The 115,343-nt window shown below is 53.9% G+C and carries 95 protein-coding genes and 11 pseudogenes (2 of these 106 only partly in view); 63 read left to right on the plus strand and 43 right to left on the minus strand.

The features are described from left to right. The 6 genes from ACL2XQ_RS08475 to ACL2XQ_RS08500 all read left to right on the plus strand — a co-directional run. Positions 1–275, plus strand: partial view of an acetyl-CoA C-acetyltransferase gene (locus tag ACL2XQ_RS08475; protein WP_413733030.1) — the end only. The gene continues 904 nt to the left of window position 1, outside the view; the window shows 275 of its 1,179 coding nt (coding positions 905–1,179); its start codon lies beyond the left edge, outside the window; the stop codon is at positions 273–275. A 342-nt stretch (positions 276–617) separates the two neighbouring features. Further along, a complete protein-coding gene (locus ACL2XQ_RS08480) occupies positions 618–2,528 on the plus strand; it encodes an FAD-dependent oxidoreductase (protein ID WP_413733028.1) in 1,911 nt (636 codons plus the stop codon). A gap of 152 nt (positions 2,529–2,680) precedes the next feature. Next, the gene (locus tag ACL2XQ_RS08485) at positions 2,681–3,367 is read left to right on the plus strand and encodes a 4Fe-4S dicluster domain-containing protein (protein WP_410015543.1); all 687 of its coding nucleotides are present in this window, start codon (positions 2,681–2,683) and stop codon (positions 3,365–3,367) included. After that, positions 3,364–4,302 carry a cytochrome c nitrite reductase subunit NrfD gene (nrfD, locus tag ACL2XQ_RS08490; RefSeq protein ID WP_413728581.1) on the plus strand — a complete coding sequence of 313 codons (939 nt, stop codon included), beginning with the start codon at positions 3,364–3,366 and terminating at the stop codon, positions 4,300–4,302. Before ACL2XQ_RS08485 ends, nrfD begins: the two co-directional genes overlap by 4 nt. Further along, positions 4,303–5,688 (plus strand): MFS transporter, encoded by a 1,386-nt coding sequence (locus ACL2XQ_RS08495; RefSeq protein ID WP_413740258.1) that lies wholly within the window; start codon positions 4,303–4,305, stop codon positions 5,686–5,688. Between the two features lie 250 nt (positions 5,689–5,938). Next, complete coding sequence (locus ACL2XQ_RS08500) at positions 5,939–7,285, plus strand: carbohydrate porin (protein ID WP_413740259.1); 1,347 nt, start codon at positions 5,939–5,941, stop codon at positions 7,283–7,285. Between the two features lie 61 nt (positions 7,286–7,346). On the opposite strand, the gene ACL2XQ_RS08505 is transcribed toward ACL2XQ_RS08500, so the two are convergent. Then, positions 7,347–8,840 (minus strand): sigma-54 interaction domain-containing protein, encoded by a 1,494-nt coding sequence (locus tag ACL2XQ_RS08505; RefSeq protein WP_413740260.1) that lies wholly within the window; start codon positions 8,838–8,840, stop codon positions 7,347–7,349. Between the two features lie 310 nt (positions 8,841–9,150). Continuing rightward, positions 9,151–10,317 (minus strand): metallophosphoesterase, encoded by a 1,167-nt coding sequence (locus ACL2XQ_RS08510; RefSeq protein WP_413740261.1) that lies wholly within the window; start codon positions 10,315–10,317, stop codon positions 9,151–9,153. A 351-nt stretch (positions 10,318–10,668) separates the two neighbouring features. On the opposite strand from ACL2XQ_RS08510, the gene ACL2XQ_RS08515 reads away from it, so the two are divergent. The 10 genes from ACL2XQ_RS08515 (at position 10,669) to ACL2XQ_RS08560 (ending at position 20,777) form a co-directional block, all read left to right on the plus strand. Then, the gene (locus ACL2XQ_RS08515) at positions 10,669–13,275 is read left to right on the plus strand and encodes a sigma 54-interacting transcriptional regulator (RefSeq protein ID WP_413740262.1); all 2,607 of its coding nucleotides are present in this window, start codon (positions 10,669–10,671) and stop codon (positions 13,273–13,275) included. 191 nt (positions 13,276–13,466) lie between these two features. Further along, the gene (locus ACL2XQ_RS08520; RefSeq protein WP_410015536.1) at positions 13,467–13,946 is read left to right on the plus strand and encodes a PTS sugar transporter subunit IIA; all 480 of its coding nucleotides are present in this window, start codon (positions 13,467–13,469) and stop codon (positions 13,944–13,946) included. Continuing rightward, positions 13,943–15,118, plus strand: a complete 1,176-nt coding sequence (locus ACL2XQ_RS08525) for a glycoside hydrolase family 88 protein (protein WP_413740263.1) — start codon at positions 13,943–13,945, stop codon at positions 15,116–15,118. Before ACL2XQ_RS08520 ends, ACL2XQ_RS08525 begins: the two co-directional genes overlap by 4 nt. Positions 15,119–15,142: 24 nt before the next feature. Beyond that, positions 15,143–15,634 carry a PTS system mannose/fructose/N-acetylgalactosamine-transporter subunit IIB gene (locus ACL2XQ_RS08530; protein ID WP_413728575.1) on the plus strand — a complete coding sequence of 164 codons (492 nt, stop codon included), beginning with the start codon at positions 15,143–15,145 and terminating at the stop codon, positions 15,632–15,634. Between the two features lie 14 nt (positions 15,635–15,648). Next, positions 15,649–16,452 carry a PTS mannose/fructose/sorbose/N-acetylgalactosamine transporter subunit IIC gene (locus ACL2XQ_RS08535; RefSeq protein WP_413728574.1) on the plus strand — a complete coding sequence of 268 codons (804 nt, stop codon included), beginning with the start codon at positions 15,649–15,651 and terminating at the stop codon, positions 16,450–16,452. Next, positions 16,445–17,284: a PTS system mannose/fructose/sorbose family transporter subunit IID gene (locus ACL2XQ_RS08540; protein ID WP_410015532.1), complete on the plus strand. Its 840-nt coding sequence runs from the start codon at positions 16,445–16,447 to the stop codon at positions 17,282–17,284. The genes ACL2XQ_RS08535 and ACL2XQ_RS08540 overlap by 8 nt, the downstream gene beginning before the upstream one ends. A gap of 49 nt (positions 17,285–17,333) precedes the next feature. After that, the gene (locus ACL2XQ_RS08545) at positions 17,334–18,293 is read left to right on the plus strand and encodes a hydroxyacid dehydrogenase (protein WP_413740264.1); all 960 of its coding nucleotides are present in this window, start codon (positions 17,334–17,336) and stop codon (positions 18,291–18,293) included. Then, positions 18,272–19,138, plus strand: coding sequence for a Cof-type HAD-IIB family hydrolase (locus tag ACL2XQ_RS08550; protein WP_413740265.1), 867 nt, complete (start codon positions 18,272–18,274; stop codon positions 19,136–19,138). The genes ACL2XQ_RS08545 and ACL2XQ_RS08550 overlap by 22 nt, the downstream gene beginning before the upstream one ends. Positions 19,139–19,468: 330 nt before the next feature. Next, complete coding sequence (locus ACL2XQ_RS08555; RefSeq protein WP_413722557.1) at positions 19,469–20,167, plus strand: oligogalacturonate-specific porin KdgM family protein; 699 nt, start codon at positions 19,469–19,471, stop codon at positions 20,165–20,167. 34 nt (positions 20,168–20,201) lie between these two features. Beyond that, complete coding sequence (locus ACL2XQ_RS08560; RefSeq protein WP_410015528.1) at positions 20,202–20,777, plus strand: DJ-1/PfpI family protein; 576 nt, start codon at positions 20,202–20,204, stop codon at positions 20,775–20,777. Positions 20,778–20,808: 31 nt separating this feature from the next. Here ACL2XQ_RS08560 and ACL2XQ_RS08565 read toward each other — a convergent pair whose 3' ends face one another. The 7 genes from ACL2XQ_RS08565 to ACL2XQ_RS08595 form a co-directional block, all read right to left on the minus strand. Further along, positions 20,809–22,329: a glycoside hydrolase 43 family protein gene (locus ACL2XQ_RS08565; RefSeq protein WP_413722559.1), complete on the minus strand. Its 1,521-nt coding sequence runs from the start codon at positions 22,327–22,329 to the stop codon at positions 20,809–20,811. A 148-nt stretch (positions 22,330–22,477) separates the two neighbouring features. Then, a complete protein-coding gene (locus ACL2XQ_RS08570) occupies positions 22,478–23,320 on the minus strand; it encodes a VOC family protein (RefSeq protein WP_413740266.1) in 843 nt (280 codons plus the stop codon). 65 nt (positions 23,321–23,385) lie between these two features. Then, positions 23,386–24,105, minus strand: coding sequence for an ABC transporter ATP-binding protein (locus tag ACL2XQ_RS08575; protein ID WP_410015525.1), 720 nt, complete (start codon positions 24,103–24,105; stop codon positions 23,386–23,388). Continuing rightward, positions 24,102–24,881 carry an ABC transporter ATP-binding protein gene (locus ACL2XQ_RS08580; protein WP_413728571.1) on the minus strand — a complete coding sequence of 260 codons (780 nt, stop codon included), beginning with the start codon at positions 24,879–24,881 and terminating at the stop codon, positions 24,102–24,104. Before ACL2XQ_RS08580 ends, ACL2XQ_RS08575 begins: the two co-directional genes overlap by 4 nt. Then, positions 24,878–25,765 (minus strand): branched-chain amino acid ABC transporter permease, encoded by an 888-nt coding sequence (locus tag ACL2XQ_RS08585; protein ID WP_413730593.1) that lies wholly within the window; start codon positions 25,763–25,765, stop codon positions 24,878–24,880. The genes ACL2XQ_RS08580 and ACL2XQ_RS08585 overlap by 4 nt, the downstream gene beginning before the upstream one ends. Beyond that, the gene (locus ACL2XQ_RS08590; protein WP_410015522.1) at positions 25,758–26,651 is read right to left on the minus strand and encodes a branched-chain amino acid ABC transporter permease; all 894 of its coding nucleotides are present in this window, start codon (positions 26,649–26,651) and stop codon (positions 25,758–25,760) included. The genes ACL2XQ_RS08585 and ACL2XQ_RS08590 overlap by 8 nt, the downstream gene beginning before the upstream one ends. A gap of 50 nt (positions 26,652–26,701) precedes the next feature. Next, positions 26,702–27,820, minus strand: a complete 1,119-nt coding sequence (locus ACL2XQ_RS08595; protein ID WP_410015521.1) for an ABC transporter substrate-binding protein — start codon at positions 27,818–27,820, stop codon at positions 26,702–26,704. A gap of 517 nt (positions 27,821–28,337) precedes the next feature. Here ACL2XQ_RS08595 and ACL2XQ_RS08600 point away from each other — a divergent pair. From ACL2XQ_RS08600 to ACL2XQ_RS08610, 3 genes are read left to right on the plus strand one after another with little or no spacing between them, the layout of a single operon-like run. After that, on the plus strand, positions 28,338–29,051 hold the full coding sequence (locus ACL2XQ_RS08600; RefSeq protein WP_410015520.1) for a GntR family transcriptional regulator: 714 nt from the start codon (positions 28,338–28,340) through the stop codon (positions 29,049–29,051). Between the two features lie 59 nt (positions 29,052–29,110). Continuing rightward, the gene (locus ACL2XQ_RS08605) at positions 29,111–30,268 is read left to right on the plus strand and encodes a M20 aminoacylase family protein (protein ID WP_413740267.1); all 1,158 of its coding nucleotides are present in this window, start codon (positions 29,111–29,113) and stop codon (positions 30,266–30,268) included. Positions 30,269–30,302: 34 nt separating this feature from the next. Beyond that, on the plus strand, positions 30,303–31,103 hold the full coding sequence (locus ACL2XQ_RS08610; RefSeq protein ID WP_410015518.1) for a pyrroline-5-carboxylate reductase family protein: 801 nt from the start codon (positions 30,303–30,305) through the stop codon (positions 31,101–31,103). Between the two features lie 56 nt (positions 31,104–31,159). On the opposite strand, the gene fhuE is transcribed toward ACL2XQ_RS08610, so the two are convergent. Beyond that, the gene (gene fhuE / locus ACL2XQ_RS08615; RefSeq protein ID WP_413740268.1) at positions 31,160–33,376 is read right to left on the minus strand and encodes a ferric-rhodotorulic acid/ferric-coprogen receptor FhuE; all 2,217 of its coding nucleotides are present in this window, start codon (positions 33,374–33,376) and stop codon (positions 31,160–31,162) included. A gap of 325 nt (positions 33,377–33,701) precedes the next feature. On the opposite strand from fhuE, the gene ACL2XQ_RS08620 reads away from it, so the two are divergent. From ACL2XQ_RS08620 to ACL2XQ_RS08655, 8 genes are all read left to right on the plus strand, one after another. Continuing rightward, positions 33,702–34,796, plus strand: a complete 1,095-nt coding sequence (locus tag ACL2XQ_RS08620) for a hypothetical protein (RefSeq protein ID WP_413740269.1) — start codon at positions 33,702–33,704, stop codon at positions 34,794–34,796. A gap of 716 nt (positions 34,797–35,512) precedes the next feature. Beyond that, positions 35,513–37,078, plus strand: coding sequence for a BglG family transcription antiterminator (locus ACL2XQ_RS08625; protein WP_413740511.1), 1,566 nt, complete (start codon positions 35,513–35,515; stop codon positions 37,076–37,078). Positions 37,079–37,103: 25 nt separating this feature from the next. After that, positions 37,104–37,574: a PTS sugar transporter subunit IIA gene (locus ACL2XQ_RS08630; protein WP_413740270.1), complete on the plus strand. Its 471-nt coding sequence runs from the start codon at positions 37,104–37,106 to the stop codon at positions 37,572–37,574. A gap of 23 nt (positions 37,575–37,597) precedes the next feature. After that, positions 37,598–37,912 carry a PTS fructose transporter subunit IIB gene (locus ACL2XQ_RS08635; RefSeq protein WP_413740271.1) on the plus strand — a complete coding sequence of 105 codons (315 nt, stop codon included), beginning with the start codon at positions 37,598–37,600 and terminating at the stop codon, positions 37,910–37,912. A gap of 26 nt (positions 37,913–37,938) precedes the next feature. Beyond that, positions 37,939–39,030, plus strand: coding sequence for a PTS fructose transporter subunit IIC (locus tag ACL2XQ_RS08640; RefSeq protein WP_413740272.1), 1,092 nt, complete (start codon positions 37,939–37,941; stop codon positions 39,028–39,030). Between the two features lie 12 nt (positions 39,031–39,042). Next, complete coding sequence (locus tag ACL2XQ_RS08645) at positions 39,043–39,894, plus strand: class II fructose-bisphosphate aldolase (protein ID WP_413740273.1); 852 nt, start codon at positions 39,043–39,045, stop codon at positions 39,892–39,894. Positions 39,895–39,989: 95 nt separating this feature from the next. Continuing rightward, positions 39,990–40,850, plus strand: coding sequence for a ketose-bisphosphate aldolase (locus ACL2XQ_RS08650; protein WP_413740274.1), 861 nt, complete (start codon positions 39,990–39,992; stop codon positions 40,848–40,850). 73 nt (positions 40,851–40,923) lie between these two features. After that, positions 40,924–41,835 (plus strand): ROK family protein, encoded by a 912-nt coding sequence (locus ACL2XQ_RS08655; protein WP_413740275.1) that lies wholly within the window; start codon positions 40,924–40,926, stop codon positions 41,833–41,835. Between the two features lie 433 nt (positions 41,836–42,268). Here ACL2XQ_RS08655 and ACL2XQ_RS08660 read toward each other — a convergent pair whose 3' ends face one another. The 3 genes from ACL2XQ_RS08660 to ACL2XQ_RS08670 all read right to left on the minus strand — a co-directional run bounded on the left by ACL2XQ_RS08660 (position 42,269) and on the right by ACL2XQ_RS08670 (position 45,248). Beyond that, entirely contained in the window at positions 42,269–43,054 is a 786-nt protein-coding gene (locus ACL2XQ_RS08660) for an SDR family NAD(P)-dependent oxidoreductase (protein ID WP_413740276.1), read from the minus strand. A gap of 147 nt (positions 43,055–43,201) precedes the next feature. Beyond that, positions 43,202–43,687: an NAD(P)-binding domain-containing protein gene (locus ACL2XQ_RS08665; RefSeq protein WP_413740277.1), complete on the minus strand. Its 486-nt coding sequence runs from the start codon at positions 43,685–43,687 to the stop codon at positions 43,202–43,204. A 103-nt stretch (positions 43,688–43,790) separates the two neighbouring features. Next, positions 43,791–45,248 carry an efflux transporter outer membrane subunit gene (locus ACL2XQ_RS08670; protein WP_413740278.1) on the minus strand — a complete coding sequence of 486 codons (1,458 nt, stop codon included), beginning with the start codon at positions 45,246–45,248 and terminating at the stop codon, positions 43,791–43,793. A gap of 89 nt (positions 45,249–45,337) precedes the next feature. On the opposite strand from ACL2XQ_RS08670, the gene ACL2XQ_RS08675 reads away from it, so the two are divergent. From ACL2XQ_RS08675 to ACL2XQ_RS08685, 3 genes are all read left to right on the plus strand, one after another. Continuing rightward, positions 45,338–45,952: a TetR/AcrR family transcriptional regulator gene (locus ACL2XQ_RS08675; RefSeq protein WP_413740279.1), complete on the plus strand. Its 615-nt coding sequence runs from the start codon at positions 45,338–45,340 to the stop codon at positions 45,950–45,952. Positions 45,953–46,027: 75 nt separating this feature from the next. Continuing rightward, positions 46,028–47,137, plus strand: coding sequence for an efflux RND transporter periplasmic adaptor subunit (locus ACL2XQ_RS08680; protein WP_413740280.1), 1,110 nt, complete (start codon positions 46,028–46,030; stop codon positions 47,135–47,137). Then, complete coding sequence (locus ACL2XQ_RS08685) at positions 47,134–50,223, plus strand: efflux RND transporter permease subunit (RefSeq protein WP_413740281.1); 3,090 nt, start codon at positions 47,134–47,136, stop codon at positions 50,221–50,223. The genes ACL2XQ_RS08680 and ACL2XQ_RS08685 overlap by 4 nt, the downstream gene beginning before the upstream one ends. A gap of 246 nt (positions 50,224–50,469) precedes the next feature. Here the strand turns inward: ACL2XQ_RS08685 and ACL2XQ_RS08690 are convergent, their stop codons facing one another. From ACL2XQ_RS08690 to ACL2XQ_RS08700, 3 genes are read right to left on the minus strand one after another with little or no spacing between them, the layout of a single operon-like run. Next, on the minus strand, positions 50,470–51,675 hold the full coding sequence (locus tag ACL2XQ_RS08690) for an aminotransferase class I/II-fold pyridoxal phosphate-dependent enzyme (protein ID WP_413740282.1): 1,206 nt from the start codon (positions 51,673–51,675) through the stop codon (positions 50,470–50,472). A 50-nt stretch (positions 51,676–51,725) separates the two neighbouring features. Then, positions 51,726–53,033, minus strand: a complete 1,308-nt coding sequence (locus ACL2XQ_RS08695; protein ID WP_410015498.1) for an LLM class flavin-dependent oxidoreductase — start codon at positions 53,031–53,033, stop codon at positions 51,726–51,728. Positions 53,034–53,084: 51 nt separating this feature from the next. Continuing rightward, on the minus strand, positions 53,085–54,161 hold the full coding sequence (locus tag ACL2XQ_RS08700) for an iron-containing alcohol dehydrogenase family protein (RefSeq protein ID WP_413730578.1): 1,077 nt from the start codon (positions 54,159–54,161) through the stop codon (positions 53,085–53,087). Between the two features lie 167 nt (positions 54,162–54,328). Here ACL2XQ_RS08700 and ACL2XQ_RS08705 point away from each other — a divergent pair, with 167 nt between their 5' ends. The 8 genes from ACL2XQ_RS08705 (at position 54,329) to ACL2XQ_RS08740 (ending at position 62,123) form a co-directional block, all read left to right on the plus strand. Then, complete coding sequence (locus ACL2XQ_RS08705) at positions 54,329–55,123, plus strand: amino acid ABC transporter substrate-binding protein (protein ID WP_410015496.1); 795 nt, start codon at positions 54,329–54,331, stop codon at positions 55,121–55,123. A gap of 162 nt (positions 55,124–55,285) precedes the next feature. Further along, complete coding sequence (purB, locus tag ACL2XQ_RS08710; protein WP_410015495.1) at positions 55,286–56,668, plus strand: adenylosuccinate lyase; 1,383 nt, start codon at positions 55,286–55,288, stop codon at positions 56,666–56,668. Beyond that, the gene (locus tag ACL2XQ_RS08715; protein ID WP_410015494.1) at positions 56,665–57,207 is read left to right on the plus strand and encodes a GNAT family N-acetyltransferase; all 543 of its coding nucleotides are present in this window, start codon (positions 56,665–56,667) and stop codon (positions 57,205–57,207) included. Before purB ends, ACL2XQ_RS08715 begins: the two co-directional genes overlap by 4 nt. After that, positions 57,204–58,004 (plus strand): amino acid ABC transporter substrate-binding protein, encoded by an 801-nt coding sequence (locus tag ACL2XQ_RS08720; protein WP_413722576.1) that lies wholly within the window; start codon positions 57,204–57,206, stop codon positions 58,002–58,004. Before ACL2XQ_RS08715 ends, ACL2XQ_RS08720 begins: the two co-directional genes overlap by 4 nt. 63 nt (positions 58,005–58,067) lie before the next feature. Next, entirely contained in the window at positions 58,068–58,739 is a 672-nt protein-coding gene (locus ACL2XQ_RS08725) for an amino acid ABC transporter permease (protein ID WP_162364154.1), read from the plus strand. A 9-nt stretch (positions 58,740–58,748) separates the two neighbouring features. Continuing rightward, positions 58,749–59,510: an amino acid ABC transporter ATP-binding protein gene (locus ACL2XQ_RS08730; protein WP_410015492.1), complete on the plus strand. Its 762-nt coding sequence runs from the start codon at positions 58,749–58,751 to the stop codon at positions 59,508–59,510. A gap of 113 nt (positions 59,511–59,623) precedes the next feature. Beyond that, the gene (locus ACL2XQ_RS08735; RefSeq protein ID WP_410015491.1) at positions 59,624–60,775 is read left to right on the plus strand and encodes an amidohydrolase; all 1,152 of its coding nucleotides are present in this window, start codon (positions 59,624–59,626) and stop codon (positions 60,773–60,775) included. Between the two features lies 1 nt (position 60,776). Continuing rightward, positions 60,777–62,123: an MmgE/PrpD family protein gene (locus ACL2XQ_RS08740; RefSeq protein WP_413740283.1), complete on the plus strand. Its 1,347-nt coding sequence runs from the start codon at positions 60,777–60,779 to the stop codon at positions 62,121–62,123. 115 nt (positions 62,124–62,238) lie between these two features. Here the strand turns inward: ACL2XQ_RS08740 and ACL2XQ_RS08745 are convergent, their stop codons facing one another. From ACL2XQ_RS08745 to ACL2XQ_RS08760, 4 genes are read right to left on the minus strand one after another with little or no spacing between them, the layout of a single operon-like run. Beyond that, positions 62,239–64,563 carry a molybdopterin-dependent oxidoreductase gene (locus ACL2XQ_RS08745; RefSeq protein ID WP_413730575.1) on the minus strand — a complete coding sequence of 775 codons (2,325 nt, stop codon included), beginning with the start codon at positions 64,561–64,563 and terminating at the stop codon, positions 62,239–62,241. A gap of 31 nt (positions 64,564–64,594) precedes the next feature. After that, positions 64,595–65,356: an amino acid ABC transporter ATP-binding protein gene (locus ACL2XQ_RS08750; protein WP_413722578.1), complete on the minus strand. Its 762-nt coding sequence runs from the start codon at positions 65,354–65,356 to the stop codon at positions 64,595–64,597. After that, entirely contained in the window at positions 65,349–66,275 is a 927-nt protein-coding gene (locus ACL2XQ_RS08755) for an amino acid ABC transporter permease (RefSeq protein ID WP_410015487.1), read from the minus strand. Before ACL2XQ_RS08755 ends, ACL2XQ_RS08750 begins: the two co-directional genes overlap by 8 nt. Then, positions 66,272–67,168 (minus strand): ABC transporter substrate-binding protein, encoded by an 897-nt coding sequence (locus ACL2XQ_RS08760; RefSeq protein WP_413728558.1) that lies wholly within the window; start codon positions 67,166–67,168, stop codon positions 66,272–66,274. The genes ACL2XQ_RS08755 and ACL2XQ_RS08760 overlap by 4 nt, the downstream gene beginning before the upstream one ends. Positions 67,169–67,486: 318 nt before the next feature. Between ACL2XQ_RS08760 and ACL2XQ_RS08765 the strand changes: the two are divergent. From ACL2XQ_RS08765 to ACL2XQ_RS08775, 3 pseudogenes are all read left to right on the plus strand, one after another. Then, a pseudogene (locus ACL2XQ_RS08765) lies at positions 67,487–67,652 on the plus strand (PfkB family carbohydrate kinase); the annotation flags it as partial. 10 nt (positions 67,653–67,662) lie between these two features. Next, positions 67,663–67,857, plus strand: a pseudogene (locus ACL2XQ_RS08770) (dihydrodipicolinate synthase family protein); the annotation flags it as partial. Next, positions 67,851–68,210, plus strand: a pseudogene (locus ACL2XQ_RS08775) (proton-translocating transhydrogenase family protein); the annotation flags it as partial. The pseudogenes ACL2XQ_RS08770 and ACL2XQ_RS08775, both read left to right, overlap by 7 nt. A 37-nt stretch (positions 68,211–68,247) precedes the next feature. On the opposite strand, the gene ACL2XQ_RS08780 reads toward ACL2XQ_RS08775, so the two are convergent. Beyond that, a complete protein-coding gene (locus ACL2XQ_RS08780; protein ID WP_413730574.1) occupies positions 68,248–68,673 on the minus strand; it encodes a MarR family winged helix-turn-helix transcriptional regulator in 426 nt (141 codons plus the stop codon). Between the two features lie 344 nt (positions 68,674–69,017). Between ACL2XQ_RS08780 and ACL2XQ_RS08785 the strand changes: the two genes are divergently transcribed. Together ACL2XQ_RS08785 and ACL2XQ_RS08790 are read left to right on the plus strand one after the other, a co-directional pair. Continuing rightward, complete coding sequence (locus ACL2XQ_RS08785) at positions 69,018–70,445, plus strand: non-oxidative hydroxyarylic acid decarboxylases subunit C (protein WP_413740284.1); 1,428 nt, start codon at positions 69,018–69,020, stop codon at positions 70,443–70,445. A gap of 35 nt (positions 70,446–70,480) precedes the next feature. Then, positions 70,481–70,717, plus strand: a complete 237-nt coding sequence (locus ACL2XQ_RS08790; RefSeq protein ID WP_413740512.1) for a non-oxidative hydroxyarylic acid decarboxylases subunit D — start codon at positions 70,481–70,483, stop codon at positions 70,715–70,717. A gap of 38 nt (positions 70,718–70,755) precedes the next feature. Here ACL2XQ_RS08790 and ACL2XQ_RS08795 read toward each other — a convergent pair. Next, positions 70,756–70,962: pseudogene (locus tag ACL2XQ_RS08795) on the minus strand (AAA family ATPase); the annotation flags it as partial. On the opposite strand from ACL2XQ_RS08795, the gene ACL2XQ_RS08800 reads away from it, so the two are divergent. After that, positions 70,876–71,151 (plus strand): hypothetical protein, encoded by a 276-nt coding sequence (locus ACL2XQ_RS08800; RefSeq protein ID WP_413728865.1) that lies wholly within the window; start codon positions 70,876–70,878, stop codon positions 71,149–71,151. The pseudogene ACL2XQ_RS08795 and the gene ACL2XQ_RS08800 sit on opposite strands and share 87 nt — an antisense overlap. Positions 71,152–71,410: 259 nt before the next feature. Here ACL2XQ_RS08800 and idnD read toward each other — a convergent pair whose 3' ends face one another. From idnD to ACL2XQ_RS08815, 3 genes are all read right to left on the minus strand, one after another. Next, positions 71,411–72,457 carry an L-idonate 5-dehydrogenase gene (gene idnD, locus ACL2XQ_RS08805; RefSeq protein WP_413740285.1) on the minus strand — a complete coding sequence of 349 codons (1,047 nt, stop codon included), beginning with the start codon at positions 72,455–72,457 and terminating at the stop codon, positions 71,411–71,413. Then, positions 72,457–73,821 (minus strand): MFS transporter, encoded by a 1,365-nt coding sequence (locus tag ACL2XQ_RS08810; RefSeq protein WP_413740286.1) that lies wholly within the window; start codon positions 73,819–73,821, stop codon positions 72,457–72,459. Before ACL2XQ_RS08810 ends, idnD begins: the two co-directional genes overlap by 1 nt. A 111-nt stretch (positions 73,822–73,932) precedes the next feature. Next, entirely contained in the window at positions 73,933–74,700 is a 768-nt protein-coding gene (locus ACL2XQ_RS08815; protein ID WP_410015480.1) for an SDR family oxidoreductase, read from the minus strand. Positions 74,701–75,112: 412 nt separating this feature from the next. On the opposite strand from ACL2XQ_RS08815, the gene ACL2XQ_RS08820 reads away from it, so the two are divergent. Next, on the plus strand, positions 75,113–76,366 hold the full coding sequence (locus ACL2XQ_RS08820; protein ID WP_413740287.1) for an enolase C-terminal domain-like protein: 1,254 nt from the start codon (positions 75,113–75,115) through the stop codon (positions 76,364–76,366). Between the two features lie 48 nt (positions 76,367–76,414). Here ACL2XQ_RS08820 and ACL2XQ_RS08825 read toward each other — a convergent pair whose 3' ends face one another. Continuing rightward, positions 76,415–77,128 (minus strand): FadR/GntR family transcriptional regulator, encoded by a 714-nt coding sequence (locus tag ACL2XQ_RS08825; RefSeq protein ID WP_410015478.1) that lies wholly within the window; start codon positions 77,126–77,128, stop codon positions 76,415–76,417. Positions 77,129–77,430: 302 nt separating this feature from the next. Between ACL2XQ_RS08825 and ACL2XQ_RS08830 the strand changes: the two genes are divergently transcribed. After that, positions 77,431–78,726 carry an MFS transporter gene (locus ACL2XQ_RS08830; RefSeq protein ID WP_413740288.1) on the plus strand — a complete coding sequence of 432 codons (1,296 nt, stop codon included), beginning with the start codon at positions 77,431–77,433 and terminating at the stop codon, positions 78,724–78,726. A gap of 179 nt (positions 78,727–78,905) precedes the next feature. On the opposite strand, the pseudogene ACL2XQ_RS08835 reads toward ACL2XQ_RS08830, so the two are convergent. After that, positions 78,906–79,793 (minus strand): annotated as a pseudogene (locus ACL2XQ_RS08835) (12-oxophytodienoate reductase); the annotation flags it as partial. 225 nt (positions 79,794–80,018) lie between these two features. Then, positions 80,019–80,627: a TetR/AcrR family transcriptional regulator gene (locus ACL2XQ_RS08840; protein ID WP_413722588.1), complete on the minus strand. Its 609-nt coding sequence runs from the start codon at positions 80,625–80,627 to the stop codon at positions 80,019–80,021. 78 nt (positions 80,628–80,705) lie between these two features. On the opposite strand from ACL2XQ_RS08840, the gene ACL2XQ_RS08845 reads away from it, so the two are divergent. Beyond that, positions 80,706–81,590: an NmrA family NAD(P)-binding protein gene (locus ACL2XQ_RS08845; protein WP_413740289.1), complete on the plus strand. Its 885-nt coding sequence runs from the start codon at positions 80,706–80,708 to the stop codon at positions 81,588–81,590. A 153-nt stretch (positions 81,591–81,743) separates the two neighbouring features. Here the strand turns inward: ACL2XQ_RS08845 and ACL2XQ_RS08850 are convergent, their stop codons facing one another. Beyond that, positions 81,744–82,622: a helix-turn-helix transcriptional regulator gene (locus ACL2XQ_RS08850; protein WP_413740290.1), complete on the minus strand. Its 879-nt coding sequence runs from the start codon at positions 82,620–82,622 to the stop codon at positions 81,744–81,746. A 28-nt stretch (positions 82,623–82,650) separates the two neighbouring features. Further along, entirely contained in the window at positions 82,651–83,283 is a 633-nt protein-coding gene (locus ACL2XQ_RS08855; RefSeq protein ID WP_413740291.1) for a YbhB/YbcL family Raf kinase inhibitor-like protein, read from the minus strand. A 291-nt stretch (positions 83,284–83,574) separates the two neighbouring features. Here ACL2XQ_RS08855 and ACL2XQ_RS08860 point away from each other — a divergent pair, with 291 nt between their 5' ends. Continuing rightward, on the plus strand, positions 83,575–85,596 hold the full coding sequence (locus ACL2XQ_RS08860) for a TonB-dependent receptor domain-containing protein (RefSeq protein WP_413740292.1): 2,022 nt from the start codon (positions 83,575–83,577) through the stop codon (positions 85,594–85,596). Positions 85,597–85,629: 33 nt separating this feature from the next. Here the strand turns inward: ACL2XQ_RS08860 and ACL2XQ_RS08865 are convergent, their stop codons facing one another. From ACL2XQ_RS08865 to ACL2XQ_RS08895, 7 genes are all read right to left on the minus strand, one after another. Continuing rightward, positions 85,630–86,475: an AraC family transcriptional regulator gene (locus tag ACL2XQ_RS08865; RefSeq protein WP_413722593.1), complete on the minus strand. Its 846-nt coding sequence runs from the start codon at positions 86,473–86,475 to the stop codon at positions 85,630–85,632. A 643-nt stretch (positions 86,476–87,118) separates the two neighbouring features. Then, entirely contained in the window at positions 87,119–87,448 is a 330-nt protein-coding gene (locus ACL2XQ_RS08870) for a transcriptional repressor (RefSeq protein WP_413740293.1), read from the minus strand. A gap of 24 nt (positions 87,449–87,472) precedes the next feature. After that, entirely contained in the window at positions 87,473–87,898 is a 426-nt protein-coding gene (locus tag ACL2XQ_RS08875; protein WP_413728548.1) for a hypothetical protein, read from the minus strand. Positions 87,899–88,450: 552 nt separating this feature from the next. After that, positions 88,451–89,209, minus strand: a complete 759-nt coding sequence (locus ACL2XQ_RS08880; protein ID WP_410015468.1) for an ABC transporter ATP-binding protein — start codon at positions 89,207–89,209, stop codon at positions 88,451–88,453. Further along, complete coding sequence (locus ACL2XQ_RS08885) at positions 89,206–90,168, minus strand: iron chelate uptake ABC transporter family permease subunit (protein WP_413733006.1); 963 nt, start codon at positions 90,166–90,168, stop codon at positions 89,206–89,208. The genes ACL2XQ_RS08880 and ACL2XQ_RS08885 overlap by 4 nt, the downstream gene beginning before the upstream one ends. After that, on the minus strand, positions 90,161–91,120 hold the full coding sequence (locus ACL2XQ_RS08890) for an ABC transporter permease (protein WP_413733005.1): 960 nt from the start codon (positions 91,118–91,120) through the stop codon (positions 90,161–90,163). The genes ACL2XQ_RS08885 and ACL2XQ_RS08890 overlap by 8 nt, the downstream gene beginning before the upstream one ends. 23 nt (positions 91,121–91,143) lie before the next feature. Next, the gene (locus tag ACL2XQ_RS08895) at positions 91,144–92,130 is read right to left on the minus strand and encodes a siderophore ABC transporter substrate-binding protein (protein WP_413740294.1); all 987 of its coding nucleotides are present in this window, start codon (positions 92,128–92,130) and stop codon (positions 91,144–91,146) included. Positions 92,131–92,387: 257 nt separating this feature from the next. On the opposite strand from ACL2XQ_RS08895, the pseudogene tnpC reads away from it, so the two are divergent. Further along, a pseudogene (gene tnpC, locus ACL2XQ_RS08900) lies at positions 92,388–93,110 on the plus strand (IS66 family transposase); the annotation flags it as partial. A gap of 146 nt (positions 93,111–93,256) precedes the next feature. Here the strand turns inward: tnpC and ACL2XQ_RS08905 are convergent. Continuing rightward, the gene (locus tag ACL2XQ_RS08905) at positions 93,257–94,159 is read right to left on the minus strand and encodes a LysR family transcriptional regulator (RefSeq protein ID WP_413740295.1); all 903 of its coding nucleotides are present in this window, start codon (positions 94,157–94,159) and stop codon (positions 93,257–93,259) included. Between the two features lie 135 nt (positions 94,160–94,294). Here ACL2XQ_RS08905 and ACL2XQ_RS08910 point away from each other — a divergent pair, with 135 nt between their 5' ends. Continuing rightward, a complete protein-coding gene (locus tag ACL2XQ_RS08910; RefSeq protein ID WP_413728544.1) occupies positions 94,295–95,041 on the plus strand; it encodes an SDR family oxidoreductase in 747 nt (248 codons plus the stop codon). On the opposite strand, the gene ACL2XQ_RS08915 is transcribed toward ACL2XQ_RS08910, so the two are convergent. Both ACL2XQ_RS08915 and ACL2XQ_RS08920 read right to left on the minus strand, forming a co-directional pair. Continuing rightward, entirely contained in the window at positions 95,033–95,212 is a 180-nt protein-coding gene (locus tag ACL2XQ_RS08915) for a transposase (RefSeq protein ID WP_410015462.1), read from the minus strand. The two genes, ACL2XQ_RS08910 and ACL2XQ_RS08915, sit on opposite strands and share 9 nt — an antisense overlap. Positions 95,213–95,421: 209 nt before the next feature. Continuing rightward, positions 95,422–96,030 (minus strand): TetR/AcrR family transcriptional regulator, encoded by a 609-nt coding sequence (locus tag ACL2XQ_RS08920; protein ID WP_410015461.1) that lies wholly within the window; start codon positions 96,028–96,030, stop codon positions 95,422–95,424. Positions 96,031–96,123: 93 nt separating this feature from the next. Between ACL2XQ_RS08920 and ACL2XQ_RS08925 the strand changes: the two genes are divergently transcribed. Then, the gene (locus ACL2XQ_RS08925; protein WP_413740296.1) at positions 96,124–96,912 is read left to right on the plus strand and encodes an SDR family oxidoreductase; all 789 of its coding nucleotides are present in this window, start codon (positions 96,124–96,126) and stop codon (positions 96,910–96,912) included. A 49-nt stretch (positions 96,913–96,961) separates the two neighbouring features. On the opposite strand, the pseudogene ACL2XQ_RS08930 reads toward ACL2XQ_RS08925, so the two are convergent. Then, positions 96,962–98,145 (minus strand): annotated as a pseudogene (locus ACL2XQ_RS08930) (IS3 family transposase); the annotation flags it as partial. Positions 98,146–98,476: 331 nt separating this feature from the next. On the opposite strand from ACL2XQ_RS08930, the pseudogene ACL2XQ_RS08935 reads away from it, so the two are divergent. Then, a pseudogene (locus ACL2XQ_RS08935) lies at positions 98,477–99,223 on the plus strand (2-hydroxyacid dehydrogenase); the annotation flags it as partial. 665 nt (positions 99,224–99,888) lie between these two features. Here ACL2XQ_RS08935 and ACL2XQ_RS08940 read toward each other — a convergent pair. Continuing rightward, entirely contained in the window at positions 99,889–100,530 is a 642-nt protein-coding gene (locus ACL2XQ_RS08940) for a GntR family transcriptional regulator (RefSeq protein ID WP_413731038.1), read from the minus strand. A 171-nt stretch (positions 100,531–100,701) separates the two neighbouring features. On the opposite strand from ACL2XQ_RS08940, the gene ACL2XQ_RS08945 reads away from it, so the two are divergent. The 8 genes and pseudogenes from ACL2XQ_RS08945 to ACL2XQ_RS08980 all read left to right on the plus strand — a co-directional run bounded on the left by ACL2XQ_RS08945 (position 100,702) and on the right by ACL2XQ_RS08980 (position 111,287). Beyond that, a complete protein-coding gene (locus tag ACL2XQ_RS08945) occupies positions 100,702–101,418 on the plus strand; it encodes a DUF2848 domain-containing protein (RefSeq protein ID WP_413729938.1) in 717 nt (238 codons plus the stop codon). Positions 101,419–101,432: 14 nt separating this feature from the next. Continuing rightward, positions 101,433–102,806, plus strand: a complete 1,374-nt coding sequence (locus ACL2XQ_RS08950; RefSeq protein WP_413731039.1) for an amidase — start codon at positions 101,433–101,435, stop codon at positions 102,804–102,806. Positions 102,807–102,840: 34 nt separating this feature from the next. Further along, entirely contained in the window at positions 102,841–103,497 is a 657-nt protein-coding gene (locus tag ACL2XQ_RS08955; protein ID WP_413729940.1) for a hypothetical protein, read from the plus strand. After that, a complete protein-coding gene (locus ACL2XQ_RS08960; protein WP_413729941.1) occupies positions 103,494–104,825 on the plus strand; it encodes an MFS transporter in 1,332 nt (443 codons plus the stop codon). The genes ACL2XQ_RS08955 and ACL2XQ_RS08960 overlap by 4 nt, the downstream gene beginning before the upstream one ends. Positions 104,826–105,559: 734 nt before the next feature. Then, complete coding sequence (locus ACL2XQ_RS08965) at positions 105,560–107,074, plus strand: amidase family protein (protein WP_413729942.1); 1,515 nt, start codon at positions 105,560–105,562, stop codon at positions 107,072–107,074. A 451-nt stretch (positions 107,075–107,525) separates the two neighbouring features. Then, positions 107,526–108,767 carry an MFS transporter gene (locus ACL2XQ_RS08970; RefSeq protein ID WP_413729943.1) on the plus strand — a complete coding sequence of 414 codons (1,242 nt, stop codon included), beginning with the start codon at positions 107,526–107,528 and terminating at the stop codon, positions 108,765–108,767. A 134-nt stretch (positions 108,768–108,901) separates the two neighbouring features. After that, positions 108,902–110,156: pseudogene (locus ACL2XQ_RS08975) on the plus strand (IS3 family transposase). Positions 110,157–110,444: 288 nt separating this feature from the next. Beyond that, positions 110,445–111,287 (plus strand): LysR family transcriptional regulator, encoded by an 843-nt coding sequence (locus ACL2XQ_RS08980; RefSeq protein WP_413729944.1) that lies wholly within the window; start codon positions 110,445–110,447, stop codon positions 111,285–111,287. A gap of 127 nt (positions 111,288–111,414) precedes the next feature. Here the strand turns inward: ACL2XQ_RS08980 and ACL2XQ_RS08985 are convergent. Beyond that, positions 111,415–112,685, minus strand: a pseudogene (locus ACL2XQ_RS08985) (tyrosine-type recombinase/integrase). A 288-nt stretch (positions 112,686–112,973) separates the two neighbouring features. On the opposite strand from ACL2XQ_RS08985, the pseudogene ACL2XQ_RS08990 reads away from it, so the two are divergent. The 3 genes and pseudogenes from ACL2XQ_RS08990 to ACL2XQ_RS09000 all read left to right on the plus strand — a co-directional run. After that, positions 112,974–113,875, plus strand: a pseudogene (locus ACL2XQ_RS08990) (ParA family protein). Next, on the plus strand, positions 113,848–115,212 hold the full coding sequence (dnaB-PI, locus tag ACL2XQ_RS08995; RefSeq protein ID WP_413740297.1) for an SPI-7-type island replicative DNA helicase: 1,365 nt from the start codon (positions 113,848–113,850) through the stop codon (positions 115,210–115,212). Before ACL2XQ_RS08990 ends, dnaB-PI begins: the two are co-directional and overlap by 28 nt. A gap of 2 nt (positions 115,213–115,214) precedes the next feature. Continuing rightward, positions 115,215–115,343, plus strand: partial view of a ParB family protein gene (locus tag ACL2XQ_RS09000; protein ID WP_187514545.1) — the beginning only. It continues 1,608 nt past the right edge of the window; the window shows 129 of its 1,737 coding nt (coding positions 1–129); the start codon lies at positions 115,215–115,217; the stop codon falls past the right edge of the window.

Below are 115,343 nucleotides of genomic sequence, written 5' to 3' on the forward strand. Positions count from 1 at the left end.
GGGCCGGTCTGGGTATCGGTGATATTGACCTGTTCGAGGCCAATGAAGCCTTTGCCGCGCAGTTCGCCGCGGTGGGCCATGAGCTGGGGCTGGATGAAGACAAAACCAACGTCAATGGCGGCGCCATCGCCCTGGGCCATCCCATCGGCGCCTCCGGCGCCAGGATATTGGTAACGCTGCTCTATGCCCTGGCGGCCCGGGACAAAACCTTCGGCGTGGCAACCCTGTGTGTCGGCGGGGGATTAGGGGTGGCGATCGTGGTGGAACGCTTGTGACATATGTCTTACCGTCAGGGGGAAAATAGGGGCTTAAAAAATAAAAACGGGAATAATTTAAGGCCGAGTACAGGTCTTAATTCATAAATGCATTAAAAATACAAAAATGGATGATTACTGTTTTTACGGGCTGGTTTTATATCCCGGCTTTGACGATATTTTTTATAGCCAGGATTGAAAACCGACATAATAAGTGCGGCGAAGTTGGAAATGACGCGTAATAAAGCCAATTGCAATCATTTTAGGTCATGTGCCCGATAAATTCGGACGTGGATTAATATTGGCACTAACTTTGCTCAATATCGCGGGTAGATAAAACTTATATAAGCGGAACGATATTCTATGAAAAACGATTACGTGAAAAAAAGCTTATCAGCACTGGTTGCGCTCATTCTGGGCTGCTCTGCGGGTCTGTCGGCCAACGCGGCTGTTACCGCCGGCGATTATACGGCTGCGGCCAAAGGCAAGGAGAGTGATGTCAGGGTCACGGTTTCCATTGATCAAGCGGGAACGATTAAAAATATCGTCGCCGACGCATCCGGAGAAACCCCTGAACTGGGCGGCGTGGCGGGACCTCTGGTCGCCAAGTCCATCCTTGATAGGCAAAGCCTGGACGTGGACGGCATGACCGGCGCCACCGAAACCAGCGATGCCGTTAAGCAAGCCGCCAAGGCGGCCTTGCTGAAGGCCGGCGCGGATATCGGCAAATACACCAGCGTATCGGCTAAAACCGCAGACCCTGTCGCCGATGAGGAGAAAACGGTGGATGTGGTGGTCATGGGGGGCGGCACTTCCGGCACCGCCGCCGCGCTGGCCGCGGCGGAAAAAGGCGCTAAGGTGCTGGTGATTGAGAAATCCGCGGTGGTGGGCGGCAGCGGTAATATGGCCAGCGGCTTTTTTGCCGTGGGATCGGCGCTGCAAAAATCCTTAGGGATGAAATATACCCCGCAGGATCTGACGCACCGGCTGCTGGATTATAACCACTTTTTATCCAATGGCCCGCTGACTAAAGCCATTGTGTATAAATCCGGTTCAACGGCCGACTGGATGGAACGGCACGGCGTGAAGCTGGAAATCAAGACTGCCGTTAAAGACACCAACCAATTGCAGCAGGCGCACATGGATGATCCGATCAAGTCCGATATTTACCACCATTATCTCAATACCAATGCCGCCTATAAAAGCCTTTATGCCGCCTTCCAGCAATACGGTGGAGAAGTGCTCAAAAGTACCGCTGTGACAGCATTGATTCAGGAACAAGGCGGCAAAGTCACCGGCGTGACTGCGCAAAAGGCGGACGGTGGCAAATTAATCGTCCACGCCAAGGCGGTTATCATTGCCAGCGGCGGGTTCGGCGGTAATGAAAAATTAATACGGGACGTGATGGATACACCGAATATTCATATCCTGGCTTGGCCGAATCAGGGCGAAGGTATCAAAATGGCCTGGACCGCCGGCGGGGCGGAATGGAACTTTCATTCCGCATTGATTCACGCCTGTAAACTGGTGGGAATTACATCGTCGGCCTCGGCCGATAAAGGCAATGCCGAAAATGACAGCCCTCTTATTTGGTTACTAAAATCACCATTATTATGGGTGGACGCCAATGGTGAGCGATTCGGCGATGAAGGCCTGGTGTATGATTCGGCTTACTGGGCCAATGTGTCTTATTCGGTGGGCGGTAAATATTACATAATTCTCGATAATCAGACTTTGAATGCCTATACCAAAAAAACATTCCCCTTTCCTTTATCCGGCGCCGGCCCGGCCAATCCTCCCAAGGGCGGCGATTTCACGGCGCTGGCGGATGCCGCCGTCGATGGGGGTAAAAGTAAAAATATTTTCAAAGGACAGACCCTGGAGGAACTGGCAAAAAATATGGGTGTGGAAGCCGGCCAATTGGAGAAAACCGTTTCCCGTTATAACGATCTGATCAAAGCCAAAGTTGACGCGGACTTTGGCAAAAAACCGGATTATCTGATTTATCCGGTGAAAACCGGACCCTTCTATGCATTTGAAACCCAGGTGGTGAGTTTAAGCAGCATCGGTGGGGTAAGGGTTAACGCCAAATTACAGGTCACCGATATTAACGCCAAACCTGTCCCGGGATTATATGCGGTGGGCAATGTCGCCGGAGGTTTTTACAGCGGACCCTCTTATCCGCCTTATGAAGGCTTAGCTAATGGCTTTGCGCTGAATTCAGGCCGCATTGCCGGGGAAAACGCGGCGGAAACCATCGCGGCCGCTCATTAATATCAGCAGGGCGAGAGGGCTAAACAGTGTCTTCAAACTGTACCCTATACAGTCAAATGGGCTGGTGAAATACAGGAGCATAATACCTTGCTTCAGGATACCGGCAAGGGATGAAGCATTGCTCGCGCATTATATTTAAATAAGGGGTCGTTATGGGCGTGTCGCGTCGCGGGTTTATTATGGGAATAGGCGGAGCCGTGCTGGCGGCCAATTCAATTAACCGTATTCTGGCGGAGGTCATTAATCCGCAAACTCTCATTGTGGGTAATATCCGCTACGGCATGATCCATGACGAAACCCGCTGCATTGGCTGTCGTGCCTGTGTCCGGGCCTGTCACAAAGTCAATAATGTTCCGGAGGAAGTCACACGGCTGGATATTCTGGATAACGGCACGTACCGGGAGATGGATAAAACCTCGCGACAGTTCAAGCGTAAATCCTGCCAGCATTGCGATAACCCGCCGTGCGTTGCGGTTTGCCCTACCGGCGCTTCTTATAAAGACGCTACAACGGGCATAGTTGATGTCCACCACGATCGGTGCGTTGGCTGCCGGTACTGTATCGCCGCCTGTCCCTATCATGTCCGCTTCATCCATCCGCTGACGAAAACGGCGGATAAGTGCAATTTTTGCCGGGATACCAATCTGGCCGCCGGCAAGCCCCCCGCCTGCGTGGCGATCTGCCCGGTGAAGGCGCTGACCTTCGGTAATCTGGACGATCCCGACAGCGATATCGCCAAACTTATCGCCAGCAAAACGGTATACCGTGAAAAAGTTTATTTAGGCACTCACCCCAAGCTCTATCATATCGCCGGCAAATTTGGAGAGATACGAGGATGAACACTGCGTTTCATTTCGCTACCCTGGTCTGGGATTGGCCCATTGCCATTTACTTATTATTAATAGGTATTTCATCAGGCATGGTCATCATAGCCGTTTTGCTTAAAAGGCAACTCCTCGTGGCAAATGCCGGCAGCGACGGCATTATCAAGGCGACGGTAGTTATTGCGCCTTTAACGGTTGTTCTTGGGCTGGTGATCCTTATTTTCCATTTGGCGCGTTCGTGGACTTTTTGGTATTTGATGGTGTTTTATAATCCCCATTCGGTTATGTCGCTGGGGGTAATGTTATTCCAGGTTTATATGGCGGTGCTCATACTCTGGATTATCGCCATCTATCAGCAATACCTCCTTGATATGATTAAATCAAGATGGCTGAAACGGATTATTTTTTTCATCGCGGGATGGGAACGCCGGCTTGATATGGCGGTATTTTTGTTGGCCATTCTGCTCGGGGTCTATACCGGCTTCCTCTTGCTGGCCCTGAAATCCTATCCGTTATTGAATAACCCGGTATTGCCTCTGCTTTTCCTGGTCTCCGGCCTGACATCCGGGGTGGCCATGGCGATATTTTGCGGACTGGCGTTCTGTAAACAATCGGTTTATTCGCCGTCCCTGGCTTTTATTCATCGACTGGAACCGCCGCTTATCTTGACCGAGCTTGGCCTGCTGGCGGTTTTCTTTATCGGCCTGATTTTTGGCGGCGGACAAAAGGAGGCCGCGGCATTAAATGCCCTGAGCGGTTTTTGGGGGGCCGTGTTTTGGCTTGGCGTGGTGGGACTGGGTATGGTATTGCCTATGGCTTTAAGGTTGCTGTGCGCAGGCCGTATCACCTCCCATAAAGTTTATTGGCTATCGATGTCGGGCGTCGCATTGTGCAGCGTGTTTATGCTGCGCATGTTTATATTGTATGCGGGACAGATGGTAATGGCATAAATGAACAACTTAACCTGGCTTGTGAGCGTTGCATCATTAACTTTTTTTATGCAATCTTTGGATACCACCATGTTATATCTGGCTATCCCCTCCATGGCGCAGGCATTACATCAGTCCTCCCTTAGCATGGGGATGGTGGTGGTGTCTTATATGCTGACAGTGATGGTTTTTACGCCGGTATGCGGCTGGCTGGCGGATACATACGGCTATCGGCGAATCTATCTCTTAGCGTTGGGCTTATTTAGCCTTGGCTCGTTTTTGTGCGCCGCGGCGGATACGTTAACCGCCATTATCCTGGCGCGTTTTTTACAGGGCATTGGGGGAGCGCTAATGCTGCCGGTGACGCGCGTGGTCATTTTAAAAACGACCCTCCCGGCGGAAAAATTATCCGCCTTAAATAAGATCACGTTATTGGGGTTGGGCGGAACGCTGCTGGGACCGCCGCTAAGCGGACTGCTGATAACCACATGCTCCTGGCGCATGATTTTTCTGGTAAATATTCCTCTATGCCTGATCTGTGTCGTCCTGGCAAAAAAATATATGCCCGAACAGCTAACATCAAGTATGCGGGGAAAATTCGATACCATAGGATTTATGCTGGTGGTACCGGCATTGTTATTAATCTTGCTTGGCTTGTTGGGCATCGGTAAACACTATTTTACCGGAATGTGGGTAATTATATTCTTCCTAATAGCAATGCTGTTGTTATATCGCTATAAAAACCACCAAGATAATACCAATGATCCGCTATTCACTCTTTCGCTGTTTCGTCACAGAACCTTTGCCGTAGGCATAGCCAGTAATATTTGCGTGCGGATTTTTATAGCGTCGGTACCTTTAGTCCTGTCGCTGATGCTGCAACGGGAATTAAACTATTCACCGAGGGGTGTCAGTATCATTATGCTGTCGCTGGCGTCGGGTTCGATAAGCGCCCGGTTCCTGCTGCGCCCGGCATTGATATGGTGCGGCTACCGGTGTTTGTTGCTTATCGCGACGACGGTAAGTGCTGCGTTAATCTATTCTTTGACTCTTCCTGGGCTGAACGGTTCGCTGGATAGCGTCGTTATATTGATATTTATTCTGGGGGTGTTTACTTCTGTCCTGTATGCCACCATGAATACTCTGACGTTCAGCGAGTTAACTGATGAGACCTATCACGCCGGCAACAGCTTGCTGATACTGAGCCAGCTGCTTTCAATCATAATAAGCGTTACGTTAACATTTACGGTGCTTCATTATGTTAACTACGCCGCTAACGCCAGGGGGCTGGAAAATTACCATGTGTCATTTTTATTGATGAGTTTTGGTTTGTTTTTATGTTGCTTTATTTTTTTACGCCTGGATAAAAACGATGGCGATGTTTTTGTGCAGGAAACGCAGAAGTAATAACGCGGTTATTTAAAGAATAATCCTGACTGCCAGTAATATTAGGTAGTTATGACATCTGATGTTTTAACAAAATGTAATTATCGATGATAACCAGAGCCGGAAAAACAACGCGCTGCTAGCGCGCCCGGAATAGGGCATGCTATCGCGGTTGGGCCGTCATTGAATATATTCGTGGCCGGCCGTTTCCGTCCTATTACCTCAATGGGATAGAACAATGAAAATAACGCCTCATAATATATGGAATAGAATGCTATGTTCCGGCGCGATCGCCTGCGGCATAGCGCTGACGAGCAGCGCGGCGTTTGCCGCCAGCGACGCGGAATCTTCAGGACGGCCGCTGTCCGATGCCGGGGGATGGCTGTCGGAGCACGGCGTTACCCCACATATCATGGCCTCTCAGCTTTGGCTGGGCAACCCCAGCGCGGGGACTTCCACCGACGAGCAGCAGGCCTACACGATGTTTTTTGCCGGCGCGGATTTCGATCTCGATCGTATGGGATTCATACCCGGCGGCACGGTCCACTTTATGCAACTATGGGTGCCCTTCGCCCATAATACTCTCTATGGCAATAACGCCGGCGGCATGTTGGCCGGCGATCCGCCGCCCTATATCCCCAAGGTCTCGCATTTGCTGCGTTTCGGTTATGAACAGCTACTGTTTAACGATCGGCTCTCCATTGAACTGGGCAAGAGCAATCCCGGCCAGTTTGTCGGTTTCAGCAACTGTAACGTGCCGTCGTCCTGTATAAATACCGTACTGAATAAAACCGCGGGGTTCGCCCCCGCGCCTTACGCCGGCTGGGGCGCACGCGCCAGCTATCACTTTACGCCGGCGCTGGAGTCCAATATCGGTGTCTGGCGTACCTACCAGGCGTTTCCGTTCACCAACGGCTGGGAACGGTGGGACGACGACTTAGATACCGGCAGTACCCTGCTGGTCGCTAATTTAGCGCGGCGCGCCAGCTGGCGGCAGGAGCCCTATCCCTTCAACTGGGAGGTCCTGGCGTTCCACAATAATTTGCAATACAACGATGCCTACGCCACGGTGAACGGCACCTCGAAGGTATACGACGGCAGCTCGGCGGTGATTACCCATAAAGGGGTTTCCGGCTTTTATCTTACGGCAAAAAAAGCCTTATGGCGGCGTGATGGCGGGGCCGATCCCCACAATCCCGCGCCCAGCGCCGTAAGTCTGCACGGCAGCTGGTCGCAAACCCTGCAATCGGATGCCTACACGGGAATAGCCACGTTGGCTGATGTCGGGCTTATCTGGTCGGGCCCCTGGCAGAGCCGTCCCGATGACAGCTACGGCCTGACTTTCCGCTGGGGCAGGCTGACGGATGGCGAACACCGTTATTTGCAGGATATGTACGATTCCCAGGGAGGAACGGGGTGGCAGGTGCCGCGTAACGAACAGCAGGTCAGTATCGACGCATCCTTTATGCTCACGCCGGAGGTCAATTTAACGATGACCGGGTCTCGGGTCTGGAACAACACCAATTACCAGTATGCCTATACCAACGTCAAACCAGAGGATGGCTACACATTCTGGATCCAGGTCAACGTCATGCTGGAAAAACTGCTTGGTCTGTGAGGGCTGCGAACAGGGAAAACTGCCGGCCCGTCCTGGCGCCGGCAAAATGTGTTTACGGTTATCATTGCTGATGGCAAATCATATTCGTATCCGTACCGAACCTTCTGCGTCCCAGCCCCATGGATTGCATTTTCCTGACGATGGTGGGCTGGGATACGCCCAGGGCGGCGGCAATATGATAGGTGGTTTTATATTTATCCTGGGCCAGCGCCAATACAGTCCTTTCAATTTGCGACAGAATATCCGGCAGGGTATGGTGAAGACGCAGCTGCCTGGCGCAAAAATTCAATGCTTCGTCATCCAGATGGTCAGGTTGCGGATGCTGTTCATTCTTGCATAGCAGCGGAGAGATGATTTCTTCGGTAATGAAATTTTCCTCGGAACAAATATACAAATATTCAATGATGTTTTCCAGTTCGCGGATATTGCCCGGCCAGGCGTAATTGACTAACAGTGTCAACGTCGGGGCGGGGAATCTGATTATTCTGTTATAAAGAGCATCAAATTTATGCAGGAAATATTCAGTCAGTAACGGAATGTCGCTTTTTCTTTCCCGTAAAGGGACGAGATGAATCGGAATAAGGTTAATGCGGTAAAAAAGATCTTCACGGAATTTTCTCTCGGCGACTTTTTTATCCAGATCGGCATTGGTGGCGGCAATGACGCGGACATTAAGTTTGACAGGTTTAGTTCCGCCTAAGCGGACGATTTCTTTTTGCTGCAAGACGCGTAACAATTTCGCCTGGGCCTCGAAGGGTAAATCGCCGATTTCATCCAGGAATATTGTTCCGCCGTTGGCCTGCTCAAAAAAACCGGCTCGTCCTGAACCGGCGCCGGTGAATGCGCCTTTTTCATAACCGAAAAGCTCACTTTCTATAAGGCTGACCGGTATTGCCGCACAATTAAGCTTGATAAAAGGCCGGTCTGCCCGCGCGCTTAGTTTTTGGATATTCTCAGCCACCACTTCTTTACCTGTGCCGGATTCTCCGCGTATTAAAACGGATGCATCTGTTTTTGCGACCCGCAGCATAATCCGCTTCAGTTCTTCCATCGGTCTGCTGACACCGATAAAATTAGCGAAAGGTGGGGAAGCCGGCCCTGTTATTTTTTCCAATGGTTCATGATAGGATTCGAATGAATAAATCGGATAGTTGAATTTGGCATGCAGTTTCTGGAAAAAAGATTGCGCATACAAGATAGACACCACATGTTCAATCTCGTTTTCCTCATCAAGCACCGGCATACCTGACACAAAAGCCATTTTTTCCGGTAACAGATGATGAACAAAAAACGCCATGGCCTCTTTCTTTTGTTTGAGGACTTCGGTGGTAATCGCGCTTTTGAAATATTTTCCTTCTTTAATAATATCGTCAATGCTCCGGCCAAGGATGGCATCAGCCTCTATGATGGGGTTTTCCCGCAGGTAAGCCAGGTTAATATATTCCGTTACGCCGCTGGAGTTGGTTATGTAGATAGGGCATTCCAGGGTATCGACGATTTTCTTAAAATCTATCCCAGCCTCGTTAGCCGTTTGGAGAAAATTTGCGCTGGACATGATGGGCCTCTTGAAAACCGGTGATGGTAAAACAGACTATACCGGCTCAAGGAACCAGCGAATGTTAGATCAAGTTATAAATAAATTTGATGGCAGGATATGTGAAAGAAATCACATATCGTTCCGGTATTAAACAGCATTTTTATTTATGTTAAGAAGTCATAAATCAGAGGTAAAGATATTGAAATAAGATCCAGCATATTAGGCAAAAGCATCTCTTTGTCTCTTATATTGGCGATCGATCGGGCTTCCCATCGCCTCCATGGGCGATAGGTGCGCACATCGCCGCGCCCCATCAGGGCGCCCGCCATCAACCGGCAGGCGGATGCGCCACCAGACGCAGGAGCGTGACTTCAGACGGTGCGGCCAGTCGTATCGGCGGTCCCCAATAGCCCGTGCCGCGGCTGGTGTATACCCAAAGATCGTTGAGCTTGTCCAGCCCGTGTACGAACGGCTGCTGCAAACGGACAAAGAACTGCCACGGCAGGAACTGGCCTCCGTGCGTGTGGCCGGACAATTGCAGCGTGAAGCCCGCTTCCGAGGCGGCCGTCGCAGAGCGTGGCTGGTGGGCAAGCAAAAGCCGGAACAGGATATCGCCCGGGGCGCCGCGCATGGCTTTCTGCGGATCGCTTGCGTGCGCCGGGTCGAAGTTGCCGCCGCTGTAATCCGTCACGCCCGCCACGATGGCGCGCGCGCCGCCGTGGTTAACCACCACATGTTCGTTCATCAACACCTGGAAGCCAAGCCGGCGAAACTCAGCGATCCAGGTATCCGCGCCGGCATAATATTCATGATTGCCGGTGACGAAGAAGGTCCCGTGCCGCGCCGATAACGCGCCAAGGGGGCGGGTATCCGCCTCGAGCTGCGGCACGGATCCATCGACGACATCGCCCGTCACAGCAATCAGGTCCGCTTCAAGCGCATTCACGGTTGCGACGATTTTCTCGACATAGCCGCGTTTAATGGTCGGGCCGATGTGGATGTCGCTGATCTGCACGATGCGAAAGCCGTCCAGCCCCGCCGCCAGTCCCGCGATAGGGATGTCGATAATTTTCACCGGCGCATTCCGGCGCGCGTTGTAAACGCCCAACAGCGTGAGGAGTATGGCAACGAGCGGTACGCACAGCGCGCTGACGGCGGTGAACTCCGCCGTCGCCGCGGTGACGCCCGGCAAACTGTCCACGGCATGCAGCAAAAGCAATACTATATCGCGCAGCGCTGTCAGCACCAGCAGCGACGAGAAGAAACCCATCGTGAGTAATCCCGCCCACGCCAGCCGGTCCGACAGCGGCTGTTTTTTTATATTGCGCGCGGCCATGCCGACCGGGATCAGCACAGCAGACATCGCCAGCAGCAGCGCCGCGAGCCATTTGAATGGCGTGCCGACAGGCAAGGCGGCAATGAGCCGCACGCCGATATACACATGCAACAGCGTGACTATGCTGATGAGGCGAATGAAAAATGCGGAACGGAGCATAGATAATCTTTCCTTGTTACATGATATCACCTCTCCAAGGATAACCGAATTCACTCTCCCGCGTCAGCGTCTGACGTTATCCCCCAGCGGGCGGCGGGGCACTGCTGACGCCGTTTAAGGACGTGCAGATGCCTGACGGTATAGCCGGTTATGACGGCACAGAGACGGCCGGCGGGCATAGGCCGGGCCGCCGCAGGAGGGCAATGGTATTGTGAAGGAGATCAAATAATAGTTAAAACACGGTTTCATTTTTTTATAGTTCGGTGGAGAGTGCTCAGTGTTTAACGGGAAAAGTAGTGTCTAGTGTCTAACTATTCCTTCCGGGCATCGTTTCTCTTACGGATTGTCACCATGACCATGTCAGCAAAAGATAAACTGTACCAGTCCATATTGACCCATTATTCGGGCAATCACAGCGGTTTTACCGCGCTGGATTGCGCGAATTTAGTGCCGATCGGCCGCAGTGTAATCAGTCATTATCTCAATCGGTTATGCGATGATGGGAAATTAATCAAAGAAAACACCCGGCCCGTACGTTTTTTTGTCAATACGGCACAAACGCGATCCGTGCTGGCGCGGGTGGAAAAAAAAGCACTGGATGCCTTCAGCCGTCTGATTGGCGTTGAGGGAAGTCTGGCGCAAGCGGTATTAATGTGCCGCTCGGCGGTAGATTATCCCACCGGCGGCCTGCCGGTGCTGCTGGCCGGTGAAAGCGGGGTGGGTAAAAGCCATCTCGCCAGCGTGATATATGACTACGCGCTGGAACGGGGCGTTATCGCGGCTGATAAACCGCTTATCGAGCTGAATTGCGCCGATTATGCCAATAATCCTGAGCTATTGTCCGGCACATTATTTGGTTATATCAAGGGGGCGTTCACCGGCGCCGACCGGGAGAAGCGCGGCGCCTTCGATGAGGCGGACGGCGGTTTTTTATTTCTTGATGAAGTCCACCGGCTCTCCGCCGAAAACCAGGAAAAGCTGTTCCTGTTTATGGATAAAGGCTATTTCTACCGCCTCGGTGATAATCGTACCCGTCGTCCGGCCAGCATTCGGTTTATTTTCGCTACCACAGAAAATATTGATACCGTGTTGCTCAATACTTTCCGCCGCCGCATCCCGGTGCGCGTCACGCTGCCGAATTTCATCTCACGTCCGCTCACTGAACGGGTGGCGCAGGTCGAGTATTTTCTGCATTGCGAGGCACGCAGCCTGGCAAGGGATATTCATCTGGATGCCGCCCTTATGCATCAACTGGTCATGTCGCCGATCAGGGGCAATATCGGCGAATTGAAAAACCAAATTAAGGTGATGTGCGCCAGCGCATGGAGCGACGGGGATAACGCGAAATTTATCACCCTGAGTTCGCCGCACCTCCATTCCGGCGGCGGTGAAATGCTGCTGATTTCCCACCGTGACCGGGCCGGTAACGTTGATGTGTCGATGTTGCTGCCTAAAGCGATGCGCGATGACGTCATTTTCAAAGAGTTCTGCCACAGCGGCAATACGCTGTTGCTCAATCGCAAGCTGGAACAATTGCTGACGACGATCGGCGGCGTTCTGAATCCGGCCTCGCCTTACAGCGGTTATGTCTGGCAAAACACCATGCATGCCATCAATGAGCTGGAGAACTTAACCGGCCTGACGTTCAGTCAGGATCACCGCAAAGCTGTCTGGCTGTGCCTGAATTACGCGTTACATCATGCCGGCGGCGCAGCACAGGCCGATGAACTGCGGGCGATAACCGATTATGTTTCCAGCAAGGCGCGGTTGCTGGCCGGTGAGTGCGTAGACCTGTTGCGACAGCACGTCGTTAACGAGGCTTTTTTACTGTTGCCGCCGCTGCTCGGCAGCGCATTTAACACCCTGGCCGGTGACGATGACCTCATCCAGGGGGTGATTGTTTCCCACGGACGCTCCACGGCGTCCAGTCTGGCGGGTATCGCCAATCAGCTGACCGGCGGTTATATATTTAAAGCTTTCGATATGCCCAACGCGACCTCGACACGCGAGATCATTGATATGCTGATCAAGCACCTGGACGCCATCAAGCAGAGCGCCGGATTGATAATCCTGGTGGATATGGGGTCGCTGAAGGCGATTTATGAGGAAATAAAACTCCATCTGCATGGCGAACTGCTGGTGATCAATAACGTCAGCACCGCCATGGCGCTGGATATTGCCTCAAAGATCCAGTCACGCCTGGCGATGAAGGACATTATCGACAGCGTCAAAGGCGCCTATGAAGTGGAAACCCGCTACTACGCCGGCGTGCTGCCGGGAAATAAAATTATCATTACCTGTATTTCCGGCGAAGGCATCTCGCACAAACTCAAAGATATCGTGCAGCGTTATCTGGCCTGCGATCAGATTGATATCGTCACTATGGAATATGACGATGTGAAATGGAAAATCGCCCGCTCTGACCCGGCGCTGAACGGCACGCGGCTTATTATCACTACCACCGATCTGGATGCGGGCTATATTCCGCTGTTAAGCGTGGAACAACTGATTAAAGAGAAAACCGCCGTATTGCGCCGCGACTATTTTACCGATCTGCTGACCTCGGACGGACTGGAAACAATGATTGACGAGGTGGTTAAATTATTTACCGTGGAAGGCGTTGCCGGCAGGCTTAACTTTCTCAATCCGGTGGTGATCATTGATGAGGTGGACGCGGTCATTAAGCAGTACGAATCCTTTTATAAAATACATTTCGAAAGTTATCTGCGCATTAATTTATTTATGCATCTTGCCCTAATGATTGAACGCGTCATGGTCAATGCCGGGATGCGTAACCGTGATGACGCGCAGCTAACCGCTGACCAACACGCCTTTGTCGCAGGGCATGACACCTTTTTCCTGGCGCTGAACCGCAAATATCACATCGCGCTGCCCGTCACCGAGGTTCTGATGATTTATGAAATCATGGAGCCCTGGATCGCCCCGCAGCCGGCGTGACCCTGTCCTTTGGCCTTGCGGCATACTTTATCGTCGGGCACATGTTTCCACACTCGGTTTTCCAGTGCGTTAAACAGAAATATTAGTGTGGAAAACTATAATTAATCCTTTGTTTTTAAAGAAAATATATTTAATGGCATAGCTCTTGCATTGCCAGGGCGGGTTATCAGTAATCATTTAAGGAAAGCGGAATGCGAGAGGTCTTTATCGCCAGTCATGGCCAGTATGCTAAAGGCATTATTTCCGGGCTTGATTTACTTATCGGCAACGATCATGGCGTCACTCCCATATGCGCTTACTGTGGCGACATTGGCTCCACGGCTGATTTGACGCGGCGCTTCAACGCTATCGCGTTGGAAGCGGCGCGGCGCGGCAATGAGCTGGTGCTGTTTACCGATATGAAAGGCGGTAGCGTTAATAATACGGCGATTCAAGTGATGATGAATTTTCCCCATATGCATGTGATTAGCGGCGCTAACCTGATCATGCTGATGGAGTTCTGCATGTCGGAACTCGCGGAAACGGCGGCGCGCATCGCGGAAGCTATCCATATGGCCACCCAGGCCATGCAGTATATGAATACGCTGCCGGAAATTGTCAGCGCGCGCCAGAATCTGGGCGGCGCTAACCGCGATGACGATGATTTCTTCGCCGCGGAGGAAAAGCAATGAGCGTCGTGCTTGAATCCCTGGACCCGCGTTACGCTGCGGGGCAATCCTATTTGACGCCGGCATGGCTGCAGGCCGCGATTGGCGACGTGCTGAAAAGCATCAATGCCATGTTGCCGCGTTTTACCGCCACGTTCCCAGCGGCCAGCGCGCGGGACGGGCGTTACCCGGCGGTAGAGAAAGTGGACTGGACCGAGGGCTTTTGGACCGGCCTTCTATGGCTGGCGTGGGAGGTCACCGGTGACGACAAATACCGCCGCTGCGCGCAAGGGCTGCTGGTAAGCTTCGAGGAGCGTCTCGACCGGCTGATCAAAGTGGATACTCACGACCTGGGTTTTCTGTATCTGCTTTCCTGCGTCAATGCCTGGACGCTGACCGGCAATGAACGTGCGCGCGACCTGGCGTTACGCGCCGCGGAATTGCTGTACCGCCGCTTTAACCCCACCGCAGGCGTTATCCAGGCGTGGGGGGATTTAAGCGATCCGACGCGCCAGGGGCGCATGATTATCGACTGTAATCTGAATGTGCCGTTGCTGTTCTGGGCGGCGAACGAAACCGGCAACCGGCAGTGGCGGGAGGCGGCCCGATGCCATTTGGCGCAGGCTTCACGTTATCTGGTGCGCGACGACGCCTCCACCTTTCATACCTTCTACCTGGATATCCACAACGGGCAACCGTTGCGCGGCGATACCCATCAGGGGGTCAGCAATGATTCCTGCTGGTCGCGCGGGCAGGCTTGGGGGATGTACGGCTTTGCGCTCGGCTTTAATCACACCGGCGATGCCGCCTATACCGAGCTGTCGCGCAAGCTGAGCCACTACTTTCTTAACCGCTTGCCTGATGACTATGTCTGTTATTGGGATTTGATATTCAAGCCGCAGGACCACGCATTCCGTGATACCTCCGCCGCCGCGATCGCGGTGTGCGGGCTGGCCGAATTACTGAAACAACTGCCGCTCAGCGATCCGCTGCGCCCCGCTTATATCAACGCTATCGGCCTGCTGATGCGCAATCTGCACCAGCATTATTTCGCGCATCATGAAGACGGCCTGCTGCGCGAGGGGGTATACAACCATGGCCGCAATATGGGCATTAATGTGCCTAATCTCTGGGGCGATTATTTCTATTTCGAAGCGCTGGTGCGCCTATCCCGTATCTGGACACCCTACTGGTAAAGACGAATAACAGGAGAAAAAAACATGATTTCATTGGTTCGTATTGACGATCGATTAATCCACGGCCAGGTGGCGGTGGTATGGACTAAGCACCTGGGCGTGAACCGCATTCTCGTGGCGAACGACCAGATCGTGGCCAACGACGTGCAGAAAATGTCGCTGCGCATGGCGGCGCCGGATACGGCGAAATGCGCCATCATGGCGGTTAAGGACGCCGGGGATACCCTTAACGATCCGCGCTCCGCGGACATGAAAATCCTGGTGATCGTCAACAATGTGGCCGATGCCCGCCGCCTGATTGAGCAAGTACCCGCCATCAAGCACCTGAACGTCGCCAATTACGGACGTATCACCGATAACCTGGCGGCTAAAACCAAAATCAGCGACACCGTTTATGTGACGCCGCAAGACGTGGCGGATTTCCTCGCCATTGCCGGGTGCGGCGTAAAAGTGGACTACCAGGTGTTGCCTTCCCACCCGGTGAAAAATCTCATTGAGATGCTTAATAACGCCTGAAAAGCGAGGACAGTATGTTAACTCCGGCATTACTTGTTGCTCTGGTGATGTATATCGCCAAATTCTTCGACCACACCCTCGGCCAGCCGTTAATTGAACGTCCGCTGGTCTGCGGCGCCATGGTGGGATTGGTGTTGGGCGATTTTCAGCAGGGCATCATTATCGGCGCCAGCCTGGAACTGATTTTCCTCGGCACCATCACTATCGGCGGCTCGGTGCCCGCCGATCTGGCGGTGGGTTCGGTGCTGGCCACCGCCTTTACCATCCTGACCCATGCCGAACCGGCGGTGGCCGTGGCGCTGGCATTGCCGATAAGCCTGCTGGCGGTGTTTGTCTACCAGGTGCTGAAGCTGGTGTACACCGCGCTGGTGGAAAAATATGACGCCCTGCTTGAACAGGGCCATGATCGCGCGGCGCTTGGCCTGACCTTCGGCATGACGATGTTTTATGGCGTGCCGTTTGCGATCATCGCCTTTTTCGGCGTGCTGTTCGGCACCGACGTTATCCGCAGCCTGGTGGAGAACATCCCCGGTACCGTGATGCGCGGCATGACCGCGGTGGGCGGCATCCTGCCGGCGCTGGGGTTCGCCATCCTGCTTAGAGCGCTTTGGCATCGCAATATCGCCGCCTTCTTTTTTATTGGTTTTGCGCTGGCGGCGTATTTGAAACTGCCGATCATGGGTATCGCCATTATCGCCGCCTCCATAGCGGTTTACCTGTGCTTTAACGAATTCAATCAACTCAAATTAAACAAACAAAACGCCGGCAATGCGCATGCGGTTTCCGTCGACGATAAGGATGGGTTCTTTAATGACTGATATCCAGATAAGAGACACTGTCGCCTATAGCAGCGATAAAGACGAAAAGAAAATGTTCCGCCAGTTATTTATCCGCCAATTCCAATTGCTGGGGGCGATGAATTTTACCCGCATGGAGGGCTTGAACTATGGCTGGGCGCTGGCGCCGATGCTGCGCAAAATCTATCCAGAGCCTCATCGCTATCTGGATGCGCTTAAGCGCAATAGCCAATTTTTCAATACTAACCAGCATCTGGCGCCGTTTATTATGGGTTTGACGTTATCGATGGAAAAGGAGAATGCCGGTAATCCGGTATTTGATACCTCGAGTATTAACGGCATTAAAGTGGCGCTGATGGGTCCATTTGCCGGTGTAGGCGACTCATTTTTTTACGGCGTGCTGCGTATTATCGCCACCGGCATAGCCATTGGCTTGTCTTCGCAGGGTAACCCTCTCGGGCCGCTGTTGTTCCTGCTGATATACAACATTCCCAGCTATTTGATTCGATATTACGGCGGGGTCATGGGCTACCGGCTCGGGTCGAAATATATCGCCGAGGCCACCCAATCTGGGCTGCTGGGGTGTATCACTAAGGCGTCCTCCATCATGGGGTTGATGATGGTAGGGGCGATGAGCGCCTCGATGGTAAAGTTCACCACCACGTATAAAACCACCATTGCCGGGCAGCCGTTCGTGTTGCAGGAGATCCTCGATAAAATTTGCGTTGGGTTGATTCCGCTCCTGCTGGTGCTGGTTTGCCTGCGTCTGCTGAATAAAAAGGTCAGCCCGAACAAAGTGCTTATTGTCCTGATTGTGCTTGGCTTCGCCGCCGCCGGCATCGGCATTGTCTAACCCCCATCCCCTTTTCATGCGAAGAGGGGATGACTTATGGACTCAGGATATGCTTTGTCACGCCGCCTGCTTTTCCAACCAGCCTGAAAAATTTTTGCACGTTTTCTCCCGTGGCCGTTGGCAACGGCTTTCCGCGCTATGCCGGCTTTACCCGCGTATCGTGACGCAGGATATGCTGGCGCAGGAATTACCAAAGCTGGCGCAGGTTGAGGTGATCTTCTCAAGTTGGGGAATGTTTCCACTGAGCGAACGGCAGCTCGATCAATTACCAAAACTGAAAGCGGTGTTTTACGCCGCCGGGACGACGCAAACGTTCTCAGCGCCATTGCTGTCGCGGGGGATAACCGTGGTCAGCGCCTGGCGGGCCAACGCCGTGTCGGTGGCGGAATTTTGTCTGGCGCAGATCCTGCTGGCTTGCAAAGGCTATTTCCGTAATCATCGCGACTATGGCGCTCCCGCGGTATTTGATGACCTGAGTAACCGGCATCCTGCGCCCGGCGCTTATGGGGAACAGGTGGCATTGCTCGGCGCCGGAGCGATAGCACAAACGTTAACCGGCTTGCTGGCGCCATTCGAGCTTGACGTCGTCAGCGTGCCGTCGCGCGCTGCGCGCCGGACGGTATCGCTGGAGCAGGTGTTTGAAACGGCGTTCGTTATCAGCAACCATCTGCCGAATCGTCCCGATAATGTCGGCGTGCTGAATGGGAGTTTGTTTCGCCGCATGCGCCCTGGGGCGGTGTTTATCAATACCGGGCGCGGCTTACAGGTGAATGAGCCGGAGCTGATTGAGGTATTCAGCCGGCGCCCGGACCTTACCGCGTTGCTGGATGTCACCAAACCGGAACCACCCGCGGCCGATTCGCCACTCTACCAACTGCCGAATATCCAATTAAGCAGCCACATCGCCGGCGCGTTGAATCATGAAACCCAGCGCCTGGCTGACTGTGTACTGGCGGAATTCAGTCGTTGGCTACAAGGAGAAGCCCTTTGCCATCAGATAATGACATAACCGCTGCTGCGAGAGGTAGCTGCTATCGCCTGGTCGTTTTTGATCTGGATGGTACGGCGTTGACCCCGCAAAAAAAACTCACCCCGCGGTTCAAAGACGCGGTACAGCGCGCAGCCAAGCTTGGCGTCACGATCGCCCTGGCCTCGGGACGTTCATTGGACAGCGTGCGCAATGTGCTGCGGCAATTACCGTTGGGCGATATGCCTGGTTACGTCATCGCCTGTAACGGCGCTATTATCTGGAGCCAGCAACAAAGACAGTGTATTGCCGAGGAATGTCTCGAGCACCGCGATGTCCTGATATTGAGTCAGCTCGGCCGGCGGTTGGGGTATGCCTGCTATATGCTCGAAAATAATCAGCTACTGACTGATTTTCCGCTCACCTCAGACGCGGGCGGGCATCTGTTTAGTCAACTGCCGGTGATGACATTGCCAGACGGTTGGCAGAATACGCCGCGCCGCCCGCCAAAAATGATGTTTATCGAGCAAAAGGAAAAAATCGACGCGTTACCGATATTGATCCCTGCGGATATCGCCGGATGCTATCATTTTGTTCGCAGTGAGCCTAACTATTATGAAGTGATGAAAAAGGGCGTACATAAAGGTTCCGCCTGCCGAACTTTGGCCGCACGTCTGGATATTCCAGCGAGGCATATTATCGCAGTGGGCGATGAACAAAATGATAAAGAAATGCTTTTCTTTGCCGGCGTAGGGGTGGCAATGGGCAATGCTGCGCCAGAAATAAAATCACTGGCCGATTGGGTGACGGATAATAACGAACATGATGGGGCGGCAAAGGTTCTTGAGCATTTTGTTATTAACAGTAAATTATATGAGTGTGATTAGGTTCAAATTTAGTGTTGATGATTGCCCTGAGTTTTTTTAAACACAATGTTATAGCGGACGTATTATTTTTGGAGTGTAGAAAAAATAACGATATATGCAAATAACCCATTGTAAATAAAGCAATTAATAATCTGGCATAACAATTGCTTTATTGTCATGTCGGCGAAAAGTTTTAACTTTATTTCTTTTAGCCGATAAGGATAAGGTAATGAATTTTTTGATGAGATAAACAATATCGTTGTCATTTAATAAGCTGATACACGGAATGGCTGTTTCCGTGGGTCCCTGTTTATCACAAATGATCAAACAAAAATAAGAGCAGGATAGAATATGAAAAAAATAACTTTTCTGGCCATAGGTCTGCCTGTGGCCTGCTGTACCCTGAACGCCATGGCATCCGCTACCTGGATCGATAACCGTTATGCACATACCACCGCATCAGAGAAAAACCAGTATAAAATTGGCGCCGGTCATATTTTTGATAATGGGGCTGGTGTGCTGGTCTCGTCAATGTATGATTTGGGCCAGGATTTCGGTCAGTTGAGAAGTTCTTTTCAGGAATATGAGGGATGGTATCCGGTACCTTTAGCCGATAAATGGAGTATTACCCCAGGCGGCTTAACGGATATTGATAGTGGCGGCACCAAACTGGCGCCCTATGTCAGCCTGGATTATAAATTCAGTAAAGTTTTTAATGTATCAACGCGTTATCGTTATAATCACATGACCCACCAGGAAAGGGACTATAATAATGAAATGGATTATAATGATAGTCATCAAATTGATCTGTTCCTGAACTATCAGGCCACGGATAAATTATGGCTACAGCTTAATCCTGAGTTTTTCATTAATACCGGCGATTATTATGCTTCCAATGGTAAAAAAACCCATTGGGAACCGAGCATTGTCGCCCGTTACCGTGTTAATCAGCATTGGATGCCCTATGCGGAAGTGGCATGGCTGGACCAGGATCAAAATAATGATAATCAGGTGCGGTTCCGTTTAGGAATTCGCTATTATTTATTCTGATAAAGGGGGTGGGTGAGCGGCCCACCCAAACGCTATGAGAGTAAAACAGGTGGCGCTATTATTGGCGCCGGGATTTGAAGAGGCCGAGGCGATTATTATCCTTGATGTGCTAAAGCGGCTTGATATAGCGGTAACCATGCTGGCCTGCTGCGCCACTCGCACGCTGGTCAGCTACCACGGCCTGCATGTAACGGCTGATGCGTTAATCAGCGAAAGTCCAACGGCGCTGTACGACGCGGTCGTGATCCCAGGCGGCCCCCTCGGGGCGCAAAACCTCGCTGAGAACCAGGCCGCGATCGATTTTATTCGTCGCCATGATAATGCGGGAAAATGGCTTTGCCCGCTATGCTCAGCGGCCGCACGCGTCCTTGCCCCGCATAAGCTGTTAAAAGGACGCCGTTATGTCTGTTCCGGCACTTTGTCGGCTACCGTTACTGACGGCGTGTATGTCGACGCCCCGGTAGTGGAAGACGGTAATTTATTAAGTGGACGGGGGCTGGGGACGGCGTTCGATTTTGCCTTTTCCATTGCAATGCGTTTAACCGGCGATGAGGCGCGGATACGCCGGCAGGCCGAACATATTTACCATCGCTTATCCCTTGGGCTGTAGCGTCTGTGGGGCGGATTTTCCGCCCCCGGCGTTATTTTTTCTTAACTGTAAAATAGTCAAAGTGGATATTTCCGTTGGAATGGTGATTCGTTGAAGCCGCATAGATACCCATTTTAGCGCCGACCCATTTTCCCGCGCCGGCGGAAAACCGTGGCGATACCGTTGCCCAGGCCTGCCCTGCGGCGTGATAGCGGAAATGGCAAATCCCGTCATCGCCGACATCGCAGGCCAGCGCCAAAAGCCGATAATCGGTGACATCAGCGACCGGCACCCTGTGCTCCGTCAAGATACCGCGCTCGCTTATCCAGCCATGGCGCAAGCCAAGCCATAGGCGCTTTTGTTCTAGATACAGCGTCAGCGCGGCGTAGCGTTCTCCATAAACCATCAGCCCGCCTTCATCCCCGGGTTGCAGAAAGTGCGGGGTAACGCCGCAGCACACGGAAAAACGGACGGCTGGAAATTTCTGCAGCAGGAGCTGTGGCGTCGTATATAACGCCGGTACGCCATTCCAGGCAGCTAAGGGCGCGCAGCGCAGCCGTAGCCCCGGCCGGCCGGGGCTTATCCAGTCGTCAGCGGGATTGGCCTGCCATTGCCACTGCTTACCGGGGCGGCCGTCGGCAAAATCATCGCTGGACTGGATTTCGCCGGGGCAGTAAGGCAAATCGGGTATCGGATGTATGAGCACCGGTTGCCCTTTGCCGGGTTCGTCGCTGGTCTCGCCGATCAGCGGCCAGCCGTCGTCGAGCCAACGCAGCGGCTGCAAATGAACTATCCGGCCATACAGGCCTTTATCCTGAAAATGGAGAAACCAATCCTCGCCATTCTCCAGCGCCACCCAGCCCCCCTGATGTGGACCGTTAACAGAGGTGTCGCCCTGGTGCAGTACATCGCGACTTTCCCACGGCCCCTGAAGGCGGGCGGCGCGCAGCACGGTTTGCCAGCCGCGTTTTACTCCGCCGGCCGGAGCGAATATCCAGTATTCGCCTGCGCGTTTGTACAGCTTTGGCCCCTCAAGCGTCGGATGGGAGGGCGTGCCGTCAAAAATAATCTGCCCGTCATCCAGCAAACGCGAGGCATCTGGCGTCATCTCGATTAACTGAAGCTTATTTTTGATGCCGCTGCGGCTATAGGCGAAGGCATGGACCAGCCATGCGCGGCCGTCGTCATCCCAGAACGGGCAGGGATCGATCCAGCCGGACACTTTTTGCAGGCAATGCGGCGCGCTCCATTCCCCCAGCGGATCGGTGCTGTGACAGACAAAAATACCCTCGTCCGGGGTACTGAAAAAAACCCAATAGCGCCCGGCATGATAACGAATACTGGGAGCCCAGATGCCCTTGCCGGGTTGCACTGCGTTATAGCTGGCAAACGGCAGCCGCGGCACCACATGGTTGACCAGCGTCCAGTGGATCAAGTCGCGCGAGTGCAGCAGGGGCAGGCCGGGAACGTGATTAAAACTGGACGACACCAGCCAAAAATCGCCGCCGGTCCTGATGATATCCGGGTCGGCATAGTCGGCGTGGATAATGGGATTTTTATAAAATAAAGACATTGGCCTGTTCGCTGTTGTGTAGAACCTGACAGGATGAGAAGCAATTTTTACGCCAAGAATTAAAATTCATATATATCAATATATTGAGATTTATCGTGACCAGTAATCGCCCTGGGCGGCCTTGTGTTGAATGCCTGCGCCTTACAACTTACTCGCGAAAACTCAGCGTGACCTTAAATGCCGCGGCCGGGGAAACAACAACCCTGTTATGGGTTGCGCTGAACCGGATATCTCCTTTCTCAAGGACGGCTCTTACCTGTGCCAGGGACGATACCCGAAACTCCAGTGCGCTCATTCTCGTTTCCCCGGTGTAATCCTCCGGCAGGGCGATAAACGCCTGTCTGGCTTGCTCGGGAGTGATAAACCGCAGCCGGGTTTTCCCCGCCTGCAGGAAATATTCCCCGCCCATTTTGCTGAACTCATGTTGCGGCCCGAACATCTGCGCATAGATCTGCATGGCGTTTTCCGTATCGTCCGCCACCATCACAAACCCGCAGAGATCCTGCACGCCATTCGGATGTTGCTGCCACGCTGGCTGCCATACCGCATCGGGCGTCAGATGCTGGCAGAAAAAACTGAAACCGTTGGGGATCCGGCGGGCATCGATACGGGTGATGCAAAACCGGGCTTCAACAATGCGGCTATCGGGCAGGGTAACCCGGCGGGAAAAAGCGGTCGGCGGCTCGGCTGCCAGCCGGCAGGCTTGTAACTGCCGAAAGGCCGCACCGGCATCGCCCGTTTTCCAGACCAGACCGGCTAAGCCCAACGGCGGTTGCCACAAACCTTTAGCGGCGCCGGTGTTATCTTGTTCATAGCCCAGCAGTTCCAGGTAGTTTTCGCCAAAAATCGCCAGATGATTACTCGAACCCATCGAGTGATGCCCGCGTGCGGTCAACTGAAATCCCAGGCGGAGAAATAACGCCCGCGCGTCGTCAAGATGATCGTCAACATTGATCACCGCGTGATCGATCACCGGGGTTAACTGAGACATAGCCTATTCTCCCAATCTGTTTGTATTGGCGTCGTTGAACATGGGGTGGAGGATAAAAGCATGGTTTACGCGGTGCGCCCTCCAAAGTAGAGTTCGCTCATGCGCGCATCGCTAAGTAAATCACGGGCATTGCCGGTCAGCGCGACGTTGCCGAGCGCAAGAATATAGGCGCGGTCAGAGATATGCAGGGCTTCCATCGCATTTTGCTCGACCATCAGAATAGTGACTTTTTCCAGCTGGCGGATGGCCTGAATCGCGCTGAATACTTCGTCGAGCATTTTCGGTGACAGCCCGGCTGAAGGCTCATCCAGCAGCAAAATGGCCGGTTCGGGCATCAGCGCGCGGGTGAGGGCCAGAATCTGCCGTTCGCCGCCGGACAGCGCCGAGGCCGGCGCCTGCCATTTTTTCCGCAACAAAGGATACATTTCGCAGAGTTGTTCCATGCGCCGTTTACGTTTGGCCGGCGGCAAAAACTGGCCGCCGGTTTGCAGATTTTCCGCCACGCTCAGGCTGTTGAACACATTATCGAGCTGCGGAACAAAACCCAGCGAGCATTCGCGGACTTTGCGGTGGATCGGGATGCTGCCGGTTTCCTCGCCGTTAAGACGAACCTCGCCATGGCGCGGCGTCAGAAACCCGGCGATGCATTTGAGCAGGGTGGATTTCCCACAGCCGTTCGGCCCGAGCAGGGTGACGATTTCCGCCTGGGAAACGTCCAGCGAAATGCCCTGCAGAATATCCACGCCCGGGGTGTAACCGGCGACGACATCATGAATTCTGATCATACGGCCTCCTTCAGGGCTCGGCTTGCGCCGCCGAGATAGGCATCCAGCACTTCCTGGTTTTTAGATAAATCATCGGGATGGCAACTGGCGACGATATGCCCGCGATCCAGCACAATGCAACGCTCGCAAAGCGATGTTATAAAGTGCATATCATGCTCGATGATAACCAGTGAAATACCGTTGCCGCTAAGGGTTTGCAGCGTCGCCACCAACTCCTGACGCAGTGTCGGGTGTACGCCGGCCATCGGTTCGTCAAGCATCAGGATGTCCGGATCGCCCATCAGCGCACAGGCAATGCCCAGCAGTTTTTTCTGGCCGCCGGAAAGCGCCGCAGCGGGCAGATCCCGTACTTTGGTCAATAGCAGTGTGTCGAGCAATCCGGTGGCTTTCATATGATCTTTCCTCTCAGCCCGCCGCCCGGAAGGCAGTGAAAACAGCCCGTTCCAGATACCGTGATGACGGGTGCCGGCGGCCATCACCACCTCCATGACCGTCATTTTCGCCGGCATGGCCGGGAGCTGGAAGGTGCGCGCAATGCCTGCCCTGATGATGCGGTGTGGGGGCATTTTGTCGATGCGCTCTGCGCCGGCGGTAATCGTGCCGCTGTCGATGGCGGTAAACCCGGAGATCGCGTTGAGCAGGGTGCTTTTTCCGGAACCGTTCGGCCCCAGCAGCCCCAGGATCTCGCCTTTTTGCAGGCTAAACGTGACCGATTTCAGCACCTGATTGCCCCCGAAGGCTTTGCTGATGTTGTCCACGAACAGAGATATCGTCATGGCATGATCCTCAGCTTTTCCGGCAGAATACCGCCCGGACGCAGTAACAATCCGATCAGCATCACCAGCCCCACCAGCCCGAGGCGCAGCGCGCCGGTCAGATCAGAACTCATATGCAGCCAGTCTTTGGCGAAGGGAATAAAGTTGTATAACCCTTCGACCACCACCACCCCAGCCAACACCCCGCGCACATTGCCGATGCCGCCGATCATCACCATGCTCCAGATAAGGAAGGTTTCGGAAGAAAGCAGGTAATCCGGGCTGACGTAGTTGGTGTACCAGGCAAGCAACATCCCTGCGATAGCGCACATTACCGCGCTGCACATCAGTGCCCGGCATTTGAGCCACAGCAGTGAATATCCCAGGCACATCGCCAGTTGCGGCTGTTCGCGCATCAGCCGTAAAGCACGCCCGAACCGGCTGTTGCCCACGCGTACAGAGATAACAGTACAAAGCGCGATACACAGCAGGACCAGCACGGTGAAGATCAGTACATCCTGTTGTTGCAGACCCGTAGACCACGGCGCAGAAATGTTGCCGATCCCCTGGCCGCCGCCGGTCAGTCCTTCTTCGTTGATCACCGCAATACGGATGATTTCCGCCAGCGCCAGCGTGGCGATCCCCCAGTAATCGGCGGAAAGCTGACGCCCGAGCAGCGCCATGGCGGCGGAGACCATCATGGCCAGCACGATCCCGGCCGGGATCACCAGCCATAAAGGCAAGGAAAACTGGCTGCCGATCCCGATGGCGTAAGCCCCGATACCGACAAACGCGATATGACCGAAGTTGAGCAAACCGGCATAACCGGCCTGCAGGTTAAGCGCCAGCGCAATCATCGCGTAAATGCCGGCGATGCAGAAAATATGCAACAGAAATTCAGACACGGCGCACCTCCCGGTTGAATAAGCCATAAGGGCGTAGCAGCAGGGCCAGCAGCAGCATCACGAACGACGCCGCGTTAATCCAGGTAGTTGGCATAAACACCATTTCCTCGCCATACAGCCATCCCCAGTTAATGTTGGTGACCAGTGTTTCCGTCACGGCAATCAGCAGCGCGCCGAAAATGGCGCCCATCGGGTTGCCCAGCCCGCCGAGAATGGCGGCTGCCAGTACCGGTAGCATCAGGTCATTTCCCTGGTTGATATACGCGCTGCCGTTCATGGCGATCAACGCGCCGCCGACGGCGGCGATCATGCCGGCGATCATATTGACGGTGTGGATGATGGCTTTGGCATTCAGACCGGATGCCGCCGCCAGCTCGCGGTTACTGGCCAGCGCGCGAATGGAACGCCCCTGCGGGGTGAAAAACAGTAAAAAGTTGAAGATAAGAATGATGGCGACCGTGGCGACGAGGCTCCAGCATTCGTCAGCGGAAATGCGGATTTCGCCCCACTGCCAGGTATTGCCGATCGGCAGGTGATAGCTGACGGGCGCCGATCCCTCGACGCCTAATATCAGTGCAATCATGACCATCGAGACGGCGAGGGAGCCTATCATGGCATTCGCCGCCCCGGCGTTAAGCAGGCGCTGAAACACCCAGTGATGCAGCAGCACGGCTAAAATGCCGCACGACAGCGCTGAAAACAACACCGCCAGCGAAAAAGGCATGCCCATTTTCATGCCGCCGGCGGTCAGGAAGGCCCCGACCATGGCGTACTGTACATGGGCGATATTGGCAAACCGTACCAAACCGTAGACCAGGCTCAGCCCGAGCGCGACCAGGGACAAATCGGCGGTGCGGATTAGCGTATCAACAATAAACTGCAACATGATGCTTTCCTGAACAAAATGACACAAGGAAACGATCGCGGCCGGTGACCTTAGCGCGCTACGGGTTCGCCGTTAAAGGCTTTCACCTTCAGGTAAGGTTGGGTCTGGCGCTGATTATCAGCGTCCAGATTCAGCGTGCCGGTTATGCCGGTAAATGTCGGCGCGACCGTTTTCATGGCGGCGATCAGCGCCGCCGGGCTGGCGTCGTGGGCTTTATCGATGGCCGCCGCAGCCAGCATGATGCTGTCATAGGCGTAGCTGCCGTAGACGGAACGGGGTTTTTCGTGGAAACGCTGCTGATAGTTGTCGCCGTAACTCTGGCCGTCGGTTTTTTGCGCCATGCCGGACACTTCCATGCCGATCTGCCCGTTGGTGTATTGCGCCGGTGAATCGGCAATCGCCATGGTCAGATACATGCCATACCACGGCGTTTTGCCCATGCCCAGTTCCCAGGCTTCACGGTTCAGGACGATGGCGTCCTGGCCGTAGCTGGTGTAGACATAGGCGTCAGGTTTGGCGCGGGATAGTTGCTCCAGTTCGCGGCGGTAGGAAGGCTGGCCGCTGGCGTACAGCACTTTCGCCGTCACTTTACCGCCCAGCTTTTCAAACGCCTGCCTGAACTGCTGCGCCATGCCCTGGCCGTAAGCGCCATCCGGCGCGATAAAAGCGACATTGTGATAACCCTGTTTCCACACGTCATCGGCGGAAAAACGGGCGGAAAGATCATCCAGGCCGATCACGCTGTAAGAGGATTGGCCAATTTTTCGTACATCCGCGCTGGTGCCGGAAATGTTGATGTGGACCAGATTGTTCTTCACCAGATACTGGCCGATGGGAATGGTGACGCTTGAGGAAAAATCGCCCACGACCAAGGGCACTTTATCCACCTGGGTGAGTTTCCTGACCGCATTCAGCCCTGTTACCGGGCTTCCCGCCGAGTCTTCCACCACCACATCCAGCTTTTGTCCCGCGACGCCGCCTTTGGCATTGAGCTTCTCAACGGCCAGTTCAATACCACGACGCTGATCTTCACCAATGCTGGCGCTGGTACCGGTTAAGGGCAGGATGGCGCCCAGTTTGATATCGGCTAAAGCGGGAGGAACGGCGCTCAGCAACGGCAGGCTGGTCAACGCAGACAGAATAACGATACGGCGAAAGCGGGTTTTCATTAGTGTTCTCCGGAGCTTTTAGTACTACGATAAAGTGAATAAACAAGTGAATACACTTATGTTCAAAGGCAAGTTTTATGCCATGTGTACACTTATTAAAAAAACAACGCGTGAAGGGGGGGGCAAAAAGATCAAATAATGAAGGAAAACAAAGGAAAAAGGTGTAATGAAAAAGGTTAAACCGGGCAGGGCGCTATGATTCATTTATCCAGATTTAAAATATCTCTTTCCGCGACAGGACTATTTTTTCACTTTTTTAGAGCAACAGTCGCACTGCAATAGTGCAACTTGATAATTAATGGATAAATAATAGGCTTAAATAACATATTATTATTAATTACCTGATATATAAGTATTAATTAAAGTGAACGCAAAAGTGTATGCAAACATGTGTTGAGTGGAATTTATTCCTGTGATATCACTTTAAACATTACCTATTATTGAATATCTGCTGCAATGTTAAATATTGAGTATTAGCACGGTGTCAGCAAAAAAATTAAGCGCAACAGGAGACTCAGTGATTGTTCCAAAGAAAAAGCCCCGCAGTGCCGACAGCGTTGAGAAGGTTTACGAGAAGGTCAAACTACTGGCTATCGACTACCACTTCCGACCGGGCGAACGTGTTAATGAGGTCGAGCTGTCCGGCCAGCTCGGTGTGTCAAGAACACCCGTACGGGAAGCGCTGAACCGCCTGTCGAAAGAGGGTTTTATGCGTTTTGTCCCCAATCGCGGATTTTATGCCCGTGACATTACGCCGGAAGGCGTGCGCGAATTATATGAAGTACGCATGGTGATTGAGCAGGCGACATTCCGCTTTGCCTGCCAGCGCGCGACGGATGAAGAAATCGCCGTGACCGCCGCTATCTGGGAAGCGATCAGCGACAAACAGCCGGACGCCGGTGAGATCACTGACTGGACGGAAATAGCCAAAGCCGATGAGAAGTTCCATATGGAAATTGCCCGCATCTCGCATAACTCGCGTCTGTACGAGATGCTCGACAGCCTCAACTCACTCATCCGTTTCTTCCGCCGTATCGATCTGGAAACGCCAAGTCGCCGGATTAACGCCTACGATGAACATGTCGACATTATCTCCGCGCTGCGTCACCGCGATGCTGTCAAAGGCGCGCAGTTAATTGAACGGCACGTCTCGCTCAGCGCGGAACATGCGGTTGAAGTGACGAAAGAAGGGCTGGCACGTATTTACTTCGGTAAAAAACAGACGCTGTGACGTTGTCGCCGGATTTGTGAAAAAACCGATATATCAATGCAGATCACCACAGAGGATCTATGGTCGTCATTTCCCAACACATTATCGACCAGGCAAAACAGTTGCGCCGTGAATTCCACGCCCGGCCTGAGCTGGGTCTGAAAGAACACGGTACCGCCAGGAAAATCAGCGAACGTCTGTTGTCCTTCGGCCTGGAAGTACACAGCGGCATTGCCGAAACCGGTATTGTGGCGACGCTGCGCAACGGCGCAGGGCCATCGATTGGCTTACGCGCGGATATCGATGCGCTGCCGATTCAGGAACTGAATGATTTTGCTCATATCTCGCAAAACCCTGCCCTGATGCACGCCTGCGGTCACGACGGACATACCGCCATTTTGCTTGGCGCGGCGCGTCATCTGAGTGAAAACCGTCATTTCCGCGGCACGGTGCATTTCATTTTCCAGCCTGCTGAAGAAAATGCCGGTGGCGGGAAGATGATGGTGGATGAAGGGCTGTTTGAACGCTTTCCGATGAGCAGTGTTTACGCGCTGCACAACTGGCCGGGTTTGCCGGTCGGCGACGTCGCCGTTAGCCAGGGGCCGATGATGGCCTCCCAGGATAATTTCTATATCACGCTGACCGGAAAAGGCTGCCATGCCGCCATGCCGGAGCTAGGCGCCGATCCGGTGGTTGCCGGCGCGCAACTTATTTTGTCGCTGCAAAGCCTGATTTCACGCCGCTTATCGCCGCTGGAACAAACGGTGATCAGCCTGACGCAGCTTCAGGCGGGGGAGGCTATCAACGTGATTCCCGAAACGCTGTATATGTCCGGTACATTGCGCTGCCTGAGCAACGAAACGCGCGTCACCTGCTGGCGGCTGATTGAAGAGTACGTCAACGCCGTGCCGTTGCCCTATGGCGTGCGAGGCGAGGTCCGCTGGGAATGGGGTTATCCGGTGACAAAAAATCATCCGGAGCAGGCGGAAGCGGTGCGCGCGGCGGCGCTGCATTCCCCCGGCGTGACGCGGGTGCATTTCAATAATGCGCCGTCGATGGCGGCAGAGGATTTCGGCTATCTGCTTGAGCGATGTCCCGGCGCGTATTTCTGGCTGGGCGCCGATGGCGCAACCCCTTCTGCTTCCCTGCATAACGCGCGTTATGACTTTAACGACGATCTTATCCCGCTGGGCATCGGTATATGGGCAACGCTGGTGAACAGATTGCTGAAAGACTAATTCTCACACTGTTTTCATTTTTACGGAGTCAATTATGAGTCAGATTCATTTTGTCGGCGCCGGTCAGATGGCGGAAGCTATTATTCGCGCAGCCCTGAGCCGCCAGGCCGTTTCGGCCAGCCAGATTACGCTTATGGATATTGATGCCGGGCGCATTGCCGCGCTGCGCGAGCGTTATCAGCTTGCTTCGCCGCTGAATGACGGCGAAGCGCTGGCGGCGGCGGAATACATCGTGCTTGGCGTCCGTCCGCAGGACGATATTGCCGGCGTGGCGAAGCATATCTGCCAGCTCGCCTCGCCGCAGGCGACCATCATTTCGATCATTGCGGGCGTTACCCTTGAACGCCTGGGCACATTGTTCGGGGCTACCCGCCCGATTGTGCGCACCATTCCCAACACCCTGACTGACACGGGTTTTGGCTACAGTGGCGTGGTGTTCAACCCGCACGTGCAACCCGAGCCGCTGATGCCGTTTCTGGAAAGTTTCGGCAAAGTGATGCTGCTCGAGGAACGGCTCATTGACGCCTTTACCGGTTTTGCCGTCGCCGGGGTGAATTATGTGTATTACTTTATTGAATCGCTGACGGATGCCGGCGTGTTGAGCGGATTGTCGCGGCCGCAGGCCAGTAAAGTGGTTTGGGAGAATCTGATCGGCGGCGTGGAAATGCTGAAAGCCAGCGGGAGGCATCCGCGTCAACTGATGGACATCAACAATTCGCCTGCCGGTGTGGGAATCAACGGATTGTACGAACTCAACAACAGCGATTTTGCCGCGGGGTTGCAGCGCAGCGTGATGACCGCAGTCAGAAGAACGACGGAGCTTTCTAAAGGTTAGACCGACTATAAATAAAGCCACCGGGCCCTGTTAAGCCAGGGCCCGGTGGTTCTGCATCAGAATTGATAAGACGCGCTGACCGAGAAATTACGCGGCTCGCCGTAAACGTAGTTGTTCATATAGGTGTAGTAGGTACGGTCAAACAGATTATTAACGTTTGCCTGTATAGCTACCTGTTTGGTGACCTGGTAGCGTGCAAACAGGTTCGCCAACGGGTAGCTGCTCTGATAAACGCGCCGGGTGCTGCCATCCGGCCCGGTCACATCTTCAAACACGCGGTTCTGCCAGTTGATGCCGCCGCCAATGGCCAGGTCCGGCAACATGGGCATTTGATAACGCGTAAACAATTTGAAATCGGTTTGCGGCTGGTCCGGATTATAACGGCCCTCTTTATCGCGCGCGACATAACGCGTCGCGCCAAACGTCAACTGCAGATTATCGGTGAGCGCGCCGTTCAGCTCAAATTCCGCCCCTTTGCTCCGTGCTCCCTTGGTTGCCTTGTAGGCCTGCTCACTGCTGTTATTGACATAAACACCATTCTGTTCAGTACCGACGCTGTTCTGCTCGATACGGAACACCGCGACCGAGGCGGTCAGGCGCCCATCCAACCAGGCGGATTTCAGGCCGGTTTCATAGCTTTTACCGGTAACCGGCGACAGATAGCGGCCGGCGCTGTCGCGATAGGTCTGCGGCTGGAAGATCGAGGTATAGCTGGCGTAGGCCGACCAGGTATCGTTAATGTCATACACCAGGCCCGCGTACGGCGTGATGTTGTTTTTTTCCATATCGCCGCTGCTGCCGTTGGTGCTCCATTGGGTATAACGCGCACCCACAATCAGCGCCAGCGGGTCCGCCAGAGAGAAGCGCGCGGCGGTATACGCTGATTTCTGGCGGATCACATCATCCGCGTTCAGATACCAGCCCTGCCATTCCGGCTCGGCGATATTGCCATTCCAGCCATTGTTAAACGCGCCCATATCGCTGGCGGCGATGTTGTAATTGTCGGGATCGGTAATGCCGTCCTGGCTGTAGGTGGCGTTATGCTGGCGGCTGTAGCTGATTCCGGCCATCAACTGATGCCGGCGACCAAACGCCTTGAACGGACCGCTGGCGTAGCCATCCACGGAGGTCAGTTCACGCTTGCCTCGGTCCATGCTGCCGTAACCGGTCACACCTTCGCCGGTGCTCTGGTCCGGATAATCCATGACATAGAGCAGAGTATCGCTAAAGGTGTTCTGGGCGTGGGTACCATTAACGTGGATGTTCCAGCCGTTATCAAAGCTATGTACCAGGTCGGCATACGCTTTGCGCGCGTTGGTGTGATAAGACGTCCAGTCGGCGGAGGAGTTCAGGCTGCGGTTGTAGTGCGTCAGTGAACCATTGCTGTAAAACATCGGCAGGCCGCCCCAGGTGGGGTTTGCGGTGTCGGCGTCCTCATAGTCGTAGCCAAGCGATAGGGTGGTGTGATCAGTGATATCCGCATCCACCACGCCATAGAGAAATTTTTTGTTTTTCCGATATCGGTCCAGCCAGCTGTCCTGATCCTGGTAGCCTGTCACCACACGACCTCGCACCGATCCATCATCATTCAGCGGGCCGGCGACATCGGCAACATAGCGTTGTTTGTTCCAACTGCCATAGCTGGCGCTTACCGTGCCGGTGGGCTCTTTGCTGTCCGCATGCTTACGTACCATGTTAACGGACGCCGATGGGCTGCCTGCGCCGGTTATCAGGCCGGTGGCGCCGCGTACCACTTCAATACGGTCATAAATCGCCGTATCTGAAGCGGCGTCGCCGTAGTTCCACGCATCGCCAACCGAAGTGGGAATGCCGTCAAAGGTGAAGTTGGTGATTTTGAAGCCGCGGGAAAAATACTCGGAACGTTCGCTGTCAACCAGGTTGCTGGTGATACCTGTGGTGTTATTCAGCACATCGGTAACGGTTTGCAACTGCTGATCCTGCATACGCTGCTGAGTTATCACGCTGACCGACTGCGGCACATCGCGTGGCGTCAGCAGCAGTTTGGTGCCAGCGCGCGTGGTCGGTACCTGGTAGTCCTGTTTCTGTTCTGCAATCTTGTTGTCGGGGCTTGCGTACACCACCAGCTTCTGCTGGTCATCGCCGGTGGCTGTCGTGTTGTCTGTTTCGGTTGCCTGCGCCGGCATTGGGTTGAGGAGGGCATGTGCCACCATTGCCAGCAACGACATCGTGAATGTTTTACGGATGTCGGACGCGCGTGATTCAGCGCGAGTTTCCTTGCGATTCAAAGACATAACCTTACCCGTCAGAAATAAGCGTGACCCGCTGTCATAATGCTTTTGTTGTTATAGGTGGTGACCCCGAAATAGCGGGAGAGGATTGCCATTGCGAAGCACGGACAGTAAAAACATACACTAGTTGAGAATACCAATGATAATCATTTGCCTTAATAATTATTAAAAAGTTTCATTTCGAAATGTAAATGGACGCGGCTTTGCACGCCCTCGATCGATTGGATTTGCTTAGTTTTCGCGAATGTGTATTATTCTCATTCATTCTTTGACCTGTCCGCGCGGCGATAGCCCGCCGGAAACCGTTCATCCATTGATGGAGTACAGAATGAAATCGTTTTTCAGTCCGGGCAAAGCCGCGGTTGCTGCTGCGGTCGTTGCCTCTTTAAGTCTGACTGCTTGCCAGATGCCGGCCAAAAAAGCGGAAAGTCCGGTGGCTGCTGCTGCGGCAAAACCGGTTGATCAGGCAGTTAAACAGCGTGTATTGGGCGATGGGCTGTATGAACTGGCGTATTCCGCAGCCGCCAACGCATTGTATGTTGCCAGTGCGCAGAGTTTTAAGGACGTGAACGGCGGCATACTGTATCGCCTCGACCCGACTACCCTAACGACCAAAGGCGAGACCCATACCGATCTGAAAAACTTCGGCATGGCCATCGATGACGAAGGTAGCCTGTTCTATACCACCAATTCACTGGATGGTAGCCTGTCCAAAGTGGATGCGCAGAGCGGCAAAGTGCTGCAACGCTTGATGTTGGGTGGCGGTAAAGATAAAGACGGCGATGCGGTCGGCGCACGTGAGATATTCCTGCACGGCAACGAGTTGTATGTCGGTCGTGTGGCTGATCCGGGCTTCATTACCGTGATCGACACCCACTCTTTCAAAGTAAAAACCACCATCAAAAACGCAGGGAAATGGGTGACCGGCATTATCTATTCGCCGCTGACCGATCGCATTTATGCCGCCAATGGCGCGGGTGAGATTGTGGTTATCAATCCGCGCAGCCACAAAATTGAGCAGCGCTGGAGGCCGGATAATGGCCAAGAGTATCTGTTTCTCAATATGGCGGAAGACCCGGCCACCGGTCGCCTGTTCGTCACCGATGACTCGAAAGCCAAAACCACGCTGGTGCTTGATGAGCGCACAGGCAAAGTGATTAAACGTATTGAAGGTGATGCGTTGGGGATTAAATTCAACGCCAAACGCAATGAGATTTACATCAGTCAGCGTGGGTCGAAGAAAGTGTTGCAACTGGATGCCACCAGTTATGCGCTGAAAAAGAGCTGGTCGTTCGACACCCATCCGAACAGCCTGTTGGTATCAGCGGACGGTGAAACGCTGTATGTTTCTTTAAAACAGGCGTTTAACAAAGATAATTCTACCCCAGGGCCGGATAGTGTCGCGCGTATTGCGCTGAATTAAATCCGCCAGAGGAGGCCTGAGGGCCTCCTTAACATGCCGTTATCGGCGCGTTTTTCCGACTGGTTACTCATAAATGCTAATCTCCCCACCATCGTCGATAGGGTTATTTTTATTGGGCTTGGCGCCGTTTTGCGTCATAGCCAGCGCGATAATGGCGCCCAATAAGGCGATGCCCAGAATCGAGGTATGAAATAGCGTCGAAAGCAGAAAGCCCAGGTATCAGGAGGCGTCGCGGTACCGAGGGTCGCCTCGCCCATAAATACCCGTTCCAGGCTGGCGCCATAAGAATGCCCGCGTTAATATCGCCGGGCATCCAGCCCACCAGCGGCGCCAACACCAGCGGGCGGTTCAGTATCGAACTGGCGAATGCATAATCACAATAGCCCGGCAGCGTCACCAGCGAAACACCCACAGCATGCGGGAAGCTGTGACCGATAATACTCGTTCGAAAACACAAACGAGATCGGCATCACAATAATATTCTCATTCAATATGTGATCTCACCCGCAATTAATAACCCCTGGGGCATGATGTTTTAAAATTGTCCAACCAGGCGGACAAGCTTTAGTATTGTTGTTATTTTCCAGGGCCACTATATTCATAATCATTGATTGGCTGTAATGCTCCTCTGGCAATGACGAATCACAGAGGATTTTTAACCGCAGGCTTAAAAAATAATCACCAGTAAATTTGACGCAAAATGAAAGGGTAATATGATGCAACCACTTACCTCGCGACAAAATAGATTATTAAAATACCTACTGCAACGCCAAGAACACGTCACTATTAAACACATTGCGGAATATCTGGAGGTGTCCGAAAAAACCGTCCAGCGCGATATGCAGTATGTTGAATCCTACCTGGCGGCCTGGAATATCTACCCGGAAAGAAAAGTCGGCGCCGGTATCATATTGACCGCCGACGACGAACAGTGCCGGATCTTGCTCGACCAACAGATTGTGTTTGACGATGAGGGATTCGATGCCCTGGTCAATAACACGCGTCGGGTGAAAATCGCTTCCCAGCTGCTCAGCGACATGCCGCGTGAAACCTCCATCAGCAAGTTGTCCGAACGCTATTTCATCAGCAGCGCGTCGATTGTCAATGATTTAAAGCTGATTGAAAGCTGGATACGGCCGCTGGGACTGACATTGATCCGCAGCCAAAGCGGCACCCATATCGAAGGCAGCGAAAGTAACGTGCGCCGGGCGATAGTGTCGCTGATTAACGGCGTGATGAACCACAAAGAACCGGGCAGCATGAATCATTCGCGTCTCGATCCAGGCAGTCACCGGGCGTTAACCCACTATTTCGGCGCAGACGATGTCGATTTCGTCCAGCAGCTATTGCAGGATATGGAACTGCAGCTCTCGTATCCGCTGGGGGAGCCTTATTATATTAATATTTTTACCCATATCCTGATCATGATGCATCGCATGGCGCTGGGCAATGCCCTGATGCTGGGCGATGATAAAGTATCCCAACAGGTGGATCGGCATATTTTCGCTATCGCGCAAAAGATGATCCGGCAAATTGAACGGCGGGCGGGCAACCGCCTGCCGTCGGACGAGGTATGGTTTATTTATCAATATATCATCTCATCCGGCATTGTCATGGAAGAGCGCGCCGATCATCCCGCCGTCAGGAATCAATTCTTTGATGGCGAATCCCGGCGTTTGACCATGAGCCTGATCGCTATTTTTTCTGATTTAATCAGTGTTGATTTACGTACCGACAAATTACTGTATGACGGGCTGCTTATCCATATTCGCCCGCTGCTTAATCGGCTCAAATACGATATTCGCATCCGCAACCCGCTATTAGATGATATCAAAAACGAATTGCATGATATTTATCACATTACCGGTCTCGCTACTGAGCAACTCTCCCGTGGCAATCAGCTGCAACCCATAGCCGGCGATGAAGTGGGTTATTTGACGGTGCATTTCCAGGCGGCGATGGAGCGGCAGATCGCCAGCAAGCGCATTCTGGTGGTGTGTTCCAGCGGTGTCGGCACTTCGCATCTATTAAAAAGCCGCATCCTGCGCGCGTTCCCTTACTGGACCATTGTCGGCGTGGTGTCCGCCAGTAATATGCTGGCTTTTAGCCAGCAGGAAGAAATTGATTTGATTATTTCCACTATTCATCTGGAAGAACAAAAAATTCCGATAATTTATGTTTCGGCTTTTTTTAATGACGATGACATCAGGCGCGTCACCGATAAAGTGATAGTCAGTAAACTGCATCAGGCGGTGGGACAGTTTTCCGCAGCTGAACATTAATTTTTCATCATTCGAGGTGAAGTAGATGGACATTACGAAAATTCTCAATGCTAATCGCGTTAAATTAACCATGACCGCCAAAAATAAAGAAGAAGTGATTCAGGAGTTGACTGAAGTGCTGTATGACGACGGCGTCATTGTCTCTAAAGAAGAATTTATCCGTGATGTCTGGTTGCGCGAGGCGGAAGGCTCAACCGGCTTTGAGAATCATATCGCCATCCCCCATGGCAAATCCTCGGCGGTAAAACAGACGACGCTGGCCATCGGGCGTACGTGCGGGGATATTCCCTGGGAAACACTGGATGGCAGCCAGGTCCGCTGCATTATTCTTTTTGCCGTGCGTCTGGAAGATCAAAATACCACGCATATCCGCCTGCTGTCTCAGGTTGCCAGCGCGCTGGCCGATGATGAGGTGATTGCTCGGCTGTTAAGCGAGACCAATCCCGATAATATTATCCGACTGTTCAGTCAATACGCAGAAACAGACCTCTGTTAACCCTTATTAAGACGAGGCACAAAATGAAAATAGTTTGTGTAGCCGCCTGTACGGCGGGGATTGCTCATACGTATATCGCCCGTGAGAAGTTATTTAAAGGCGCCAAGGCGCTAAATTACGATATTAAGGTTGAAACCCAAGGCACCATAGGTACCGAAAACGAATTAACCGCCGAGGAAATTTCCGCCGCCGATGTTGTTATATTGGCTGTAGATATCAAAATTAAAGGCGAGGAGCGGTTTAAAGGAAAACCGGTCGTTCGGGTGAAAACCGACGTTGTGATTAAGTCCCCGGCTAAATTTCTGGAAAAAGTGGCGAATTCATTGGAACGCGCCTGACTATTAATTTTTTCGGGACAAACGTAATGAAAAACAACCAAAGTCAACTTGGCCAGGAGATAAAGGGGCATTTGCTTACCGGTATTTCCTGGATGATTCCGCTGATTGTCGCCGCCGGCATTTGCATCGCCCTCGGCCAGGTCATCGGCGGAACCGACGTGGCGCATAAAACCGGCAGTTTCGCCTGGATGTTGAATCAAATCGGCGGCTGGGGCATGGGCCTGATCGTGCCGCTTATCAGCGCCGCCATCGCGTACTCCATCGCCGACCGGCCGGGCTTTGCCCCGGGCCTGATCGTCGGTTTTATCTGCGGCCAGATCCAGACCGGTTTCATCGGCGGTATTTTAGGCGGTTTTTTAGTTGGTTACACCGTGCTGCTATTGCGTAAAACCATCAAGCTGCCCCCGTCGATGCAGGGCCTGATGCCGGTGATGATCCTGCCGGTGCTCAGCACCCTTATCGCCGGCCTGCTGATGATGACCTTTATCGGCCAACCGATTATCTGGCTACAAAAAACCCTGATCCATTTACTGGAATCCATGCAGGGCGGCTCGAAATTTATGATGGGGGCCATCCTCGGCGCCATGGCCACCTTCGATTTCGGCGGGCCGGTCAATAAAACCATGTCGCTGTTTGCCGACGGCATGCTGGTCGACGGCATCTATGGCCCGGAGGCGGTGAAGTTTGTCGGTTCCATTATTCCGCCGTTCGGTATCACGCTCTCTTTCCTGCTGACCCGCAATAAATATACCCGGGCGGAAAAAGAGGCGCTGAAAGCGGCGTTCCCAATGGGAATCTGCATGATTACCGAAGGCGTCATCCCCATCGCCGCGCGGGATTTGCTGCGGGTGGTGGCCAGCTGCGTGGTCGCCTCGATGCTGGCCGGCGGACTGATTATGGTGTGGGGCGTGGAAGCGCCGGTCCCCCATGGCGGCCTGTTCGTGGTGCCGCTATTTACCAAACCCCTGATGTTCTGCCTGGCGCTGGGCATCGGCACGGTGGTATGCGGCGTCATGCTCTCGCTGATTAAAAAGCCCGTCACCCAGGCGGATGAAGAATTTGACGATGTGGAAGATCGCGGCGTACGCGACGAAGACATTAAATTCACCCTCGAATAAACGGGAGACCTTATGTACAGCTCAATGAAAACCCTGATTAACGATGCTTATCAGCGGCACTACGCCGTGTTGGCGATTAACTGTTTTAACCTGGAAACCGCCCGGGCGGCGATCGCCGCCGCCGAACAGCGCCATGCGCCGCTGATATTGAACGTCTATCAGGGCCATTGCGGCCATTTCCCGCCGCGGGTCGCCACGCCGCTGGTCAATGCGCTGGTGCAGCGGGCCGCGGTGCCGGTGGCGTTGAGCCTGGATCACGGCAAGGATTTCAGTTTGATCGGCCAGGCATTTCGCGCCGGTTTTACCGGGTTGATGATCGACGCGTCAAGCCAGCCGCTCGCGGATAACATCCGCCACACGGGGCGGGTGGTGCGCATGGCGGCCACCGATGGGGTGTGCGTGGAAGGGGAATTGGGCCATATCGCCGATGCGCCGGTGTATGACCTGGCCAATGCCGCGGTGAAAATGACCCGGTTGGAAGACGTGGCGCCCTTTATCACCCGGACCGGCATCGATTTGCTGGCGGTATCGGTGGGCACCGCGCACGGTATTTATCCCCAGGGGGTGACGCCGACCATTGATTTCGACCACCTGGCGGCGCTGCACGGCGCATCGTCCGTTCCTCTGGCGCTGCACGGCGGCAGCGGCACCCGGGCCGAGGATATCCGCCGCGTCAGCCGGCACGGCGTGGCCAAGATTAACGTCGGCGCCGCGGTATTCGATGCCGGCAAAACCGCCCTGCAACAGGCCCTGAAACAGCATCCCGCCGCCGAATTGGCGGATGTGCTGGCGGTCATGGAATCCGCCTGTCGGGAGGTGGTGTCCGAGTATCTCACCTGGTCGGGGTCGGTAAACCAAGCCTGACCCCGATCGCCATCTGATTTTCGCAGTTCACACCGGCGATATTCACCGGTGCGGGGAAGCTTTACCCCAAATTAAACGTTTACAGGAGAATAACGATGTTGATTTCCATGCACGAAATGCTTAAACCGACCCGCGAGCACCGTTTTGCCATCGGCGCGTTCAACGTAGCCGACAGCTGTTTTATCCGGGCGGTGGTGGAGGAGGCTGAAGCCAGCAATACGCCGGCGATTATTTCCATTCACCCCAGCGAGCTGGAATTTGTGACTGATACGTTTTTTGCCTATGTGCGGGAAAGAACCCTGCGCAGCCCGGTGCCCTTTGTGATTCATCTCGATCATGGCGCCTCTATCGCCCACGTGATGCGGGCGATTCAGTGTGGTTTCACCTCGGTGATGATCGACGGTTCGCTGCTGCCCTATGAAGAAAATGTGGCGCTGACCGCGGAAGTGGTGAAATTGGCACACGCGGTGGGGGTATCGGTGGAGGGCGAACTGGGCACTATCGGCGACACCGGTACTTCGGTGGAAGGCGGCGTCAGCAAGGTCATTTATACCGAGCCGGCGCAGGCGGAGGATTTCGTCAAACGCACCGGCATCGACTCGCTGGCGGTGGCGATCGGCACCGCGCACGGTATCTATCCCAAAGATTTGAAGCCGGAACTGCAAATGCATATTCTGCGGGATATTTCGCAGCGCGTGGCTATTCCGCTGGTGCTGCACGGCGGGTCCGCCAACCCCGACGCCGAAATAGCCGAAGCGGTGACGCTCGGCGTCGGCAAGATCAATATTTCCAGCGATATGAAGTTCGCCTATTTTAAAAAAGCCCGCGAGGTGCTGAGCCGCGAAACCTGGTGGGACCCCAACGCTATTTATCCGGAACCTATCGCAGCGGCTAAGGAGGTGATTCGCTATAAAATGTCCTTATTCGGCTCCACCGGTAAAGCCGCGCTGTATTAATTCCCCGGGCAGGCGGCCGACGCCTGCCCGAACGCCTGCCCTGGAACCCTTTTATTATCGACGGGACGCCACCATGAGACATCTGGGACTGGATATCGGCGGCACCAAAACCGAAACCCTGGTGCTTGACGCACAGGGGGCGGAATTATACCGCCACCGGGCCGCGACGCAAAAAGACAGCTATCAGCAATTTTTATCCCATCTCAGCCAGCATATCGCGTCGCTTAAACGGCGTTTCGGCGCGCCGATGTCGGTGGGCATCGCTTTGCCCGGCGGCGTTTCGCCACTGAGCGGCCTGATTAAAAACTCCAATATTCTGCCGCTCAACGGGCAACCCTTGCTGCGGGATTTACACCAATGTCTCGGCCAGCCCGTCGCCATCGGCAACGACGGCAATTGTTTCGCTCTGTCGGAGGCTGTGGACGGGGCAGGCCGACGCCATGACATTGTGTTTGGCATCACCCTTGGCACCGGGTGCGGCGGAGGGCTGGTGATCGATAAGCGGATAATTGCCGGCCATAACGGCAATGCCGCCGAATGCGGCCATATCCCGCTGCCGGGCTTTTCTGTGCGTACGGACGGCGCCGAGGCACGCTGTTATTGCGGGCAGCAAAACTGCGCGGAATCCTTTATTTCCGGCACCGGTTTTGCGCATCGCTACTACGTATCAATGGGCGTCAGGGCCACCGCGCGCGAGATTATAGCCTTGGCGGCCCAGGGCGATGCCGCGGCGGCGCGGCATTTCGAGCGCTACCTCGACCAATTGGCCCGGGTGCTGGCCGCCGTCTGCAATCTGGTCGATCCCGGCGCGATCGTGCTGGGCGGCGGGCTGTCGAATGCCCTGGCGCAGCGTACGGATCTGGAGGCACGCGTGGCCCGTTATGTATTTACCGATCGTTTTACCACCCAAATCGTACCGGCGACGCATGGCGACAGCAGCGGGGTGCGCGGCGCAGCCTGGCTTGGCCGCGACGCGACGCGCTGACCACGATGTCGCAGTGCTCACAGCTAACCTGCGGGCGGATATTCGGCAGATTGAATGCCACTACCGCGCAACGATTAACGTCGACGGAAATACGCCGGGCGGGAATAAATGGCGATGCGGCGGGCGCGGTATCGGTATTATTAACGTTATTCAGCCAGTACTAAAAATTACGGATAGTTATAGCCTGCTGTTCACCATAATGCTGTTTAGCTAATCCGCTGTGCTGCCATGCATCAATATGTTGTTGCTGTTCGGTGCGACTGTGCCGCTTTATCATGATCGAATACATGCCGGTAAAGGGGTGAACAGAGCATGTAATAACGGTCATCAAGCAACAAGGCGAGATGCCCGATTGCTTGCAGATAAAATTATCTGTTGGACTACTGACTCTGTTTTCGTGTTCTGCTCTCTGATTACAACGCCGCAGGCACGTTTATACGCCCATCACCCGGGCCATGATGGCCTGATGCAACCAGCGTGGCGTAGCCCAGGTCAGTAATGTTATCGCTTTATTCCCCACACCGGGAACAATGCTCATACGTCCGGCCTGAAGTGCCCGGATGCCTGCTGCTACCACGGGTTTAGGCTGCATCATCACACGTTTTAATGCGGGGGTGAGTTTCTGTCTGGCTGTTGTGGCAAAACCGGTATCAGACATTCCCGGGCAAAGTGCGGTGACAGTGATACCGTCGCCTATCAGCTCACGGTGCAGGGCATCAGAAAACCGGAGTACATAAGCTTTTGCCGCAGAGTAAACAGCAAAATTTTTTACGCCCTGATAAGACAACAGGCTGGCGACCATCAAAATATGGCCGTTGCGCCGGGTTCTCATATCCTCAGCAAAGAGCCGTGTGATGGCTGTCACACTCACGATATCCAGATTAATCATGTCCAGCGTCTCATTGAGTGGTTGATCCAGAAAGCCGCCCTGTAAACCTTGGCCAGCATTATTAATAAGAGTATCAACCACAATATTTCGTTCCTTTAATCGACTGTGCAGATCGCTGATAGCAAACATATCGGATAGATCTACCTGTTCAACGATAACTTCAATTTTGTAACTTTCGCGTAATTCCTGTGCCATAGATTCAAGCTTAGTCAGTCGCCGTGCCACCAGAATGAGCGATTTTCCCTGAGCGGCAAACTGACGCGCAAACTCTTCACCAAATCCGCCGGAGGCCCCGGTAATAAGTACCCATTCCATATTGATGGTTGTCATGTTAATCACTCCAGTTGCGTCGTGTAAGGTGTGCCGGAAGCTATTGCGTTCACCGCGTACGGTTACGTTATTGGCCGGTGCTATTTTCTTTAATAAAGGCTGTACTTTGTCATTGCCGTGAAACCCTACATATCCCTCACTGGTCATCTACGGCTGAATACCGGCCAAAAAATCAAATTCCGCATCGTTAGTCATTACGCAGGCCTGGCCCAGCAGGGAACAAAAACGCTGTGTTTTTTCACTGGCGTTTGTCAGGAACACTATCGGTTTATCGATTTCTTCGCCATAAGCCAGCCTTATCCTGACGCAGTCAGAATGTCGGAACAAAGCGCGCAGGGTCTGACAGGAAACATCCGGTACCAGAGAAATTAATGTCTGTGTACTGCGCATTTTCAGCCGCTTTGCCATATCCGCTAAAGCGTGGGGGGCAACGCTGAGAATGATGATTTCAACTTCATCTGTTACCGCCTGATGATCGTCCAAGGTCCAGCATGGGAATGCCCTTGCCAGCCTTTGAGCCCGCTCACCGTTTCCGGGCGAGAGAAATACCTGCAGGTCGGGCACGGCCAGAAATAATGCTGTTATTATTTTTTCGGATAACGCATCTACACCAAGAATCCCTATCCTGCTCATGACGCCCCCGGCTATCAGTATCTTTACGCTGTGTTATCAGCGGTAAAAGTGGGCCACCTCTGCGGCGGTAAATGCAATCGGGTCCCTGAAAATAGGCTGCATCTCATGGCGTCTCCGTTTGGGTTGCTGGCGGCTGCCAGCCTCCTCCGAGCGCCCTGAACGCGGCGACAGCGGCGCGGGCAGACTCAGTCTGAGCCTGCGCACGGGTGTCGGAAGCCTGCAGCAGAGTTTCATCATCATGGAGAACATCAATCAGACTCGCCGTCCCTTGCTGGTAGGCGATAAAAGACGACTGGCGAGCGCTTGCCAGGGCGTTTTCACCGCTCATCAGCAAGCCGGTCTGCGTTTCACGGTTGACCAGAGCGGAGAAGGCATTTTCAACATCTTCAGTGGCGCGTAACACCGAAAGACGGTAGGCGGCGAGCGCCTCCGCTTCCTGGCCTTTCGCCTGGTCTATCTGGGCGTTGATACGGCCAAAGTCGAAGAGCCGCCAGCGTAGTCCCAGTATTCCTGCCGACTGGCTGGCACCGCTGGAGAATAGATTGTCGCCGGATATGGCCGTTGCGCTGCCGAGTAATGCACTGAGTGAAAACGTCGGATAGTACTCACTGACGGCGGCGCCTATACGTGCATTGGAGGCCGCCAGATGGCGCTCCGCCACGATAATATCGGGTCTGCGGCGCAGCAGGTCGGCAGGTGTGCCCGTTGCGGTGATCTGCGGAGCCTGCGGAATGGCCTCCTGCGTAGCCAACTGGGTGCGATGGGTGCCGGGCGGCGTGCCAAGCATAACGTCTAATGCATTCATCGCGGTATCAATGCCTGTCCGGAGAACCGGCACGGTAGCCTGAACCTGTGCCAGTGCCCCTTCGGTCTGGCGCACCTGATACTCGGGAGCCAGTCCTTTATTGTGGAGCAGTCGCACTTTCTCCAGCAGCGCCTGTTGCGTGCTGATCCGCTTATTCGCGATGGCCAGCCGGGCCTGTAACCCGCGCAGGGTGATATAGATATCAGCGGTCTGGGCCGCAACGGCAAGGCGGGCCGCGGTAACGCCTGCCTCGGAGGCCTGATAATCAGCCAGCGCGGCCTGGCGACCGCGTCGCAGCCCCCCAAAAATGTCAATCTCCCAGCTGGCATTCAAATCGGTTTCATAGCTGTTGCCGTAGCGATTATAATCCGGCGTTGAGCTGAGGACCTGGCCCAGCGGCGTTTCGACCGACTGATACGCCCGCGCGGCCTGTCCGCTGACGTTACCGGAAGGCAGGAGGGCAGCGGTTGCCGCGCCAAGCCCGGCGCGGGCCTGTGCCATTCTGGCCGTTGCCTGAGCGAGATCGAGATTCTGGGCGAGCGCGTCAGACACGAACGTACTTAACAGGGGGTCGTTAAAACCTTCCCACCAGACAGCAAAACTGGCGGGGCGGGATACATCTCCCTGCGTCACGGCAGGCTGAGAAAAAAATTGCTTTGAAAGCGGTGCATCGGGACGATGATAATCCGGCCCGACGGCACAACCTGCCAGTAAGCCGGTACTTACCGCCAGGGCAAGAGTACGCAGGAGGAACATTGGTATGCCTTGAGTCAATTTTGTATTGTGACTACATTACCAAATGGTCACGTGTTGTCAATCAGGGGCTATTGAGCTAAGCTGGAAAAATGACAAAACACACAACTGTACATCCCCCACGGGGACCTTCGGACCACAGCGTCCGGGATCAGGTCGTGGAAGCCGCCACGGAGCACTTCGGGCATTTCGGCTATGAGAAAACCACCGTGTCAGACCTGGCTAAAGCAATTGGTTTTTCAAAGGCTTATATTTATAAGTTTTTTGATTCCAAGCAGGCAATCGGCGAGGTGATCTGCTCTAACCGGCTGGACATGATCATGGCGATTGTCAATTCAGCGATCGCCGGGGCGCCGACGGCATCCGAAAAGTTAAGGCGCCTGTTCAGGGCGCTCACTGAAGCCGGCAGCGATTTATTTTTTCACGATCGCAAGCTCTATGACATCGCGGCTGTGGCAGCGCAGGATAAGTGGCCTTCCGCTGAAAGGCATGAAGAACGTTTGCGGCAACTCATTCAGCAGATCATTCAGGAAGGGCGGCTTATGGGCGAATTTGAACGGAAAACGCCGCTCGATGAGGCTGCCCATGCGATATATCTGGTCATGCGGCCTTATATCAGTCCGGTACAACTGCAATACAACCTGGAGACGGCCCCGGCGGCCGCTGCACTTTTGTCCTCACTCATACTGAGAAGTCTCTCGCCTTAAATTGTGACTATTGACATTATTGGTCACTAGTCTGAGAATGGGGTTACTGTCCTGTTGACTTCATTAAGGGAACCCATGCTCAGGCTTAAACCCGCCACCTTAGCTGTTTGCCTGCTGCCGCTTGCCCTGGCGGCATGCGGCGACACTACCGGCGCCGACGATCCACGTACTCAGCCTCCTCTGGTCAGGGCTGCGACCGTGGTGAGCGCCGTCGACGTCTCCCGCGCATTCACCGGCGTTGTTGTCGCCCGTATTCAAAGCGATCTCGGCTTCAGGGTACAGGGAAAAATTCTCGAACGTCTGGTGGATGCCGGTCAGGCCGTTAAACGCGGTCAGCCGCTGATGCGTCTGGATCCCGTGGACCTGGGCCTGCAGGCCCAGGCGCAGCAACAGGCTGTCGCGGCTGCGCGCGCGCGCGCCAGACAAACTGCTGATGACGCAGCCCGTTACCGTGGTCTGGTCGCTGCCGGTGCCGTTTCCGCATCGGCCTACGATCAGATAAAGGCCGCGGCAGATACTGCTAAAGCTGAGCTCAGCGCTGCCCAGGCTCAGGCTAATGTGGCGCAAAACGCGACGGGTTATGCCGTGTTGCTGGCCGACGCCGATGGGGTGGTCATGGATACGCTGGCTGAACCGGGTCAGGTGGTCAGCGCCGGGCAGCCTGTCATCCGGCTGGCCAGGGCGGGCCAGCGCGAGGCCATCGTACAGTTACCTGAGACGCTAAGACCTGCGCCGGGCAGCGAGGCACAGGCAACGCTATACGGCACCGGTAATCAGCAGGTTGCGGCAAAACTTCGCCTTCTTTCCGATGCGGCTGACCCGGTGACGCGCACCTTTGAGGCGAGATATGTGCTGGAGGGCGCGCTGGCTAATGCCCCGCTGGGTTCTACCGTGACGCTTCACATTGCCGAAGACAAAACTACGCTGCCGGTCATGCAGGTGCCCTTAGCGGCACTCTATGATCCTGGTAAAGGGCCGGGCGTCTGGGGCATTTCCGGTCAGCCCGCAAGGGTGTCCTGGCGACCGGTTCAGGTGCTCGGCCTTGGGGATGACGCTGCAAGGGTGACCGGGAGTCTGAAGCCGGGTGAACAGGTGATCGCTCTGGGGGCGCACTTGCTGCATGACGGTGAAACCGTACGCACGGCGCAGCAAGGCGATGACAGCGTTGCGGGGAGTAAGCCATGAGTAGCGGGCGCTTTAATCTCTCGGCGCTGGCCGTTCGCGAGCGATCCATTACCTTATTCCTGATTATCCTGATTACGATCGCCGGTATTCTGTCGTTCTTTGCACTGGGGCGGGCAGAAGATCCCCCGTTTACCGTAAAACAGATGACGATTATTTCCGCCTGGCCGGGTGCGACAGCGCAGGAAATGCAGGATCAGGTGGCCGAACCGCTTGAAAAACGTATGCAGGAGCTCAAGTGGTATGACCGTAGTGAGACTTATACGCGTCCGGGTCTGGCGTTCACCATGCTATCGCTTCAGGACAGCACGCCGCCTTCACAGGTTCAGGAAGAATTTTATCAGGCGCGTAAGAAGCTCGGTGATGAAACAAAGAACCTGCCGGCAGGCGTCATCGGGCCGATGGTCAATGATGAATTTTCCGACGTGACCTTTGCACTCTTTGCGCTGAAGGCGAAAGGGGAGCCGCAGCGGCTGCTGGTCCGCGACGCGGAATCGCTGCGCCAGCGTCTTCTGCATGTGCCGGGGGTTAAGAAGGTCAATATTATTGGCGAGCAGGCCGAGCGCATCTTTGTCTCCTTCTCGCATGACCGCCTGGCTACGCTGGGCATTTCTCCTCAGGATATTTTCGCCGCCCTCAACGGCCAGAACGTACTGACGCCAGCCGGTTCCATTGACACCAGCGGACCGCAGATCTTTATCCGTCTGGATGGCGCCTTTGACAAACTGGAGAAAATCCGCAAAACGCCCATCGTCGTTCAGGGCAGGACGCTGCAGCTTTCGGACGTGGCAACCGTTGAACGGGGTTACGAAGATCCGGCGACCTTCATGGTCAGAAACCAGGGCGAACCGGCACTACTGCTGGGTATCGTTATGCGTGAGGGGTGGAACGGTCTGGATCTGGGTAAAGCGCTGGATGCGGAAACGGCTAACATCAATAAGGGCATGCCACTGGGCATGACGCTGACGAAGGTTACCGATCAGTCAGTCAACATCAGCTCCGCCGTTGACGAGTTCATGATCAAATTCTTTGTCGCGCTGCTCGTGGTGATGGTGGTCTGCTTCGTCAGCATGGGCTGGCGGGTGGGGGTGGTGGTCGCCGCTGCGGTGCCGCTGACGCTGGCTGTGGTTTTTGTGGTGATGGAGGCTTCCGGCAAAAACTTTGACCGCATTACGCTGGGTTCCCTGATCCTGGCGCTGGGATTACTGGTGGATGATGCCATCATCGCCATCGAAATGATGGTGGTGAAGATGGAGGAGGGCTACGACCGCATCAAAGCTTCGGCCTATGCCTGGAGCCATACGGCCGCCCCCATGCTTGCCGGCACGCTGGTCACGGCCGTCGGGTTTATGCCCAATGGGTTTGCGCAGTCCACCGCCGGTGAATACACCAGCAATATGTTCTGGATAGTGGGTATCGCCCTGATTGCTTCCTGGGTGGTGGCGGTGGTGTTTACGCCTTATCTGGGCGTGAAAATGCTGCCAGAGATCAAAACGGTCGAGGGTGGACACGCGGCCATCTACGACACGCGTCATTACAACCGCTTTCGCCGCGTGCTGACCCGCGTCATCGCGCGAAAATGGATCGTGGCCGGTACCGTTATCGCCGTCTTTACTGTCGCTATCCTCGGTATGGGGCTGGTGAAAAAACAATTTTTCCCCCCCTCCGACCGGCCGGAGGTGCTGGTAGAAGTACAGATGCCTTATGGCACCTCTATTGAGCAGACCAGCGCCGCAACGGCGAAAATCGAGGACTGGTTGAAAAAGCAAAAAGAGGCAAAAATCGTCACGTCCTACATCGGGCAGGGTTCGCCGCGTTTTTATCTGGCCATGGCGCCAGAGCTGCCCGATCCGTCGTTTGCGAAAATTGTCGTGCTGACGGACAGTCAGGAGGCGCGTGAGACGCTCAAGTTTCGACTCCGTGACGCGGCCGCCGGCGGGTTGGCTCCTGAGGCGCGCGTGCGCGTGACTCAACTGGTGTTTGGTCCGTATTCACCTTATCCGGTAGCTTACCGTGTCATGGGGCCAGATCCCACCAAACTGCGCGAGATCGCAGACCAGGTGGAAACGGTGATGCAGGCCAGCCCGATGATGAGGACCGTCAACACCGACTGGGGTCCGCGGGTGCCGACGCTGCATTTTACGCTCGCTCAGGATCGCCTGCAGGCGGTGGGATTGACATCGAATACCGTCGCTCAGCAGCTGCAGTTCCTGCTCTCCGGCGTACCCATCACGTCGGTGCGTGAAGACATCCGTTCAGTCCAGGTCATGGGACGCGCCGCGGGGGATATCCGTCTCGATCCTGCAAAAATAGCCGGCTTTACGTTAGTGGGTGCTGCCGGTCAGCGTGTCCCGCTGTCGCAGATAGGCGATGTCGAGGTGCGAATGGAAGATCCTGTCCTGCGTCGTCGTGATCGTACCCCCACCATTACCGTGCGCGGTGATATCGCCAACCACCTGCAACCGCCGGATGTCTCTACGGCGATTCTGAAACGGTTACAGCCCGTCATCGGCACACTACCGGCCGGATATCGTATTGAACAGGCTGGCCCGATCGAAGAATCTGGCAAAGCCACCAAAGCAATGGCGCCGCTGTTCCCGATCATGGTGGCCATGACGCTGCTGATCATCATCCTCCAGGTGCGGTCAATGTCGGCGATGGTGATGGTATTCCTCACCGCGCCACTGGGGTTGATTGGGGTGGTGCCAACGCTGCTGCTCTTCGATAAACCTTTTGGTATCAATGCGCTTGTGGGGTTGATCGCGCTGTCGGGCATTTTGATGCGCAATACCCTGATCCTGATAGGGCAGATCCATCACAACGAGCGGGAAGGGCTGGCGCCATTCCATGCGGTAGTCGAGGCGACGGTGCAGCGAGCCCGACCGGTATTGCTAACGGCGATGGCGGCCATTCTGGCGTTTATACCCCTGACGCACTCGGTGTTCTGGGGAACGCTGGCGTATACCCTGATTGGCGGGACGCTTGGCGGCACCATTATCACGCTGGTCTTCCTGCCCGCAATGTATACCATCTGGTTTAGAATACGTCCCGATCAACAGGCGTCCGCTGAAAACAAATCTACGACGTAATACAGACTGCATGGGGCCCCTGGCACGACGGGCAATAGATGAAATGATGAGGATCCAAGCGGTTTATTCTCCTCAAAGAACGCAAGAAAACCAGCGGCTTGAGGTCGCCGCCGCAGGCGGACAGGCCGGCTCGTGCGGCCCCAGGCAGCGCTCTTCGCGCGGCAGGTGGGCCGGACGGGGCGACGGGCCGGAGAGTGGCGTTAAGGCCGCCCTGTAACGACGCGATGGAGGCCTGGGTGGCAGGGCTTAGCTTTTAAGCGCGACGCAGGCGGCGGCTATACGGCGCCCCGCCTCGGCAACGGTGGCATCATCGGTGGCGATGGAAAGGCGGAAATAAGGTGACAAGCCATAAGCGCTGCCGCCAATGCCTGATACGCCGCGCTCCAGCAGGTAATCAAGCACGTCCGCCTCGTTTTCCAGCCGGCGGCCGTCCGGTCGCCGTTGCCCCAACAACCCCGCGCAACGGCAGAATACAAAAAAACTGCCTTGGGGCGGCAGCAGTTCCAGTCCATCCACGGCGCTAAGATGTTCCACCAGCGTATCCCGGCGCCGCTGATAGCTGGCCACTTGCGGCGGCAGGAAATCCAGGCCGCCTTCAAACGCCGCCAGGGCCGCCGCCTGGCTCACCGAGCTGGCGCCCGAGGAGATCTGCGACTGGGTGACCACCATGGCCTGCGTCAACGTGGCCGGACCGGCGCCGTAGCCGATGCGCCAGCCGGTCATGGCATAGGTTTTCGACACGCCGCCCACCAGCAGCGCGCGGTCGCGCAAATCCGGCGCGACGTTCAGCAACCCGATATGCCGGCGGCCGTCGAACAGGATATGTTCGTACAGTTCATCCAGCATCACCAGTACCTGGGGATGGCGGCGCAGCACCGCCGCCAGCGCCTCCAGCTCCTGGTGGGTATAGACCGCGCCGCTGGGATTGCCCGGGGTATTCAGCACCAGCCAGCGGGTACGCGGCCCGATGGCCTGTTCCAGCTGCGCCGGCAGCAGCTTGTAGCCCTGCTCCAAAGGGCAGGGCAGGAAACGCGGCTCGCCACCGTTAAAACGCACGCTGTCGGGGAAGGTGGGCCAGTATGGGGTAGGTACCAGCACGTCATCCCCATCATCCAGGGTGGCGGCGAATGCGTTGAAAATGATTTGCTTGGCGCCGTTGGCGATAACCACTTCCGCCAGGGGATAGATCAGCCGGTTTTCCCGCGCCAGCTTGCGCACAACGGCTTCCCGCAGTGCGCGCACCCCGGGGGTGGCGGTGTATTTGGTTTCACCTTTGGCGATGGCCCGGTAAGCCGCCTGCTTGATGGCGTCGGGAGTATCGAAATCCGGTTCGCCGGTTGTCAGGTCAAGGATATCCACCCCGGCGCTTTTTAATTCATTGGTACGTTGCTTGGCGGCGGCGTTGGCGGAGAGGGTCACCCGCTGGACACGGCGCGAAAGTTGGATACTCATTGTGGTTCCTCTGAAAAACGTTCTTTACGGGCGGGGCTCTTGGGCCGCGCTCAGGTCGCCGCCGGTAGCCCCAGGTTCTCGCGCAGAGTGGCGAAAGGGTAGGCGGTACGGAACAATCCGCGGCGCTGAAGTTCCGGGATCACCAGTTCAATAAACAGATCCAGCTGTTCCGGCATGATCGCGGGCATCACGTTAAAGCCGTCCGCCGCGTCCGCCTCCAGCCACTGCTGGAAGTCGTCGGCGATATCCCCGGCGCAGCCCACCACCACCCGGTGTCCACGGGAACCGGCGGCCACCGCCGCCAGCTCGCGCAGGGTCAAGCCATCGCGCGCCGCCAAATCGGTCAACAGCTTGATGCGACTTTGATTTCCCTCGCCGTCCGGCACCGGCGGTACCGGCCCGTCCAGCGGGTAGGCGCGCAGATCCAGACCAAAGCGGGCGGAGAGCTGGTCAAGCCCGTTGTCGATATCCACCAGCGCGTTAAGCTGACGCCAGGTTTCCCGGGCCTCCTCACGGCTGCGGCCGACGATCGGCATCACCCCCGGCAAGATCAGCACTGCTTTGGGATCGCGTCCGGCGGCCGCCACCGCCTGTTTCTGGCTGCGATAAAACGCCCGTCCTTCCTCCAGGGAGGCGCTGGCGGTGAACACCACCTCGGCGGTCTGCGCCGCCAGCGTCTGGCCATCGGCCGAGGACCCGGCTTCAATAATCACCGGCCGCCCCTGGGGGGAGCGGGAAATGTTCAGCGGTCCCTGCACCGAAAAATGTTCGCCGTGATGGTTGATCGGCTGGATCTTGTCGTCGTCGAAATAGCGGCCGCTGGCCCGATCGGCCACTACCGCCCCATCCCGCCAGCCGTTCCACAGCTTAAATGCTACCTCGAGGAATTCACGCGCACGGGCGTAGCGCGTCGCGTGGTCGGGCATATCTTCCCGGCTGAAGTTGCGCGCCACATCAGTGGAATACGAGGTCACCACGTTCCAGGCGATCCGGCCCCGGCTGATATGATCCAGTGATGAAAATGCGCGGGCCAGCGTAAAGGGATCGCTGAAAGTGGTGGAGGCGGTAGCCGCCAGACCGATATGACGGGTGGAGACCGCCAGGGCGGCCAGCAGCGTCAGCGGCTCCAGCCGCGCCATGGTGGACGGCAGGCGGTGTACGCTGGTGGCCAGCGCGTCACCGACAAAAAACAGGTCAAATTTGGCGTCTTCGGCCTTACGCGCGATGCGCGTCAACCAGGCGATATCCGTGGGCGAACCAAGGTCGCCGGTGGCGCGCCAGCCGCCGACATGATGGCCAAGCGGCTGGACAAACAGTCCCAGCCTCAGTTGACGCGGCGGGGAAAGTTGAGATGACATACACACTCCTGTAAGGTCAGGTTCGGCCGGCGTATCCGCCGGCCGCCCTCGTCAGAACGTCTGGTCGGCGGCGGTGATAACAGCCCGTTCGATGGCCGCGGGCGCAAGCGAAAAGGGCAACAACGCCGCGCTGGCGGACGGAAACTTAAAACTGGCGGCAATATAGCGCGCCGCTTCGGTAAGACGATCGCCCAGGGGGATAAGATGCAGCGGCGCGTCATAGCGGCGCAGTTGTGTCAGCAGTTCGGCATCCGGCCCGTCGTTGCCCCGCGCCAGCAAGGATTGCACCAGCAGGCCGAACCCGACTTTTTCGCCGTGCAACCATCCGTGCAGTTCCGGCAGATGGGTCATCCGGTTGTGAATGGCATGAGCAACTCCCGGCGACGGGCTGTCGTCGCGCATGCTGTTGGCCAGGCCTGCCCCGGCGATATTGGCGTCGATCACTTTTTGCAGCGCGGGCGTTACCTGTTGGCGGGCGTTGGCCGCCAACGCCTGCTCGCCCCAGGTGTTAAAGATATCGCGCGCAAAGGCCGCCGCGTGGATTTTAAAATTGAGCGCCAGGCTGTCACCGTTTTTCGCCCGGTAGGGCTGGAATTCATACCATTTGGCCAACGCGTCGACAATGCCGGCTTTGAGGTAACGCACATCGCTGCGCGCGATGATTTCGCTGTCCACCAGCACCAGCGCCGGCATGCGTTTAAGCGCCAGGGTTCCTTCATGGCCGCCGCGTTCGTTATACATAATACTGATCGGGGACCAGGCCGCGCAGGTCGCGGCGATGGTGGGCATGGTGGCGACATTGCCGCCCTCCAGGCCGTCCGCCACCGCTTTCGCGCAGTCCAGCACGCGTCCGCCGCCGATGCCAATCACAAACGGCGCCGGCTGCCCGGCCAGCCGCGCCTGATGTTCAGCCACAGCAGCCCGGGTACATTCGCCTTGCAGATAACTCACGTCATAACCGATGCCGCTGGCCTCAAGACTGGCGGCGACCTGCGACGCCACCGCCTGCCAGGCGCGCGGGCTGGTAATGATGGCGACCCGGTCGGCATAGGGCGCGATAAGGCCGCCCACACCGGCGCACAGTCCCGGTCGGGAGTAATAGGTTTGGGGCGATTTAATTGCGAGCACGGTATTACCTTAGTCGATTTCTTAGGAGTGCTTACCATAAGTCAGCAAGAAATAATAAAATCTCCTCACTCATTTGTAACCTTATTAAAAGATATAACTTATAGCGGGTGAATATAAAAGCGCCCGGCGCGACATGGTATATTCCCGGCCATTCTTCATACAGGACAATGAAAATGGCTTTTAATACGCGATGGGCCGCGCTGGCGCTGGTTATGGGCGTGGTTACTATGCTGATAGGCTGCGATAATTCGGGTTCGGCGGGGCAGGATAAGGTGATCCGCATCGGCGCCACGGGACAAAGTTTCCCCAGTTCCTATAAAGAAAACGATAAACTGGTGGGCTACGATGTGGAAGTGGCGGAAACCATCGCGCACGACCTGGGCTATAAAGTCGTCTGGACCACGGCCGATTTCAGCGGCCTGCTGGGACAATTGGAAGCAGGCAAGCTGGATAGCATCGCCAATAATTTCGTGGTAACGGCCAAACGCCAGGAAAAATATAATTTTTCCACTTCCTACCTGACCTACTCGTCGCAGATCGTCACCAGCACGCAGAATAAAGATATCAACTCGCTGGACGACCTGAAGGGCAAGACGGTGGCTGGGGTGCTGGGGTCGAATCATATTACCAACCTGCGCGCGGCGTTCCCGGACAATAGCATTGTCATACGTACTTATGAAACCCGCGACGGCGCCATGAGCGATACGCTGAATAACCGGGTGCAGGGCTATGTTAACTCCAAGCCGGTGCTGCTGGCAGAAATCAACAAGCATCAGCTGCCGCTGAAGCTAGTGGGCCCGGCGCTGACGGACGAAGGCGTCAGCTTCCCGTTTGCCAAAACGCCGCAAGGCGATCGGCTGCTGGGCCTGTATAACCAAGAACTGGATAAAATGCGCCAGGACGGCCGGTTGAAGGCGCTGTCGGAAAAGTATTTCGGCGACGATTTGAGCCAGGTGAAATAACGCCACATTCCTTAGGATTATATCCCAGGCTAATGCGCCACCGGCTCCCCGGCCGGTGTTGCTATATCCCGTTGGGATTAGGATATATATTTCTGTTATAAGGCGCATTATTCTTCCGTGCTATAGTCCCACACTTAAAAAATTATTTAATCCGAGAAGTGTATGGCGTCCCATTTGATTGACTTTGTCCTGATTGGTAATAACTTTGGCACCCCGGAAATGCGCGAGGTGTGGTCGGAAAACAGCCGCCTGGCCCGGCAAATCGAGGTAGAAGTCGCCCTCGCCCTGGCGGAAGGCGAGCTGGGTGTGATCCCCGAGGCCGCGGCCCAAGCCATCGCCCGGCGCGCCGATGCCAGCCAGCTCAATCTTGACGACATTGCCCAATCCGCCGCCGAGATGAAACATTCCCTGATGCCGACCCTCGCCGCCCTGCAAAAACAGTGCGGCGACGCCGGTGAATATATTCATTATGGCGCCACCACCCAGGATATCGTCGATACCGCCACCGTGCTGCAACTGCGCCAGGCGTTTGGCATCATCGAACGCGATGCGACGTTGCTGGCGGTGGAACTCAGGCGCCTGGCAAAAAAATACCAGCACACCCCCATGACCGGCCGTACCCACGGTATGCAGGCGTTGCCAACAACGTTTGGCTTTAAGGTCGCGGTATGGCTGGATGAGTTTGTCCGCCACCTGACGCGCCTGCAGGAAATCAAAGCGCGCGCGCTGACCGGTAATATCAGCGGCGCGATCTGTACCTACGCCTCTTTCGGCCCGCAGGGTCCGGCGATTGAGCGGCTCACGCTCGACAAGCTGGGGCTGAACACCCCCAATATCGGCTGGCAGGCGGCGCGCGACCGTTTTTCCGAGTTTGCCTCGGTGGCGGTGCTGATCAGCGGAACGCTGGGTAAGATAGGCAATGAGTTCTATAACCTGATGCGTTCCGAAATCAATGAAATCGAAGAGGCGTTCTCCGCCGGTAAAATCGGTTCCACCACCATGCCGCATAAACGCAACCCGGCGGCGCTGGAAGGTCTCGCCAGCCTGACGGCGCCGGTGCTGAAAAGCGCCGCCCTGATCTATGAATCGATGCATGTGGAACATGAGCGTGACGCCATGAGCTGGCGCGCGGAATGGATCGCCCTGCCGGAAATCTGCATTTACCTGTCCGCCCAGTTGCAGAACGCGCTGGGCATCCTACGCGGCATTACCGTCAATGAAGCGCAAATGCTGGCTAACCTGCATCTGCAGGGCGGGCTGCTGCTGTCGGAAAAGGTGATGTTTGAACTCGGCAAGACGCTCGGCAAACAAACCGCCCATCACCTGGTTTATGAATGCTCGATGCAGGCCTATGAACAAAAACGCCCGTTTAAAGAGGTGCTGCTGGCGCACCCGACGCTGCGCGCCACGGTGACGGAAAACCAACTGGACCATTGGCTCGACCCGACTAATTATCTCGGCAGCGCGCCGGAGAAGGTCGACGAGGTGATCCTGGCCGCCAACGCGTCCGGCCTGCTGCCGGCTGCGGACCTGGAGGCCAGATGAGCGCGGGGTATCGCCAACTCACGGTGGCGGACGCGGAGCCATTTCTGGCGCTGATGCACGCCGCCTATGCGCCTATCCGCGAGTTGGGCATCCACTTCGACGCCGCCACGGCGGATCTGGCGCGGGTCAGCCGTCATCTGGATGAGCATGGCGTCTACGGCATGTTTCTCGACGGTAAGCTGGTGGCCTCGGCGACGCTGCGCTATCCCTGGGGACCTTTGCCCGGTCCGTTCGGCCTGCCGCATATCGGCTGGTTCGGCGCCGATCCGGATTATCGCGGCCAGCGCCTGGGCAGCCAGATGCTGCAATGGCTGGAGCAGGCTATACTGTTGGGCCAGCTCAGGGCGCCGGCGGTCTCGCTGGGCACGGCCGAGAGTCACCCCTGGCTGGCCGAGATGTATCAGGCGCGCGGTTTCAAACCGATGCACAAGACGGATTTAGGCAAAGGTCATATCACCCTTTATATGAAAAAAATACTTGATGAAACACGCCATGCGATATGGCTGCAACGCACAGCGGCACAAGAGGCGGTAAAATGAAAACAGGTTCTATGGTATTAACCGCGCTGCTGGCCGCCACCCTGCTGTCAGGCTGTGACAAGCCGGGCGACGGCGGGAGTTCCGACGCCAAAACCATCCGCGTAGGCGCCACCGGGCTGAGTTTCCCCACCGCCTATAAAAAAGACGGTAAGCTGGTGGGCTTTGATGTGGAGTTAACCGAACAAATCGCCAAAGACCTCCATTATCGCGTCGAATGGGTCAACGCTGATTTCAGCGGTCTGATGGGGCAACTGGAAGGCGGCAAGCTTGATACGGTGGCTAACGCCGTCGCCATCACGCCGGCGCGCCGGGAGAAATATGATTTCTCCGGTCCGTACAGTTATTACGGCAGCCAACTGGTCACCAGCAGTACCAACACCAATATCAATACCCTCGACGATCTGAAAGGCAAAACCGTGGCCGGGGTGTTGGGTTCCAACCACGTGGCCAACCTCAAGAAGGCGTTCGGGGACAATACCATCACCATCCGCACGTATGAAAATCGCGACGGGGCCATGACCGACACCATGAATAAGCGCGTCGACGCCTATGTCAATGCGCGGCCGATACTGCTGGCGGAGATCAAGGAAAAGAGCCTGCCGCTGAAACTGGTCGGCGCGCCGCTGGTGGTCGAGCCGGTGGGGTATCCGTTCCATAAGGATGATAGCGGCCGGGCGCTTAAATCGGCGTTTGATCGGCAAATTGACGCCATGCGCGCGGATGGTCGTCTCAAGACGCTGTCAATTAAGTATTTTGGCGAGGATATCACCACTCCTCCAGCCGGCGCGGCTCACTAGGCCGGTTCTCGTTTTCACGCCCGCCAAGGTATCAGACGGCGGGCGTTATCTGAGTGCTTCTGCATGAATATCGATATCAGCTATTTGCTTAAAGTCTTCCCGCTCATCATCAGCTATTTGCCGATGACGATGTTTCTGGCGGTGGTATCCATGATCATCGCCATGGTTGTCGGCCTGATGCTGTCGCTGTTGCGCACCAGTAAAATCTGGCTGCTCAGTAAAGCGGTCGAGCTGTATATTTCCCTGTTTCGCGGCATGCCGGCGCTGGTGCAGCTGTTTATAATCTACTTTGGCTTACCGCAGCTTATTCCCTCGCTGACCGGCCTGACGGCCACTGCGGCGGCCATCATCGGCTTTAGCCTCAAGACGTCGGCGTATATGGCGGAAATCTATCGCGCGGGGCTGGCCTCTGTAGATCCGACCCAAACCGAGGCCGGGCTGTCGATTGGCATGCGCAAGGGGCAAATTTATCGTCGCATCGTGCTGCCGCAGGCGATGCTCAATGCGCTGCCGGCCACCGGCAACACTTTTATCTCGCTGATCAAAGAAACGTCGGTGGCGTTTGCCCTGGGCGTGTCCGAACTGTTTGCGGAAGGCAAAATGATCGCGGCCGAGTCCCTGCGCTATTTTGAAACCTTCCTGGTGGTGGGTCTGGTGTACTGGCTGGTAATCATCTGCTACGCTCGTCTGCAGGCCCTGCTTGAGAAAAAACTTAGCCACTCGCTGCAACGCTAGGATGACATTATGATCACAGCCAAAAATCTCTATAAACGTTTTGGTGACCAGGTAGTGTTGGACAATATCAGCATCGACATCGCCGCCGGCGAAGTGGTTGCCATTATCGGACCTTCGGGCTCGGGGAAATCAACGCTGCTGCGCTGCCTGAACCTGCTGGAAAAACCCGAATCCGGCATCATCCAGATTGACGACGTCACTCTTGATACCGAGCATTATACCACCCGGGAAGAGTACGCCCTGCGCAGCCAGACGGCGATGGTGTTCCAGAACTACAGCCTGTTTAAAAACAAAACCGCGCTGGAAAATATCACCGAAGGCCTGTTGGTGGTGAAAAAGCTGCCCCGCAGGCAGGCGGTGGAAATGGGCATGTCGCTGCTGGAGCAGGTCGGCCTGGCGGATCAGGCGCATCAGTATCCGGTGACCCTGTCCGGCGGCCAGCAACAGCGGGTCAGCATCGCGCGGGCGCTGGCGGTCAACCCGAAAGCGATTTTGTTTGACGAACCCACCTCGGCGCTGGATCCTGAACGGGTGCATGAGGTCTTGCAGGTGATTCAGACGCTCGCCAAGCGCAAGACCACCATGGTGATTGTCACCCATGAAATGCAGTTTGCCAAAGAGGTGGCCGACCGGGTGATCTTTATGGCGGACGGACACATTATTGAACAGGGGCCGGCGGAACAGATCATCAATTTTTCCGACAATCCGCAGACCCGGCGCTTCCTGAGGCAGTTGATCAATATCGAAACCCCCAGCGAGTTTTCTATTTAGGTGATTTACCGGCGCAGCGCCCGCATCCCCCCGGCGGTATGCTGGCAGGCCGTGTCCGGCCAGCGCCCGCCAGGCTGTGGGCCAATACGCTTTTTGACTGATGGAGTAACCCAATGACCATCCCTCCCGAGTATCAGGACCTGGCGCAACAGATCCAGGACTTTCGCCACCACCTGCACCGGCATCCCGAACTGTCCAACCAGGAATTTGAAACCACCGCGAAAATCCGCGCCGCGCTCGAGCGTGAGGGCATCCGCATTCTCGACTTGCCGTTAAAAACCGGCCTGGTGGCGGAAATCGGCGGCCTGCAGCCCGGCCCGCTGGTAGTACTGCGCGCCGATATCGACGCGTTGCCAATCAACGAGGAATCCGGCGTCGAGTACACCTCCGAAAACCCCGGCGTGATGCATGCCTGCGGCCATGATTTTCATAGTTCGGCCGCACTCGGCGCCGCCATCCTGCTCAAGCGCCGGGAGGAGGGATTACAGGGCAGGGTGCGCGTGCTGTTCCAGGCGGCGGAAGAAACCGGCCTGGGTGCGCCGGATCTGATTGCCACCGGCGCGCTGGACGACGCCGCGGTCATTTTCGGCATCCATAACGATCCCACCCTGCCGGTGGGCGTGGTGGGCGGCAAGGACGGCGCGCTGACGGCGGGCGTGGACAGGTTCGAGATCAAGATCGCCGCCAAAGGCTCCCATGCCGCCAAGCCGCACGAGGGCAACGATCCCATTATTATCCTCGGCCAGCTGATTGGCGCGGTGCAAACCCTGATCAGCCGCAACGTGCCGTCCAACAACAATGCCGTGGTATCCATCACCCAGGTCCACAGCGGCAGCACATGGAATGTGATCCCGGATACCGCCTATATCGAGGGCACGGTGCGGACTTTCAGCCAGGACGTGCGCGATCTTATCGAGCAGCGCTTCCGCCAGCTGGTGCAAGGCATCGCCGAGGCCTATGGGGCGCAGCTGGAATTTTTATGGCACGCCGGGCCGCCGTCGGTAGTGAATACGCCGGAATGGGTGGCCTTTGCCCTGGAACAGGCCACCGAGACCGGCTTTGAGGCAAGGCGCGTCGACGCCAGCCCCATCGGCGAGGATTTCGCCTTTTACCAGCAGAAACTGCCCGGCACCTTCATGATGGTCGGATCCGGCGGCCCCCATGCGCTGCACCACCCGAAATTTCGCGTGGACGATCGCGCTTTATTCCCCACCGCCCGTTATCTTGCGCGCCTGGCCGGCGAAGCGCTGAAGTCGCTGGCGTAGCATGAGCGAAACGCTCACCCGGCGGCTGGCGACGCTTATCGCCGACACCCGGCCAGACGAAACGGCGCGGGGAAAATCCCGGGCCGGAGTGCTCGACTATCTGGCGGTGACCCTCCCGGTGCTGCTTGGCCGCGTGGCTGACAGCGGCATGGTTTGCCTGCGCCGGGTCTATGACGGCCGGGATGCGCGCACGCGGGCGCTGCTGCTGGGTTATGCCGGCCATGCGCTGGACTATGATGATTTTCACCCCGATTTTCGTGGCCATCCCAGCACCGTGATCCTGCCGGCGCTGTTCGCCCTGGCCGCAGAGCATCCGACGGTCGGCGCCGCGAGGTTTCTCGACGCCTATACCGTCGGGGTGGAAGCGGCGGGGCGGCTGGGATTGGCCGCCGGCCGCCGGCATTACGCCATGGGTTTTCACAGCACCGGCACCCTGGGCACGCTGGCGGCAACGGCGGCGGCGGCGCGGCTGGTGAAGGCCGACGCCGGTGCGACGGCGGTGATGCTGGGCATTGCCGCCACTCAAGCCAGCGGGCTGCGCGCGCAGACCGGCTCCGCAGCGAAACCCTTGCATGCCGGACTGGCGGCGCAGGCCGCGGTGGCCGCTTGCCAGCTCGCGTTGGCGGGGTTTTCCGGACAGCCTGACGGGATTATCGAGGATTTTCTGGCGGCCAGCTGTGGCGGCCAGCAGGATCCGGACCTGTTGACCGACCGTTGGGGCGAACCTTGGCGCATTGTCACTCCCGGGCTGGAGTTCAAGCCGTATGCCGCCTGCAGCGGTACCCACAGCGCCGCCGATGCGGCGCGCCGGTTACGCCGGCAGTGGCTGGACAGCGGCCATACCCTCGACGCGCTGCTGGATAGGCTTGATCATATCGAGGTGGCGTTTCCGCCGGGCGGCGATCTCGCGCCCTCGGTGCGCCGGCCCCGTAACGGTATGGAAGCGCGCTTCAGCCTGGAATACGTTATTGCCGCCGGCCTGTTGCTTGATGATCTTACCCTTGCGGAATTTGCCGAAGGGCCGGTGAATCCGGCGATTTCGGCGCTGGCGCAGCGGGTCAGCCGCTGTCCCGACCCACTGGCGCCTCCCGATGAGCTGGACCCCTCCGCCCGTTTCCATCAGGTGACGCTATTTTTCCATCACGATGCGCCGCTGCGTTGTAAGGTGACGCGCCGGGAGAGCCTGTCCCATCCGGTGGACCTGTCGCATAAGCTGCGGCGCTGCCTGGCGGGTGAAACGGACGCGACGATCGACGCCATCGAAAGCCTGAGCCGCCTGGATTCACCCTCGGCGCTGTCCCGACTGGGAACGTTACTCCTGTCGGCGCTTCATCAGCCCCGCCGATAGACGCGCTTTACGCTTGACTCATCCCGCCGACCTCCGCGTTTCACTTGCGCGCCACGGCCGCTCCCTGCCCGCCGCGCCCCGGCACGCTTAATGATGTCCGTGCCGCAATCGATGCTTACCCACCGCTGCTTTCCGGCCGACGTGACACCGCGACCGGCGGCTCAAAGACCCTGACTTCCGGCGCCTCGCCCGCAAAACGGCCGACGCGCACCACGGTAATCTGACCGGCGCAGCCCTGGCTGAGCGAAGAGGTGCCGATGTCCAGCGTCAGCACATTGGGATTGCCATGGCGGCAGACGGGTCTCTCCGCCAACGGATCCACCGGATCGTACCAGGCGCCGGTCGGCAACTGTACCACCCCCGGCATAATACGCGCGCTCACCTCAGCGCTAGCCAGCACCGTGCCGCGGCCGTTGACCAGCTCAACCACGTCGCCGGTGGTTATGCCGAGGCGCCGCGCGTCGTCAGGATTCAGGCAACATATCTCGCGCCCGCCGCGTTTGCGGCTGACGCTGTACTGTCCGAAATCAAGCTGGCTGTGCAGACGCGATTCGGGCTGGTTGGCAATCAGATAAAAAGGATGCTGTTCGTCGGGCCGTTGTTGCGGCTCAAGCCACACCGGATGTCCCGGACAGTCCGCATAACCAAAGCCGGCGATGGTCTGGGAGAAAATCTCGATTTTGCCGCTCGGGGTCGGCAGCGGATTGCGCTCCGGATCCTGGCGAAATGCCCGCAGCAGCCGGCCTCCATCCCGATCCTGCGGCAGTTCCAGGATGCCCTGCTGCCAGAAGGTGGCAAAATCAGGCACGCTGACGTCACGTTCACGCAGACGTTCACGCATCTGCTGATAGAGATGCGCCAGCCATTCTCGGGCGCTGCGTCCCTCGGTAAACGCCGCTTCCCCGCCGAGCCGCCGAGCCAGTTCGGTAAAAATGGCGTAATCATCCTTCGCTTCGCCGTAAGGCGTGGCCGCCTGCTGCATGGCAACCAGATACCGGTCCGTCGGTGCGCCGCCGATGTCTTCCCGCTCCAGCGTCATGGTGGCGGGCAGCACGATATCGGCATGACGCGCCGTTGCCGTCCAGGCGGTCTCATGCACGATCAGTGTATCAAGCCGGCAAAACGCCCGGCGCAGGCGCGCCAAGTCCTGATGGTGATGGAACGGATTGCCGCCCGCCCAATAGGCTAGCCGGATGGTCGGATAGGTAAGATGACGCCCGTTGTAAACGAATTTTTCACCGGGATGCAGCAGCATATCGGCCACGCGCGCCACCGGGATAAACCGGTCGATACCGTTTTTACCCTGCGGCAGCGCCGGGAATGCCACCTGGTTGTGGTGCTTGCCGTAATGGCCCAGCGCGCCCAGCGCATAAGCGTAGCCCCCGCCCGGCAGTCCCGGCTGCCCCAACGACGCCGCCAGCACGAGCCCGAGCCATACCGGCTGCTCGCCGTGCTCCGCCCGCTGCAGCGAGTGCGCCACGGTCACCATCACCCTGCGTCCATGTAACTGGGCCGCCAGCGCGTCGATACGCGCTGCGGGGATGCCGCAGATGGGCGCCGCCCAGGCGGCATCGCGGACCTGTCCGTCCACGTCGCCGCGGATATAGGCCACCAGCTTTTCCCAACCGACGCAGTAACGTGCCAGGAACGCCGCATCAATCCACTGGCGGTTTGCCAATATGTGCAGCAGCGCGAGGATCAGCGCCGCGTCGGTGCCGGGACGTATCGGCAGCCACTCACCCCGGGCCTCGGCGGGCAGATCGCTTTCCAGCGGGCTGACCGAGATAAAAGTTGCGCCGCGCCGCGCCGCCTGGTCTATAAAACCGCGCTCAGTGTGTTCGCTCATCCCGCCGCTGGCCACCTGGGAGTTTTTTAACGCCAGGCCGCCGAAGGAGATCATGACCTCGGTGTGCTGCGCGATTTCCTGCCAACTGACGCCGCGGCGGGCGATTTCGTTGATATCGCCGATGATATGCGGCAGCAGGACAGACGACGCGCCGGAGCTATAGCTGTTGACCGAGCGGACGTAACCGCCGAGCGTGGTATTAAGGAAACGATGCACTTGGCTTTGGGCGTGATGAAAGCGTCCGGCGCTGGACCAGCCGTAGGAACCGCCAAATATCGCCTCCGGTCCGGATACACCCGCTACCCGTTGCAACTCGGCGGCCACCCGCTCATAGGCCTCCGGCCAGCTCAGGGCGACATACTCGTCCGCGCCCCGGCGGTTATCGGGGCCCGGGCCCTGTTCCAGCCAACCGCGCCGCACCATCGGACCAGCGATACGCGCCTGATGGCTGAGGGCGTTGGCCATGTTCTGCAGCAGCGGGCTGGGATCGGGATCGCCGCTGAACGGGGTAATGACCAGCCGGTCATCCTGCCAGCGGGCGGTGAAAGCCCCCCAATGGGAGCTGTGGGTTTTGTGATGGGTCGAGGTCATCATGGGTATCCAGGTGAAATAGCAAGCCCGTGATTTACAGCACGGTTGCCAGAAAGTGCCGCACGCGATGATTTTGCGGATCGTCCAGCACACGGTTCGCCGGACCGGCGGCGATAATTTTACCTTCTTCCATAAAAACGACGTTATCCGCCACTTCACGCGCGAAACCAATTTCGTGGGTAACAATTACCATGGTGATGCCTGAGTGCGCCAGCGCTTTAATCACCTGCAGCACTTCTCCCACCAGCTCCGGATCCAGCGCCGATGTCGGCTCATCAAACAGCAGAACCGCCGGATCCATTGCCAGCGCACGGGCAATGGCGACGCGTTGCTGCTGCCCACCGGAAAGCTGCTGCGGCCAGTCGTTTTCCCGTTCGGCCAGCCCGACCTGCCGCAATAGCAGCCGCGCCTTGCTGGTAGCCTGCTGGCGGCTCAGTTTTTTCACCAGCATGGGCGCATCGATGATGTTCTGCAGCACCGTGCGGTGCGAAAAGAGGTTAAATTGCTGGAACACCATGCCGATCCGGCTGCGCTGAAGCGCAATCTCGCGGCTGCCTAATTCATGGAGCGCCTGTCCTTTCTGCCGGTAGCCCACCAGTTCTCCGCCGATAAGAATGGTACCGCCATCAAGCTTTTCCAGATGGTTGATGCACCGCAGCAGGGTAGATTTGCCGGATCCGGACGGCCCGAGGATCACCGTCACCGAGCCGGCGGGAATCTCGAGGGTAACATTATCGAGGATCGTGTTGCCGGAAAAGCGTTTGGTGACTTTGCGCAGGGTGATAGTCTCAGCCATTGTTTAGCCTCCCGATCTTCAGGCTATAAAACAACAGATTGCGTTTCGCCCGATCCTGGCTTGGCTGGCGGATAACGCTGCGGCTAAAATAACGCTCAACGTAATACTGGCCCACCGACAGGACCGAGGTCATCAGCAGATACCACAGCGTCGCCACCAGCAACAGCGGGATTACCTGGTAGGTGCGCTGGTAGATAATTTGCGCCGAGAACAGCACATCCTGCAGCGCGATCACCGAGACCACCGCGGTGGTCTTCAACTGGCCGATAATTTCGTTGCCGGCCGGCGGCAAAATGGCCCGCATCGCCTGCGGCAAGATGGTGTGGCGAAAGATCTGCGCCGGGCGATAGCCCAGCGCCCGCGCCGCTTCCAGTTGGCCATGCCCGACGCTTTGGATCCCTGCGCGCACGATTTCCGCGGCATAGGCGGACTGGTGCATCACCAGCGCGATCACCGCCGCGCTGAACGGGCTTATCAGGGTGTTGGCGTCGGCGCTCCACAGCGCGCCGACGCCGGGCAGGGCCAGGGAAATCTTGGGATAGAGCGCGGCGATATTGTACCAGAGGAACAGCTGTACCAGCATCGGCACGCCGCGAAAGAACCAGGTATAAGCCCAGCTTACCGCCACCAGCAGCGGATTGGACGAAAGGCGCATCAGCGCCAGCACGGTGCCGAAGGCAAAACCGAACAAGACTGAAATGACGGTCAGTTGCAGCGTCATCAGCACGCCGCGCAGGATGGATTCCTCGGTAAAGCTCCCGATAATAGTCTGCCACTCGAAGCGGGGATTGGACATCATAGAATGGATGGCGGCGCACAGCAGGAGCAGCACGAAAAACGCGCTGACCCAGCGGCCGTAATAGCGTTTGCCGACGATCCTCAGCTCATCGGCTTCGGTTTCCTGCGGTGTACTGTTCATTGGAATATCTCTTCGTTTCGTTTTGCTTCTTTCACGGCGCCATAGCCGATCCCCCAACGATCGAGGATTTTTTGATAGCTGCCGTCCTGGATAAGGGAATTGAGCGCGGCCTGCACCGGTTCTTCCAACGGCGACTGTTTGGGGAAAGCGATGGAAACCGGCGCGTCATCCACGCTGATCTCGCCGCTCATGGCCAGCGCTTTCACCAAGTTGACCTGCCAGGTGAGTCCTTCGTAAGGGCCGAAAAACAGCGGCACGCGCCCGCTGACCACGGCCTGCACCCCGGCGGGGCGGTCTGGGAACACCGCGATGTTAATCGGCGGTTTGCCCTGCTCCACGCACTGTTTGCTGGCGGCGTCGAGACGGGTCAGCTGGGTAGTGCCGGCCCCGCCGCCGACCTGTTTGCCGCACACCGCCAATAACGAGGTAAAAGGGGCGACATTGGCGTCTTTACGGGAAATAACCCCGAGCCGGGAAGCGTTGTAATAGCCGATAAAATCAATTTGCTGCAAGCGCGTCTTGGTGGCGTTGATATTGGACAGCGCCACGTCATACCGGCCCGACTTCAGCCCGGGAATAATGTTGTCGAACCCGCCGGTATCCTGCCAGTGCACCGTCACGCCCAGCCGTTCGGCAACGGCGTTCATGATATCGATTTCACGTCCCGCCAGCGTGCGGTTGTCTTCCTGGAAAAAAGTAGTGGGCGGCGTATTGGGGTTGGTGCCGGCAATAATATAGCCCCGGGTCACAATATCGGCGGGCAGTTTATTTTTCAGCCTTTCATCGCTCTTGACGTGAAACGAACTGGCCGTGGGAACATTCTGCTCGGCCGCCCAGGCGTTATGCGCGCCCGCCATCATGAAAAGCGATATAAAACCATGGGATAACTTCATTAAAGGCTTCTCTCCAGATGAAATATGACAAAGGGGCCTGCGTGCAGACCTTAGATAGATAAACATTCAAATTAGATAAAGGCGGAAGCGGTCAGGGCGCTTAGGCAAACGTCGGTCTGGCAACGGTTTCGGCATATTGTCCACTCATTAATAGATTGTCATGGAATACCGACGACCTTCACAAGTGACAAAATTCGCTAAGCTTATAAGAAATTTTGGAATGACCCGCGCCGGGAACGGTGATTGCGCCCCTGAGGCCGGGCCGTGTGACCCTACCCCAATAATGAGCGGAGCAAAGTCGGGGGGCAGGTCAATTCTTTCTCGCCACATGCGTTGGAATGCCTGGAATATGTCGATGTGATCACTCCGAATAAAACCGAGGCCTCACCGCTTTCCGGCGCTGAGTGCTGACACCACCGGCGCCGGTGACGCTTTTAACGGCGCGTTTGCGGCAGCACTGGCCCGCGGCGAGTCGGTGGTGCAAGGAGAATGAGATGACTAAAATTGGAGGTATTGTGCCGGTTATGTTGACTCCCTTTACCCCCGATAACCACATTGACTATGACGGCCTGGCGCGCCTGTTTGACTGGTATCTGGAGAAAGGCGTCGATGCATTATTCGCGGTGTGTCAGTCGAGCGAAATGCACTTCCTCAGTCTGGATGAGCGGGCGGAACTGGCACGATCCGTGGGGTGACGGTGGTTAAACTCGGCGAGATTACATGGCCGGCGCCGCCCATCGAGGTCTCTGCGCAGCCGGCGAAGCCCCTGCCGGCAGCCATCGTTAAACCCTTGGCTAAGCCGATTGCGCCCTGGGAAAAATACGTTCTGCTGGTGGTAGGAATAGTGCTGTTTGGTCGGCTGGCCAACGTGGCGCCGCAGGCGTTCTTGTCGCATTTTACCGTATTCGCGCTGGCGTGCGTGGTGGGCGATTATGTGGTTTGGAACGTCAGCCATGCGCTGCATACGCCCTTGATGTCGGTAACCAACGCTATTTCCGGGATCATCGTGGTGGGGGCGTTGCTGCAGATGGGTCACCGCGGCCGCGGTTGGCGCGCCGTTCCCGCAGCGCCGGTCCGCCCTAGGTGTCCTTGGCGTGGATGCTGCGTCTCATCTTGGCCAGAATTTGCACCAGGGCCTCGCGTTCTTCGGGGGACAACGTCTGCAATAAGCTGTCCGAGACCTGTTCAGCCACGGGCCGGGCAAGATTCAGCATAGTGCGGCCCTGCTTGGTGAGCCGGATAAGACGCCGGCGGCTATCGGCGGCATCCGGGTGCCGGACAATCAGCTGCCTGGTTTCCATGCGTCCAAGCATTTCCGCCAGGGTTGCCTTGGTGGTGGCGCTAGCCTGCCCGAGCGCGGCCTGATCGAGTCCTTCGGGCGAGGTGGCGAGCGCTTCCAAAACCGCATATTGCGGTTTGGTTAGTTCGGGCATCAGCAAGGTCCAGCGGGCGGTATGCTCCTGCAGGACAACGCGCATGAGGTGGAATAAGGTCTTGTCAAACATCCGCTCTATATCCTGTCCGGTAGTTCCCCGTTCACGCCCGTTTGGCGGGGCGGGTATTATCTCCGCTACGTTTGGCGTGCACAAGCAAATCCCGCCATTGATGCATGCCGGGCTTGACGTTCGTATACGAACTAAATAGAATTTTCCGTGAAGCCTGGGGCGGAGTCTGTTCGTCCGAACATATAGTTCGTATACGAACTATATGTTGTTGCCTTGCTTCGTTTATGCGACTTATCCTCGTTATATCGCGGGCCGCTGACGTTGGGGAAGGGCTGACCGGCGCCGGGTAAAACGGCAGGGTAGATGAGTCGACCCGCCTTTTCACATTGGATACGGGATTTAACATGATATTCGACGATTTGCGCCAGTTTCTGCAGGCGCTGGATGAAAATGGCCAACTGCTGCATGTGAAAGACTCCGTCCAGGCCGAGCCGGACCTGGCGGCGGCGGCCAATGCGGCCGGCCGGATCGGGGATAAAGCGCCGGCGCTTTATTTCGATAATATCGCGGGTTTCACCGACGCCAAGGTTGCGCTTAATACCCTGGGTTCGTGGCCTAACCACGCTATCGCCTTGGGCATGGCTCCCGGTACCTCCACCAAGGATCAGGTTGCGGAATTCATCCGGCGCTGGGACGAGTTCCCCGTATCGGTGGAGCGCCGCGCAAATCCGCCCTGGCGGGAAAACAGCGTCGAAGGCGACGATATCAATCTTTTTGAAATACTGCCACTGTTTCGCCTCAACGATGGCGACGGGGGTTTTTATCTGGACAAAGCCGCGGTGGTCTCGCGCGACCCGCAGGACCCCGATAATTTCGGCAAGCAGAATGTCGGCATTTACCGTATGCAGGTCAAGGGCAAACGCCGTCTCGCCATCCAGCCCGTGCCGGTGCACGATATCGCCATCCACCTCAAGGCGGCGGAGGAGCGGGGCGAGGACCTGCCTATCGCTATCACCCTTGGCAACGATCCGATCATCACGCTTATGGCCTCGACGCCCCTGGGCTATGACCAGTCGGAATACGAAATGGCGGGCGCGCTGCGGCAGGCGCCTTATCCGATCGCCACGGCCCCGCTGACCGGATTTGACGTCCCATGGGGGTCGGAGGTGGTTATCGAAGGCGTGATCGAAAGCCGCAAGCGCGAACTGGAAGGCCCGTTCGGCGAGTTCACAGGCAATTATTCCGGCGGGCACCGGATGCCGGTGATAAGGATCGACCGGGTTTCTTATAGAACGCAGCCGATCTTCGAGTCCCTTTATCTTGGCATGCCCTGGACGGAGGTGGACTATCTCATCGGTCCGGCAACCTGTGTCCCGCTTTACAAGCAGCTCAAGGCCGATTTTCCCGAGGTGCAGGCCGTTAATGCCATGTATACCCATGGCCTGCTGGCGATTATTTCCACCAAGAAACGTTATGGCGGATTCGCGAAAGCGGTAGGACTGCGCGCCATGACGACGCCCCATGGATTGGGTTACGTAAAAATGGCGATTGTCGTGGATGAGGACGTCGATCCCTTCAATTTACCCCAGGTTATGTGGGCTTTGTCCACCAAGGTGAATCCCGCGGGCGATCTGGTACAACTGCCCAATATGTCGGTGGTCGCGCTTGACCCCGGCTCGACGCCCGCAGGCGTGACCGACAAGCTGGTCATTGATGCGACGACCCCCGTCGTTCCGGACACGCGCGGCAATTACGGTCTACCGGTGCGCGATCTTCCCGAAACGGGCCGCTGGATCGAGCGGCTGAACACGCTGATCGCCAACAACCGTTGATCCGATAATAGATAATAAATGAAAAGGAACATATGATGATTTGTCCTCGTTGCCAGCATCCGGAGACGGACGTTTTGTTTGAAAGCCCGGTCCCGGGCGTATTTACCGTATTTCAATGCGGGCAATGCCTTTACACCTGGCGTTCGACCGAGCCGCCGCGCCGTTCCGATCCCCGGTTTTATCCGCAAGCGTTCCGCCTGGACCCCGGGAGTCTGGAACACGCCGAGGAAATACCACCGGTTCCGGTCCTGCGGAAAGTCACCGGAGAGTAATACACCTCGTATCCGGTGCGCCTGGGTAAGGGGTTAAATCATTCCCGCCACACCGCGTCGCGGACTTCAATGGCCCGCGGGGGCAGACCCAGCGCGTAGAAGCGGCCGGCAATTGCCTGCTGCTCGCGAAAAATGGTCAGGTCCATGCACTGGGTCTGATGGCTGCGACGCGTCAGCACATGACTAAGGGCATCCGTCGCCAGGCCGAGCTCGCCAGAAAGCAGGGCGGCCGCCCCGGCCCGGTGGTGCTGGCCTTGCCGGAGGACACGCGATGGCAATGTTCAGACGTTGGCATAGTTGCCTCAAGCCCACGCCTGGAATCCCATCCGGGCATGACGCAAATGGCGATGCTGCATCGGCTGCAACAGGCGGAACGGCCGTTTCTCCCGGTGGGGAGCAGCGGCTCCGTTAATGCCCAGCATCGGCTACAGTAATTCGCCCACCGATCGCCGCAATAATGACCATGGCGGTATTTTGGGCTTATCAGTGGGAACCCGTATAAAGATCTGAGTTTCAGTGAAACGCGCTTTCTTCATAATGAGGCTCCCGTTGGTTGCATTTTAATCAGAGAACTTCATCAAGCGGTAAGACTAAATTTCGGGGGGACTACACACAACCTGATTTGTTATATGCGAACCAGCCCCATGTTGAAAACCTGAGGTTGGTTTTTCCCAGAGATAGATTGATGAAATCTTAGAATTTGATTTGTATCTTTGACGATATCGTTTTATCGGCGGCGGCAATCAACGCGCTCTCGATGGCTTCCGGCTGATATTCGCCGCTCAGCAGCGGCAGCGGATTGATGCGACCGTCCTGCAGCCATTTCACCGCGGTGTCGAACTCATTTATAAAACGGAAAGATCCGACCCAGCGTATTTCTTTCACCAGCATCGGCATCACCGGGTATTCTACGCTGCTGGCGCCCATGCCCACCTGCACCACGGTGCCGGCCGGGCGGGTGAGGGCGACGGTAGAGCTGATGGCCGCCGGGCTGCCGGAAGCTTCAAACACCACGTCAAAATAGCCCCGGTCCCGCTGATAGAAAGCGGCGCTGTCTTTATTCATCGGATTAAATGTCGCGGTGGCGCCCATCTGAGCGGCCAGCGTCAGGCAGCGGTCGCTGACATCGCACGCCACGGCTTCGGCCGCCCCGGCGCTTAACGCCGCGGCCAGGATCAGACAGCCAATCGGCCCGGCGCCGATCACCAGCACTTTTTTGCCGACCAGCGTGCCCGCCGCGTTAACGGCGTGGATCGCCACCGCCAGCGGTTCGGCAAAGGCGATGACTTTCGGTTCGGCGTGCTCATCATAAGGAATACACTGTTTTACAGCAGCCACCACATATTCGGAGAATCCCCCGTTTACATGCGGGTCGAACTGCGCGCTGCCCATAAAACGCATGGCGGAGCACAGGTTTTGCTTGCCCTCCAGGCAGAACACGCAATGGTTGCAGGGTTGCGAAGGATTGACCGCCACGCGCTGGCCGACCCGCAGGTTAGAGCCCACCGGCGCCTTGCTTACAACGCCTACGAACTCATGGCCGACCACCATGGGATGTTTGAGTACCGACATCCCTGCGCGTCCATGTTGGTAATAATGGATATCGGACCCGCAAATGCCGCCGCAGTCCACCTTCACCAGCACATCCTCATCCTGGTATTCCAGCTCACGTTGTTCTACGCGAATATCTTTCTCACCGTAGGCGAAGCAGGCTTTGCAACTGATTGTATGGGTGCTCATTATTTGACCTCGATTTTAAGTGCGTCTGGGCCGGGTTGCGGCCGGACAGGTTCAGTTGATTTCGGCGGGACGATCACGTCGATTTTCCCGACCAGGAAGGTATAGGCCAGCAGGCCGGCCAGTGCGACCGCGGCGATATACCACATCGCGTACTTGAAATTATTGGTGCGCTGCAGGATAACGCCGATGACAATCGGACTGATGATGCCGGACAGGTTGCCGCAGATATTCAGGCAGCCGCCCATGGTGCCGAGAAAGTTACGCGGGATAACGTCGCTCCATACCACCCAACCCAGATTGGAGAAAGCGTTGGCGAAAAAGGCGATGGACAGGATGGCAATGGCGATGAGGGGCTGATCTTCAAAATAGTTGACCAGGCAAATCACCATGGTCAGGCACAGCCCGGACATCACGGGCAGCTTACGGGCCAGCGTACGCGATGCGCCTTTTTTCAGCAGCATGTCGCTCAGGGTGCCGCCGCACAGCACGCCGGCCATGGCCATCAGGTATGGAAAGGAAGCTCCCAGGCCCGCTTTGGCGATCGACAGGTGCAGCCCCTTTTCCAGATAGACGATAAACCAGGTCAGGAAGAAATATAGCGTGGAGGAACAGGCGAACTGGGCAATAAACAGACCCCAGATGGTGCGTTTTTTCAGGAAGAAGCGAATATCGGCCCAGCGTACTTTTTCGCTGACGTTAGCCTGGTTTAGTGAACCGTAGCCGCCGCCGTCGCGGATATAATCCAGTTCTTGCCGGTTGGTCTTGACGCTATGCTGCGGATCGCGGTATTTCATCAGCCAGAAGATGCCGAACAGGATGCCGGCGGCGCCGGACAGGTAAAATGACATTTGCCAGCCGAATTCCGCCACGATAAACGACAGTGCCGGAGTGAGCAGCGCCAGCCCGATGTATTGCGCGCTGGAATAAATGGCGGTGGCGCGCGCCCGTTCATGATCGGGAAACCAGGTGGCAATTATCTTGGTATTGGACGGGAAAGAAGGCGCTTCGGCTATGCCGATCAGGGCCCGGCAGCCCAGTAACATCAGGAATGACGCGGTAGCGGTGGCAAACAGGTGATGCGAGGCAAACCCCATCAGGAAGGTAAACACGCTCCACAGGATGATGGCGCTGCCGTACAAGACGCGTGAGCCGATGCGGTCCAGCACATAACCCACCGGGATCTGGCTGGCGGCGTAGAACCAGGTGAACATGGAGAACAGCAGCCCAAGCTGGGTGGGACTCAAATCGAAATCGGCCTGGATTTTACTGCCGGCGACGGACAGGTTGGCCCGGTCCATATAATTAATTGCCGTTACGATAAATAACAGCGACAAAATAAAGAATCGCGACTTGGTTGCTTTCATTTTATTTTCCTGGTCAAAAGGTACCATTTTTTTATAAGCAGACGGATACAGGGATATAGCCCACAGCGGCGATGCTGTGGGCGTAGGTATATTCAGATCAGGCTGGGCGGGTTACAGCACGGCCAGCCAGCCGCCGTCGACGTAGATAATCTGGCCGTTGATGTAGTCGGACGCGGTGGAGGAAAGGAACACCGCGGTGCCGATCAGTTCTTCCGGCTTGCCCCAGCGCTTTGACGGGTTGCTGGCTTTGACCCAGGCGTCGAACTGTTTATTGTCGATAAGCGCGGTGTTCATATCGGTAAGGATATAACCGGGGCCGATGGCGTTGGTCTGAATGTTGAATTCCGCCCATTCGGCGGCCATTGAGCAGGTCAGCATCTTGATACCGCCTTTGGCCGCGGTATAGGGCGCCACGGTGGGGCGGGCGGCCTGGCTGGTCAGCGATCCGATATTGATGATCTTGCCGCCATTGCCGCGGGCAATCATCCGTTTCGCGGCCGCGCGCGAAACGATAAACGCGCTGGTCAGGTTAGTGTCGATGACGCGTTGCCACTGTTCCAGCTCCAGCTCCACCATGGGTTTGCGGTACTGGATGCCGGCATTGTTAATCAGGATATCCACCGGCAGCCCCTGTTGTTCCAGGGCGGCGAACGCGCTTTCCACCGCATCCTCATTGGTGACGTCGAAGGCGACGCCCTGCGCCTGATAACCTTTAGCACGGAGTTTTTGTACCGATTCATCCAGCAGCTCCGCGCGGATATCGTTCAGGACTACGCTGGCGCCAGCGGCGGCCAGCCCTTCGGCGTAACAATATCCCAAACCTCGTGCCGAACCGGTCACTAGTGCCGTTTTCCCGGTTAAATCAAACAGTGCAGACATAGCAATTCCTCATTATGGGGTCATGGCGATAGATATCGCTCGTTAACTTGTATGACATCATTCATATTTAAAGTGAAGTAATGAATTTTTTAAAGCAATGCACATACATCTTTTTTGCGGTGAAGATCACAGAATAATTTATTTTTATGTTATTTATTCTGTCAAATACGTTTTAAAACAATTAGATAATATATTATTGTTAATTTTATGACCGGGTGCACATTCTTGGATTCGCAGGCTTTGCATCGTGCATTTTCACGGGTATAACGAAAATTACTTGTAGGACAACATATGAGATGCTAGATCTGATAACACTAGCCGGTTGGGTGTCCGGGCGGTTAAGGCGAGGGAACACGCCGCCGTGAAATGAACACGGATGTTAACGGGCAAACATTAAATTTAAGGAGTGACTGTGAGTAATTTGAAAATCACCGCGGTGAAAACCATTCTGACCGCCCCGGGCGGCATCGATCTGGCGGTGGTGAAGGTAGAAACCAATCAGCCGGGATTATATGGCCTGGGCTGCGCCACCTTTACCCAGCGTATCCAGGCGGTGAAAAGCGCCATCGACGGCTACATGGCGCCGTTCCTGATTGGCAAGGACCCGGCGCGCATCGAGGATATCTGGCAATCGGCCTGCGTAAGCGGTTACTGGCGCAGCGGCCCCATCATGAATAACGCGCTGTCCGGCGTGGACATGGCGTTATGGGATATCAAAGGCAAGCTGGCCGGCATGCCGGTGTATGAGCTGCTGGGCGGCAAATGCCGCGATGGCATTCCGCTGTATGTGCATACCGACGGCAGCGACGAATTTGAAGTGGAGGACAATGTCCGCGCACGCATGGAAGAGGGCTATCAGTACGTCCGCTGCCAGATGGGCATGTATGGCGGCGCGGGTACCGACGACCTGAAGCTTATCGCCACCCGGCTGGCCCGGGCAAAGAACATTCAGCCGAAACGCTCGCCGCGCGCCAGCACGCCGGGGATTTATTTCGATCCGGATGCCTACGTGAAAAGCGTGCCGCGCCTGTTCGACCATCTGCGCAATACACTCGGCTTCGGCATCGAATTTATCCATGATGTGCACGAGCGCGTGACGCCGATGGCCGCCATCCAGCTGGCCAAGAATCTGGAACAGTACCAGATGTTTTATCTTGAGGACCCCGTGGCGCCGGAAAATATCGATTGGCTGAAGATGCTGCGCCAACAGTCGTCCACGCCGATTTCGATGGGCGAATTGTTTACCAGCGTCAATGACTGGAGACCGCTGATTACTCACAACCTGATCGATTATATCCGTTGCCATGTCAGCACCATCGGTGGCATCACTCCGGCGAAAAAGCTGGCGACGCTGAGCGAAATCCACGGCGTGCGCACCGCCTGGCATGGCCCGGGTGACATTTCGCCAGTGGGCGTTTGCGCCAACCTGCACCTGGATATGAGCGTGACCAACTTCGGCATCCAGGAATACACGCCGGTCAACGACGCGCTGCGAGAGGTGTTCCCCGGCTGCCCGGAAATCGAGCTGGGTTATGCGTACCTGAGCGACCGCCCGGGGCTGGGCATTGATATCAATGAGGAAAAAGCGGCGCACTACCCCTGTATCGGTGGTATCCCGTCCTGGACCCTGGCGCGTACTCCTGATGGGACTGCGTCGCGGCCATAGGGAACGCGCGGCATAGGAGGATGGCATCCTCTTATAGCGGCCGGGCGCTTATGCGTCCGGCGCCGACTGTTTCAGTTTCTCAATCGCCGCCACGTTTTCCGACATCGCTTCATTGAGCACCGCCACCGCGGTGGAGGAGTCTCGGTTCTTGATCGCCATGAACACCTTGATATGGGCCTCGACGCTTTCCAGCGAGATGCCGAGTGCGCGGTTCAGCTCTTCCAGATAGTAGTAGTAGATGTCTTTGATGGAATTCATGACGTTGTAAAACACTTTGTTCTGCGATGCTTTGGCTATCGCCAGATGGAAATCAAAGTCGGCCTGTGAATACTTTTTGTAGTCGTCCTTGTTCACCAGCATGCGGTTCAACGCCTGTTCCAGGGCGGTGATGTCGTCGGGCGTGGCGTTGCATACCGCCAGCTCCATGCATTTGAACTCCACCGTTTGGCGGAACACCATCATATCGTGAAACTCTTCGCGGCTCAGGTGCATGATGGGTTGGTGTTCGTTTAACAGACTTTGCTGGTTAAGGTCCTTGGTGACAAAGCTGCCTTTGCCCTGGTGAGTGATGACAATACCCAGATCGCGCAGGCGCTGTACCGCGCTGCGGATGCTGACGCGGCTGACGTTGAACGAGGCGGTCAGTTCGGCCTCGGAAGGTAGCTTGCTGCCCGGGGGCCAACTTCCGTCCAGCAGCTTTTCCTTGATCTGATCATAAACCGCGTTAACCACGTTGTGTTTCTGTATTGATTGAATGCTCATGGTGTCCGTCGCATACGTTGTCCTACAACATGCCTGTGTATAGCACGCCCAGCGGGGGCTGTGAAGCCAAAAAGCGCATTTTCATGCTGTCAGGCCGAAACCAGCCGCTGAAAATAAAATATGTGATCGTCACTTCATTTTGGCGGATTGGTCATTGATCGGCGATGGAGAATGCCGCATTTTTAAACATGAATGATGTCATACAAGATGTTGTGTGACAGGTAGTGTTTGGCAATGAAGAAAGATAAACACTCCGGCTTCAGGTACTGACCGGTAATAATTAACCCCCTTGGAATATCGACATGAGTCAACTTTTGCCACAGAACCTAGCGCCGATACGCTGGCGTAAACTGATCCCGCTGGCTTTTATAACCTACAGCCTGGCCTATCTCGATCGCGCCAACTACGGTTTTGGCGCCGCCTCAGGACTGGCGCACGATCTGAATATCACGCCGGGCATATCGTCGTTGCTGGGCGCGTTGTTTTTCCTGGGTTATTTTTTCTTCCAGGTGCCGGGCGGCATCTATTCGGAACGGCGCAGCGCCAAAAAACTGATTTTCTGGAGCCTGATATTGTGGGGGATCCTGGCGACTGCAACCGGCATAGTGCATAGCGTGGCGGCGCTGGCCGTGATCCGTTTCCTGCTGGGCGTGGCCGAAAGCGTGGTGATGCCGGCGATGCTGGTGTTCCTCAGCCACTGGTTTACCAAGCGCGAGCGTTCCAAAGCCAATACGTTCCTGTTCCTAGGCAACCCGATCACGGTGTTGTGGATGTCGATTGTGTCAGGTTACCTGGTAAATTTCTTCGGCTGGCGCGGCATGTTTATCATCGAAGGCGTGCCGGCAATCGTCTGGGCGGTTATCTGGTGGGTTATCTTTGTTGACCGGCCGAAAGACGCCAAATGGCTGACAGACCAAGAGAAGCAGGATCTTGAAACTGCGCTGGCGGCCGAGCAGGTGGAAATGAAACCCGTGAAAAATTACGCCGAGGCGTTCCGCTCGAAGAAGGTGCTGGCGTTGTCGTTTATCCATTTCTTCTGGAATATCGGCATGTACGGTTTCATTATGTGGCTGCCTTCAATCCTGAAGACCGCCTCGGGTTTGGGCATCGTGGCCACCGGTTGGCTATCCGCCGCGCCTTACCTGCTGGCGGTGCCGCTGATGCTGACCGCTTCTTATTTCTCCGATAAATTCCAGCAGCGTAAGCTGGTGGTGCTTTTGTTCCTTGGCCTGGGGGCGGTATGTTTTTGCGGATCCTTTACCCTGGGCGCCGACCATTTTTGGTTGTCCTACGTGCTGCTGGTGATCGCCGGCGGAGCGATGTACACCCCTTATGGGCCTTTTTTTGCCGCGGTGCCGGAGTTGTTGCCGCGCAATGTCATGGCGGGGGCGATGGCGTTTATCGTCAGCTTCGGCGCGCTGGGCTCGTTTGTCGGGGCGTGGATTGTCGGCTACCTGAATGGCATTTTCCAGGGGCCGCAGGCGTCTTATGTTTTTATGGGCGGTTCACTGGTGATCGCCGTCATCTTGACCGCTTTGACCGGCTTCAGTAATAAAACCTCTGCGCAGGCGGCGTCGAAGGCGGTGGCGCTACCCTAATCCCTGTACAGGCCGGTTACTTTAACGGCCTGGTTTTTGCGTCCATTACCTTCGATTATGTGTAAGTGTTCTACAACCGTACCCGCCGGCACGGCCATCTGGGCGGGGTCAGTCCTGCCAGACGGTCCCGATTTACAGGGCCGCCTTATGAATAGACTTGAAACACCTGTCGTGCAGTCTTAAACCCATTCAGCCAGGGATGCCGGAGTAAATCCGCTCAATGCTGTGTAATTGCCATCTTCCACTTTCGTTACCCAATCCGGATCGCTTAGCAGGGCACGGCCCACGGCGATGAGATCACACTCTTCACGCTCCATGCGCTCAATAAGGCGCTCAAGGCTCGCAGAAGCCGATCCCTTTCCGGCGAAAGCATTAGTCACATCGTTATCCAGACCAACCGAACCTACGCTAATCGTCGCGGCGCCTGTCACTTTTTCGCCTAATCCGCACAGTTCAGGCCGTTTCCGCCATCAATCTCAGGGAATTCCGGCTCCCAGAATCGACATTGCGAACAGTGTAGGATATCGACGCCAGCCTCAACCAGCGGTAATAACCATTCTTCCATCACCGCCGGGGTTTCGGCAATTCGTACCCCGAAGTCCTGCTGCTTCCAGTGGCTGACACGCATGATATCCGGAAAATCAGGACCGACTGCGTGACGAACGGCAGAGATAATCTCACTGGCAAAGCGCGAACGTTCTTTGATTGTTGGGCCACCGTAGCGGTCCGTACGCAGATCAGTACCGGCCCAGAAGAACGGGTCGATTAAAAATCCATGAGCGCCATGGATTTCGGCCGTGTCGAAGCCCAGACGTTTGGCATCCGCCGCTGCCTTTACGAACGCCGAAACGGTATCCGCAATATCTTCTTCACTCATTGCAACGCCGCGTGGGTCTCCGGGCGCATCAAAACCTGACGGGCTTTCAACAGGGGCTGCCGGCTCCCAGCCGTTGATATAACGCACTGCACCGGTATGCCAGATCTGCGGCGCCATGCGGCCGCCTGCACTGTGCACAGCATCAATAACGTTTTTCCAGCCAAAATGCCGCTTCACCATGGAAAAAGGGAAAAAGGGATGCCGCTTCGTGGACTACGCCAATGGACGCTTAATAAGTTGCCTGAAGTCGAAGCAGCCAGGCGGCAATTTAATCAGGTTGCTGGAATGAAATGAGAAAAGGTGGGCAACCCAATGTGTTGTTTAAGAAAAACGTTGCCTGCTGACGCGCTACCCCTTTCTGATCTTAAACTCCGCTAAGCGCGAGTCCTGATATTATTAATGATACACATTTAGGTTATCCATCAGAATCCGGAGGGTAATCTCGTTTTTTTGGCCAGGCCGACATTGAAATATCAATGAGCTGTGAAAGTGTCTGTCGGCTTGCGCCTGCTGAAGGCAGATTTACCACCGACTGCAGAATGCCAAAGTAATACCAGGCCAGCAGTTCCAGATTGATATCCTGCGCGATTTCTCCCGTTTGTTGCCCCTTCGCCAGAATGTTTAACAATATCTGTCGCTGTTGGCGAATCCCCACGTTCATCGTCATTTTCCCTGCGGCGGTAAGATCGGCTTGCTCACTGAGGCTACGAGACAGCAGGCAACCTCTGAGGTTATCCAGTCCAGCGTTATCCGGAAGGAATTCACGCAGCAATGCTTCAACCCTTGCTCTTGGGGACGCAAGTTGAATTGAATTCATGCGAGACAGGACGCGGTCCGTATACAGCCTGAGGCACTCATTGAAGAGCCCGTCCTTATCCTTAAATCGCTGATAAAGGCTGGAGCGGGACAGACCTGTTGCTTCAGTAAGGTCGCTGATGGAGGCGTTTGCATAACCATGACTCCAGAAAACGCCGATCGCCGCATTCAACACGGCACTTTCATCGTATTGCGGTTTACCGCTCATAAATCCCCCGTTGACAATCTGGAATGATCGTACCAAGATTGATGGACTGATCGTTCCATCATATAATAAGGGTTCACCATGCTTAATCAATCGAATACTCAAGTTCCTGAACTTCGCATCGCTGTTGCGGGTGCCACGGGTCGGGTCGGCTCACACTTAATCAATATGCTCGCATCAGATCCCGTAACGGTCATTGCACTCACGCGTCAGAAGACACCTGAAAATATTTCCGACAGGGTATCATCTGTTGTTGTCAATTTTGATAAACCCTCAACGCTCGAAAGGGGGCTAGCAGGTGCCGATAAGCTTTTCATCGCTCATGGGACATCATCTCAACAGGTGGCTAATGAGATAGCACTGATTGATGCTGCTGTAAAAACAGGCGTGCGACATATTGTTAAACTTTCGGTGATGGGGCCAGCAACGCCCATAAATCCTTTTGCATGGCATGCAGTGATAGAGGCTCATCTGGCCCGACAACCTGTGGCCTCAACCGTATTGAGACCCACTACTTTCATGGATATACTCAAGCGTGCTGGAAGCCAGGTCGCTGCGGGAACCTGGGCGGGCGCTGCAGGTAACGGGCGCGTCAATCTGATTGACACCCGCGATGTAGCCGGGGTGGCACGTGTAGCGCTGCTTGAAAAAGTAGCAGATAACTCCCAACGTGCTTATCACCTAACGGGTCCGCGTAACTGGACAATGCCTGAGATTGCTGAGAAATTATCCGATCTTTTAGGTCGTACGGTCACCTATATTGACCGCTCACCCAATGAACAGCGCGCTGCATTACTTGCTGACGGTCTTTCACCGTTTGTCACTGAACTGCTTATTGGACTTGACAGGATTTTCAACCATTCAGTGCTGATTGAGCGCACTCTGACTGTTGAAGAATTAACTGGATTGCCCCCGCGCTCATTGTCAGATTGGCTGCAGGAAAATATTGCGTTTTTCAATCGGTAGATCCGGGGTGTCATCAGGCACTACGTTAAAGAGATCTCCTCATCCAATATTGATGAAAATGAACGTTAATCAAATTATTCATAACATTCGCAATGAATAAGATAATTTATCTGGTGCTTATTACCTATAAAACGCATGGCCCTAATGAAAGTACTAACGTAACCGCGATGGAGACAGGCCAAAACGCTGTGTAAATCTTTCAGCGAAGCGTGAAACCGATTTGTAGCCGCAGGCATCTGCCACCTGCGTCATGTTCCAGTTGGTGGTTTGTATCAGCAATAAGCCGTGGTGCATGCGTATATCCACGAGAAGCTTCTCAAAGCGGATACCCTCTTCGCGCAACCGCCTTCGCAGGGTTGATTCGCTCATAGCCAATGCTTCACCGGCGGAGCGGGCAGTCCAGCCGATTTCTGGTGAGGAGCGTAGCAGGCGGCTTAAACGTGGAAAGACGCCCTGTCGTTGTGGAAGGGTAAAATGAATATTTTGCTCGGCAAGGACTAACAGTAAGTCAAAAATTCTTAACCGGATCCTTGCATCGCTAAGACTCGGCTGATCCAGGTTTTTCAGTAACGTTCGCAATGATTCGTGTAGAGCGCTATTAAGATCAACCGTGGTGAACTGAGGTTTCTTTTTAGCACTGGAAATGTCGCCCTGAAAAAACTGATAAAAATATTCCAACACATCTGCACTGAAAGTGAGAAATATTGACCGGAACGGAGAGTCATTACTCGGGGGATATTTGGTATAATCGGCAATCACGCCCTGATCTATAAAACCTACGGCGGCCTTATCAGCTAGTGTATGGTTTTCCCCCGAAGCCAGGAACTCAATTCTTCCCGCTAATACGATCAGCACCGTCGGTTCAAAGAAGAAAAAAGAGGGGGTACTCTGCTCCACCCTGAGTTGCGGATAAGCCACCGAAACCAGATTATTACGGCTGGTGTTGCTGCCATAAAAACCAGACCAGGAAAATTGTTCACTGCTCAAGGCGTATTTCTCATCTGATGCGAATAACCTATTTTCTCTGGTCATGGTTTACCTGCTGCTTAGACGCTGAGCGTTACACTTTCACGTCCGGGTTAAGACTGTAGACTCCAGTCAGCGTAGCTTTGGCCAAAACGTCGCTGTTTTCCAGCGTGCGACGGATGTTAGCACCAGTAAGCTCTCCTGCTACGTTCAATGTCGGGGTCGGGAGCGCATATAATGTGAATACATAATGATGGATTATTTCATCATTCCACGGCGGACAAGGACCATCATAGCCATAGTAGGTGCCCGCCATCGACTCATCATTGGCAAACCACCCGGTATAATCATTTATGCCATGGGTCAGTCCATCTGGCGCAGAGGGACCCTGTTTGCCTCCAGCGGAAATGCCATGGGATTGTGACCCCTCAACGATTTCGCTCTGACCCGCCGGGATATTTAACAGTAACCAGTGAAAAAAATCGGCGCGGGGCAACGATGCCGGGACCCTCTTACCTGGCTGATTTACATTTTCAGCACTGGTAGGAACATCGGGATCGTGGCAAAGGAGCACCAGCGACTGCGTACCCGCGGGAGCATCTTCCCAGCGGAGGTGTGGGTTAAGGTTATCAGATAAACGGATATTATTTTCAGGATCGTAAACGGCAAAACTATTCTTGCCGGGGATGGCACCGCCATCTTTAAAATTATGGCTATATAATTTCATGCTGTTGCCTTGTCTATGAATGGAAAAATCGATTATACGACTTTCACAAACCTTACCAGTGCCTCATCCAGTCAAATTTCTTCCTGAAGCTATCATTTTGGCTGGACATGCTTAGTTTAAAACAAAAAACGTATCACGTGAATGATGGCTGCTTTTGTTTTGGTGAAGCCGAAGAATGGCCGAAAAGAAGAATAAAATGACCGAATTTAGCAATGTGCTTTGTAATTTATTTAATTATATTACCTTCTCTTGAATAATAATGAGTATCATTATCATATAAAGGCGTGTAAAATGTATCTCAATAAAGCGCGAGTAACAGCCCCATTTCGATTGAAATTAAGTGTTTTTTATTTTCTTACTTGTTTTTCCCAGGCACATGCAACACCGATTGATGAAGGTAGTGAAAATAAACTTAATAACAATAATAAAGACGAAACGATGGTTGTAAGCGCAAGCGCCAATGGAATGGATAAATCTACAAGCCAGGCACCTGCGTCTGTCACTTCGATATCAAGTGAAGAAATCCAAAAAAAACCTTATCGTGATATCGCAGATTTGCTCCAAGGGGTTCCGGGTATCACTACCACGATTGGCGGGGATCACAAGGAGATAAATATTCGTGGCATGGGATCTGATTATACCTTATATATGGTCGATGGTATGAGAATTGACTCCAGGGATACGAGCCGTTTATTTGATGGCTATGGTCAGATGAATGCCTGGATGCCTCCTGCTTCTGCAATAGATCATATTGAGGTTATACGAGGGCCGATGTCCGCTTTATATGGATCAGATGCAATGGGTGGTGTAATTAATATAATAACACGTAAAAATTCAAATAAATGGCAAGGAAGTATTGGCGCCGATTTTACAATGCAGGAGCATAGTGATTCGGGTAATATATTTCAGAATAATTTCTTTTTAACCGGTCCATTGATTGACAATATCCTTTCAATGCAGGCTTATGGAAATTATTCTAAGCGTGACGAAGACGATATCTATAACGGTTATCGAGGTAGCAAAAGAGATAACATAACAGGCAAGATAACACTAATCCCTTCGGATAAACAAGAAATTACTTTTACAGCTAATCATACACAACAGGATATAACTCAGACCGTAGGGAAGTCTATTAGCCCAGCATATAATTATGTCACTGGCGTGCCGACAGATTACAGGAAAAAGACTGAGGTTAACCGTTTTTCTGTAAATCATATTGGCTATTTGCCCATTGGAAAAACAGAATCGTATATCCAAAGCGAAGATTATACGATAGGTTCTGAGGATGTTTGGCTAAAGAATTTAAACATGCGATCCTCACTTTCTTCAAATATAGGCAGCCATATCCTGACCTTTGGTGGAGAACTTAGTATTAAAAAGTTACATGATGGAACATCAAATCAGCTATCCAGTGAGACAGATCTAAAACGTACCGAAAAGTCCTTGTTCCTGGAAGACGCATGGCTGGCTACTGAAGATTTCACTTTAACTTCAGGTGTACGTTTTGATGATGATGATCAGTTTGGGAGTCACTGGAGCCCGAGAATTTATGGTGTCTGGAATGTTGCCACAAACTGGACGATTAAAGGGGGCGTCAGTAGTGGTTTCAAAGCACCGGCTATTGCAGAAACTTCAACATCGTTTGGTACCGTATCTTATGTTGGCAACGTTTACGGAAACCCTGATCTGAAACCAGAAAAGTCAATAACCCAAGAAATGGGACTCCTTTATGACAACGATGAAGGATTAACAGGAGGTATTACATTATTTAATAACCAGTTCAAGGACAAGATAGATACAGTATCTTGCCCAGAAAACCAATGTCTGTCAGTACCTAATGTTTATGGTGCTTACCCACTTATCTATACAAATATTGGTAAAGCAGTAACTCGGGGTGTTGAAGCCTCACTTGCTTTTCCTGTTACTGAAAAAGTAAGCATTGCGAATAACTATACATATACCTATTCAAAACAGCAGTCTGGTGAAAATAAAGGGAAGCCACTTAATAAACTGCCTAAACATCAATTCAATAGTACTGTTAATTATCAATATAGTGAGAGGTTGAAAACCTGGCTGGCAATAAATATTCGCGGAAAGGATAGTGATAATGTAGGTGGTGCACAAGCGACTATATTACCTATCCAGGCACCTTCATTTGCCATGTTAGATATCGGAGCGGATTATGCAGTCGCCAAAAATGTAGATATTAAGGCTGGTGTTTCAAATATTCTCGACAAAAAAATTCGTTATGATGATTATGGTTATGTTGAAGATGGCAGACGATACTGGCTTGCTGTGAATTATTCTTTTTAGGTAATAAAAACGGGGGAGGACGGCACCCCCTTTCTATTTTTTAATTTCATGCAAATCGATAAGTTTTGAAGATGAATTTTTTAAATCATTAAAATAACTCAGCGGTGGTTTACCTAATATTTTTTTGAACATGGTAACAAAACTGCTTGCATTTTCATAACCCAGGTCAAGTGCAATAGCGGTAATACTATCCCCCTCGGAAATTCGCTGAAGTGCTATAACTATATGAAGTTGCTGCTTCCATCTGCCAAAGCTCATGCCCAGCTCATGTTGCACTAACCTGGTGAAGCTTCTTTCACTCATATTGACTCTTAGCGCCCATTCATGAAGTTTAAGTGAATTATTCGGACTTTTAATAAGCTCATTGGTTACTGAATATAAGCGCGATTCTGAAGGCATTGGAAGACTAACTTCGAGTTTAGTCGTAGCTTTTAACTGATCGACTAATACATCTATTATTTTTTTTTCGGATTCTGATAATGTAGATTTGCCGTTAAAATTTGAGGCAAAAAAAATCAATTCACGCAAAAGAGGATGTACAGAAAGAGTTGCACATTCTTCAGGAAGCCCCTTTATTTTAGTAGTGTCAATGAATAAGCAGTAACAGCTAGTATTGCCGGCTCCTCTTGTAGAGTGAACTGTATTAGTTGGTATCCATATAGCACATTGCGGTGGTATTAGGTAGATTGATTTTTTTACTTCACATATTATAATTCCTTTTGGCGAAAATATTAGTTGAGCTTCAGGATGCTGATGTGGCTTGAGTTCCCAGCAATCTGTAAAATTATCTGATTTAATGGATAAAACTGGTAAAAAGGGATTTCTCACTTCAGAAATTTCGTAATGGTTTACTGTATTAAATGAGCGATCAGTTGTCATAGAATTCAAACCTCTTGGTCGAATAACTAAGATTATAACATTAACCATATGAAGTGGAAAGTTTTAAGCTAGGTGAGCGTAAAAATCTCCAATTATAATAACTAAATTGTTGTGATTTTTTTAAGGTTTTTGCTAAAATATGCTTTATTTAAATTATTATCATCTTCACCATTGTGCTCTACTAATTAACAATTTTATTCATTAAAATCTGATGGTTCAAAAGCATCTAATCGAGTTGATAAATCTTAATAGTGGATTCATCTATGTCTACCATTTAATATTCAACTTCATTTTATTCAGATGGTCAATTAGACAATTAATTGATTTTATCCCCAGGCGGTCATTGAGGCTTACACACGGATGGCGGAATTATCGGTATTTTGGAGAATTAATATATTAATGGGTGTGTTGATACAATAAAAGAATACAATTAGGTACTGCTTTTATAAAGGTGATTATATGAGAGGTGTTCTTGCTTTTTTAGATGTAATTTATTTCGCTTATGTTAATCATGTTTTATTTTTATTAATGTCATTCTTTACGTGTTGTTAAATGTTGTTTTTCGAAAGCACTGCATTGTGCAATTGCCTGAATGATGGGTTCCATCAAAGAGTGTTATTGTGTCGGTTTTAAAAATCAGCGGTTAAGCTGAATTTAATTGACTTGGCGTAGTCAATAGTTGATGATTTGCACTGTTATGTAATTTTTGTGAACTATATGATGATTTATGTCGGTATGAGATTCGTCCACTTCTCTCATTCAGTTGTCTCTCCAATAGACCGGCTTCATACAATTCTCGGGATGCGCGATAAACCACGCTTAGACTAATCTTTTTTTCATCGTACATATTAATATAGATATCCCTTACCTCCAGAAAAGCATCCTGATGCTTTTGCATAACGTCTAATACATATGCTCTGGGGATGGTGTATCGTAATATTTTCTTCATAAAATTATTTCTCATACTGAGCATGCTTTTTCAAATTAACAATGGCTTTTAATTTTTATCTTCAATGCGTTTAAGTAATTCGTGAGCCTTTTCAATTGCTGCGTCTTTATTGCTGGCTATAATTAAAGGAAAGCCCCAAAATTTAGAAAATGTTTTTGAAAAAGCGCTGAGTAATATCGTTTGCTTCTCCTTTGGGATGACCTGGACCTGAGCTATTATATAATTTCTAACATCAGGTTTGTTGTTTTTCATCCATTTAACAATAATCATTTTTTCTTCTTTAGAATGCGCGTGATTTTCCTCATTTCCATAATCATCTCCATTGATCAATATAAAAGGCGTTTTCCTTGCAAAAAGTGCTTTTAGCTGAGAAAAAGTGTTTTCAACATCATAACTGTTATTGTTTAATTCCTTTTCATCATTGACCTGTTTCAACCACACTAAAGGGAATCTTGAATCATCTATTACAAGCATTGCCATGTCCTTTATGGAATATGAGAATGATAAATATTACCATTGGTGTTTTGATTTTAGTTTGGAAATCCGGCCGTTTTATATTCATTTTCAGCCTATTTGTCGTTTTTCTACCCCGGTCTTCGTTAGTACGCTTCTTGTGTCATTCCTTGTCAGGACATAGCTTGAAATGCGTGATCGCAGATACCGGTCTTGGTGTAGTCGCCCATCATTCGTAGCCATTTGTTGACTACGTTTTCACACATTTATTGTTGCGGACACGAATCCTGAGAAACAATGGACTGCCCTCATCCATAAGACGATCCTGCCCCATAGTTTGGCTATAAGAGGAATGTATTTATCCTTTTCACACCCAGGCCGGGCCTGATGCGGCCCATAGAGCACAAGGAGGAGGGTGTCTGTTTCTTTCAGAAAGCGCGCACAGAAAAGTAAAAGGATTTCATTTCAATAATAAGGAAGCTGTTCAAGCGCATGGGTATAACGTTATGCCTGACCGATCAGCATCGATTCAGACCTCTGAAAATGGCAAAGTTTAAAAAAATATTCTGGGTATTATTCGTAGTAAGTCACTATCCGTTGTCCACACAGTTCATGGACATTAATATTCATATCATAAAGTTGACCGAGACGCTCAGCGGTAATGACATGATTAGGAGAACCTTCATAGTGTACTCTGCCCGCAGACATCGCAATAATGTGATCTGAATAGTACGAAGCAAAGTTGATATCATGAAGCACCAATACGACGGTTTTACCAAGTTCGTCTGCTGCTCTTCGAAGAATCTTCATTGTAGCGGTCGCATGCTTGAGGTCTAGACTATTTAGGGGCTCATCCAGTAGCAGATAGTCGGTGTCCTGACATAGGACCATTGCGATAAAGGCGCGCTGGCGTTGTCCACCGGAAAGCTCGTCAAGGAAACGGTCGCGCAACGATGTGATGCCCAGATACTCCAGTGCACGCTCAATATGCCCTCGATCATCGTGGGTGAAACGTCCTTTCGAGTGCGGGTAGCGGCCAAAAGCGACCAAGTCACTGACGGACAGGCGCACGCTGATATGGTTATCCTGTCGCAGGATCGCCAGACGTTGCGCAAGTAGGGCCGTGGGAGTGTTAACGACATTCATCTCGTCAACCTTCACGGTCCCACTCGTTGCCGGCAGTAGCCTGCTAATAAGCATCATGAGCGTGGATTTACCGGCACCATTGGGGCCGATGATGGATGTCAGTCCGCCTTTGGGGATCCTCACCGAGACGTTGTCCACGACGGTAGTTGTGCCATAGCGTTTAGTGAGTGCGTGTGTTTCGATCATCGCGCCCTCTGCATGATTAATATAATGAAAGCAATACCGCCAAAGAACTCAATGACAATGCTCAGGCTGGTATTAAAACCAAACAGCCTCTCCAGAACAAGCTGCCCGCCAACCAGACATATCATCGCGGTCAGCGCGGAGGCAGGGAGCATCAGAGCATGCCGCGCATTCCCGACAAAACGGTAAGCCAGGTTGGCGACCAGTAGGCCGAAGAAAGTGACCGGCCCTACCAACGCTGTAGAGACCGATACGAGAATAGCAATTATCATCAGGATGGTTCTAACAGTCCGGGTGTAATCGATGCCGAGATTGATTGCCGAGTCTCGCCCAAGCACCAGCACATCAAAGCTACGCCGCATTCTCCAGCCTATCACCGAGACGCTGAAGACAAGTATTGCTGCGATGGACAGCAGGCTTGAGTCGATAAGATTGAAGCTTGCAAAGAGGCGATCCTGCAGGACGGCGAATTCACCCGGATCGATGACACGCTGTAGGAAATTCGACAGGCTACGCAGTAGCCCGCCGAACACGAGACCGGCCAGCGCCAGGAACATCAGGTCTCTGCGACCTCCGGCGAAGAGCCAGTGATAGAGCAGGGCCGCTGAACTGACCATGACGAATGTCTCCACGGCAAAGCGCAGATATGGGTTGATGGCGGCGCCGTGGACGTAGCCGATGGTGAATGCCACCAGGGTCTGGATAAGAACGTACAGCGCATCAAAGCCCATGATCGATGGCGTCAGGATACGATTCTGGGTAATGGTCTGGAACAGTACGGTCGACACTGCCATTGCGTAGCCAATCAACAACAGCCCTGCGAGCTTTTGCGCACGAAGCGGTAGCACAAAAGACCAATGTCCTCCGGCACCAACGGTCATGAATGCAACTGATGCTATTATCGTCAGTATAACGAGCAGAATGATGACCATACCGGGCCTCATTTCTTGAAATTCAGCCAAATCGTGCAACTCCTCGTTTGAGGATGAAAAGGAAAATCACGCTGCCAGCAATCCCGATAATGGGGCCCACGGGGATCTCGAAGGGTTGGGTTACGGAGCGGCCTATAATGTCGCAACTCAGTACGAAACCGGCGCCGAGAGTGGCGGTCCACGGTACTGCTCTGCGCAGGTTGTCGCCGATCACCATGCTGATGATATTCGGCACGACCAGACCGACAAAGGGGATCGCGCCTACTGTCGCGACCACAGCAGCTGTTGCGATCGAAACGATAACAAGCCCGGTCATGAGTGTTACCCGATAGTTCAGGCCCAGGTTATTTGTGAAATCCTGCCCAAGTCCTGCCACCGTGAATCTGTCGGCTGCAACATAAGCGACGACAGCGGCGACAAACGAGGTCCAGAGCAGTTCATAGCGGCCGCGCAGCACCGATGAAAAGTCCCCAGTAGACCATGTGACCAGCGACTGAATAAGATCGAACCGGTAGGCAAGAAATGTCGCCGCTGCGTTAATTATGCCGCCGAGCATCAGACCGACGAGCGGGACCATCAATGGCGAGCGCATGGGTGACAGCCGCAGTATGACAAGGAACAGTAGCGTTCCCAGCAGGGCGGTAAAACACGCCACAAGCATGCGCGCGGGTACAGGCAGTCCGGGAGCCAGCAGAGCAGCCAGCAATAACCCAAGTGTGGCGGACTCAATCGTCCCTGCTGTGCCTGGCTCCACGAAGCGATTGCGCGAAAGCATTTGCATGATCAGGCCAGCCACCGCCATGGAACTTCCAGCGAGGAGCAATGCAACGGTCCGCGGAATGCGGCTCGCCAGTAAAATGTTTGTGGTAGACGTGGTATAGCCTGCTAAAAGCGATGCAGGCGAAATTGTCGTCGCACCGATAAATAGGCTAATCAGGGAAAGCAACCCGACCACGATCAGTGCGATTACAAGTCCCTTCATTGACGTTTTGCGTGCTGAAAGCGTCATTTTGTCTTGGTTATTGCCAAGGAAACTTCATCAGCCATCGACTGAAGCGCGGTCAGTCCGTCGCCAACAATATACCACGCGACAGGATCGAGGTAGACGATGTGGCCAGCCTTCCAGGCCTTGGTTTGTCGAACCAGTTCATTATCCAGCAGCTGTCTGGCGGATGCTCCCTTTTCCCCAATGGCTGCATCACGATCGATGACATAAAGCCAGTCAGGATTAGTTTCGAGAATGAACTCGGAGGAGATCACCTGACCGTGCGGACCCTCATCAAGCTTGCGCGTCACGGGTTGCACGCCGAAGTCGTTATACAGTGTCCCAAACCAAGATTTCGGGCCGAGCGCTCCGATGCGACCACCGCTGGTCATCACCAGCAGTCCTGTCCCCATCTTTGCCGTGCGTGCCCGAAGCGCGTCGACCGATGCCCGCAACGTGCTGGCACGACGGGCGACCTCAGCTTGTTTACCGAAAATGTTTCCAAGGATCTGCGCATGCGTTATCGCGCTGTCAACGCGGTGTTGAAAGTCAGGAGTCAGATCAATGGTAGGGGCGAGCTTCGCCACCTGAGCGTACTTCGGCGATGAACGCCCGCCCACGATGATCAGATCAGGTGAAAGCGCGTTAAGTGCTTCGTAATCGGGCTCGAAAAGAGAGCCAACCTTCCGGTACCGGCTTTCTCCAAATTTAGCGAGATAAGGTGGATAGTTGAGCGTGGGAACGCCTGCGACATCGACCCCGATGGAGGCAAGGGTATCTAGCGCGGCGATATCAAGAATAGCCACGACCCTGGGATTGACCGGGACGCGGGTCACCCCTTGAGTATGATGAACGGTGATCTCTTCGGCTTGCAGCATGCGCGAAAAGAGAACGAAGCATGTCAGGGAGATTATAGCCAACGTATACATCATGCACGTTGCGACTTTCGCAGGGCGCGGATAATAGCGGTGTGATACGAATAGAAGGGCGATGTGCCTGTTGAACATGCTGAATTTCCGTATTTGTAGGCGTCAACGCGTTACACATAATGTTTGTCGCATTGATCATCTTATTAGTATTGCCGGTGCCGTCCCCCGTTGGCATTGCGAGGCACGGCAGTTCGCGCATAGGGTCAAAATGGAAATGGCCTGCTAAAATGATATGGATAGAATGCTAATGTGTCATTGCACAATATGGCCTATCTGTTATCCAATTCAGCCAAAATGAATTGGATAATCATTCTCATCGGATAAAGCGCAATCCGCGTGACGACCGCAATGCCGGCTCGGTACTGCCGCCCGCGGTGTGGTTCGCCTACAGCCCGGACCGCAAGGGGGTGCATCCGCAAACCTATCCGGCGCGGTTCAGCGGAATGTTGCTGGCGGATGCGGGCTTCAACCCGCTGTATGAAGAAGGCCCTATCCGCGAGGTCGGCTGCATGGCCCACGCCCGGTGTAAGATCCATGATATCCATGTGCGGCATCCGTCGCCGACCACCGCCGAGGCACTGCACCGGATCGGCGAGCTGTATGCGATCGAAGCCGACATCCGGGGGCGTACGGCCGAAGAACGACAACAGGTGCGCGAAGCGCGCTCCCGGCCGTGACTGATGGGCCGGGAGAGCGGGATCCGGGAAAAGCTCGCCACATTGCCGCGACAGGCCGATACGGCCAAGGCGTTCAACTACCTGATGAACCACTGGCAGGCGTTGTGTTATTACAGCACCGATGGTTGGGGGGAGATCGACAATAACATCACGGGAAACGCGTTAAGAGCGGTGAGCCTGGGGCGAAAAAATTATCTGTTCTTCGGTTCTGATAACGGCGGTGAACGTGCCGCGCTGATGTATACGCTGATCGGCAGTTGCAAACTGAACGGCGTGGAGCCGGAAGCCTATCTGCGCCATGTACTGGCGACAATCGCGGATCATCCCATCAATAAGATCAAAGGTCTCCTGCCGTGGCACCTTATAATACCTGCCGAATAAGCGTCAATACGTCACTGAGTTGACGCTTACCCTAAGCCAAGCCGGGATTCTTTAAGGTTATTTCTCAGGCGACTGTTAGGTTAAGGGACACAGCCTAAGATTGACTAAATTTTACTAATGATTCAGATATGTTCGTTATCTCAGGCTCATTTCATTGAGTTGTACGCTTTGAAGGCGGGATTTTTTTCAAAAATTTCAGCAACAAAATCCATGAACACAATCGCCCGTTTTGGTAAAAGTCGATTAGCAACATAAACGGCCTGAATGGGAACGGGGGATGCAGTGTAATCAGTCAGTAATAATTGTAGGTTGCCATTTTCCAGTCCCTCCTCGAACAGCCATTCTGGGCCCTGTGCGATCCCAATCCCTGCATTGACAAATTTCTGTACTGCTTCTGGTGAATTGACCCTGAGCCGACCAGAAATAGGAACATTGATATCCTGAAATCTCCAGGTAGCTCCTGTTGTTAGCAAGGTATAGATCAAACAATCATGTTTTTTTAAATCCTCTGGGGTATTAGGGGTTCCGTGTTTAGCTAAGTACTTGTTACTGGCAACACAGACTCGCTCAAACATGCCAAGTCTGCGGGCACGCATAGCACTGTCCTCCAGGTGTCCAATGCGGATTGCCAGCTCAGCCCCTTCATCAACGAGATTGATATAGCGGTCATTAATCTGTAGATCGAGTGTTAGCTCAGGGTAGCGTTCTAAAAAATCTGGGATGTGCGGGACTAAGAATGTGTGAGCCAATGCTGTGGGGCAGGCAACGCGTAATAGCCCTGTGGGTGTAACATTTTCTCTGAAAGAAGACTCTGACTCTTCGACGGCTTCCAGAATACGCCTTGCTTCCAAATAATAACGTTCTCCTTCAGGAGTTAGGGAAAGCTTGCGGGTTGATCTGTGAAGTAATCTGGTCTGCAAATGCTCTTCGAGGGTTGCAACATGACGACTCACGTTCGGTTGCCCTAAGCCTAAATCCCTACCGGCTGCGGAAAAGCTGCCTGTTTCAGCGGTACGGACAAAGCATGTCATCAAAAGTAATCTATCCATCCTAAAACCCATTTATGCTTTTAATGCATGAAACATATTCAAAAACACAATCTTATCACAATATGAGCATGAGCATATAGTGGCTATCAAATCGGTCATTCGCCGATCAGTTGTAAAACGAACAGGAGATATTTAATGTCTAGATTACAAGGTAAGCGCGCACTGATTACGGGTGGAACAAGTGGTATTGGTCTTGAAACAGCGAAGCTGTTTGTTGCAGAAGGTGCACGCGTAATTGTTACTGGTGTTAACCCTGATTCTATCGCAAAGGCGAAAGTAGAACTTGGTAATGATGTGTTAGTCGTGAGCGCTGATTCCGCTGATGTGAACGCACAGAAAGCCCTGGCTCAAACGGTTAAGGAACACTTTGGACAACTGGATATCGCTTTCCTGAATGCGGGTATATCAATGTATATGCCAATTGAGGTATGGACAGAAGAGATGTTCGACCGCATTTATGATATCAACGTTAAAGGTCCTTACTTCCTAATGCAGGCGCTGCTGCCAGTGTTCGCAAGCTCTGCATCAGTGGTCTTTAATACATCTGTAAATGCTCACACGGGACCAGTGAACTCTTCAGTTTATGGCTCAACCAAAGCAGCATTACTGAACATGTCGAAAACACTTTCTAACGAGTTACTTTCTCGTGGGATCCGTATCAACGCAGTGAGCCCAGGCCCTGTTGATACACCGCTTTACGATAAGGCGGGGATCCCAGTGGAATATCATGATCAAGTGATGAAAGATATCGTTGCAACCATCCCTGCAGGTCGTTTTGGTAAGCCTCAGGAAGTAGCGCAAGCGGTACTTTACTTCGCATCTGATGAGTCAGCCTGGACCGTGGGTTCAGAAATCATCATCGACGGCGGCGTTTCAATCTAAGCCACCAAAATCACGCTGGAACAGGCGTATCCACCTGAACAAAACATTGTCATTCACGTTGTGACGGCAAGCGACCTCGGCAACGGATGTACCTGGTTGTAGAGCAAGCTGGACCGGCTTTAACTTCAGTTCTGGAGAGTGGAACTGGCGAGGCGCTGAACGCCAGTCCATCTTGGCCTGAGGCGTTTCCTGGACTGCCCCCAAAACCGTGGCCAGTTTTGCTTGACCACTACAAAGTTAACGCCCCTCTCACGACATTAGGAGGGGGCGAAGCTACTAAAATTTCCCTGTGCACTACATTGTTAAGTAAGCACTCTTTTAATGTAACCCAGATATAAAAATGCGTTCTTTTTTCAGATATTCTGAACTGGCTGAAATAGTCATCCCAGCATAGAAAAAGCGACTAATAATATCTTCTTCACAGTTTGCGGATCTTCTCCATGAGCTAGCAGTGACGAAGCATTAATCAACTGTGCGTCGATATAAGTAGCTGCAAACTCTGGAGACATATTGGCAGAAAACTCTCCTTTGGCTTTTGAGCGCTTCACCCATTCTTTGAAAGTGGATAAGCCTTGCTCCTCAAGGAAATCGACTTGTGCGCGAGTTGCTTCGCCTAATTGCATCCGTGCCTCACGCATTTTTACAAAAAGGCACCCCATTGGAGACTCATGGTTACAACTCACTGACGTGGCAAATGACACGAGATTGTCAAGTACCTCTCGAAACGGAGAGTCACTATTTAACATCTCTTGCACAGGACTTAGCACTTGTTCCTGGTACCTGATAAGAACAGCTTTCATCAAGCCATCTTCATTCGAAAATTCACGATAAAGGCCAGGCTTCGATACACCAGATCTCCTGCAAATTTCATTGAGGGATAAACTGCCTATATCCTCTTTCCAATAAGAATCCATTGCTACATCTAAAACATGGTCACGATCAAGGGTCTTAGGTCGCCCTCTTGAAGGTTTGATTGGATTTAAATTCATTTTATACTGCCCGGTATTTTAATTTGACAGATCGTACACTAACTTTTATTATACCAGCCGGTATTTAATTTTCAATCCAGTAGGAAAGCAAAGATGAGTGAAGCAAAGAAAAACATCGTGGTCACAGGAAGCAGCAGTGGATTTGGTCAAAAGTCAGTAAAAGATTTTGCAGATAAAGGCTACCAAGTGTTCGCCACGATGCGTGGCCCAGAAGGCAAGAACGCTGCAGTTAAGGCTGAATTGGAAGCGTATAGCGATTCCATCCATGTAGTCGATATGGATGTTACCAATGACGAATCGGTCAAAACAGCCATTGCAAGCGTACTAGATAAAACGGGCAAAATTGATGTTTTGCTAAACAATGCTGGTGTAATGTACCTTGGCATTACAGAAGCATTTAGCATTGCCCAAGCTCGCGAGCAGATGGAAACCAACTACTATGGCGCTATGCGTACTATTCAGGCAGTTTTGCCTGCGATGCGTGAAGCCAAGTCAGGCCTGATCATCAACACCTCATCCATGGTTGGCCAAATTTCAGCGCCATATTTTTCTACCTACGCCGCAACTAAACACGCTTTGGAAGGCTACCTCCAAGGGTTACGCTACGAAGTGGCACCATTCGGCATCGATATCGCCATCGTACAACCTGGCCCATTCCCTACAGGTCTAAGTGCAGCAGGACAACAACCGTCACGCACAGACATACTGGACAGCTACGGTGAATTAGCAGATATTCCTGCTGCTATGTTCGAAGAATTCGGTAAATTTATGCAGAGCGATCAAGCACCTGATCCACAAATGGTCGTAGATGCCTATTTAGCGCTAGCCGATATGCCTAAAGGCAAACGCCCAACACGCACAGCGGTTGGCTTATGGTTTTGACCCCATATATCCATGCACCTATTCCCGCTTAGGTTGATGGTTTCCCCCTGCGCCGATATTCTCTTGGTGAGCGATATCCTAAAGCGCTGTGCGGGTGATATTCGTTGTAATGTTCGAACGCTAACGACAGGTTTAACACTGCCGTCTGGCTGTCCGGTTTTGGCATCATGCCGATATAATCACGCTTCATCGTCTTAACGAAGCTTTCTGCTACACCATTACTTTGTGGACTTCTGATCGCGGTCGTTCGGGGCTCCAGGCCCAGCATTTTAGCGAAGCTCCGGGTTTCATCGGCACGATAGGCCGAACCGTTATCCGTCAGCCATTCGAGGGGCGCTGTCGGCAGGTTTTGCCCGAACCGGCGTTCAACTGAGCGTAGCATAACGTCCTGTACCGTATCGCTGTCATAACCGCCGGTGCTGGCCGCCCAGTCCAAGGCTTCCCTGTCGCCACAGTCGATGGCGAAGGTGACCCGCAGCTTTTCGCCGTTATCGCAGCGGAACTCGAAGCCATCCGAACTCCAGCGCCGATTGCTTTCGGCCACCGCCACCCGGCCTGTGTGACGACGGGTATCCGGTGTGGGACGGGGTTTCGACTCTAACAACAAGCCGTTGTCACGCATCACGCGCCATACCCGTTTTGCGTTCACCCTCGGCAGACCTTCCTGCTCCGAACGGCGGCGCAGATTAGCCCAGATGCGTCGATAGCCATAACTCGGAAGGTCGGCAACTTCGGCACGGATGTGTTCCAGTAATTCGGCGTCATCTTGATGCCGCTGCATGCGACCGTCCTGCCAGTCAGCCTGCCGATAACGATAAAGCGAGAGCTGCGCACGCGACACACCCAGAGCTTCACTCACTGGTTTTACTCGTCGTCCCCGGGCAATAAGGGTCCGTGCGCAATCCATTTTTTTGCTTTGCCGTATTCTACCGCCTCCTTAAGGATCTCATTTTCCATGGTTTTCTTACCCAGGAGACGCTGGAGTTCACGGATCTGTTTCATGGCACTGTTTAACTCAGAAGCCGGCACAACTTCTTCGCCGGCAGAGACCGCCGTCAGGCTGCCATCCTGGTATTGCTTACGCCATTTAAAGACTTGATTAGCATTCACATTATGACGACGAGCGACAAGAGAAACGGAGCTTCCTGGCTGGAAGGTCTCCTGAACGATGGCGATCTTCTCCTGCGGAGTGCGACGACGGCGTCGCTCTGGCTCAGTAAGAACAGTACCCATGATTTCGCTTTGACCAGTCTTGAACATAGTTCCAAGCCTACCTCTTATTTTAGGCGGGTCAAAGTGTATGGATCATCAGGGGGCTAATACAGCTTAGTTTGGGGGGTTGATGAAATTAACGCGGCTAAACAACCCATTCAAGACCGTGTGTTGAAAGAAATGCAACTAGACAACGTTTTAGGTGGTGCTGACGCGTAATTTTCGGTCACAGGGGCAGACTATCTTTTGCCCCTGTGACCTGCTCCCCGTTGATTAACATCACGCGGTGTTAGTAGTATCTTACGAACTTCCGTTTGTGGTGGTGCACGCATCGGGATTGCGCGCATTATGATTACCTAACCTTGAACTCATCAGCGACTTTGGTGTTGGCTATGACGGTATTGATGTTACCGCGGCAAGAGAGCGTCAGATCGCTGTGACCCATACCCCGGCGTATTGACGGATGACGTTGCAGATCTGTCCATGGGGTTGATACTGGCAACGTCACGCCAGTTCCCCGGAGCACAACGTTTTATCGAACAGGATGCATGGCAGAAAGGTGGTTATACGTGGACCCGCAAAGTCTCAGGGGCGCGGTTAGGCATTATTGGCATGGGGCGTATTGGGCGTGTTATCGCCAAACGCGCGGTTGCATTTAACATGTCGATCGCTATACGGATCGCGCCGCACTTGCCGACATGGACTACACCTTCCATGCAACATTGCTATCGCTGGCCGGGGCGCGTGATTTTCTGGTGGTCTGTACCAACGGTGGTGCAGAAACCCGCAGCCTCGTTAACCGAGATGAATTTAATGCCTTGGGCGCAGAAGGCATTCTGATCAATATTTCCCGTGGATCGATAGTAGATGAGCGGGCGCTAGTTGAAGTCATCGGAGAGGGGGCTCTCGGGGAGCCGGTCTGGATGTTTTCACCGACGAACCGCAAGTCCCGCAAGCATTGTTACACCGGGCAAATGTGGTTGTCACGCCGCATATGGCCAGCGCTATCTGGGCGACGCGCAAAGAGATGTTGCGTCTGGTGCTGGAAAATGTCAGCGCCTATTTTGCTGGCGAGCCGTTGTTGACACCTATTCCGTAGTAACCGAGTGAAAACGGATTCTGCATTTAAATCAGAGCGTGGCGTTAAGTCGCGCTTATTTATTGTCAGCGTTAAGCCACCTACCCGGGAGGTGGCGATTGTCCCGGTGAGGTCATTTACAGGGTTTTCCGGATGGTTTTAAGTTGCGGATTTTTGCGTCGTTAAGAGATATTTGGGGGGAACTTTGTCATCGAACCCACCTGACCCCAAATCAGACCACCAATTTTGCCCGATGCGGAGGGGAAATGAAAATGCATCGGGAAGACTTTTCACACTAACTTGTTGAATATAAATAGTATAAAGATTCGTGTAGATGCATGAAAACATAAATTTGGCTCCTCTGACTGGACCTGAATCCATGCGCTAACCAATTGTAGATTAAACAATTTTATATATTCATCAAATAGAACTGGACTCAATTTTGGACTTACTTAAATAAGGTGGCAAGAGATTTCTTTTTGGTCAGTACTATTATGGGGTGTGGCGATCAAATATGACGCCAGCTTCAAATGATAGTGCTGGTCAAGGTTACTACTGTAACTTAGTAACTAAGTGCTCGCTAAGGGAGGCCAGTCAGTATTTCATCAGTGCAACGTTATATGCGCTAATGGCTCAAAATTTGATGCCTGTCATTTGCAAGCGAAGCCCACATCGGGTGATTTGGCCTATCCCCGAAGCAGGGCGCCGCGGAACGATATAATATGCGCCTCTGCCGCAAGCGCGGCCGCCTCGCCGTCCTGTGCGGCCAGCGCGACAATGATCGCCTGATGTTCTTCGATAACCTCCAGCATATGGCCCTCTTTCGACAGCGAACTGGCCCAGAATCGTTGCGCCTTGGCATGCAGCACCCGCAAAATGTCCGCCAACATTGCATTACCGGCGATTTGCGCCAGCAATTGATGGAACTGATAATCCAGGGCCATCATCCGATCCCGCTCTCGGGAATGGCATGCGTCTGCAATCCATTCGTTTATTTCCCGTAGGTTGGCAACGTCCGCAGCGGAAATTCGCTTGCTGGCCAATTTCACACATAAGATCTCATTCGCCAGCCGAACCTCAATCAGCTCCAGCGCATCGTCAATAGAGAGCGGCGATACCATCACACCCTTACGTGGGATAATTTGCAGCATGCCCTCATTGGCCAGGCGGTGGATTGCCTGGTTGATCGGCGTTCTGCCCATCGCCAGCTCATTCATCACCTGCGCCGTATTGAGAAAATCACCCGGCTTATAGCTCAACGTTACCAGCGCCTGTTTAAAACGGCGGTAGGCCAGTTCATTGAGCGACAAATCGGACTCATCGTCCATCGGCAAATCTTGGCTCACGGTATCAGAAGATTTCACGCGTAATGTCCTGTTTAAAACATTTTAGACATTCTACACAAAAGGTGGCATGAAAATCGCTTATTTCATTTCTGAAAATAGAGTGAAATTTCACGATGTTTTCTTTAATCACTTAAATACAGCGAGCTGGCAACTATGGAATTGACCTTTGAGCTACCCGGATCCACTGGCGCCGGGCACCTACAGACCGACATTAATCAATTAATCGTTGCCGGCTGGACCGGTCGCGATCCCGAAGCGATCCTGCACCATATCAGTGAACTTGAAGCGCTGGGCGTGCCCCGGCCAAGTGCAACACCGTTGTTTTATCGCGTGGCCGCCAACCAGTTAAGCCAGCAAGAGGTTATCGAAGTGATGGGCGGCGCGACGTCGGGCGAAGTTGAACCCCTGGTCTTCTCCCATCAGGGCTGTCTTTACGTCTCGTTGGCGTCCGACCATACCGATCGTCGGTTGGAAACTCACAGCGTCGCGCTATCAAAGCAAATCTGTGCCAAACCGGTAGCCCGTACCGCCTGGCCGCTGCATGAGGTGGCGGGGCACTGGGACCAACTCATCTTGCGCTCTTGGATCAAAGAGGAAGGCGAGCTTCGTTTGTATCAGCAAGGAACGTTGGCCAGCCTGCGTAAACCGGCCGAACTGCTGGAGTGCTATTTCTCTAGCCAAGAAATGTTGGCAAGGGGACTAACTCCGTCGTCCGGGCCGATCGACGGCCTGGCCATAGTCTGCGGCACGGTGGCCGCCATCGGTGGCATCCGACCGTCCACGGAATTCCGAATGGCGCTGGTAGATGACGTCCTGGGCCGGACCATCACTCACCGCTATTACTGCACCGAATTACCGGTTGTTGCGTAAAGGGGGGACCGATGATGAAAAAGAGCGAGATGGCCTTATCACAGGCAGCGGAGCGGCTTAATGTCGGCACTGTCAGCGCCCGGGAGTTAACAGAGGCGGCCTTGGCGGCAATGGATGATCCCCGGGGTGAAGGCGTGCGCGTCTTTACCCGCATTTATCGCCGGCAGGCGCGGCTACGGGCGGCGGCCTCCGATGAGCGCCGGAGGGCAGGGAGGCTGCTTTCCTCCCTGGATGGCATGCCGATATCCATCAAGGATTTATTCGACGTGGCCGGCGAAAGCACCACCGGCGGCTCGGTGGTATTGGCCGATGCGCCCGTCGCCGCGCGTCATGCCGTCATTGTCGACAAACTGCTGCGCGCGGGCGCGGTGATCGTCGGCAAAACCAATATGACCGAGTTTGCCTATTCCGGCTTGGGGATCAACCCGCATTATGGCACGCCGGCCAATCCCTATGACCGGGCCACGCGCCGCATTCCCGGCGGGTCGTCCTCCGGCGGCGCCGTTGCCGTCAGCGATGGCATGTGCCTGGGGTCGATTGGCAGCGATACCGGCGGGTCGGTGCGTATTCCCGCGGCCTTTTGCGGGCTGACCGGCTATAAACCCACCGCACGCCGTATCGATCTCGCCGGTGTATTGCCATTGTCTCCCGCGCTGGACTCGGTGGGGGTGATGGCCCATGACGTGTCCAGCTGCCTGGCGCTCGATAATATCATCAGTGACCGGCCGTTGGCGCTGGTCCACAAACCGCTGGCGCAGGCGCATTTTGCCGTGCCGCAAACGCTGGTGCTCGACGATCTCGACGACGACGTAGCGGCGGCGTTTTCCGCCGCTTTGGCGCATCTGCGGCGGGCCGGCGCGCATATCACAGAGATCCCCTGCGTTGAATTTGCCGAACTGTCCCGCATCAACGCCGCCGGCGGATTTACCGCGCTGGAGTCCTGGTTATGGCACCGGCCCTTGATTGAACAAAACAGCGCGCAGTACGACCCCCGGGTTATTTCACGCATCCGCCGCGGCGAGGCGCTCGACGAAAACGACCGACGGCAACTGCTGCGACAGCGCGCCGACTGGCAGCACCGGGTAGCTGCCGCCATCGGCTCGTATGACGCGTTGCTGATGCCGACGGTGCCGCTGATTGCGCCGCCCATTGCCGCGTTGGACGCGGATGAAAATGCCTATTTCCGTGTCAACGGCGCGGTGCTGCGCAATCCGGCGATGATCAATTTTCTCGACGGTTGCGCCGTATCACTGCCTTGCCAACCGGTGGACGCCGCGCCGGTGGGGCTGATGGTCGCGTCCCTGCCGATGCGGGACGGTGCATTGCTGAATTGGGCGCTGCAAATTGAACGCTGCCTGAGCGCAGCACGGTTCCCTGCGGGAAAATAATTTCCTATCGACGTTAACCTTGAGGAGAGTACCCATGGAACACAGATCGAACGCTATGCTGTTGGTCGCAACCGGCATCGCGCCGGCGGATGAAGAGGATTTTAACCGGTGGTATGACCGGGAACACGTGGAGGAGCGGGTACGCATTGCCGGATTTCTGTCGGGCACCCGCTATCAGTCCTTGCAGGGCGGGCGTAAGTATCTGGGGCTCTATCTGACCGAATCATTGGCGAGTTTCACCTCGCAAGCCTACCATGCGGCCTTTACCCGCCAAACGCCCTGGTCGGTGGCTAACCTGGCGAAAATGCAGGATCCGATGCGTCGGGTTTGCGCTGTCGAGTCGGTGACCGGGATCGGCACGGGGAGTTACCTGGCTATCCTGGTCCTGGCCTCCCGGTCGCCGGGGACCAAACTTAACGCCGAGGTCGCCGCCCTTGGCGCGTTGTTGCGCGAACAAAACGGATTTGTCCGTTGTTCGCTATTGACGCCCGACGAAACCCTCAGTTCACCGTTGCCCAATGAGTCGCGCGACAACAGAGAACTGTTGCCCATGATATTGCTTGAAAGCAGCAGCGCCGAGGCCAGCCGGACATTTGCGGCGAGCGCCTGCCAGACGTTGCAACACCCTCACGGCGAGGTGCAGTACTACGGCCTGAGCTGGCAGCTTAGCGCACAGGAGCTCAAATCATGAACCTTTCCAGCGAGAATAACGTTATTCCAAAGGACGTCGACGCGTTGGACGGTATTGTGCGCCTGCCGCCCAATACCGGTCGGCTGGCCGCGGCCAGTTCGATCGGCACTGCCCTGGAATGGTACGATTTCACCGTTTACAACATCATGGCGGCGCTGATTTTCAATCATGTCTTTTTCCCTTCATTCGATCCGTTGGTGGGTACTATCCTGGCCTTTTCCACCTACGCCGTCGGTTATGTGTCGCGGCCCATCGGCGGCATTCTGTTTGGCCACCTGGGCGATGTGATGGGGCGTCGCTTCGTGCTGGTGGCGACGCTTATCATCATGGGCGTCACCACCGCGCTGATGGGGCTGTTACCCGGTTACGCGTCTTTAGGTGTCTGGAGTCCGCTGCTGCTGGTTACGCTGCGTTTTATCCAGGGTATCGCGCTCGGCGGCGAATGGGCGGGGGCGGTATTGCTGTCAATGGAACATGGCGACGCCGGACAGCGCGGGCGCAACGCCTCCTTCGCCCAGGTCGGCCCTTCCTGTGGCACCCTGATTGGGACCGGGTTTATCACGCTGGTCACGGTGATGATGCCCGCGGAAGATTTCCAGCTATGGGGCTGGCGCGTGCCGTTTTTGCTGAGTCTGCTACTGGTAATCTTCGGCTTATGGCTGCGTAGCGGCGTGGGCGAAACGCCGGCGTTCCTCAAATTGGAACAGGCCAAAAACACTACCCACACCCCGGTAAAAGAAGTGTTTAGTCAACATTTGCGACCGCTGCTTATCGCCGGCGGGTCACGCATCGGGTCGGATGTATTGTATGCGCTGGTGGTGGTATTCACGCTGACCTACGTCACCACCGTATTGCATCTGCCGCGTCCGCTGGCGCTGACCGCCACTATGCTCGGCGCGCTGGGCAATGCGATTACGGTACCGGTGTTCGGCGCGCTATCCGACCGCTTCGGCCGCCGTCCGGTCTATATTGTCGGCGCACTGCTGGCGATCGTCTGGGCCTATGCCTTTTTCGTGTTGCTCGACAGTACCCAGCCGGTGCTTATCTGCCTGGCGGTAATTATCGGATTATTGATTCATGCGATGATGTACGGCCCGCAGGCGGCGTTCGTGACCGAACAGTTTCCGACGCGCGTACGGTATGCCGGTTCGTCCCTGGCCTATACATTGGCAGGTATTGTCGGCGGCGGCTTTGCCCCGTTGATTATCACCACACTCTATAAAGAGTATAACAGTACGCTGGCCATTTCCGCCTATGTGACACTGGCACTGCTGATCACGTTGGTAGCGGTTTTCGCCGCCAAAGAGACAGCGCATAAACCTTTATAATCCACATCGTGCGCCGGCGCGATAAGCCATTTTCCTAGCCCATCTGCATATTCTGGTGGGCGACTGGCCACGCTCGTTGCCAAGGCGGGCATTCACTTGTGCCATGAATCCCATGGGGCGCGCACAACGTTAGATGAAATGGGGGGGGTAACTCTGGATGAACCCTTACGGGTATGGCTAAATCGTTTGAAACCTTCTATGTCGTAATAAGTGCCGGTGTTTGACAGTGAGAGGAAAATAGAAGCGTAGAAAACTCTGCCATCAGGCAGAAGACCAAAAAGCCCGCTAACTAACGGGCTTCAGACTGCTGACGAACCCCATGTTTTTTTGTGGGGTTCATCTTTTTCAGCGACCGAAGATCGCGATCGCGTTATTTTGTTTAAACTGCACTATCCTAATTTTCAACTTGCTCATATGACCTATCCAATATTGTTATCACTGAAATGTAAAATAATTTTGTTTCGCAATGGTGCTAATGTTTATATAGTTACCAGGAAGGGTGATACATCTTTCCATATGATCATGTGAACACAGGATTAAAGGTGACTGGATTATGATCTGCTTTGAATATTTTGGATGATAAAATCTCTTTATGTTGAGTGCCGTTTATCATGGTATCTCAAGCGCATGAAGGTTAACCTATAGAAAATTTTGCATTTCATAAAACGAGAAAAATGATATATCAATACGTTGCGAAATATTTTTAAAATTTTGAAACATAGGAAAAAATAGGAATGAACGAGCGTTTCAATAAAATAGAATTCATAAAATCATCCCCAAACCTATTGGGACCGAATGAACCACCTTCCTCCATTGTTCCAGCTATTTCTGAATATGATTCAAATATGCTAGAGCTTGGTGCTGTCCAGGCGGTGACTGCCATGCAAAAAGGTTTTTTTACAGCAGAGACGTACGCGAAGGCACTTCTCGCGCAAGCAGAACGTTGGTCTCTCCTAAATGTATTTTGTACGATGGATAATGAGAATTTGCTTACAGCTTCCCGTGCTCTTGACAATGCCCGCAATCAAGGGAAGGCGCTGGGCCTGCTTCATGGTCTGCCAATTCCGGTAAAAGATAGCGTCAATACATCTTCTTTCCCAACCTCGAATGGGACGATGTCTCTGAAGAATTTCAGACCGGCTGTCGACGCAGGCATTATCAAACTCATTAAAGATGAGGGTGCCATCATTATGGGCAAAACCAATCTACACGAGATTTCCTTCGGATGGACGAGCAATAACGAAAACTTCGGGCCAGTTCGCAATCCCTACGACATGGAATGTAGTACCGGTGGCAGTAGCGGAGGTTCAGCTGCAGCCGTTTCTTCCAAGATAGCACCATTAGCGGTAGCTGAAGATACGTGGGGATCTATTCGTTTGCCCGCCTCTTTTTGCGGGCTGGTAGGTTTTCGACCAAGTCGTGGACGCTATCCTGATGACGGTGTCATGCCACTAACCAAATCGTTTGATCAAGTTGGATCACTCGCCCGGTTTGTAGAAGACGTTATCTTGTTCGATCAAGTAGCCGCAAGCGACTACCGTGTGGTAAAGCCACTTCCTTTGAACCAGATTGTCATAGCTATCCCTGTGGCATTCTGGGAAGGATTAGACCCAGAAGTTGAGCGCGTTTCTTTCAATGCAATTACCCGTTTGAGAGACGCTGGTGCATCAATTATTGATGTTTCATTCCCAATAAAAGATATTGAAAAATCCTCCGACATAGTTGGGACTATCGTATCTTATGAGTTAAAAGGCTGCATTTCAGCATTTCTTAAACAGCAAAAAACCGGAGTATCCTTTGATAACCTTTACGCAAATCTCGGAGCTAATACAAAAAACTTGGTAGATTCTATGGTTCTTAGCCCCAATACTCCGTCGCGGGAAGCCTATGAAAATGCAATAGTTCGAAAAACGGCGCTAACTTCAGCCCTTACCTCCTATATGCGAAATCAAGGTGTCCATGCGCTTGCCTATCCTGCTGCGATGGTTCGAGCGCCAAAAATTGGAGAGGAAGACGAAGTTATGATTGAAGAAGGCCGGAAAATTAGTGCATTTGATGCCTTCGGTCGAAACGTAGCACTAGGAAGCTGTGCCGGCATGACAAGTCTCGTGCTTTCCGCCGGACTTGCACGTAACGGTATGCCTATTGGGATAGAATTCGCTAATTTAAAAGGACATGACAGAGAGTTACTTGCTCTGGGACTGTCTTTAGAAAAAGCTCTTGGCTCCGCACCATTGCCCGAGTTTTAAAAATCCTGTTAGAAAAATTCAATTGAAACTATGGTGTCAGTTGATAGGGTAATCACCTGTTTGAACCGTAAAGTTGATCACGGTTGCGGAGGTTTTCACGACTGCTTTATTTAAGTTATGTTTGATTTTATTTATTTAATATTGCTGTTTCTGGTATGTTAAATAATAAGCTCGTGTGAAGCTAACCTTATTTGTGTGATTTTCTTACAATACTAAATTCATTATATTATTGGCGTGTGGGATAACATTTCAAGCGTGTTGGCGAGCAAGGCCGTTTGAGATAATGACTCAGAAAGAGAGAGTATTGAATACAGTGCTGTTATATATATGATCAATTATGAAAATTAATAATTTCTCCTCGAAAACTTCGCGTTTTATAAAATGTAAATAGGAAACATATTTATTCGCTGCGAAATAATATTAATGGCATAAAACATAAGAGAGAAATAAAATGGCCAACAATCTCAATAAAAAAAAATTTATGAAATTTTCTACGCTCGGTTTGAAACTACCCATTGAATCATCACTGATTGTACACACTGTGACGCTTACGGCTTATCTTGCCGCATCGACTGCCCCAACACCTCTCTATCGATTGTATCAAGCACAATGGCATTTTTCATCGGTAATGTTGACATTAATATTCGGTATTTATGCACTTGCCTTACTATCAGCATTGCTTGTGGCTGGCAGTATCTCCGATTATATCGGTCGACGCCCTATCATCAGTATTGCACTGGCGCTGGAACTCGCCGCTATGGGGTTGTTCCTTACCGCTGGTGGACCCAGTTGGTTGATTACCGCAAGAGCACTTCAAGGTGTGGCAACAGGGCTTGCTACGGCAGCATTGGGCGCGGCCCTCATCGACCTCGATCGGGAACGCGGCGCTTTGACCAATGGCCTTTCAACGATGGGTGGCATGGCTATTGGCGCCTTAGGCACGACCGCTTTGGTACAACTCGCGCCAGCACCGCTTCACCTCGTCTTCATATTATTGCTGCTTTTTTTCTTCGTGCAGTTATTGCAAACTTGGCGTACTCCCGAAACATCAGAGAGCCGCCCAGGCGTGTTAGGTTCGTTGCGTCCAAGTGTTGCGATACCCAAACGAGCAAGGGCGACATTACTAGCGATTACACCCATTAACGTGGCGGTATGGGCGCTCGGTGGATTTTATCTGTCGCTCATGCCCTCATTGATAGCCATGACTACTAAATCGACTTCTGTCTGGCTCGGTGGTCTGAATGTCGCCACCCTGACCTTATGTGGTGGCTTGGCCATTTTTTTGGTACGGCGTAGCAATGCATTCTGGGCACTCGTCATTGGTGCTGTAATGTTGATGATTGGAATGTCCATCATCCTTGCCGGCGCTAATCTAGGATTGACGGTGGTTTTGCTAACCGGATCAGCTATCGCTGGGGTCGGATTCGGTTCAGGGTTTCTTGGTGCAATCAGAAGCATAGTACCACTTGCTGAGCCAACTGAACGAGCAGGGCTAATGGCCGCTTTTTACGTAGAAAGTTATTTGGCTAATAGCATTCCAGCGATCCTTGCAGGATACATGGCCCAACATCTTGACCTTTTATCTGTCGCGAATCTATATGGTAGTAGCCTGATTCTGCTGTCTTTTATAGGGTTCGTGCTCGCGCTCTTTCGTGCTCGTGGTACGCATAGGAGAGCATCTACGATTGCGTAGGCATTTATTTTTTATAGTTACTGTAGTTGCCAAAGTGGCAGTATGTATTAGCCCCCTGATGATCCATACACTTTGACCCGCCTAAAATAAGAGGTAGGCTTGGAACTATGTTCAAGACTGGTCAAAGCGAAATCATGGGTACTGTTCTTACTGAGCCAGAGCGACGCCGTCGTCGCACTCCGCAGGAGAAGATCGCCATCGTTCAGGAGACCTTCCAGCCAGGAAGCTCCGTTTCTCTTGTCGCTCGTCGTCATAATGTGAATGCTAATCAAGTCTTTAAATGGCGTAAGCAATACCAGGATGGCAGCCTGACGGCGGTCTCTGCCGGCGAAGAAGTTGTGCCGGCTTCTGAGTTAAACAGTGCCATGAAACAGATCCGTGAACTCCAGCGTCTCCTGGGTAAGAAAACCATGGAAAATGAGATCCTTAAGGAGGCGGTAGAATACGGCAAAGCAAAAAAATGGATTGCGCACGGACCCTTATTGCCCGGGGACGACGAGTAAAACCAGTGAGTGAAGCTCTGGGTGTGTCGCGTGCGCAGCTCTCGCTTTATCGTTATCGGCAGGCTGACTGGCAGGACGGTCGCATGCAGCGGCATCAAGATGACGCCGAATTACTGGAACACATCCGTGCCGAAGTTGCCGACCTTCCGAGTTATGGCTATCGACGCATCTGGGCTAATCTGCGCCGCCGTTCGGAGCAGGAAGGTCTGCCGAGGGTGAACGCAAAACGGGTATGGCGCGTGATGCGTGACAACGGCTTGTTGTTAGAGTCGAAACCCCGTCCCACACCGGATACCCGTCGTCACACAGGCCGGGTGGCGGTGGCCGAAAGCAATCGGCGCTGGAGTTCGGATGGCTTCGAGTTCCGCTGCGATAACGGCGAAAAGCTGCGGGTCACCTTCGCCATCGACTGTGGCGACAGGGAAGCCTTGGACTGGGCGGCCAGCACCGGCGGTTATGACAGCGATACGGTACAGGACGTTATGCTACGCTCAGTTGAACGCCGGTTCGGGCAAAACCTGCCGACAGCGCCCCTCGAATGGCTGACGGATAACGGTTCGGCCTATCGTGCCGATGAAACCCGGAGCTTCGCTAAAATGCTGGGCCTGGAGCCCCGAACGACCGCGATCAGAAGTCCACAAAGTAATGGTGTAGCAGAAAGCTTCGTTAAGACGATGAAGCGTGATTATATCGGCATGATGCCAAAACCGGACAGCCAGACGGCAGTGTTAAACCTGTCGTTAGCGTTCGAACATTACAACGAATATCACCCGCACAGCGCTTTAGGATATCGCTCACCAAGAGAATATCGGCGCAGGGGGAAACCATCAACCTAAGCGGGAATAGGTGCATGGATATATGGGGTCAAAACCACAGTAACTATTGACGACATCGCCATTTAGGCGATGTAAAGGATAAATCAATTGTATTGGACATTAGTGCTAGCCCAAATAATATAGCGATGTTTGATCGAACTGGTGAGGACAGCTTCTTCCTTTGGCAACAGTGTTTAGGTTGTATTATTTCTTAACATTGATGTCAGTCGGTTTACTCTATACTAAGTCGAAATAAGTATTGATGGAATGCCGTTTTTCTCGTATATAGTAGCATTCGCTTGACCACATCATAATCGTATGTTTAAGTGTTTCCATGACAACAAAATGGAATGATCCATATGATTAGCCTTGATGTCGACTCGGTAAGAGCCTTCGTTGTGATCTCTGATTTAAAGAGCTTCACTCGTGCAGCTGAGGAGCTAGGTACAACGCAAGGGGCACTTAGCGTCAAGCTGAAACGTCTCGAAGACCGGCTGGGGCAACGGTTGGTTGAACGGACGCCACGTCACGTGCGGCTCTCATCACCCGGCGAGTTATTCATTGAGTCCGCCCGGAATTTTCTTGAGGCGCATGAACGCGCAATTACCAGTCTAGCTGCTACCAGGAGACAGTTTAAACTTGGCATTGCATGTTATGTGATGGGCCCAGAAGTACCAAAAATCCTCTCCAGGTTGAAATCATTGGACCCCTCATTTTTAATTGAAGTCAAACTTGACAGTTCGCGAGTATTACTCGACGATTTTAGTAACGGATTACTTGATGCTGTAATAATACGTAGCGATGATGCTAGACGGGATGGCACTGTCTTATGCCCAGAGCACTTCGGTTGGTTTGCCGCACCTGACTTCGAATATCGTTCAGATGAGCCTTTACGTTTGGCTAGCCTCACCCCTGATTGTGGAGTGCGCGATCTAGCGGCCAAGGCGTTGAAACAGGCCTCAATCCGCTGGACAGAAGTGTTCGTCGGTGGAGGATTATCGGTAGTCATTGCCGCGATATCGGCGGGACTCGCAATTGGAGCATTTTCACGTAGACTAGCTTCTCCTGAACTCGTTGAGGTTGGTCCCAAGTTTGGTCTTCCTGTTCTCCCTTCATTTTCAATCGTCCTTCATTCCTCTTTATCTGACAAGAGAACAAGAGGAGCCTTACGTGCTATTGCCAGCGCTTTTCGAGAAGTTTAAAAAACTGTTTCAATCAACTCATCTTGGTAAGTTTTCACAATAATTCCGTTAAAACAAAATAAAAAAGATAAAAGCTTTCATAAAGTAAAAAAACAGATCCCCCTGAAAGGGATCCGCTTTTTGCTAGCTAATTGTCATTCGCTGCTTTATGTTGCCGCGCATAAATATATGGCGCGACATACCCCTTCCGATTTACGTCCAGTTAATCCGACCACCATTGCATCATCTCCATGCGGGCTTCCAGATGCTCCGCTTTGTGGACATAGGCGGCCCGCACGCCGTTGCGCTCTTTATGGCTCATCTGACGTTCGATGGCCTTGACCACAACCCGGACTCGTTTAGGGCGCTACAGGCCATCGTTCTGAATCCGTGGCCGCAAACCTCGATTTTGGTGTCATAACCAATCACACGTAGCGCTTTATTAATGGTGTTTTCGCTCATCGGTTTGTCCAGACCACGCGCACCCGGAAAAACGAAGACCGACTCACAGGTAAGCGCCTTGATCTGTTTTAGCAGGGCAACTGCCTGATTGGATAGTGGCACTAGATGTTCGTCCTTCATCTTTGCGCCACGCTCTGAAAATCTCACGCCTTTTACGGCTGCGCGCTGCGCGGGCACCGTCCAGATATGGGCTTTCAGGTCGAACTCTTCCCAGCGGGCGAAGCGCAACTCGCTTGAGCGCAAAAAGACGTGCAAATTCAGTTCCAGCGCCAAACGGGTCAGTACACGGCCTTGGTAGTTTTCTATGTTCACCAACAGTTCAGGCAAGCGTCGCAGTGGCAACGCGGGAAGATGTTGGGCCACAATCGGCGTCACGACGCCGCCCAGGTCGAACACGGGGTTGTATTTGATTAGGCCCTGTTGCAGCACGGCGTGACGCATGATTTTGGTCAGATACTGGCGCATCCTCCCGGCCACGTCATGCACGCCTTTGTCGTCGATGGCTTTGATGAGCTGCGCCAGATGCCGTGTTTCGATCTCCGCGATATCCATTTCGCCCATGTCAGGGAAGGCATAGCGCCTCAGGCAGGTAAGAATTTTATCCGCGTGGCTTGCCGACCAGAGCCGGAGGCTGCTGGTGTGCCACGAGATTGCGATGTGTTTAAAGGTGCGGGTTTTGTCTACAGCGGTTTTTTCGGATTCACGGGGCAGGGAAGGGCAGATGCCGGAGGCCAGCAGCTTGCGGGCAGCGTCGCGCTTTTCGCGAGCCTCCGCCAGCGTGACCTGCGGATAGGCGCCTAAAGCCAGGCGGGATTCTTTGCCACCGAAGCTGTAGCGGAAATACCACAGACGTGAGCCGCTGGTTGATACCAGTAGATACAGACCGTGGGCATCGGAGAGTTTGTAGGATTTTACGAAGGTTTTTGCAGCGCGGATTTTGCTGTCAGTCAGAGCCATGTGAGGGTCACTCCATTCATCGAACTGAATGACCCGCAATTTGACCCCACATTTTCCGGATACCTAGGGATAAATTAAAACGTATCGGAAAGGGTTTTTACGCTAACCTATTGAATTTAAGATATATAGGGATTCATAAGAAAGCATAAAAAAGAAATGGTGGTGCCCGGACTCGGAATCGAACCAAGGACACGGGGATTTTCAATCCCTGTGTCGAGTTGTTAGATTTCATAAGTGATTGTGGTATATATGTAAATTCGCATCCTGAGATAATTATCAGGTGCCTAAATGCATGTTATACCAGTGATTTCTACCAAGGGTGGGGAAGGTAAATCCACTCAAGCCGCTAATCTTGCCGGCTTTCTAGCCGATGCAGGTTTAAAAGTCCTTCTTATCGATGGAGACTATGCTCAGCCAACTGCGAGTAGCATTTTCTCTCTTTCCTATGAAGCCCCCAAAGGTTTGTATGAATTGCTCATGCAGACTGCAGATCTAAACCAACCTTCGAGTCTCATATCCCACAGCGTTATCAGCGGGTTAGATATCATTATTTCAAACGACCCTCACGCTCAGCTTCCGACTGCCATGCTTCACGCTCCGGATGGTCGTTTACGCTTACGTAACGTTCTTCAGCACCCTCTTTTCCAGTCATACGATGTCATCATCGTCGATTCTCAGGGTGCCCGTTCAATCATGTTGGAACTGATTGTTCTGGCAGCAACGCGAACGGCCGTGGGTGTCGTAAAACCCGTACTTCCTGATGTAAGGGAATTCATTCGCGGGACCATCAATATGATGGAAAACTTGCTGCCTTTTTCAGCCCTAGGTCTGAAACTCCCAGAAATACGCATCCTCATTAACTGTATGAAGTACACCCGCCTTGCTCGTGATACTTACCAGCAACTTGAAGAGATCATCAATGATGGCCGGTATAGCGCGCACAGCGAACAAATCAAAGTCTCGCTGCTCAGCACCTTCATTTATGACCTCGAAATTTATGTTGAAGGTCACGCAGCTGGTCAGCCAGCCCATCGCCTGGAAAAGAAAACCGGCCGAGTAAGCGACTCTGCGTTCGCCACGATGTTCAACCTTGCAAGCGAACTTTTCCCTGAATGGAAACCGCAGTTCGACCGCATCGCCTTGAAAGAAATGGAGGCGAAACATGGCTGAATCCAACATGGAAGCCTTGAAAGGGCTTGTTTCTGTTGAAGCGGAGCAGGGCGTGCTGGGTGGTTTAATGCTCGATAACGATCGTTGGGATGACGTTGCACTTGTCCTTACCGCAGATGATTTTTTCAGTAGGACGCATCAGACATATTTTCGTGAAATGAAGCGCCTGATTGATGCTGGCAAACCAATTGATCTTATCACCCTGACAGACACGCTTGATCAGCAAAAAACGCTGGAGACAGTGGGAGGGTTTGGTTACGCAGCAACGCTCAGTAAAAACACGCCAAGCGCGGCCAATATTGTCGCGTACAGCGAAATTGTTGCGCGTTATAGCAGAGCGCGACAGCTTGCTGCTTTGGGTAACGATCTGAGTCGGGATGTCGCTGCTCCCCGTGCAGATATCTCTTGCATCCTCGAGCAGGCTGAAAAACGGATCATTGATATCGCTGAAAAAGCAGAGCCTGAAAAAGGTACCTCCGTAATCGAAGGGTTAGAGCGACTTATCAGCGATTTGGAAATGCGTAATCAGTCGGGTAACGGGATTACCGGCACACCGACAGGCTATGACGATCTTGATACCCGCACATGCGGGCTTCAGGACAGTGATCTTGTGTTACTGGCGGCACGCCCATCGATGGGAAAAACGGCTTTGGCAATGGGTATGGTGACGGGCGCTCTTGAGCAACAAAAGGAAAGTGTCGTTCAGGTTTACAGTCTCGAGCAGCCGACTGAACAGCTTCTTATGCGTATGATTTCTTCATTGGGCAATGTGGAGCTTCAACGCCTCAAAAGCGGGCTACTGGAGGATGAAGATTGGGCTCGCATAAGTCATGTTGCTGGCCTAATCGCCAATGACTGGCGGGATAGGCTCATCATTGACGATACCAGCTATTTGACGCCGTCGATGCTTCGAATTCGCGCTCGTCGCAGCGCGCGTAAGTACGGTAAACCTTCGTTGATCATGATCGATTACTTACAACTGATGCGGTGTCCTGATCAGGAGAACCGTACGCAGGAAATTGCCGAAATCTCACGTTCTCTTAAGGCGCTGGCGAAAGAAATGAAGTGCCCGGTTTTGGCTCTCTCCCAGCTCAACCGCTCTCTTGAATCCCGTGCAGACAAACGACCAAACAACGGTGATCTCCGTGACTCCGGCGCGCTCGAGCAGGATGCTGACGTTATCATGTTTATTTATCGCGATGAGGTCTATAACCCCGACACAGAAGACAAAGGGCTGGCTGAAGTGATCATTGGAAAGCAGAGGCAGGGACCTATTGGGATGGTCACACTCCGTTTTGACAGCCGCTTTACCCGCTTTGAGTCCCTTCGAGCTCCTGCCTTACAAGGAGGAGTTTAAAGATGAGCAAGTTCACAAAAATTAATCTTTCTGATGCCATGCTACAGCGCGGTAAATCACCGTCTCAGCTCACTACAGGCGATAACGTTTCACCAGCAGTTCTTCCTCTTAGTGAAATGCCGATGGTGCTT

Source organism: Sodalis sp. RH14 (genome assembly GCF_047324285.1).
Classification (GTDB): Bacteria; Pseudomonadota; Gammaproteobacteria; order Enterobacterales; family Enterobacteriaceae; genus Acerihabitans.

What these genes read in the sequence shown, in the direction of transcription:
- ACL2XQ_RS08725 (WP_162364154.1), top strand. Translation starts at nt 58,068, where the DNA reads ATGAATATCGATATCAGCTATTTGCTTAAAGTCTTCCCGCTCATCATC.
- ACL2XQ_RS08960 (WP_413729941.1), top strand. Translation starts at nt 103,494, where the DNA reads ATGAACCTTTCCAGCGAGAATAACGTTATTCCAAAGGACGTCGACGCG.
- ACL2XQ_RS08760 (WP_413728558.1), bottom strand. Translation starts at nt 67,168, where the DNA reads ATGAAGTTATCCCATGGTTTTATATCGCTTTTCATGATGGCGGGCGCG.
- ACL2XQ_RS08785 (WP_413740284.1), top strand. Translation starts at nt 69,018, where the DNA reads ATGATATTCGACGATTTGCGCCAGTTTCTGCAGGCGCTGGATGAAAAT.
- ACL2XQ_RS08520 (WP_410015536.1), top strand. Translation starts at nt 13,467, where the DNA reads ATGCGAGAGGTCTTTATCGCCAGTCATGGCCAGTATGCTAAAGGCATT.
- ACL2XQ_RS08715 (WP_410015494.1), top strand. Translation starts at nt 56,665, where the DNA reads ATGAGCGCGGGGTATCGCCAACTCACGGTGGCGGACGCGGAGCCATTT.
- ACL2XQ_RS08645 (WP_413740273.1), top strand. Translation starts at nt 39,043, where the DNA reads ATGTACAGCTCAATGAAAACCCTGATTAACGATGCTTATCAGCGGCAC.
- ACL2XQ_RS08530 (WP_413728575.1), top strand. Translation starts at nt 15,143, where the DNA reads ATGATTTCATTGGTTCGTATTGACGATCGATTAATCCACGGCCAGGTG.
- ACL2XQ_RS08955 (WP_413729940.1), top strand. Translation starts at nt 102,841, where the DNA reads ATGGAACACAGATCGAACGCTATGCTGTTGGTCGCAACCGGCATCGCG.
- ACL2XQ_RS08650 (WP_413740274.1), top strand. Translation starts at nt 39,990, where the DNA reads ATGTTGATTTCCATGCACGAAATGCTTAAACCGACCCGCGAGCACCGT.
- ACL2XQ_RS08675 (WP_413740279.1), top strand. Translation starts at nt 45,338, where the DNA reads ATGACAAAACACACAACTGTACATCCCCCACGGGGACCTTCGGACCAC.
- ACL2XQ_RS08750 (WP_413722578.1), bottom strand. Translation starts at nt 65,356, where the DNA reads ATGGCTGAGACTATCACCCTGCGCAAAGTCACCAAACGCTTTTCCGGC.
- ACL2XQ_RS08505 (WP_413740260.1), bottom strand. Translation starts at nt 8,840, where the DNA reads ATGTCCAGCGCAAATTTTCTCCAAACGGCTAACGAGGCTGGGATAGAT.
- ACL2XQ_RS08800 (WP_413728865.1), top strand. Translation starts at nt 70,876, where the DNA reads ATGGCTGCGACGCGTCAGCACATGACTAAGGGCATCCGTCGCCAGGCC.
- ACL2XQ_RS08825 (WP_410015478.1), bottom strand. Translation starts at nt 77,128, where the DNA reads ATGAGCATTCAATCAATACAGAAACACAACGTGGTTAACGCGGTTTAT.
- ACL2XQ_RS08980 (WP_413729944.1), top strand. Translation starts at nt 110,445, where the DNA reads ATGATTAGCCTTGATGTCGACTCGGTAAGAGCCTTCGTTGTGATCTCT.
- ACL2XQ_RS08890 (WP_413733005.1), bottom strand. Translation starts at nt 91,120, where the DNA reads ATGAAGGGACTTGTAATCGCACTGATCGTGGTCGGGTTGCTTTCCCTG.
- ACL2XQ_RS08915 (WP_410015462.1), bottom strand. Translation starts at nt 95,212, where the DNA reads ATGGACTGGCGTTCAGCGCCTCGCCAGTTCCACTCTCCAGAACTGAAG.
- ACL2XQ_RS08590 (WP_410015522.1), bottom strand. Translation starts at nt 26,651, where the DNA reads ATGTTGCAGTTTATTGTTGATACGCTAATCCGCACCGCCGATTTGTCC.
- ACL2XQ_RS08880 (WP_410015468.1), bottom strand. Translation starts at nt 89,209, where the DNA reads ATGATCGAAACACACGCACTCACTAAACGCTATGGCACAACTACCGTC.
- ACL2XQ_RS08905 (WP_413740295.1), bottom strand. Translation starts at nt 94,159, where the DNA reads ATGGATAGATTACTTTTGATGACATGCTTTGTCCGTACCGCTGAAACA.
- ACL2XQ_RS08720 (WP_413722576.1), top strand. Translation starts at nt 57,204, where the DNA reads ATGAAAACAGGTTCTATGGTATTAACCGCGCTGCTGGCCGCCACCCTG.
- ACL2XQ_RS08925 (WP_413740296.1), top strand. Translation starts at nt 96,124, where the DNA reads ATGAGTGAAGCAAAGAAAAACATCGTGGTCACAGGAAGCAGCAGTGGA.
- ACL2XQ_RS08580 (WP_413728571.1), bottom strand. Translation starts at nt 24,881, where the DNA reads ATGACGATATCTCTGTTCGTGGACAACATCAGCAAAGCCTTCGGGGGC.
- ACL2XQ_RS08840 (WP_413722588.1), bottom strand. Translation starts at nt 80,627, where the DNA reads ATGAGCGGTAAACCGCAATACGATGAAAGTGCCGTGTTGAATGCGGCG.
- ACL2XQ_RS08480 (WP_413733028.1), top strand. Translation starts at nt 618, where the DNA reads ATGAAAAACGATTACGTGAAAAAAAGCTTATCAGCACTGGTTGCGCTC.
- ACL2XQ_RS08560 (WP_410015528.1), top strand. Translation starts at nt 20,202, where the DNA reads ATGAGAGTAAAACAGGTGGCGCTATTATTGGCGCCGGGATTTGAAGAG.
- ACL2XQ_RS08680 (WP_413740280.1), top strand. Translation starts at nt 46,028, where the DNA reads ATGCTCAGGCTTAAACCCGCCACCTTAGCTGTTTGCCTGCTGCCGCTT.
- ACL2XQ_RS08635 (WP_413740271.1), top strand. Translation starts at nt 37,598, where the DNA reads ATGAAAATAGTTTGTGTAGCCGCCTGTACGGCGGGGATTGCTCATACG.
- ACL2XQ_RS08920 (WP_410015461.1), bottom strand. Translation starts at nt 96,030, where the DNA reads ATGAATTTAAATCCAATCAAACCTTCAAGAGGGCGACCTAAGACCCTT.
- ACL2XQ_RS08970 (WP_413729943.1), top strand. Translation starts at nt 107,526, where the DNA reads ATGGCCAACAATCTCAATAAAAAAAAATTTATGAAATTTTCTACGCTC.
- ACL2XQ_RS08660 (WP_413740276.1), bottom strand. Translation starts at nt 43,054, where the DNA reads ATGACAACCATCAATATGGAATGGGTACTTATTACCGGGGCCTCCGGC.
- fhuE (WP_413740268.1), bottom strand. Translation starts at nt 33,376, where the DNA reads ATGTCTTTGAATCGCAAGGAAACTCGCGCTGAATCACGCGCGTCCGAC.
- ACL2XQ_RS08810 (WP_413740286.1), bottom strand. Translation starts at nt 73,821, where the DNA reads ATGAAAGCAACCAAGTCGCGATTCTTTATTTTGTCGCTGTTATTTATC.
- ACL2XQ_RS08495 (WP_413740258.1), top strand. Translation starts at nt 4,303, where the DNA reads ATGAACAACTTAACCTGGCTTGTGAGCGTTGCATCATTAACTTTTTTT.
- ACL2XQ_RS08740 (WP_413740283.1), top strand. Translation starts at nt 60,777, where the DNA reads ATGAGCGAAACGCTCACCCGGCGGCTGGCGACGCTTATCGCCGACACC.
- ACL2XQ_RS08525 (WP_413740263.1), top strand. Translation starts at nt 13,943, where the DNA reads ATGAGCGTCGTGCTTGAATCCCTGGACCCGCGTTACGCTGCGGGGCAA.
- ACL2XQ_RS08735 (WP_410015491.1), top strand. Translation starts at nt 59,624, where the DNA reads ATGACCATCCCTCCCGAGTATCAGGACCTGGCGCAACAGATCCAGGAC.
- ACL2XQ_RS08965 (WP_413729942.1), top strand. Translation starts at nt 105,560, where the DNA reads ATGAACGAGCGTTTCAATAAAATAGAATTCATAAAATCATCCCCAAAC.
- ACL2XQ_RS08730 (WP_410015492.1), top strand. Translation starts at nt 58,749, where the DNA reads ATGATCACAGCCAAAAATCTCTATAAACGTTTTGGTGACCAGGTAGTG.
- ACL2XQ_RS08745 (WP_413730575.1), bottom strand. Translation starts at nt 64,563, where the DNA reads ATGATGACCTCGACCCATCACAAAACCCACAGCTCCCATTGGGGGGCT.
- ACL2XQ_RS08605 (WP_413740267.1), top strand. Translation starts at nt 29,111, where the DNA reads ATGGTCGTCATTTCCCAACACATTATCGACCAGGCAAAACAGTTGCGC.
- ACL2XQ_RS08705 (WP_410015496.1), top strand. Translation starts at nt 54,329, where the DNA reads ATGAAAATGGCTTTTAATACGCGATGGGCCGCGCTGGCGCTGGTTATG.
- ACL2XQ_RS08545 (WP_413740264.1), top strand. Translation starts at nt 17,334, where the DNA reads ATGCTTTGTCACGCCGCCTGCTTTTCCAACCAGCCTGAAAAATTTTTG.
- ACL2XQ_RS08850 (WP_413740290.1), bottom strand. Translation starts at nt 82,622, where the DNA reads ATGACCAGAGAAAATAGGTTATTCGCATCAGATGAGAAATACGCCTTG.
- ACL2XQ_RS08620 (WP_413740269.1), top strand. Translation starts at nt 33,702, where the DNA reads ATGAAATCGTTTTTCAGTCCGGGCAAAGCCGCGGTTGCTGCTGCGGTC.
- nrfD (WP_413728581.1), top strand. Translation starts at nt 3,364, where the DNA reads ATGAACACTGCGTTTCATTTCGCTACCCTGGTCTGGGATTGGCCCATT.
- ACL2XQ_RS08870 (WP_413740293.1), bottom strand. Translation starts at nt 87,448, where the DNA reads ATGCTCAGTATGAGAAATAATTTTATGAAGAAAATATTACGATACACC.
- ACL2XQ_RS08665 (WP_413740277.1), bottom strand. Translation starts at nt 43,687, where the DNA reads ATGAGCAGGATAGGGATTCTTGGTGTAGATGCGTTATCCGAAAAAATA.
- ACL2XQ_RS08690 (WP_413740282.1), bottom strand. Translation starts at nt 51,675, where the DNA reads ATGAGTATCCAACTTTCGCGCCGTGTCCAGCGGGTGACCCTCTCCGCC.
- ACL2XQ_RS08500 (WP_413740259.1), top strand. Translation starts at nt 5,939, where the DNA reads ATGCTATGTTCCGGCGCGATCGCCTGCGGCATAGCGCTGACGAGCAGC.
- ACL2XQ_RS08515 (WP_413740262.1), top strand. Translation starts at nt 10,669, where the DNA reads ATGACCATGTCAGCAAAAGATAAACTGTACCAGTCCATATTGACCCAT.
- ACL2XQ_RS08945 (WP_413729938.1), top strand. Translation starts at nt 100,702, where the DNA reads ATGGAATTGACCTTTGAGCTACCCGGATCCACTGGCGCCGGGCACCTA.
- ACL2XQ_RS08670 (WP_413740278.1), bottom strand. Translation starts at nt 45,248, where the DNA reads ATGTTCCTCCTGCGTACTCTTGCCCTGGCGGTAAGTACCGGCTTACTG.
- ACL2XQ_RS08780 (WP_413730574.1), bottom strand. Translation starts at nt 68,673, where the DNA reads ATGTTTGACAAGACCTTATTCCACCTCATGCGCGTTGTCCTGCAGGAG.
- ACL2XQ_RS08940 (WP_413731038.1), bottom strand. Translation starts at nt 100,530, where the DNA reads ATGGACGATGAGTCCGATTTGTCGCTCAATGAACTGGCCTACCGCCGT.
- ACL2XQ_RS08755 (WP_410015487.1), bottom strand. Translation starts at nt 66,275, where the DNA reads ATGAACAGTACACCGCAGGAAACCGAAGCCGATGAGCTGAGGATCGTC.
- ACL2XQ_RS08575 (WP_410015525.1), bottom strand. Translation starts at nt 24,105, where the DNA reads ATGATCAGAATTCATGATGTCGTCGCCGGTTACACCCCGGGCGTGGAT.
- ACL2XQ_RS08555 (WP_413722557.1), top strand. Translation starts at nt 19,469, where the DNA reads ATGAAAAAAATAACTTTTCTGGCCATAGGTCTGCCTGTGGCCTGCTGT.
- ACL2XQ_RS08685 (WP_413740281.1), top strand. Translation starts at nt 47,134, where the DNA reads ATGAGTAGCGGGCGCTTTAATCTCTCGGCGCTGGCCGTTCGCGAGCGA.
- ACL2XQ_RS08830 (WP_413740288.1), top strand. Translation starts at nt 77,431, where the DNA reads ATGAGTCAACTTTTGCCACAGAACCTAGCGCCGATACGCTGGCGTAAA.
- ACL2XQ_RS08595 (WP_410015521.1), bottom strand. Translation starts at nt 27,820, where the DNA reads ATGAAAACCCGCTTTCGCCGTATCGTTATTCTGTCTGCGTTGACCAGC.
- ACL2XQ_RS08625 (WP_413740511.1), top strand. Translation starts at nt 35,513, where the DNA reads ATGCAACCACTTACCTCGCGACAAAATAGATTATTAAAATACCTACTG.
- ACL2XQ_RS08860 (WP_413740292.1), top strand. Translation starts at nt 83,575, where the DNA reads ATGTATCTCAATAAAGCGCGAGTAACAGCCCCATTTCGATTGAAATTA.
- ACL2XQ_RS08695 (WP_410015498.1), bottom strand. Translation starts at nt 53,033, where the DNA reads ATGTCATCTCAACTTTCCCCGCCGCGTCAACTGAGGCTGGGACTGTTT.
- ACL2XQ_RS08950 (WP_413731039.1), top strand. Translation starts at nt 101,433, where the DNA reads ATGAAAAAGAGCGAGATGGCCTTATCACAGGCAGCGGAGCGGCTTAAT.
- ACL2XQ_RS08895 (WP_413740294.1), bottom strand. Translation starts at nt 92,130, where the DNA reads ATGTTCAACAGGCACATCGCCCTTCTATTCGTATCACACCGCTATTAT.
- ACL2XQ_RS08540 (WP_410015532.1), top strand. Translation starts at nt 16,445, where the DNA reads ATGACTGATATCCAGATAAGAGACACTGTCGCCTATAGCAGCGATAAA.
- ACL2XQ_RS08845 (WP_413740289.1), top strand. Translation starts at nt 80,706, where the DNA reads ATGCTTAATCAATCGAATACTCAAGTTCCTGAACTTCGCATCGCTGTT.
- ACL2XQ_RS08640 (WP_413740272.1), top strand. Translation starts at nt 37,939, where the DNA reads ATGAAAAACAACCAAAGTCAACTTGGCCAGGAGATAAAGGGGCATTTG.
- ACL2XQ_RS08875 (WP_413728548.1), bottom strand. Translation starts at nt 87,898, where the DNA reads ATGCTTGTAATAGATGATTCAAGATTCCCTTTAGTGTGGTTGAAACAG.
- ACL2XQ_RS08535 (WP_413728574.1), top strand. Translation starts at nt 15,649, where the DNA reads ATGTTAACTCCGGCATTACTTGTTGCTCTGGTGATGTATATCGCCAAA.
- ACL2XQ_RS08655 (WP_413740275.1), top strand. Translation starts at nt 40,924, where the DNA reads ATGAGACATCTGGGACTGGATATCGGCGGCACCAAAACCGAAACCCTG.
- ACL2XQ_RS08610 (WP_410015518.1), top strand. Translation starts at nt 30,303, where the DNA reads ATGAGTCAGATTCATTTTGTCGGCGCCGGTCAGATGGCGGAAGCTATT.
- idnD (WP_413740285.1), bottom strand. Translation starts at nt 72,457, where the DNA reads ATGAGCACCCATACAATCAGTTGCAAAGCCTGCTTCGCCTACGGTGAG.
- purB (WP_410015495.1), top strand. Translation starts at nt 55,286, where the DNA reads ATGGCGTCCCATTTGATTGACTTTGTCCTGATTGGTAATAACTTTGGC.
- ACL2XQ_RS08790 (WP_413740512.1), top strand. Translation starts at nt 70,481, where the DNA reads ATGATTTGTCCTCGTTGCCAGCATCCGGAGACGGACGTTTTGTTTGAA.
- ACL2XQ_RS08485 (WP_410015543.1), top strand. Translation starts at nt 2,681, where the DNA reads ATGGGCGTGTCGCGTCGCGGGTTTATTATGGGAATAGGCGGAGCCGTG.
- ACL2XQ_RS08565 (WP_413722559.1), bottom strand. Translation starts at nt 22,329, where the DNA reads ATGTCTTTATTTTATAAAAATCCCATTATCCACGCCGACTATGCCGAC.
- ACL2XQ_RS08865 (WP_413722593.1), bottom strand. Translation starts at nt 86,475, where the DNA reads ATGACAACTGATCGCTCATTTAATACAGTAAACCATTACGAAATTTCT.
- ACL2XQ_RS08815 (WP_410015480.1), bottom strand. Translation starts at nt 74,700, where the DNA reads ATGTCTGCACTGTTTGATTTAACCGGGAAAACGGCACTAGTGACCGGT.
- ACL2XQ_RS08510 (WP_413740261.1), bottom strand. Translation starts at nt 10,317, where the DNA reads ATGCTCCGTTCCGCATTTTTCATTCGCCTCATCAGCATAGTCACGCTG.
- ACL2XQ_RS08910 (WP_413728544.1), top strand. Translation starts at nt 94,295, where the DNA reads ATGTCTAGATTACAAGGTAAGCGCGCACTGATTACGGGTGGAACAAGT.
- ACL2XQ_RS08630 (WP_413740270.1), top strand. Translation starts at nt 37,104, where the DNA reads ATGGACATTACGAAAATTCTCAATGCTAATCGCGTTAAATTAACCATG.
- ACL2XQ_RS08855 (WP_413740291.1), bottom strand. Translation starts at nt 83,283, where the DNA reads ATGAAATTATATAGCCATAATTTTAAAGATGGCGGTGCCATCCCCGGC.
- dnaB-PI (WP_413740297.1), top strand. Translation starts at nt 113,848, where the DNA reads ATGGCTGAATCCAACATGGAAGCCTTGAAAGGGCTTGTTTCTGTTGAA.
- ACL2XQ_RS08570 (WP_413740266.1), bottom strand. Translation starts at nt 23,320, where the DNA reads ATGTCTCAGTTAACCCCGGTGATCGATCACGCGGTGATCAATGTTGAC.